The following is a 111,717-nucleotide window of genomic DNA, read 5'->3' on the forward strand; positions in this document are numbered from 1 at the left end:
GCCAGTACGGTGACCTCACCGCCCTGCGCCTCCTTGATCAGGAGGGCTTCCTCGACGGCGCGCTCGTTGATCTCGTCGAGCACCGCGTCGGCGGCTTCACGGTCGAGGGTGAAGTCACCATCGGTCAGCTTGCGCTCGGACCAGGTATCGGGCACCTGCTTGATGAGTACGACGATATTCGGCATCGGTCTTCGTCGACCTCCTGTTCTGGTTACCTGTATTGGCGGTCGCACGATCTCCAGCGGCCGTACGTCCCGATGAGTAGCTCAGGCCGAGACATTACCCTACGTTAAGTTACCCGTGGGTAACTTACCAGCCGGACCGCCCGGAGGGGCCACCGGCCGTCCCCTGTACCGCGCCGTACCAGTAACCTCGTCGCAATGAGCGAGGCTGTGATTCCCGCCGCACCGGCCATCGAAGACACACCGGAGCCGCTGCCACTGACGGGCGAGCGGACGGTGCCGGGCATCGCGGAGGAGAACTACTGGTTCCGCCGGCACGAGATCGTCTACGACCGGCTGCTGCCCCGCTGCTCGGGCAAAACGGTCCTCGAGGCGGGCTCGGGCGAGGGATACGGCGCCGATATGATCGCCGGCGTCGCGGCGGCAGTGGTCGGATTGGACTACGACCGCGGCGCGGCGGCACACGTCCGCGCACGCTATCCGCGAGTGCGGATGATCCGCGGCAACCTCGTCGCGCTGCCGCTTCCCGGTGAGGCGGTGGACACCGTGGTGAATTTCCAAGTGATCGAACACCTCTGGGATCAGGCCGAATTCCTCCGGGAGTGTCTGCGCGTCCTGCGCCCCGGCGGTGAACTGCTCATCAGCACCCCGAACCGGATCACCTTCTCGCCCGGCCGCGATACACCGCTGAACCCCTTCCACACCCGCGAATTGAACGCGGCCGAACTGACCGAACTCCTCGAAGAAGCCGGTTTCCGAGTGGATCTCATGACCGGCGTGCACCATGGTCCCGGACTACGGGCACTGGACGCCGCACACGGCGGTTCGTTCATCGACGCGCAGATCGAGCGCGCTCTGGCCGGTGAGCCGTGGCCACCCGAACTCACCGCCGATGTCGCCGCGGTCACCGTCGACGATTTCGCCCTGACAACCGAAGACATCGATACCAGCCTCGATCTCGTGGCCATCGCGGTGAAACCTTGAGCGGCAAGAAAATCGGCGCCGCGGTACCCGGTCAGTTCACCCTCGTCCTGCACTCGCATCTGCCCTGGCTCGCCCATCACGGCCGCTGGCCCGTCGGAGAGGAATGGCTCTACCAGTCCTGGGCCGCCTCCTACCTGCCCGTGGTCGAGGTGCTGCGCACCCTGGCGGCCGAGGGACGGACACATCTGCTGACCCTCGGGATAACCCCGGTCCTCGCGGCGCAACTCGACGATCCGCACTGTCTGGCCGGAATGCATCACTGGCTGGGTAACTGGCAGTTGCGGGCGGACGAGGCGGCGATGGCCGGAAATCGCACGCTGGGACGGCACGAACACCGGCTCGCCGCGGCGGCTCTGGCCGAGTTCGAGCAGAACTGGCGGCACGGCGCCGCGCCGGTATGGCGGGAACTGCTCGACGCCGAGGCCATCGAACTGCTCGGCGGCCCGCTGGCCCATCCGTTCCAGCCGCTACTGGACGAGCGGCTGCGGGACTTCCAGTTACGCGAGGGCCTGGTCGACGCCCGGCTGCGCTGGGGGCACACCCCGGCGGGGATCTGGGCACCCGAATGCGGGTTCACCCCCGGTATGGAAAACGGCTACGCCGACGCCGGTGTGACGCATTTCATGGTCGACGGGCCGGCGCTGCGCGGTGATACGAGCCTGGGCCGCCCGGTCCGTGACTCCGCGGTGCTGGCGTTCGGGCGCGATCTCACGGTCAGCTATCGGGTGTGGTCGCCGAAATCCGGGTATCCGGGTCACGGCGCCTACCGGGATTTCCACCACTACGACCACGCGACCGGGCTCAAACCCGCCCGGGTCACCGGTAAGACGGTGGCCGGGCCGGACAAGGCACCCTACGACCCCGACCTCGCCGCGGCCCAGGTCGGCCGGGACGTCGACGATTTCGTGGCCACGGTCCGGGAGCGGCTCATCACCGAATCCGAACGGATCGGGCGCCCCGCGCTGGTGGTCGCGGCCTTCGACACCGAACTGTACGGCCACTGGTGGCACGAGGGGCCGCAATGGCTGGCCCAGGTGCTGCGGGCGCTACCGGAAGCCGGGATCACCGTCGGCACCCTGGCCGACGCGCGCGACCGGGGTTTCGTCGGCGACCCCGTACCACTGTCCGATTCCTCCTGGGGCTCGGGTAAGGACTGGCGGGTCTGGGCCGGAGATCCAGTTCGTGACCTGGTAGAACTGAACGACGATATCGTCCGCCTCGCCCTGGACACGGCCGCCAAGATGCGTGCCACCGCACCGGTGGGCCGGGATCCGGTGGCCGACCAATTGGTACGCGAGGCCATCCTGACGGTATCCAGCGACTGGGCGTTCATGGTCAGCAAGGATTCCGCGGCCGGCTACGCCCGCGACCGCGCCCACCAGCACGCGCACGCGGTCCGGGAGATCGCGGGTGCCGTCGGAGCCGGTCAGCTCGGCAGGGCGCGGGAGCTGGCAGCAGGCTGGGCGGGGGCCGACCGGGTGTTTCCCGCCCTGGACGCGCGTAGGCTACGCGTCACCGCAGCAGAAGGACCGCGATGAAGATCTTGATGGTGTCGTGGGAGTACCCCCCGGTGGTGGTCGGAGGACTGGGCAGGCATGTCCACCACCTGGCTACCTCGCTCGCCGCCGCCGGTCACGAGGTGGTGGTGCTGTCCCGGCGCCCCACCGGTACGAACCCGGCCACCCATCCCACCCATTCGTTCGTCGCCGAGGGTGTCCTCGTGGTGGCGGTGGCCGAAGACCCCCCGGTGTTCGATTTCGGCGAGGATATGCTCGCCTGGACCCTGGCCATGGGGCATGCGATGGTCCGCGCCGGTATCGCACTCGACAAACCCGGTATCGGCGAGGGCTGGACCCCCGATGTGGTGCATGCCCACGACTGGCTGGTGGCTCATCCGGCGATCGCGCTGGCCGAGTACTACGACGTCCCCCTGGTATCGACCATCCACGCCACCGAGGCCGGCCGGCACAGCGGCTGGGTCGCGGGCCGGGTGAACCGGCAGGTGCATTCGGTGGAATGGTGGCTGGCCAACGAATCGGACGCGTTGATCACCTGCTCGGCTTCCATGCAGGACGAAGTGGAACGCCTCTACCGGCCCGAACGGGTACCGGTACAGGTCATCCGCAACGGAATCGATGTGGGCGCCTGGACGTTCCGCACCCGGTCACCGCGCAGTGGTCCACCCCGGCTGCTGTATGTGGGCCGGCTCGAGTACGAGAAGGGTGTCCAGGACGCCATCGCGGCACTGCCCCGGATCCGGCGCACCCACCCCGGCACCACCCTCACCATCGCCGGGGTCGGCACCCAGTTCGAATTCCTGCGGGAACGGGCACGGACGCACCGGGTGGCCCGCGCGGTGCATTTCGCGGGTCAGCTGGACCATGCGGAACTGCTGGGCTGGTTGCACGGCGCGGACGCCATCGTGCTGCCGAGCCGCTACGAACCGTTCGGCATCGTCGCGCTGGAGGCGGCAGCGGCCGGGACCCCGCTGGTCACCTCGACGGCGGGCGGGCTCGGTGAGGCGGTAATCGACGGGGTCACCGGGGCATCGTTCGAACCCGGCGATGTGCACGGCCTCGTGGAAGCGGTGACCTCGGTCCTCGACGACCCCGCCGCCGCTCAGGACCGGGCCTTCGCCGCCCGCGAACGGCTCACCGCCGATTTCGCCTGGGATGTGGTGGCCGCGGAAACCGCCGGGGTGTATTCGGCGGCCAAACGCCGCGTCCGCAATCCGCTCGGCCGGCCGGTGATCGTGGAACGGCCGCTGCCGGAACGGGACCCGAAGTAGAACCGGCCGCTGCCGGAACCGCACCGGGAAACACTCACTCGTTTTCGCGGAACGCGAAGATCTCGCCGATCCGGGTGGCGACCACGACCTCCCCTTCGGCACCGACCGCGGTGCCGGTGGTGGTGCCCTGCGCGCCCGGCAGGACATCGGAATCGAGGGTCACCCCGGTTTCGGTGTCGAAGGTGATGAGATTCAGTCCGGCGCCGATCGCCGCGGTGACGTACCCCGTTCCGCCGGCGGTCTGCACCGGGCGGCCGCGCAGGGCGAGATCCTTACGCTCCCAGACCCTTTCATAGCTGTCACCGGTATCCCGCAGTGCCAGCAGATAGCCGTCGTCACCGGCCGGGATGACGAGCCCCTCATCGGAGACCGAGATCCCGCGGCGCGGCTCCCAGTCCAGTTGTGCCTCCCACTTCGGTTTACCGTCGGCGGTGTCCACGGCGACCAGTCGTTTGCTGTTGTCACCGATGTACAGGGTGGTGCCATCGGCCGAGAGGGCCGGATCGGTGGCGGTACCACCGACGAGGATTTCGCTGCTCCACTCCCGCTCGACCTTCCCGTCGGCATAGCGCAGCGCCACCAGGGCAGCCGCGGCGGCGCCGGGTTCCCGTACGGTCGCGTAGATACGCCCCGCATCGATATCCATCGCCGCGACCGTGGCGACGGCACACTCCGGCCCACCGGTACGGCAATCCTCGAGACCCGCGCCGGCCGGCGGCCACTCCTGGTTGGGGTGCTGCAGGAAATCGGGCCGGGGAAGCAACTGCTGCGTGGGCACCATCCGTTTACCGGTCTGCCGCTCCAGTACGTCCACCTGGCCCGATTGGGTGATCACCAGCAGATGCCCGTCGCCGGTGAACTGCATCCCGATGGGCACCCCCGCCACCGGCGTGCGCCAGCGGGGCTGGCCCAGGAAATTGTTCGATTCCACCCCGCTGTCGAGCCCCACGTACACATTGTTCGCTCCGTCGAGCAAGGTCGGCGAATACACCGAGTTCGGGCTCAGCGGATTGCAGAATCGTTTACGACCCGTGGGCATCTGGTAGGCGAAGAGATCGCAGTTCGCGTCGGTGCGGGTCGTGACGAAGATCTGTCCTTCCGACCCCACCGTCACCGGCTGGGCGATCGGGCCCCCCACCGGACGCGACCACTGCAGGCTCAACGCCCGCGAGCCGGTGACCGGTGTGGTGGCACTGTTGCGGGCCTCGTGGCCGGGGGCCGGCCATCCGAGGCCGCGTCCGACGGTGATGTCGTCCACATCGGTCCCGCACGCCGTGAGCACCGCCACCGCCGCTACCGCCGCCGCGAGCCAGGACACGGGCCGTACGCCGCTGCCGATACGCACCTGCTGGTCTCCTCTGTCGTCCTGTCTCCCCGGCCCCCACGCGTGTGAGAGATTAACGGAAGGGTATAGGTCGGGCCCGTGGACCTCGAAAGTAGGCTGTCCGACGTAGTGGCCACGGGATACGAGGAGAGATGTTCGTGACGAGCATGTGGGGCGCACCGTTGCGCTCACGATGGCGGGGTTCCCGCCGGCGGGATCCGCGGCAGGCCCGTTTCCTGACCCTCGCCTCGCTGCGCTGGGTGCTGGCCAACCGCGCCTACACCCCCTGGTACCTGGTGCGCTACTACCGGCTGTTCAAGTTCCGGCTCGCCAACCCGCACGTGATCCTGCGCGGCATGGTGTTCCTGGGCCGCCGGGTGGAAGTGCACGCCACTCCTGATCTGGGCCGCCTGGAGATCGGACGCTGGGTACACATCGGCGACGGTAACGCCATCCGCTGCCACGAGGGTTCGCTGCGTATCGGCGACAAGGTGGTCTTCGGCAAGGACAACGTGGTCAACACCTACCTCGATATCGAGATCGGTGAATCCACGCTGGTGGCGGATTGGTGCTACATCACCGACTTCGATCACCGTATGGACGACGTCACCATGCCGATCAAGGACCAGGGCATCGTCAAGAGTCCGGTCCGGATCGGCCCGGACACCTGGATCGCCGCCAAGGTCACGGTACTGCGCGCGACACGGGTCGGGCGCGGCTGTGTCCTGGGGGCGCACGCGGTGGTCAAGGGTGATATCCCGGATTACAGCATCGCGGTCGGCGCCCCGGCCCGGGTGGTGAAGAACCGGAAGGCGACCTGGGAGGCCGGGGCCGCCGAACGCGCCGCCCGCGAGGCGGCGCTGGCCGATATCGAGCGGAAGAAGAACGGGGCCGCCCAGCAGGTGTGAATGCCTATGCGCGCACCGTCTCCATCTTCTTCACGACCCGCTGCACCGTGAGCCAGGTGCGGGTGGTGATATCCCGGCCGTAGCGGCGCTCCAGCCAGGCCATGATGTCCGGCGTCTTCGGGTCGGTGTTGTCGGTGACCATCAGCAAGGCGCGGGCCCCGGCGTCGTAGCCGATGATCCGGACCGCCGGGCCGGGGTCGGCCGGGATCTCCAGCGGGTCCTCGGCCGGGTTCTTGAAGAACGTGGCCGTGAGGTAGGTTTCGCGGCCGTGGGTGTACCCGGCGAACGGGTCGCGGTCGAGCAGTGCGCGTAATTCGGCGTGCTCCCGGATGATCGTCCCGCCCGGGATACCGAGTTCGGTGTTCAGGGCCTGCTGGACGCGGTCCTCGAGCCCGGTGCTCTCCGCATTCTCGGCACCGAAGACGATATTGCCGCTGGCCAGCACCGAAGCCACCGGATCGAAACCGAGCCCGGTGAACACCCCCCGCAGCTTCTCGTTGCTCATATTCGGATGGCTCGGCATGATCCCCCGCAGCAGCGCGGCATACATCGTCATGCCCCGCACGGTAACGCAGGCAACCGACGATCCGGCCACCACGCCGCCCGGCTTCCGTCGGCCCCGCCCCCGGACAGCGAACACCAGTGCGGCGGTTCAGTTCTCCGGAGCGGTGACGGGCCGGTGCGCGGTGCAGAGGAAAACGACAGGGGTGCGGCCGATTCGAGTGATCACGAGCGTAAAAGGCTCCGAGCCGGCGGGTTTGAGACGACGACGCAGGGCGTCGGGATCGATATCCACCCCGCGCGCCAATATCTCCAGCGGACCACAATCCCGGCGGCGCAGTTCCGCTCGCAGCGTCTTCTCCCGCAAGTCGAGGCGGTCGAGGACTCGGAAACCGCGCACACCGGCCGGCACGCGGTCACCGGTGAGGTAGGCGATCCGCGGATCCAGCTGCCACAACCCGTAGCGCGCGGCATAGTGCCGGACGAGCCCGGCCCGGACCACGGCGCCGTCCGGGTCCACGATCCACTCGCCGGGCCCGCGTTCCGGGATCTCGTCGGGGTCGGCGTCGGTGAAGGTGAGCGGTTCACCCTCGGCCGCCAGCACCGTGGCCCGCCGGGTGACTCCGGGCCCCGCCAGGCCCGGCGACCACAGACAGGCCTCACGGACCGCCCCGTCCAGCGATACGACCTCGACCTCACCGGCCCAGCCGAGGCGGTCGAAATCCACCCCGGGCGCGCATTTCACGACGAGATCGCGATCCGCGTAGGTATCGAGCAGAGCCGGCAGCGGCGGCTGCAATTTCGCCGGATCATGGGTGCGCCGCCCGTCGGCCCGGCGGGCGGGGTCGGCGACGATCACCGTGCCGGTACTACACGGCGCCAGCGCGTCCGCGCGGGCCAGCAGCACAGTGGTGAGCGGCTCCGGGACGGAAGAAGCCGGCCGGCCGATATCCGCCGTGGGGGCGGCGGCCGTATGCGCCAGATTGTGCCGCGCCATGAGCAGCCGGGAGGCGTCGAGATCGGAGCCGAGCACCCGGGGGCACACCCGGGCGAGCTCGGCCAGTTCCGCACCGATCGAGCAGGTCACATCGTGGACATCCCGACCCGCCAACCGCTGCGCCCGATGCCGGGCCACCAGGGCCGGGGTGGCCTGCTGGAGCGCGTCGTCGGTGAACAGCCACTGCCCCGCCGCGGGCAGTTTTGTCACCGCGCGGCGGCGCAGGCGCACAGTTTCGATCAGCGCCGCCGCCCGGTCGCCGTACCTCCGGCGCAGCGTCGCCACATCACGCACCTGCGACGCGGGGGTGAGCTCCAGCCGCGCGGCCTCGGCCAGCGCGGCCGTCCCGGCCGCCGACCCCAGGTAGGCGATCTCGGCCGGACCGAAACGGTAGCCCACTACCGGCCGGTGGCAGCCGGCTTCACCCCGGTGATCATGGCGTTGTAGAAGAACCGCCGCGGCACCACCCGGCGCATCACGTTCTCGTCCACCCAGCTCAGCCCGAGCCACGCCCGGTACATCGCCATCCGATAGCCCCAGGTGAGCTTCTCATCGGGTACCGCGGCCTCGAAGGTCCGTACCGGCCAGCCCCACAGTGCGGCGGCGAACTCCTCGGTGTGCGCGGCGACCTCCACCGCACCCGCGGAACGAGCCATCTCCTCGAGCCGCCCCGGGTCGAAGGTGTGCAGATCGACCACGGCCTCCAGCGCGGCGGCCCGCGAGGATTCGTCCAGTTCCTCCTGGGGGCGGCGCCAATCCCGCAGGAACGGGAGCTTGGTGATGGCGGTGGTGGCCTTCCAGGTGATGTTGCCCAGGTTGCGGGCATAGAAATTGCCGATGGTGGTGGGTTCACCGGCGAAGACGAAACGACCACCCGGCTTCAGCACCCGCAGACACTCCCGCAGCGACTGCTCCACATCGGGAATATGGTGCAGGACCGCGTGACCCACGACCAGATCGAAGGTGTTGTCGTCGTACGGGATCGTTTCCGCGTCGGCGACCCGGCCGTCCACGTCCAGGCCCAGGTTCTCGGCATTGCGCAGCGCGACCTTCACCATGCCGGGCGACAGATCGGTCACCGAACCGGTCTTCGCGACACCGGACTGCATGAGGTTCAGCAGGAAGAAACCGGTCCCGCAACCCAGCTCCAGCGCCCGCTCGTACGGCAGGTCCACGGTGCCGACCGCGGCGTCGAACCGGCCGCGGGCGTAGTCGATACAGCGTTCGTCATAGGAGATCGACCATTTGTCGTCGTAGGTCTCGGCTTCCCAGTCGTGATAGAGCACCTGGGCGAGCTTGGTGTCCTCGAATGCTGCTTCGACTTCCGCGGCGGTCGCGTGTGGATGGGGTGCGGGGTCGTCGGGGCGTACCGTCATGGTCGGAGAGCCTAGCCTTTATCTTCCGGCCGCCCGATACCGCCGGGTAGGTTCGGGCGACCCCGATGCTCTCAGCGACCGGTGAACTCGGCCGCGCCCGGGCCGTCCCGCAGAGAGGAACGGGTTCCGGCCCGCTGATCCGCGGTGGTGAACAACTGCGCCCACTCGGTACGGGCGCGGTCGTGACCGTGCGTGCCCGCCTCGAACACCGCCTTGGCGGCCGCCAGCGCACGCGCCGGGCCGTCGGCGAACTGCCGCGCCCAGGCGAGCGCCGCCTCGAGGACATCATCGGGCGCCACCACCTGATCCACCAAGCCGATCCCCGCCGCCTCCTCCGCTTCGACGAAGCGGCCGGTGAAGACGAGATCCTTGGCGGCACCGGGGCCCACCAGCAGCGACAGCCGCCGGATTCCGGCAAGCGGGATGAGCCCGGCCCGGATCTGGGGCAGCCCCAATTTCACGTTGTCCCCGATGATCCGCCGATCGGCGCCCAGTGCGAGCTCGAGACCGGCACCCAGCGCGTAACCGCTGATCGCGGCGACCGTGGGTTGCGGGATCCGGGCCAGACAGCCCAGCGCGCGCTGCAGATCCGCCGCCCTGGCAGCTGCCTGCTCGGCGGGTAGTTCCGCGAGCTCGGCGAGATCGTCGCCCCCGCAGAAAACCCGCTCGTCACCGTAGACGACCAGCGCCGCTATGGCGGGGTCCGTGCCGCAGGCGGCGGCGGTTTCCGCGATCTCCCGGATCAGCTGTGTGTTCAGCAGGTTCATCGGGGGCCGTGCGATACGGAGCACGGCCACACCGCGCTCGGGTCCGTCCGGCCGGCCGGACCCGAGCCGGGACAGGGATACGAATTCCGCCATGGGCGGTTACGCTACCGGGCGCCCGCAGCGCCGCCCGCGGCCCCGGAGCCGCCCAGCAGCGACGGATCCGTATCGCGTACCCCCTTCGACCCCATCAGCCGCGACGGATCCGGCAGATCGGCGAAATAACGCGCATTGTCCGGGAACCGCAGCAATTTCCGCCCCTCGACCGCACCGAACTCCGGCTGGATCGGTTCGATCGGGGGTTCCGCGGCCAGGATCTCGGCGGTGTTCGCGTACCCGCCGAGCGAAGTCAGCTGCGACCAGGTCGGCGGCAGCAGCACATGCTCCCCCGCTTTCCAGGTGGCCAGCGCCGCGGCGGGTGTGGACCACTGCACATGATCGGTTTCCGAGGTGGCGCCATCGGCGAGCTGCCCGGTGGGCAGCACCGCCACGAAGAAGTGGGTGTCGTAGCGGCGGCGTTCCACGGTCGGCGTGATCCAGCGCGACCACGGCCGCAGCAGATCGGCCCGCAGCACCAGATCTTCCCGCGCCAGGAATTCGGCCAGGGTCAGCTCGCGGCGCTCGATCCGCTCCCGCTGCTCCCGATACCCGGTGGTGTCGGCGACGACGGTGTCGGGGGTGGGGCCGGCCAACAGCACACCGCACTCTTCGAACGTCTCCCGTACCGCGGCACAGACCAGAGCCTTCGCCCGCCCCTCGGACACTCTGTACCGCTGTCCCCACCACGACGGCGCCGGACCGGCCCACTCGATCTCGACCTCGGCGTCCACGGGATCCACCCGCCCACCCGGAAACGCGGTCATCCCGGCCGCGAACTCCATCGCCCCGGCCCGCCGCTGCAGGAACACCTCGGGGCCGTCGGCTCCGTCCCGCACCAACATCACGGTCGAGGCGTCCTTGGCTTCCGGCACCTCGTCGACGGAATCCGGCACAGTCGTCTCACTCACCCCTGGCACACTAGCCGTGCCGACGGAGCGTCGGCACGTGGGGCCGACACCCTCATCACCTGCGGTTGCGGTGGCGGCCCAGGCGGCGGGCCCGGCGGGCGAAGTAGCGGCCCTCGATGCGGTCCAGGGCGATGGACTGCCGGAACGCCTCGCTGAGGTTCTCGGCGGTGAGCACGTCGCCGAGCAGCCCCTGGGTGACGATCTCCCCCTCGCTCAGCAGCATGCAGTGGGTGAAACCGGGTGGGATCTCCTCCACATGGTGGGTGACGAGCACCAGGGCGGGCGCGTCGGGATCGGCGGCCAGATCGCCCAGGCTTTCCACCAGTTCCTCCCGGCCACCCAGGTCCACCCCCGCGGCGGGCTCGTCCAGCAGCAGCAGTTCGGGGTCGGTCATGAGCGCACGGGCGATGAGGACCCGTTTGCGTTCGCCTTCGGACAGCGTGCCGTAGGTGCGGTCCAGGAGATGTTCGGCCCCCAGGCTTTCCAGCATATCGATGGCCCGGTCGGTGTCCATATCGTCGTACTTCTCGCGCCAACGACCGAGCACCGCGTACCCGGCCGAGACGACGAGGTCGGCCACCCGTTCCTCGCGAGGAATACGGGCGGCCAACGCCGCGGAGGACAAACCGATCCGGGGCCGCAGTTCGCCGACGTTCGTCCGGCCGAGCCGTTCCCCGAGCACGTAGGCGGTGCCGTACGAGGGGTGGGTTTCGGCGGCCGCGATCTGTAGCAGCGAGGTTTTGCCGGCGCCGTTGGGGCCCAGGATCACCCAGCGTTCGTCGAGTTCGACCTGCCAGGTCACCGGCCCTACGAGGTTGTGCCCGTTGCGGCGGATGGAAACATTGCTGAAGTCGATGAGCAAATCTGGATCGGGGTGCGCCACGCGCTCCATCTTGTCTCGAGGTGCGCGCGACGGCGGCACCGGGCACCCGCGATTCCCCGGACCGTCCGGCTCGCGGGCACCGATCCGGGTCTGTTCCGCTACCACCGGTCCGGCCGCGCGGGCCGAGTGGCGATCACCGTCGCCGAACCCGGTGCCACTTCGGTGAAGCCCGCGTCACGTACCTCCGTGGCCGCACTTCGCGCCACGGCGCCCCGCAGCAGCGCCCACTCGTCGGGCCCGGCTTCCCGTACCGCGCAGGCGAACCCGCGCCGCGCCCACGTCCGCGCCTGTTCCACCGGCAGCGCCCCGGCGAACAGCATGCTCGCGTGCCCGACCTGCGCCGCGGCCTTACCGACCGTCATCCCCAGCGAGGCGTTCACCCAGAACACCGGCAGATCCAACGGGACAGCGCCGGGATCATCGGATTCCAGATCGGTACCGCCGATCTGGAGCCGCCGGATCCGGGCGTCGACCGCACCCACCGGCCCCGGCACCAGCGCCCGCGCCTGCGCCCCGCCGCATTCGACGGTCACCCCCGGCACCTCGTTGGCGGCTTCCCACTGGGCGCCCCGCGCCCGCCGGGCCACCTTCCGGATCCGGGACCGCTTCCACTGCAGGTATCCCGCTTCCCATTCCCCGCCCGGCCCGACCCGCGGGTCCAGGCAGAGGGCGACCGCGGCGGCCGCGGCCGCGGCCAGCACCTCGCTACGCGGGGGCGGATCGTTCTTCGGCAGGTGCAGCACCATCTGCATGGCCTGCACCTGTGCGGGGTCTGCGGGATCACCTCCACGCCCGTATCCCGAGGCGAGCTCGGCATGGCGTTGCGAGAACCCGGGTTCGGCACAGAAATCGGCTTCCGTGAACCCCGGATGGCCCGTTCCACCACCGGGTGCACGGCCGTCCGCCGCCACCACATCCGTTGCGCCGCTTTCCGGCATCACCACAAGCCACCCTCCCAGCACCCGACCATCACGCCGCGCCAGCCTACCGATAGCCCGGGAGGCGGTGGGAACGGGCAGGGGCACGCGGTCCGCTTCAGCCCAGTGGTACCCGGCGCAGCAGCCCGTCTCTCGCGTCCGCGGCCTCGACCTCGTCCCGGGTGACACCCAGGATGAACAACACCGCGTCCAGGTACGGGTGCGACAGCGCTGTATCGGCGACCTCACGCAACGCCGGTTTCGCGTTGAACGCCACGCCCAGGCCCGCCGCGTTCAGCATGTCGATATCGTTCGCGCCGTCACCCACCGCGACGGTCTGCTCCATCGGCACCCCGGAATCGGCGGCGAACGCGCGTAACGCGGTCGCCTTGTAGGCCCGGTCCACGATCTGCCCGACCACCCGGCCGGTGAGTTTCCCGTCGACCACTTCCAGCACATTGGCCCGCACGAAATCGAGATCCAGTTCGCGGGCGAGCGGATCGATCACCTGCCGGAAACCGCCGGAGACCACGCCGCACCGGAAACCGAGGCGCTTCAGCGTACGGATGGTCGTGCGGGCCCCGGGAGTCAGTTCGATGGTGGCGGCGACCTCACCGATGACCGACTCGTCCAGTCCGGCCAGGGTCGCCACCCGCTGCCGCAGCGATTCCGCGAAATCGATCTCCCCGCGCATGGCCGCCTCGGTGACCTGCCGCACCTGCTCCTCGACCCCGGCGTACGCGGCCAGCATCTCGATGACCTCGCCCTGGATCAGCGTGGAATCCACATCGAAGACGATCAGCCGTTTCGCGCGACGGGCCAGCCCGGCCCGCTCCACGGCGATATCGACCCGTTCGGCCACCGCCACCTCGGCCAGGGCGGTACGCAGCCGGGCATCGGTATCACCGGCGCGATCCGGGGCGGTCGCCATCAGCTCCATACCGGTCACCGGGTAATCGGCGATCCCGCGGATCGTGTCGATATTGACATCCAGTCTCGCCAGCTCCCGCGATACCGCGCTGAACGCCCGCGCCGTCACCGGGGCACCCAGCACCACCACGGCGTGCGTGGATACCGGGGCCCGCGCGATATCGGCATCGATATCCACGTCCACCTGCATACCGACGGTGTTCATCGCCTCCTCGAGCTCGTCCTGCAACGCCTCGGGATCGGAGGGACAACTGATCAGCACGCCCAGGGTGAGCCGGCCGCGGATCACCACCTGCTCGATATCGAGCAGGCTCACCCCGTGCCGCGACATCGCCGTCAGCAGAACCGATGTCACACCGGGGCGGTCGGGCCCGGTCACGGTGACGAGAACGGTCGTCTCGGCCAAAACCTCTCCTGTGTCTAATTGCGGAGCCTGCGGCGCCGCGGGGTTCGGGGCCCCCTTGTGTCTCGGGTCTTCACTCCTGCGCTCGGTCGCTGCGCTCCCTCGCTCCGTCGCTCCAGACCCGAGACGGGCCCCGAACCGGGACGGTGGACCATTCGGAGCGGATGCCGGGAAGGCCCCTGAGACCTCAACGGACCCCACAACAATCTAGGCGTTCGCCCCGCCCCGCCTCCGCACGGTCCCGGCACCGGGTGGCCCATCCCACTCCGGACCCCTCCCGCCCCGGCCCGAACCGGAGCAGCGAGGCAACCGGCCCCCGCCCAGCCACACATCACTATCCCCGACCCCGTCGCATCCTCCCTGCGCCGAGTTCAGCGAGGCCCAAAGGGGTGAGACCGCGTCGTGCTTCAGCACTCGAAGCGCATGCGCCGAAGGCGCGAGTCTCGAATGCTGAAGCACGACGCCAAGGGGGCTCGAGCCCGCGGCGCCGCAGGCGCCGCCGAAAACACAGTGCACCCGCCGGCTGGAGCCGACGGGTGCACACGGTTCCGTAGTCCTGGAGGCGAGGACTAGGACTTGACCAGCGCTTCTTCCTCGTGGTGCTTCGCCGCACCCGTGAAGCCGACGTGCGCCTCCTTGCGCATCCGCTCCACCATATGCGGGTAGTGCAGTTCGAAGGCGGGTCGTTCGGAACGGATCCGCGGCAGCTCGTAGAAGTTGTGCCGCGGCGGCGGGCAGGTGGTGGCCCATTCCAGGGAGTTGCCGTAGCCCCACGGATCGTCCACCGTGACCACCTCGCCGTAGCGGTAGCTCTTGAAGACGTTCCACAGGAACGGCAGCATCGAGGCGCCGAGCACGAAGGCACCGATGGTGGAGACGGTGTTCAGCGTGGTGAACCCGTCACCGGCCTGGTAGTCCGCGTAACGGCGGGGCATACCTTCGGCGCCCAGCCAGTGCTGCACCAGGAAGGTGAGGTGGAAACCGATGAACGTGGTCCAGAAGTGCCATTTCGCCAGCCGTTCGTCCAGCATGCGACCGGTCATCTTCGGGAACCAGAAGTAGATGCCGGCGTAGGTGGCGAACACGATGGTGCCGAAGAGCACGTAGTGGAAGTGCGCGACCACGAAGTAGGAGTCGGTGACGTGGAAGTCCAGCGGCGGGCTCGCCAGGATGACACCGGACAGACCACCGAAGAGGAAGGTGACGAGGAAGCCCACCGAGAACAGCATCGGTGATTCGAACGTCAGCTGCCCCTTCCACATGGTGCCGATCCAGTTGAAGAACTTCACACCGGTCGGAACCGCGATCAGGAAGGTCATGAACGAGAAGTACGGCAGCAGCACCGCGCCGGTGGCGTACATGTGGTGCGCCCATACGGCGATGGACAGGGCGGCGATGCCGAGGGTCGCGTAGACCAGGGTGGTGTAGCCGAAGATCGGTTTACGGCTGAACACCGGGAAGACCTCGGAGACGATACCGAAGAACGGCAGCGCGATGATGTACACCTCGGGGTGGCCGAAGAACCAGAACAGGTGCTGGTAGAGCAGGATGCCGCCGGTGCCCGGGTCGTAGATGTGACCGCCCAGGTGCCGGTCGTAGGCCAGGCCCAGCAGAGCGGCGGTCAGCAGCGGGAAGGCGAGCAGTACCAGGACGCTGGTGACGGCGATGTTCCAGGTGAAGATCGGCATCCGGAACATGGTCATACCCGGAGCGCGCAGGCAGACCACGGTCGTCAGCATGTTCACACCGCCGAGGATGGTGCCCAGGCCGGAGACGGCCAGGCCCATGATCCACAGGTCGGTACCCACGCCCGGCGAGTGCAGGATATCGGTGAGCGGCACGTAGGCCGTCCAGCCGAAGTCCGCGGCGCCGCCCGGGGTGATGAAGCCCGCGGTGGCCATGGTGGCGCCGAACGCGTACAGCCAGTAGCTGAAGGCGTTCAGTCGCGGGAAGGCGACGTCGGGTGCGCCGATCTGCAGCGGCAGGATGATGTTGGCGAAGCCGAACACGATGGCCGTCGCGTAGAACAGCAGCATGATCGTGCCGTGCATGGTGAACAGCTGGTTGAACTGCTCGGGCGAGAGGAACTGCAGACCCGGGCGCGCGAGTTCACCACGCATCATCAGGGCCATCAGGCCGCCGATGAGGAAGAACGCCATCGAGGTGGTCAGATACATGACACCCAGGACCTTCGGGTCCGTGGTGGTCACCATCTTGTATATGAACGACCCCTTCGGCCCTGTCCGCGCCGGAAATGGCCTAGTCGCTTCCACCCCCTGCGGGACTGGCTTGGGCTCTACGGCAGTCACTGATCCTCCTGAAGGTGCCTTTAGGGTCGCTCCGCAGGCTCCACTGTTTGCCCGCTGCCCCGCCGCACGGAGCAGCCAACGGTTAGCTTGCGCTTATCGAATCGTAATCGGTCGATCGAGAGCGGGCCGACGGGGTCCTACTCTCTGTCGTACTGCGGGTCGCGGCGGGCACGTACCGTCATCGGACGGGAAAGGTTTTCCCGGGACTCTCGGAGGGACCGGGACGGAACGTCCCGCCGGTATCCGGACGGGCACGGGCCTCCTGCCGACCGCTGGCGCGCATCGAATCGCGGTGTCCATGTACCCTTCCCGGCATGCCGGTGAGCCCCGCTGTCCGTACCCCAGCCGCGCGTGAATCCCGGGTCCGAGGACGGTCCGGCCGCGCCCGCCGGTTCGTGGGCGTCACGCTCGCCTGCGCCGCGCTGATCGTCTCCGCGTGCGCGAGCCATCCCGACGATTCGGCATCGATCATCCGCACCACGACGAAGATCGCCCGGGCCGGGGTGGTCGGGCTCGAACGCGATACCTCGCAGGCATGCCCCCTCCCCACCCCGGCCGACCCGTCCGAGGGCGATACCCGCGCTGTCCGGCACCCGGCCGGGGAGTCCCGGGTGCCGGCCGATCCGCAGCGGATCGTGGTGCTGGGCACTTCCGCGCTGGACGCGACCTGCGCGGTCGGCCTGTGGGAGCGTGTCGTGGGCGCGACCACCCTTGCGGGGCCCGTACCGCAGCCGGGATACCTGGGTTACGGGGTGGTGGAGATACCCGGTGTCGGGCTCGCGAGCGACCCCGATCCGGCCCTCATCGCCCGACTGGATCCGGATCTGATCATCGGCGAGGTCCCGGCGGGCCGGGCCGATTACGCCGCGCTCAGCGCCATCGCGCCGACGGTGCTGGTGGGCGCCGCGGACACCTGGGAGGAGCAGTTCCTCGCCTTCGCCGGGGCGCTGGGACGCACCGGCGCCGGCGAAGCCGCGCTCGACGCCTACCGCACCGAGGCGACCGATACCGGGAAAGCCCTCGATGCCCACCTCACCCAGGCTTCCCTCGTACGCTTCACCGCCACCGGCACCGAAACCCTGGGCCCGGAGACATTCGCCGCTCAGGTGCTCGCCGATACCGGTGCCGGCCGGCCCACCGCTCAGCGCGACGCCTCGGCCCCGGTCGACGAGTCGGACCCGATCGCGGCCGAGGGCGATCTGATCTACGTGATGTTCGCCGGGCCGGACGGGCAGGAGCACGGTGAGTCGGTGATGCGCTCGGATGCGTGGGAACAGTTGGGCGCGGTGGGCGACAACCGCTCCTTCGTGGTCGACGACGCCCTGTGGCACACCACCGGCCTCACCGCCGCACGGGCGGTACTCGACGATATCCGCGGCACCCTCAACGCCTACGTCGCGGACTGACCTACCCCGGCCGCGTATCCGCCGAAGACCGGCCCGCGACCGGATTTCGCCCATTCCGAGATACGGTTTTCGCAGGTAGGCACCCTGATGGGAGTACCTTCGAAGTATGGGCGGCAATACGGAAAGTGATCGCTCGCTCGGGTACCGGCTGAGTATCGGGATCGCCATCGGCCTGGCGATCGGGATTCCGCTCGGCCTGGTCGTTCTGAACAATCTGGCCGTGGGGGTCGGTCTCGGTATCGGTTTCGGCTCGGCGTTCGGTCTCGCCATGTCCCCGTCCTCGTCCGGGGACGACGGCTCCGGCGGCCGGCACGAACGCCGCGGCAAGGATTGAAGTACGCTCGGCGGCTGCGGTCCCGGTGTGCCGAAAAACCGATTTCTCCAAGGTATTCGACGCACAGAACACAACACCTGGGGCTGCTCTGAGCTCCCGCCCCCAAGGGGTAGTGTTACGAGTCCGTCGAAATCACTGGGAAGGGTGTGTTGGCAGGATGAAGCTCATCGATCGGGTTTCGGCCATCAATTGGAATCGGGTGCCCGACGAAAAGGACGCCGAGGTCTGGGATCGGCTCACCGGTAACTTCTGGCTCCCGGAGAAGGTCCCGGTATCCAACGACATCCCGTCGTGGAACACCCTCACGCCCGATGAGAAGCAACTCACCATGCGGGTGTTCACCGGCCTCACACTGCTGGACACCATTCAGGGCACCGTGGGCGCCGTGAGCCTGATCCCCGATGCGCTCACCCCTCACGAGGAGGCGGTGCTCACCAATATCGCGTTCATGGAGTCGGTGCACGCCAAGAGCTACAGTTCGATCTTCTCCACCCTGTGCTCGACCCGGGAGATCGACGACGCCTTCCGCTGGTCGGAGGAGAACCGCAATCTGCAGCGCAAGGCCGAGATCGTCCTGGAGTACTACCGCGGCGACGACCCGCTCAAGCGCAAGGTCGCCTCCACCCTGCTGGAGAGTTTCCTGTTCTACTCCGGTTTCTACCTGCCGATGCACTGGTCCTCACGGGCCAAGCTCACCAACACCGCCGATATGATCCGCCTGATCATCCGCGACGAGGCCGTGCACGGCTACTACATCGGCTACAAGTACCAGCGGGGGCTGGAGCAGGTCACCCAGGCCGAACGCGACGAGCTGAAGAACTACACCTTCGAGCTGCTGTTCGAGCTGTACGACAACGAGGTCGAATACACACAGGACCTCTACGACGAGGTGGGGCTCACCGAGGACGTCAAGAAGTTCCTCCGCTACAACGCCAACAAGGCGCTGATGAACCTGGGCTACGAGGGGCTGTTCCCCAAGGACGAAACCGAGGTCAACCCCGCGATCCTGTCGGCGCTGTCCCCCAACGCCGACGAGAACCACGACTTCTTCTCCGGTTCGGGCTCCAGCTATGTCATCGGCAAGGCGGTCAACACCGAGGACGAGGACTGGGATTTCTGACTCGCAGGTCCGTGCGATAACCGGCCTCGACGATCGACGAGGCCGGTTCGTCCGGTCACGGTGCGCGCGAGATGCGGACGACAACCGGTCACCCAACCTTTTCGATATAAGCCGATACCCCGGCTAGAATGGGCACGTGCCCAAAGCTCTGCCGGTCATCGATATCAGCGCCCCCGTCTGCTGCGCGCCCGTGGCCGCCGGGCCGGTCGACGACGAAGCCGCCCTCCATGTCGCCCTCCGCCTGAAAGCCCTCGCCGACCCGGTGCGGGTCAAACTCATCTCCCTGCTGCTCGCCGACCCCGGCACCGGCCGCACCGGCGCCAGCCTCGCCACCGCGGTCGGGCTCTCGGAATCGACCGTCAGCCACCACCTCACCCAGCTCCGCAAAGCCGGGTTCATCGACTCCGAACGCCAGGGCATGAGCGTGCTCCACCAGGCCCGCCGCGACGCCCTCACCGCGCTCTGCGCCGTCCTCGACCCCAACTGCTGCCGCTGACACCCGGGAGGCCCGTGCCGAACGAATCGCGCCGGCCACCCTCCCACCGCGGCGCGATATGCCGCACTGCCACCGCTGTGGCCGTGCGGATACCGGCGATGCCGAGCCACCGGTGGATCGACAGCGTCTCGCCGAGGACGAGCAGCCCGGCGATCGCGGCGATCACAGGTGCCGGACTCAGCAGCATCCCAGCGGTGGCGGCGGGTATGCGGTCCGCTCCGGACGCAATACCGAGCTCACACCTGCTGCTCGGTCATCGCTCGCCCATGCCGACGACTCGAGTGCCCGATGGGAACGCGCCCGCGCCGATATCGCTTCGGTCCTACCGGCCGCCGGCCCTCCCGTGGACGACCCTCGCTACGAGCAACAGATGGTATTCGACGACGCCCAAGATCTCCTCGTTCCCGAAAACCACCCCCTCACCCGGCGCAGCGAAGTGCGCTTGTCCGACGCGGCCACCGAATGTTGGATCGTCAAGCCCGGGAACAACGACTCCTACGACCTACTCATCGCCGCATGTGCCGCCGCCGGCCTGCACGCCATCACCACGATGGCCGACGAGCCGGCAGGCCGATGGCCCGGGATACCGGCGAGCGGTCAATTCGCACAGGCCGCGGCGATCGCCGCGGTGTCCCAGTAGAACGGACGGATCTCGGTGATACGGCCGCCGGTCACGGTGATCGTCTGCAGGATGGGGAAATCCAGTTCCCGGCCCGTGGCTCGTGACCGGGCGTGCACATGGGTCAGGACGACGAGCGGATCGGTATCGGACAGAAAACTCTGTTCGACCATCTCGAAACGTTCCCAGGTCGCGCTCATGGCGAGGAAGAACCGCTCCAATCCTCCGTGACCGCGCCAGATCCCGCCGTAGGGAAGCGCGGCGGCCTGCCACAGCACGACGTCCGGCGAGAAGAACGGCGCCATCGAGGCGAACGAGGCGGCCCCCGGGCCGCCCGCGGCGAGATATTCCTCCTCCGCTCTGTACATACGCTCCAGTACCGATCTGGCCGACGAGGCGGAGGACATGGTCATGAGCACATCGTGCACCGGCGATACGCGATCCGCTGGCGGTGATCGGACATCTCGTTCGAGGCCGACCACCGTCCCGGCACCTCGAAGCCGATCGACCCGAGCAGCCGAGTCCGTGCGGCGCGGACCGGGGCCGCCCGCGCCTCCGCTGTGGCGCCCGGTCGCTGCTCGATGAGGCGCCATAGCATTCGGCGAGTGAATTCTCGTGAGCACGCCCCGTCCGGAGCCCGTCCCACGGCTGGAATCGTCGAACCGGAGACGACCACGGAAGCCGAGATCGAAACCCTGTTCCGGACTCTCGAAGCCGCGTTGGAGGCCGAGGCCGCAGCGGCATTCGACCAGCCGTTCACCGAAGACGTCGTTTTCATCACGCCGGCGGGCGCGATCTTGCGGGGCTGGGACGAACTGCACGCCTACCATCGCGAACGCCTCGGTGGCAGCCCTGACGCGCGCGCCCACTTCGAGCTACTCGCCCTACGTCTCCTGACACCCGACCATGCGGTCGTCAATGTCGAGCAAACACTGCACACCGCGGAATTCTCCGTCGCCAACCGGGGGATGTGGGTACTGGTCGAGCGCGACGAGACATGGTGGGTCGGTTCGGTGCACAACACCAACATCGCCGGATCGATCGGAGCCCGGCCCGCTGCCCGAGGCGTGCCACAGAAATAACAGAGCAGTCGCTCTGTTATTCTGCGGGCATGCCCCGCCCGCGAACACACGACCTCGAGCAGTTGATGGATACCGCCGAGCGCATGGCCGTGGACTCCGGACCGGCCGCGGTCACCGTCCGGGCGCTCTCGTCGGCGACCGCGGTGTCCAACGGGGCGATCTATCACGCTTTCGGGTCCCGCGCCGGGCTGATGGGCCGCATCTGGCTGCGCGCCGCACAGCGCTTCCTCGCACTACAACGCCAGGCGGTCGAGCGCGAATGGTCCGCGGGCGCCACCCCCGCGCACGCGGTCGAGGCGGTTGTCGCCGCCGCCGACGCCCCCGCCGAATTCCTGCTCCGGCAACCGCTCTCGGGCCGCTTCCTGCTGACCGTGTCCCGGGAGGAACTCCTCGGCGCCGGCGAGCTGCCCGGTGATATCGCCGAGGAACTCCGCCGGCTCGACCGATTCCTGATCGAACTGTTCGTCGATTCGGCCCACCGCGTATTCGACCGCGCCGATCACGAAGCCGTCGCGGTCATCCGGGAGTGCGTGGTGGAACTACCCACCGCACTGCTGCTGCGAGGCCGGCGAACCCCCGATCCCGCGGTACGCCGCCGCCTCGCGGCCGCGGTCCGCGCCGTACTGGCCCAACCCCTGCCACCGCCGCGACCCCGCGGCGGCACCCCGGACACCACGAAGCGAAAGGCAACACCATGACCGCGAACCTGCACTACCAGGACAAGATCGCCGTACTCACCCTCGGCGAGGACGAGAACCGGTTCTCACCGGACTGGCTCGATACCATCGAGGCCCACCTCGACACCATCGAACGAGACGCCCAGGGCCTCATCACCACCGGTAGCGGCAAGTTCTACTCCAACGGCCTGGATCTCGAATGGCTGATGGCCCACGGCGACCGCACCGAATGGTACGTTTCCCGCGTCCAGGAACTGTTCGCCCGCATCCTCACCTTCCCGCTCCCCACCCTGGCCGCTGTCAACGGTCACGCATTCGGCGCCGGCGCCATGCTGGCCACCGCCCACGATTTCCGCGTCATGCGCGAGGACCGCGGCTACTACTGCTTCCCCGAGGTCGATATCGATATCCCCTTCACCCCCGGTATGGCCGCCCTCATCCAGGCCAAGCTCGGCCCGCAGGCCGCGGTGACCGCCATGACCACCGGCCACCGCTTCGGCGGCCCGGACGCGCTGGCCGCCGGGCTCGTCGACGCCACCGCCCCCGAAGCCGGACTCCGAGCCGCCGCCGTCGACCGCCTCACCCCCATCATCGGTAAGAACCCCGCCACCCTGGCCGCCATCAAAACCACCATGTACGGCGCCGTCACCGCAGCGCTGCGCTGACACCCCGGCCCGAGACAACCGAAGACCAGAATCGATGACCGCCCCGGAGAGGGCCCGCCGATGCCGAGCAGTACGGCGAAAGGGCCCAGGCCCGGGGCTTTACAGGGCCGGTCGGGATGACGTGCGGGAACGGCGGTGATTGTCAGCGGTATCCCCCTGGGGCGGGGCGGGAAGACCGTGCTTCATCAGCGGCACGATGGTGGTGCGGACGAAAGCACGGGCTTGTTCGGGATCGGTGAAATCGGTGCCGCCGCTGTTGCCGGGGGTGAGCATCAGCGAGTGGGCGAGGCGGGCGACCAGTTCCGCGACCGGACGGGGGTCGTAGTGGTCGATCAGGCCGGCGTTCTGGGCGTGGGTGAGCATGCCGGAGATGTAGTCGATACCGAGGCCGACCAGATGCTCGCCCCGCACCGTGTAGAAACCGAGGGCCTCTTCCGGGGCGACCCGCAGCAGGTGGGTGACCAACCGGTGGATGCGGGTCTGCAGCAGCACGTGCAGTGTGGTCTCCTCGATCTGGGCGTCCACCTCTTCGGCGGTGGCGGCGATCGTGGTGACCTCGGCCAGCATGCGCCGGGTTTCGCGTTCGATCACCGCCTCGACGAGATTGTCCTTACCGGAGAACCGCCGGTGGATGGTGATCCGGTTGATCCCGGCGCGACGCGCGATGTCTTCCAGACTGGAGCGGCGGATACCGACCTGCAGGATCCTCTCCAGCGCGGCGTCCATGATCTTCTCGTCCACCTCGTCGTAACCCTCCGCCATGCAACGAGGATACGATTCTCGTTTCATAGCGTCAACGACCGAACAGTTCGAGGCAGGACCAAGACATCGGACCACCCGGCATGCCAACGGTCCCGGTCGAGCCGGCGGGCCCCGTCGAGCTCGGCGAGGGTGACGTGCGGCCACAGCCGGGCGCGTGGCGCGCCGGATCGGTCACGCGGCTCCTACGAGCCCCGCCGCATCAGTAGATGGCCCCGGCGGAACCGTTCACCCTCGAGCGGCTCCCGCAATATCCGGCCGATCTCGACGAATCCGGCTTCCCCGGCCAGCGTCGCCAGCTCGTCGATCGGCCACCGGTAGGCCGCCGTCACCTTGTGGTCGAATACGCTGACCGGCCCGTTCTCCGACTCGAAGAACGCCAGCACGAGGTGACCACCGGGCGCGAGCACCCGCCGGAATTCGGCGAAGTACGCGGGCAGAGCCCGTGGTGGAGTATGGATGATCGAGTACCAGGACACGATGCCCCGCAGTGCGCCGTCGGCCGACTCCAGATCATCCATGGAACCGACCTCGAACCGCAGCCGCGGGTACGTCGCGCGGGCGATATCGATCATCGCGGGGGACAGGTCGACACCGAACACGTCCAGGCCCAGGTCTCGCAAATGCGCGGTCATATATCCGGGACCGCAGCCGAGATCGGCCACCGTACCCGGACCTGCGGTTCGTACGAGATCGGCGAACGCGGCGAGTACCGCGCGATCCAGCGGAAGGCCGGCAAGCGAATCGTGAACGAGGCCGGCGTACTGGACGGCAACGGCATCGTAGGCATCCGCCGGGGTGCGAGGGGGCGAGGAGAGTTCGGTCACGAGCGACGACACTACGACCCCTGCGGGGCAGCGAATACCCGTCGGTCCGCCGGGAATCGGAACCAGCACGTCACGGCGCCCCGGTGAGCCCGATGGTCCGGACCCGGGCGAACAGTCGCCGGACCGGAACCGCAACCGGTTGTCGCAGCGACAACGCCCCTTTCGTCGCGGGGCCCGCGATCACGGGCGAAATTCTCCCGACCGTCACCGTTCTCGGCTCGAACCAGCCCGAGGTCGAACGCGCCCGGGACGCACTACGGATGTCGTAGGCGGATTCCAGGCATGGAAGGCCGCGGGCCTGCCTGTCATCACCGAATCCTGAGTTCGGCACCGGTATCGCCGGGTGGCGTTGCGATACGCCTCGGGCCGGGCGGTGGTTCCGGCCGCCGGCCCGGCCGTCACAGCCGAGCGCTTCCACCCGCCACGGGCCTTGTTGCCACACCTGCCGACACGCGGCAGAGCGATGCGAATCGCCCCGTGTTACGGCAGGATCGGCGCGGTGACCACCCTGCACGAAAAAGCTGCCACGTTCCTCGAACTCCACCGTCCCGGTGATCCGGTGATCCTGCCCACCGTCTGGGATGCCTGGTCGGCAGAGCTCGTCCAAGAGGCCGGTTTTCCGGCACTCACGGTCGGCAGCCATCCACTGGCCAATTCCGTCGGCAAACCCGACCAGGAAGGGATGGCCTTCGCCGAGGTGCTGGCCCGGGTCCGGGAGATCACCTCGGCCGTGGACATACCGGTATCGGTCGATGTCGAATCCGGGTACGGCGTGGAGCCGACGGAGCTCGTGGAAGGGCTGGTGGCGGCCGGTGGTGTCGGATTCAATATCGAGGACACCGTGCACAGCGAGGGCGGGCGGATGCGCGAGCCGCAGGAACACGCCGATCTCGTCGGCCGGTTGCGGCAGGCGGCCGACGGTACCGGTGTGCACGTCGTGGTCAATGCCCGCACCGATCTCCTGCTCAAAGCCTCGGGCGACCCGGCCGAGCTGGTGGAACCGGCGGTCGAGCGGCTGCGGCTGGCCGCCGCGGCGGGCGCCGATGTGCTGTATCCGGTCGGTCGCTACGGTCCGGAGATCCTGAGCCGGCTGTGCGCCGAGCTGCCGCTGCCGGTCAACGCGGTCACCCTGCCGGAGCAGGGCAGTCCGGCCTATTTCGCCGAAGCCGGGGCGGCACGCGTGAGTTTCGGGCCGTTCCTGCAGTACGCGCTCGCCGCGGAGGCGAAACGGCTGCTGCAACCGTGGCGGTGACCCGACGCACGGGTCCTCGCGGCCGGTATCACCGCCGCGGTGCGGGTCGCCCTCGAACAATGGCTGCGACCCCTTGCCGCGCACAGCGGTCTCGCCGTCACCGCCGGTGCGCTACCGGATCCGCCGCGCGATGCGCTCGGAATTCTCGTTCCCGCACTCGATACCGCCGAACAGCGCTCCCGGAACCGACCGCGACCTCCGCCACCGGCAGCGGAGATCCGGGACAGCAGCGGATCCGGCCCACGAATCCGTTCCGCATCGGCCGTCACCGCTCGGGAACAGGCGACCTCTCACCATGATGCTCGCGTGCCTCCTCCGCGATCGCGACGATTCCGCGACGCAACTCCTCCGGCGCGATGACATCGACCTCGCTGCCGAAACCCACCAGCATGGCGGCCGCCGCCTCGAGGCTGCGCACCCGGACGCTGTGCAGATCCGGATCGTCCACGGTCCGCTGTGGCTGGTCGAGCGCGGTCACCGAAAGCGACCGTAACACCATCGGAAGTCGCGGACCGTGGATACGCAGCACGATCTCGGTCGAGGGGGCTCGGCGGAAATCGTCGCGCATCCGCTGCCACACCTGCCGGAGATCCAGATCGGGGGGCCGGCGGCTGGGTTCGCCCAGGCGGCGCACCGCACCGATCCGGGAAATGCGGTAGCTGCGGGGGCGCCCCCGGTGTGCGGCGACGAGGTACCAGATGGTTCCGACCTGGAGCAGGCCCCAGGGATCGACGGTGCGTTCCCCCGGCGCGGCGGCGGTTTTCGACCGGTAGCGGATGCGGATTCGTTCGTCGTCCAGCACCGCGGCCTGGATATCGGCCAGCGCGGTCGGCGCGGCGGGGTCGCGATGCCACCCGCCGGCGTCGAGCACGATCCGTTCTTGTACGTGCGTGACCAACCGGTGCTGCTCATCGGGTAGAGCGGTGGACAACTTGCGGAGCGCGCTGCGGAACGAGCCGCCCAGACCGAGCGCCTCGGCCGCGTTTCGCCCGCCGGCGACGAAGAGGGCGCGAGTCTCGGCGGCGGTGAGCTGTTCCACATCCGGTTCGAAGCCCGGCACCAGGGCGAATCCCCCACCCCGGCCGCGTTCGGCGTACACCGGGATACCGGCGGCCGAGAGCGCATCCATATCACGTAATACGGTCCGCTTGGTCACTTCGAGGCGACGGGCCAGCTCCGCGGAGCTCATCCTGCCGTGCCGCCGTAACAAGTGGACGATCTGGAGCAGCCGGTCCGCACGCATTTCTTCAGGTTCCCACGGAAAGGCGACATCAGATGTCACCTGATGGGCCACAGACTGATGTCATGACACGAATTCCGGATTTCCGAGCTGATCTCGCCGCGGCCCACGAGTGGGTGGCCGGCCTCATGACCGGGGTCGGCCCCGACGGATGGACCGCTCCGACGCCCTGCCCGGACTACGACGTGCGCGCCCTTCTGCGGCATCTCTCCTGCCACCCGGCCAAGATCGCGGCCACCGCCACCGGCGCGGACCCCCGGCCGCTGCCCGCCCACGCCGATATCGACGAGAACCGCCCCGGCGAAGACTACCTGGAACGGGCGATCGCCGCCCTCGACCGGTGGTCCGACGACACCCTGTTGACCCGCACGCTCACCGCGCCCTGGGGCGCGGCTCCCGGCGGGCTCGCCGTCGGTGGATACCTGATGGAAACCGTCGCGCACGGCTGGGACCTGGCGGTGGCCACCGGACAGCCGGCCGAGGCCGACCCGGCGCTGGTCGCCAAGGCCCGTGCCGTAGCCGAACAGGCGCTCTCCGGCGGGTTCCGTGGTTCCGGAGCACCGTTCGGAGCCGTCGTCGAGCCGCGGGCGGAGGCGGGCCCCACCGAACAACTGGCCGCGTTCCTCGGACGTTCGTGGGCCGGAAACAGCTGACGCGGCCCGGCCGCGGGCGGCCTGCGCCGCGGCGTCGCCGGCCCTTCCGGCAGGCCGCGGCCCGCCCCGGCCGCAGCATATCGTGAGCACCGGGCCGGCCGGCCCCACCGGCCGGCCCGGTCCCGGCTCAGGCGGACGGGCCCGCGGACCCGTCCGGCTCGTCTTCGGGCACCTCGGGGAAGCGCCGCAGCAGGAGCAGGGCACCCGCCAGACCGCCCCACACCACGACCACCGAGATGATCAGCATGATGATCGCACTCGCGGACATCAGTTCCGCTCCTTCCGCGTCCCCACCGGCTCCGCCGGGGTGGTGGTCTCATCAGCGCCCGGCCATGGGATCAGCGCGAGCACCACACCCACCACGATGGCACCGACGGCCAGGCCCCAACCGGCGACCGCCAGATAATCACCGGGATAGTCACCGTAGTTCTCGGCGAACTCGGTGCGCAGCGAGTCGATCATCATCCACCCGAGAACCAGCGGTGTGACGACCCCCAGCGTCACGGTCCACACCTTGCCGAGCCGCACCGCCGATACCGCGTCGACATGACGTTGCAGCATCGGCAGTTTGCGCAGGATCCAGACCACGACCACCACCGCGACCAGCCCGGCCAGGGCGATCCCGTACGAGTTGATGAAATGGTCCGCCGTATCGAGCAGGAACAGGCCACCACGGGTGGGGAACAGCGCGATCGATACCGCGGCGGTGGTTCCGCCGACGATCAGGACCGCCGGAACACGTCGCATACCGGTGCGGTCCTGTACCGCGGCGATGATCACTTCCACGATGCTGATCAGCGAGGTCCAGCCGGCGATGATCAACGAGACGAAGAACAGGACGCCGAACCAGGCGGCGCCCGCCGTGAGCTGGGAGATGATCGCGGGGAAGGCGACGAAAGCCAAACCGACACCGTTGGTCGCCACTTCATCGACCGCCACGCCGGTCTGGGTCGCCATGAATCCCAGAGCGGCGAAAACACCGATCCCGGCCAGGATCTCGAAGGAGCTGTTGGCGAAACCGGCCACCAGCGCCGACCCGGTCAGGTCCGCTCTACGCCGCAGATACGACGCGTAGGTAATCATGATGCCGAAGCCGACGGACAGGGAGAAGAAGATCTGCCCGTACGCCGCGACCCACACCTTGCCGTCGGTGATCGCCGACCAGTCCGGGGAGAAGAACGCGTCCAGGCCGTCCGCCGCACCCGGCAGGAAGAGAGCGCGGATCACGAGGATCCCGAACAGCACCGCCAGCAGCGGAATGAAGAACCTGCTCGCCCGTTCGATACCGCGCCGCACCCCCAGCGCGAGCACCAGCAGGGTGAGTACCCACACCACGATGAGCGGCACCGCGACACCGGCCACGTAGGAGGTGCCGAATTCGGGTCCGTCGGACTGCTCCACGAACCGGCCGAAGAACCCGTCGGGGTCCTCACCCCACTGCTGACCGATCGAGAAGCCCACGTAGCGCGCCGACCACGCGATGATCACCGCGTAGTAGGTGGCGATCACGAAACACACCACCACCTGCCACCAGCCGATCGCCGCCGCGGGTTTGGCCAGCCGGCGAAAGGCCAGGGGTGGTGAGGCCCGGAACTTGTGGCCGATCGAATATTCGAGCACCAGTAACGGGATACCGGCTGTGAGCAGCGCGATCAGGTAGGGGACGAGGAACGCCCCACCACCGTTCTCATAGGCGACATACGGAAATCGCCAAATATTGCCGAGACCGACCGCGGATCCGATCGCCGCGAAAATGAAACCAGCCCGTGAACCCCACTGTTCCCGGGGTTCGGCATCCTGACGCATCGTGGCCTCCATTCCCTCATCTGAAACCACCGCAGTGAAAACCATAACCTTTTAGAAACCACGGCGTGCAGCTTCTCTACCGATCGGTAACCCGGCGCGCGAGCCCTGTCCGGAAGTCGGCGAAACTCCTGCTCAGAGCAGGGGATTCGGGGAGACTGGCAGATAGCCCGTAGCATGCTATTTGTGAAGAACAAATCTCTCGCTTTCGTAGGAGCTGTCATCGCCGCGCTGGCCGTCGCGGCCCCCGCCGCCTCCGCCCTGCCCACCGGCTCGTCCCTGCCCGCCTTTCCGGGGGATGGACGGGAAGTGGTGATTCTGGACAACACGCTCGAACTGAGTGATCTGGATTCGTGCTGGGCCAGCGGTTTCCCGCGCGATATCCGCGTCGAGAACCGCAGCAGCCGCGCTTTCCTGCTGTACGCCTCCAGCGACTGCACCGGTGAGCCGGTGGCGTCGGTGGCACCGAAGACCGTTTCGCAGCATCACGGCTGGTCGGGGCGCGCGGCCCGCTGATCCTCTCCGGCGCCGGGGCCGCTCTCGGCCCCGGCACCACCGGTTCCGGAGATCGCGCCCGCAGTTGCCGCACGATATCCCCGATATCCGGCTCTCGTGTCGGTGGTGGCCCTTACTCTCGGCCGCGTCCCCATCCCGCGGAGGCCTTCGATCGCCACGATCCCCGGGACCGAAGCACCACAGGAGAGCCCGATGAGTTCCGAACGCACCGTCCGCGAGGTCGTCGACCTCATGATCGAACTCGGCCTCATCGATCCGGAGCTCCCCGCCCGCGAACCTTTTCTGGCGAAATCACTCGACGAGCCACTGAGTTACTACGGGGACACCGAGCACAGCGCCGTACGCGAGCTCCTCAGCGAGGTAGGGATCCGCTACACCTTCGATTACAAGACATTCCGCGGTATCAGCGGATGCGCCGAGGAGGAACGGCGGCAGTGGTACGAGTCGGAACTCCGGGCCATCGCCGATTGCAGTCGCGGCATGGTGACCATCACCGATGTGCGGCTGGTCGAGAACGATATGGAATCGGAGCTCCGGTTCGAATCCAACGGGATCACCGAATCGTGGCCGACCGATCCCGGTGACGACGAACACTTCGAGGCTTCCCTCACCTTCGCCACCTACCTCACCGGAATTCCCACGGGCCGTGTCGAACAATTCTGTGATATCGAGCCGATGGACAAAGACATCAGCGGAGAAGCCGTGTTCGGCGACCCGCGAGCGCTGAACCGGCTGGGTGCGCATTTCGGTCTCAACTTCTGGCCCATGGAGTGATACACCTCACTCCCTGTCACAGCGATCGCGCCCGCGGTGTCTGGTGACCGACCCCTTGTGGAAGGAGACACCATGGCCGAGAACATCGATGTGGTCGTGATCGGAGGCGGATACGCCGGCGTGCTGGCGGCCAACCGCCTCACGCGGCGCGCCGACGTGGCAGTGACTTTGGTCAACCCGCGCCCGGAATTCGTCGAACGGATCCGCCTGCACCAGCTGGCGGCCGGCAATCATGCGGCGGTCGTCGATTACCGCAAAGTGCTGAGCGAGCGTGTCCGGCTGCTGGTCGACACCGCGACCCGGATCGACCCCACCGCCCGTACCGTGGCATCGGCGGGCGGCCACACGATCGGCTACGACTACCTGGTCTACGCGGTGGGCAGCTGCAGCGCCGAGGCGCGGGTGCGGGGAGCGTCCGAGTTCGCGTATCCGATCGCCACCCTGGAGGAGGTGCGGCGGCTGCGGCCGGTCCTCGATGCCGCGCCCGCCACGGCCGCGGTGACGGTGGTCGGCGCCGGTCCGACCGGTATCGAGATCGCCGCCGAGCTGGCCGAGCAAGGACGCCGGGTCACCCTGGTGTGCGGTTCGGTGCTCGGCCCGTACCTCCATCCGCGGGGGCGTCGTGCGGTGGCCCGGCGGCTGGCCGGACTCGGTGTGACCGTGCTGGAAGGCGCCGGTGCGTCAGTGACGGCAGTGGCCCCGGAGGCCGTGCACCTCAGTGGCGGCCGCTCGATACCGAGCACGGTGACGATCTGGACGGCAGGATTCGGGGTACCGGATCTGGCCACCCGTAGCGGCCTGAGTACCGACGCCGTGGGGCGCCTGCGCACCGACGAGACCCTGACGAGTGTGAGCGATACGCGCATCGTCGCGGCCGGGGATTCGGCGGCACCGTCGGATCTGCCGTTCCGGATGAGCTGCCAGTCCGCCACGAGGATCGGCGCCCATGCCGCCGATACGGTCCTGGCGCGGATTTCCGGTGCCGAACCACAGCCCATCGACCTGGGTTTCTTCGGGCAGTGCATAAGCCTCGGACGGCGCGCCGGGATCTTCCAGTTCGCCACCAGGAACGACACCGCGAACAGGTTCTACGTGAGTGGCCGGCCCGGTGCGAAGCTCAAGGAGTTCGTCTGCGAGCACACCGTCGAGCATCTGGCGAAGGAGGCACGCGAACCCGGCTCGCTCACCTGGGTCGGCGATGACGAGCGCCGGCAACTGCTGGAGGCCTCCCGCGGCGAGACGCTGACCATCCGCTGAGCACGCTGACCGGGCCACGTTACCGGTAGCGGGCCGGCCGCCGGGCGAGCCGGGTCCGACGTACCCGGCGGCGCCCGCGAGTACGAGCGGTGGCCGCCGATATGCGGTCACCGCTACCGACGAGAAATGGGGACAGCACAGTGAGCGACCACGCCACCGACCCGGCGACCGCGGCATTCCTGGCCCAGCGCAATCTGCTGTTCACCGTTGCCTACGAGATGCTCGGCTCGGCGGCCGACGCCGAAGACGTCCTACAGGAGACCTGGCTGCGGTGGATCGAGGTCGATCTGGAACAGGTGCACGACGAGCGCGCCTATCTGGTCCGCATCACGACCCGGCAATCGCTCAACCGGCTGCGCACCATGAACCGCCGCAAGGAATCCTATGTCGGGCCCTGGCTGCCCGAGCCCCTGCTCACCACACCGGACGTGGCCGCCGATATCGAGCTCGCCGAGAGCATGTCGATGGCCCTCATGCTCGTCCTCGAAACGCTGTCACCGACCGAACGTGCCGTGTTCGTACTGCGCGAGGTGTTCGATTTCGGCTACGCCGAGATCGCCGCCGCTGTCGACAGGACTCCCGCCGCCGTGCGGCAGATCGCGCACCGCGCCCGCGGTCACGTCGATGCCCGCCGGCCCCGATCAGTGGTCTCGGCGAGCGAGACCCGGGCAGCGCTGGAATCGTTCCGGCGGGCCCTCGAATCCGGCAACCCGCAGGAGCTGCTGGACGTACTCGCCCCGGAGGTCGTCCTGCTCAGCGACGGCGGCGGTATCAAGCGGACCGCGTTGCGGCCGGTCATCGGCGCCGAGAAGGTGGTCCGCTACATCTTCGGCGGCATCGGCAGGACCGACGCCGCCATCACCATCGACCCGACCCTGCTCAACGGCAGCCCGGCACTCGTCTTCCGTGTGGACAGCGAACTCGACGGGGTCATGGCGTTCCGAGTCGAAGACGATCGCGTCACCGGCCTCTACTTCGTCCGCAACCCCCAGAAGCTGACCCGCGTCGAATCCGAGACCACCCTGACCCTTCGCTGAATCCGCCGGGGCACATTCATCCACCGAGGGGCGAGGCGCTCGGCGGTATCAGGGCATCGCTTCGACGAAGCGGTGCAGCAGCCTGGCGAATTCGGTGCGCTCCGTGGCCGTCCAGCCGGACATGGCGGCATCGAACGATTCCCGCCTCCTGCGGTGGGCTCGGGCCAGGAGGTCCTGTCCGTATTCGGTCAGGACGAGAAGCGAGCGCCGGCCGTCGGCCTGATCGGCCACCCGGCGGACCAGCCCTTCGGCGACGGCGGCAGCTACGAGTTTGCTGGCTCGCGGCTGATCCACGGCGAGCGCGGTCGCTATCGCCGAGACGGTCGGTTCCGGCGCCCCCTCGATCGCGTCCAGCACGTCGAAGGAAGGCCGGGCGAGAACATCGTCCTTTGCGAGGGCACGGCGGGTCTGCCTGCGCCGGATAGCGACCATTGCCCGTTCTACCCGCTCGACATCGTCCACGCAGGCATGATATTACCTACATTTACATGTCAGAATACATGTAAATGTAGATGCGCAACCAATACCCCGAGGAGTTCCGATGAGAAGATCCACCCTGGCAGCCGGTGTCCTCACCATCCTGCTCATCCCACTGGCCGCATGCGGCGGGACGACCGAGGAGCCGGCCGCCCCGAATACGGCATCCAACAGCGAGAACCGGCTCATCGGATATCAGGTGAAACGACTCGACCAGCTCATCGAGCTGACCTTCGACCGGCTACTCGCCGACGCCGGTCTCTCCCGGCGGCAATGGCAGACCCTGAATACCATCGCCCGAGGCCCCATCGACGATGCCGGGCTCACCGACGCACTACGACCGTTCTGGGAAACGGACAGCGGCAACCTGAGCGAAGTCGTCACCGACCTCACCGACCGCGGATGGATCAGCAGGGACACCACCGGGCACTACACACTCACAGACGCCGGACGCACCGCGCATACGACCGCCCGCGACACGGTATCGCGCCTTCGTGAGCTATCGGCCGACGGCGTCACTGAGCAAGAATTCGGCCAGATGATGGACGTGATGGGGCGCATCATCGGCAATCTGGAGCGAGCCACCGCCTGATCCGGCCCCCGCCGGGCCGTTTGCGCCGAGGGTGGCGACGTCCCCCGGTCCACGATCCGGCGCGGGGGACGCCCATCGCCGGCCCACCGGTCGCCGTCGTTACGAAACGCCGCATCCCACACCATTTCGAAAAGCGAGGCCGACAGGTCGACGCAAAGATCGTCTCGACCGCCGACCGAGCCGAAGTCAATTTGCCATTGCCCGTCACGGTCGCCCCGGCCGCCCCGATCACTGGTGACACACCAATTCTCCCGTCGGCAGTGGTAAGTCGACACCCGGCGGATCACCTTCATTTCTGCTTGCTAAAGTATGCAACCAGCAGACTTCCGATATCGCGCATATCGGCGAAGGGCGGTGGAGATGCCGGGATCGAGCAGGCCCCTGTATCAAATGAAGGCGGAGTTCTTCAAGACGTTGGGGCACCCGGTGCGCATCCGCGTTCTCGAACTGCTCAGTCAGCGCGAGCATGCCGTATCGGAAATGCTCGGCGATATGGATATCGAGGCCGCCAACCTGTCCCAGCAGCTGGCGGTGCTGCGCCGGGCCGGGCTCATCACCGGCCGCCGCGAAGGCCTGTCGGTGACCTACGAGCTCACCTCGCCGCAGGTCGCGCAGCTGCTGACCACCGCGCGTGCCATCTTGACCGGGGTGGTCGCCGGGCAGGCCGAAGCGCTGGAACAGCAGCCGACCTGACGAACGGAATACATACCTGCCCACAGCCCCTTACCCATTGATTGCAATATTTACTAACTAGCCACCTAGTTGTTCCTGAAGGAGATGCAGTGGAGACCGATCGTCTTCTTGCCGCTGATCCGGCGAGCGGCGCCGATGTGCTGTTACGCGCTTCGTGTGCTCGACTCGCCGTGCCGGAGAACCGCCCCTCTCGCACCCCGGCCCGCCCCGGCGAAACCCCGGTCGCGGCACAGTGAGCGTGCGCGCGCTCCTGCCCACCGGTTCGGATTGGCGCCCGGCCCTGCGCTCCCCCGGCTCGGACCTACTCGCCGGGTTGATCGTCGCGCTCGTGGCGCTACCTCTGGCGCTCGGGTTCGGGATCAGTTCCGGACTCGGCGCCGCGGCGGGCCTGGCGACCGCGATCGTCGCCGGTGCGGTGGCTGCGGTCTTCGGTGGCTCCCGGTTCCAGGTGTCCGGCCCCACCGGCGCCATGACCGTGGTGCTCCTGCCGATTGTGGCCGAGCACGGCGGCCCCGGCGTACTCGCCGTCGGGCTCATGGCCGGCATCATCCTGGTCGTTCTGGCCATGGCCGGTATCGGCCGCGCCGTCCGCTATATGCCGGCGCCCGTGATCGAAGGGTTCACCGCCGGTATCGCCGTGGTGATCGCGCTGCAGCAGTTCCCCTCCGCCCTCGGGGTCGCCGACGCGGAGGGCGAGAAGATGTGGCAACTCGCCTCCGACGCCATCGGCCGCTACCTCGACCATCCCGACCCCACCGCACCGGTTACCGCCCTGCTCGTCGCCACCGCGATCCTCATCGGCGGGAGGTATCTGCCGAAACTGCCGTTCGCGCTCGTCGCGGTCGCCGCCGCCACCGTGGTCGCCGAAACACTCGGCCTCGACCTCGCCCGCATCGGTGCGCTACCCGCCGGGCTGCCGGCCCCGTCCCTCGGTTTCCTGCATCCCGAGCAGCTCGGGTCTCTGATTGCTCCCGCTCTCGCCGTCGCGGCCCTGGCCGCTCTGGAATCACTGCTGTCGGCGACCGCCGCCGACTCGATGTCGGTCGGCACCCGCCACAGCCCCGACCGCGAACTGTTCGGCCAAGGCCTGGCCAATATCGCCGCACCGCTTTTCGGCGGTGTCCCGGCCACCGGCGCGATCGCCCGCACCGCCGTCAATGTCCGCTCCGGCGCCCGCACCCGCCTCGCCGCGCTCACCCACGCCGCCGTGCTCACCGCGATCGTCTACCTCGCCGCACCACTGGTCGCCGAGATCCCCGTGGCAGCCCTGGCCGGCGTCCTGCTGGCGACCACCGTGCGGATGGTCGAAACCGCCTCACTGGCCGCGATCGCCCGCGCCTCCCGCGGCGATGCCGCGATCATGGCGGTCACTTTCGCCGCCACTGTCGCGTTCGACCTGATCACCGCCGTCGCCGTGGGTGTCGGGATCGCGATCCTGCTGGCGCTGCGGGCCGTCGCCAGAGAAGCACGCCTGCATCAGGTCCCCCTCGACGAGACCGATCACCTCACCGAGGAACACGATCTCCTGCGCGACCATATCGTCGCCTACCGCATCGACGGCCCGCTGTTCTTCGCCGCCGCCCACCGCTTCCTCCTCGAGCTCGCCGAGGTCGCCGATGTCCACGTCGTCATCCTGCGCATGTCCCATATCACCGCGCTCGACACCACCGGCGCCCTCGTACTCAAAGACGCCATCAGCAAACTCCGGCACCGGAATATCACCGTGCTCCTGTCCGGGCTGCGCGACGACCACCACCGCCGCCTCGCGGCCCTCGACGCCCTACCCGAGCGAGCCGACCACGTGTTCACCGATACCGGCGCGGCCATCACCTACGCCCGCGGCCACCTCCCCCACACCGTTTCCCCGTGACCCCGCGATACCGTTCCGTGGAGACGGCTCCTGGATGCCGTGAGCGGTCAGGCCGGATGCACGACCGCGATGCGGTCGACGGTCCGCGACTCCCCGGGTGAAGAGCGCATAGCCACCTACGTAGATCATCGGCCCCAGCAGGGTTGTGCCACCGTATGGATCAATACGAACAGCACCGGCCGTTCCAGGGGCTTCACAGTTCGTCACGGACCCGGTTACGACGATCTCGGTGAAGCGCCGGAAATCCGCTCCGCGGCCGTGCCTTCGACAGTAGTGGCGATCACCGCGTCATCATCCGCAGGATGAATACCCGCGGGTCACGAATTTCTACCGGTCGATCCGGCAGGTGTCGTCGATCGGCCGGGTGATCGACCAGTACTGCCGGAACCGGCAGGCCGCGATCTTCCACCGGCCGTCCTCGACGATGTATTCGTCGTCGTATTCACCGGTCATCACCGTCTCGGTTTTCTCCAGCAGGTTCACCTGGCGGAACTTCAGCGTCCACCGCCCCGAGGCGTGTCCGGCGTCGTGAACGGTGATATCGGGGTGCGTCCCGTGGTGCATATCGAGGACGACGTTCTTCCCGTCGACCTTCTGCAGAGCGATCTTCTCGAACACCGCCGCCATACCGTCGGCGTCGAAGGAACCGAGGACACCGTAGTCCACCGTCGCTCCCACGGTGACGAAGCAGTCACGAAACGTCTTCGGATCCTTGGCATCACAGGCCCGCAGGTAGCGGTGTTTCAATGCCTTGATCGCCTCCACCGCCTCCAACCGTGCGATTCGCTGCGCCGGATCGGCTTCCGTGGGCTGCGGTGCGTGCGACATGCGGCCTCCTGGTGAATCTCGGCGGCCGCCGGAAGCCGGCAGCCGGTTCGATGCCTCGCGCAGTGTAGTCCTCCGGTCCGGCCCTTCAGGACCGAATCGTCCCGGTCCGGCAAGCGATGGAGCTGTTCGAAGCGTCCGATGTCGCGCCGGGCACGGCCGGTACCGAAGGCATGGTCAGTGGCGGAGCAGGCCGGCGATATCGGCCGCGGCGGTCATCAGTACCAGCACCGGCACGACTTTCGGTGCGGGTATCCGATAAGCGCCACGGCTGTGCTGCTCGACGATGCCGGCCGACGAGAGCGCGCGTATATGGTGATACAGCTGTCCGGTGGAGGTGAGGCCGACAGCTTCCGCCAGCTCGGTGCCGGTACGCGGGCCGTCGAGGAGCAGCTGGGCCAGCGCCAGCCGGATCGGATGCCCCAGCGCGGCAAGCACTTCCACCCGGTCATTGGCAGGCAGCCGCAGTACCGATGCCGCGCTGTAGCGGATGGTCCAGTCGACCTCGCCGGCGAAGTCGACACGACCGTGGTATTCGACGAACCCCCGGGTGGGGTCGTCGGCCCGGTGATGTCCTTCCAGTGCCTCGATCCGTGCCTCCAATTCGGCGAGCTTGGTTTCGACATCGGTCATAGCGCACACGCTAATCGGCGCAGCGTGGGCGGCTCCGCCATGGCCCGGATGAGCAGTTCCTGCTCGTTCAGGCCCTCCAGCGCGGCCACCCACGTCGCCTCCGGCATACGGCGCTCGAGCAGGACCGCTGTCGCGACCGTGCCGTCGGATCGACGCATATAGAATGCGTCGGCCAGAACACCGGGATACGAACCGCCCTTGAAACCGATCGCCGCGAATCCGGCCGGCGGAGGCAACCATTCCAGTTGTGCGCGGGCGATATCCGAGCCCGGCCCGAAGCCGCCGGTTGCGATCGCCCGGTGCATCGACGCGAGCTGACGCGCCGATGCCGTCGGTGTGGTCTCGGCCCACACCGCTTGCGCGGCATAGGGCGGCGGGGTTTTCGACCGCAGCGCCTCCCGGTACGCCGGGTCGGCGGCATAGCGCCGCGCTGCCGACCACGTGTCGACGATCCCCGGTTCGAACAGGCGGATCACGTCGCCCAGCTTTGTTGACGGCACATAGTCGTGCCATCCACCCGCCTCGGCGGCATCGACCAGTGCGCGGTCGCCGAGGCGGTTGCGCAGGTAATCGGGGACGGCGTTATCGCTTTCGCGGATCATCGCGCTCACCATCCGGTCGAGGGTGACCGTCTCACCGGGGATCCGGGCCCGCGCCCGTTCGTGCGCTCCCCCGTCGGTGCCCGGGAAGTACCAGCGCTCCCATTCCGCGACGGGGACATGTTCTTGCGGGTCGAGTGTTCCCGCCGCGACCGCGCGGGCGTAGGCCGCGAGCGGGACGATCTTCCCGGCCGAGGCGATGGGCTGCCGGTCGTCGACGCGCCGTCCTGCCACATGCCCTCTGCCGTCATCGATGGCGACGGAGATGTTCTCCGGCTCCTGGTCGATCCGGCCCAGCCATCCCTCGGCCGAGGACACGTCCCCGGCCGGGATCGGTGGGCATTTCCCGTCCCCGGCCGCCTCGTTCGAGCATCCGGCGAGTACGGGCAGCGCCGCGGCCACGACGATCACGAGCGTGCGCAACATCTCCACTCCCAAAAATACGTAATTACGTAATTACGAATAACGATAGCTCTTACGCGGGACGATGTCTCCCCGCGGCAGCGCTCGAAGTGACAGCAAGGCTCGTCGCGCCCTTCTGTGCCAACCTGGAAGCGCAGACAACGCCACCGACTCTTCAGGGACCGGATGATGACGACCAGCCAGGACGCACCGCCGCTGCAACTCGAGCGGTCGTTCTTCGAAGATCCCGACGCGCTCTACCGTGTCCTCCGGGCGGAGCGGCCCGTGGTCCGCGCGACCGGACCGACCGGCCTGCGGTTCTGGATGATCACCCGCTACGCCGACGCCCGCGCCGCCCTCAACGACCCGCGGATGACAAAGGATGCCGGGCGGATCCCCGGGAACTTCGTCCGCACCGAAGGTATGCCCCGGGCGCAGACGAGCGCCGAATCGCTGGTGCGGCATATGCTCAACGCCGACCCACCGGACCACACCCGGTTGCGCAAATTGGTCGGGCGGGCCTTCACCATGCGCGCGATCGCCCGGTTACGGCCACGGATCGAGAAGATCGCCACCGAATTGGCCGATGAGATGGACACCGCGGGGCCCACGCTCGACCTACTCGATCATTTCGCGTTCCCCCTACCGATGACGGTGATCTGCGAAATCCTCGGCGTCCCGCAGGACCGCCGCGACGAGTTCCGGGTGTGGTCGAACACGCTGCTCTCCGGCCGCGCGAACGACGAGCGCGGCGCCGCCGTGGACGCGATGGCGGCCTTTCTCACCGATCTGATCGCCGACAAGTCCGCGCACCCCGGCGACGACATACTCTCCGAGATCGTGCGGGCCGCGGCGGACGGCGATGCGCTCAGCCGCCCCGAGGCGGTGGCGATGGCGTTTCTCCTGCTCGTTGCCGGACACGAGACGACGGTCAACCTGATCGGCAACGGTATGCTCGCGCTGTTGCGCCATCCGGAACAGCACTCCAGATTGCACCGCGATCCGGATCTGGTGCCGAACGCGGTGGAAGAGTTCCTCCGGTACGACGGCCCGGTCAACCTGGCGACCACCCGGTTCACCACCGAGCCGATCGAGTTCTCCGGCACGACGATTCCGGCGGACCAGTTCGTCCTCGTATCGCTGATCGGCGCCAACCGCGATCCCGAGCGCTACGCCGCCGCCGACCGGCTCGACGTCGCACGAGACGCGTCGGGCCACCTCGCCTTCGGCTACGGCATCCACCACTGCCTCGGCGCACCGCTGGCTCGGCTGGAGGGCGAGGTCGCCTTCCGCACACTGCTGGAACGATTCCCCGATATGACGCTCGACGGCGAAGCCGGCCCGTACCGTGAGAGCACACTGATCCACGGCCCGACCCGGTTACCCGTCCGGCTCTGAACGAGAGAACTCCTTTCCGGCCGACGCGGTGACCGGACGCGCAGCCACGCCGCGTCGGCGCGCACGACCCCGGGCCCTCCGGAAAAGACCTCGCGGCTGCGGGCTCAGCTCTCCCGGCGCCTGGCCTCCCGCCGGCACGCGGCCAGGAACTCTCCCGGCTCGAGCCCCAGCGCCAGGCCGATCGCGTCCAGCGTCTTCGCCGACAGCTTCCCGCCCCACTCCACATGCATGGTCGTACCCGGCAGCAGAAACGCGGCGTTGTCGAGCTCCAGGCAGGTGAGACCGGCCGCGCGGCGTTCCAGCGACAACTGTTCCCCGATCACCGTGTTGATTTCCGCGAACAGATCGAGGTCGTCCATGTCCACGTTTTCAGTGTGTACCCGCAAGCCGATCGGCAACGACGGTTTGGAAGATGTCCGGAAAACGTCCGGTGACGATCGCCGGTCGCGCGCGGGAGGCTATTCTCCCGCTTCCCGGCGAGTGCGTGCGCGAGAGTCCAGAAGTCCTTCGATCCCGAGCAGGAACGTCTCGCAGACAGGGGCCGGGTCGGTCAGGCAACCGGCCGCCATCGCACCGTCGCGCAGCATGACGAAGTGCCGGGCAGCAGGTTCGGGATCGGCGTCACCGGTCTCGGCGAGGATTTCGGTGACCGTGTCCAGGAACCACTGCCGGTGGGCGAGAACGGCCCGGTGGACCGGATGGCCGGGGTCGGGGTATTCGGCCGCCGCGTTGAGGAACGCGCAGCCGCGGAACCCGGGCCTCTGAATGCTGTCGGCGATGGTCCGCGCGACGGCTCGCACGACCTCGGCGGCAGATGTGTTCTCGCTACGCGCGGTGTCGACCTGGGCGCGGATCGCCTCGTCGATCTGCGTCAGGTAGGCGACGACGAGGTCGTCCTTGCCGGGAAAGTGCCGGTACAGGGTCGCCCGCGTCACCTGGGCGGCGGCGATGATGCGCTCGATGCCCACCGAGTGGAGCCCTTCGGAATAGAACAGTCCACTCGCCGTGTCGAGCAGTCGCGCGCGTGCTTCCGACATCTGACCTTTCCCCTCTTCCGGCTTCTCCTTCGAGGCTAGCAGAAAGAACGATCGGTATTGACAACTCGAGTCGAGCGCCGCAGACTTCAGGTATACCGATCGTTCTATCTCCCCAAAGTAGCCACACCCCGGCTCGTCCATCGAAAGAGAGATCCGATGTCCAGCTCGCCCGACGCCGCCGTGGCCGGCCCTGCCCTCGATACCGCAGGCAGCATCAAGGGGCTGCGGAACCTGTACTACGCCCGTTTCGGATTCGCCATCGTCTGGGCAGCCCTGCTGATCCCGGCCGCCGCGACACTCACCCCGGCCACCATCACCCTGTTGCTGATCTATCCGCTGTTCGACGTGGCCGCTGCCGTCATCGACTTCCGCACCTCGGGTACCGCGCGACCGGCGGTGCCGCTCTACATCAATATGGCGTTGAGCCTGCTCACCGCCCTCGGGTTGGCCGCGGCTGTCGCCTCCGGCATTCCCGATGTGCTCCGGGTGTGGGGCGTATGGGCGATTACCGCGGGCATCGTGCAACTCATCGTCGCCATCCGGCGCTATCGGCTCGGCGGCCAGTGGGCGATGATCCTCAGCGGTGGAATCTCCACCCTCGCCGGCGCGAGTTTCATCGCGAGTGCCGGTGCACCGGATGCCTCGCTCACCACCCTCGCCGGGTACGCGACGCTGGGCGGCATCTTCTTCCTGATCTCGGCGATCCGCCTGCACCGCCGCGCGGCCGAGACTCGGTGAGCCCACGAACACGAACCCAAATTCCACCGGCTGAGCCGGCCGACGTGGCCGCCGGCCCCATCCACCCGAAAACCCACCACAGAAGGAGAAACCCACCATGTCCGATTCCCTCTACACCGCCATCGCCACCTCGACCGGCGACGGCCGCGCCGGAGGACGCACGGCCAGCAACGACGGCCTGATCGATATCACCCTCGCCGTCCCACGCGAAATGGGCGGGCCGGGCGGCGCGACGAACCCCGAGCAACTCTTCGCCGCCGGCTGGGCCTCCTGCTTCCACTCGGCGCTGAAGGCTGTGGCCGCCGGCCAGAAGATCACCCTCACCGATTCGGCCGTCGTCGCCGAGATCGGCGTACACAGCACCGAGCAGGGCGGTTTCAGCCTCTCCGCCGCACTCCACGTGGAACTCGGCGACATCGACCAGGACACCGCCGATTCACTCGTCGCGGCCGCGCACGCGGTGTGCCCCTACTCCAACGCCACCCGAGGCAACATCCCCGTCACCGTCGACGCCACCGTCGCCTGACCGTTGTCCCCGGGAGCTCGGTGCGGTCGCTGACGGCGAGTCATCCCCCGAACGGACGAATGGGCACCCACAACGACCGTTGTGGGTGCCCACTGCCGGGCCACCTTCCGCGTGTCAGATCCTGTTACGTTGGGACGGTGAGTATTCCGCGGATCGAGGAAGTCGTCGGCGGCGAACTCGGCTGGACCGGAGCAGATCTGCTCGCCATCGACGACCCCTCCGCCCGCCTGGTGCGGGATTCGCTCGAGGAATTCGGGATCCGCGTCGGCTACTTCCCGATCGGCCAGAGCCGTCATGTGCTGGCGGCCCTGGGCGGCGACCGGCCGATCGCCCCCTATGTGATCGTGAGCTGCCACGGTTCGGACGGCCGCATCCTGCTCCCGGAGCTCGGTGGGCCGGTAGCCGAAGTCCAGCCGTTCCTCGACGAACTCGAGCCCGAACACGTGCGCGAATACCTGCGAATTCCGGGAAGCACCGTGATCTGCACCGGCTGCGAAACCGGCGACGAGGCCCTGGCGGAGTCGTTCCTCGAGGCGGGCGCCGGCGCCCACTTCGCGCCCACCGGTTCACCGGACGGGCACGCCGCGTTCGTAGCCGTTCTCCTGTTGTGCTACGAGCTGACCGCGGGCCACGATCTGGGCCACGCGGTGGACCGGGTACGTACCTACGACAAAGAGATGTCCATGTGGAAACTATGGGAGCGCTGAGGGAAAGCGATCAGGTCAGAAAGGCGTCGAGAGCGGCGGCCACGGTCTCGGGAACGGTGGACGGTGCGAAATGCATCTGCCCCGGGAAGGTCTCGAGGATGGCGTGGGGCATGACCGTGGCGAGCCGCTCGATGGTCTCCGGCATCGGCTGCCAGGTTTCGCCGCCGCGCATGAGCAGGGCCGGGGTGGTGACGGTCGACCAGCGATCCAGATAGGTGGTATCCGCGATCAGCGATTCTAGGTCGCGGCTCCAGCCGTAGGAGTCGTCCGGCTCGTCCGGGTCCGGTTCGCCCTCGTCGTCCGCGCCTTCCACCAGGGCTGCCGGAACACGGGCCACCTTCTCGGCCAGCAGCCGGGTGGCCTGCCGGCGCTCGCCGGCGGCCGTGAGCTTCTCGAACCGGGCCAGCACCGGTGCGAGTTCCGCGCCCGCCGCGAACAACGGCGGCTCCCATAACGCCAGGGACCGGACCGGCAGACCGGAAGCCGCCGCGTGCAGGGCGACGTTGGCACCGTAGGACATGCCGACCAGATGAACCGGGCGACCGATCATCTCGACGATGCCCCACAGATCGCGCACCTCGTCGGCGAAATGTTTCGGCGCGTGACCGGGACCGCTGGGCGGGTATCCGCGGCGGGCGGGCAACCACAGATCGAACCGGTCCGGTAGGTGCTCGGCCACCGGCTGCCAGGAGTGCAGACCGCCGCCGGACCCGTGGATCATGATCACCGGCGAGCCCGACCCGGCCCGCCGGTAGTGGATAGTGGTTCCGTCGAAGGATTCGAAGGAGGCGGGCGGCTCACTGGTGAACAACAGCATGCGGCTACTCTGGCAAAACCGGAGCCGCCCCTCCAGTGATTCGGGGTATCGAATCAGCACGGTGGACACTCCACCGGCGGCGACGCCATGCCTGTTCACCGCATATTCTGCGGCGAACAGGACGGTGAGCAGCCCGGTCTCCGAGAGCGCCGGGCGGGCTCGGCTCAGATTCCCAGCACGAGTTTCGCGGTCGTGAAGTAGATGATCAGACCGGTCGCGTCCACCAGCGTGGTGACCATCGGCGCCGATACCACCGCCGGGTCGATGCGCAACCGCTTGGCCAGCAGCGGCATCGTACCGCCGATGGTGGCCGCCCAGGCACAGATGAGGACCAGCGTGATCGCGACGACCGCGGCGATCGGCGGGCCCACGAACAACGCGCAGATCACCACCCCCACCGCCGCCAGCATCGACCCGAGCACCAGGCCCACCCGGCACTCACGCCAGATGACCTTGAACAGATCGCTGCCCCGCACCTCGCCGACCGCTACCGCGCGGACACAGGCGGTGGCCGCCTGGGCACCCGCGTTACCGCCCGCGCCGATCAGCAACGGGATGAACAGCGCCAACTGCGCGGCCTGCTCGAGGGTGGTCTCGAAAAAACCGGTGACACTCACCGTGAGGGTCGCGGCCACCAGCAGCAGCATCAGCCACAGCGCGCGGTAACGGGCCAACTGGAAGACCCCGGCCGCCATGTAGTGGCCGGTCCACGGCGCGGACCCGGCCTGTTTCGCCACGTCCTCGCTGTCGGCGGCCTCGATCACCTCGACGGCGTCGTCGATGGTGAGCAGCCCCACCAGCCGGTCCTCGCTGTCGACCACCGGCAGGTTGATGTCGTTGGTCTCGCGCATCAGCCGCGCGGCCTTCTCGGCCGAATCGGTGGCCCGGACGAACGCGGGCTCGGTGACCACCAGATCCGCGACCATGGTCTCCGGGCCGGTCAGCACCAGTTCACGCAGTTCCACGATGCCCTGCAACCGGCGGCCGGCGTCCACCACCGGCAGGGTGTACACGGTTTCGGCATTACCGCCCTTGGCGCGGACGGTGCGCAGCGCATCGGCGACGGTCAGATTTCCCGGGATCGCGACGACCTCCGGCGACATGTACCGCCCCACCGACCCCTCGGGGTAGCCGAGCAGCGCGGCGGTCATCCGGCGCTCCCGCGGGCTCAGCCCGGCCAGCGCCTTCTTGGCCACCTTCGCGGGGGCTTCGCGCAGCATCCGGGCGCGGTCGTCGGGGGCCATACCTTCGACGAGTTCGCGGAAACTCTGATCGCGCAGGCCCTGCAGGATCTGCTGCTGGTCGACGGGTTCGAGTTCCTCGAACACCGCCAGCGCCAGGTCCTTGTCCAGCAAACGGAACGCCACCCCGGCCTCGACGGCGTCCATCCGGGCGAGTTCGTCGGCGATGACGTGCGGGGGATGATTCTCCAGCCAGCGCAGCGCGGCGTCGACGCGATGGCGTTCGACCACGTCCTGGAGGGTTTCCGACAGCGTCGTCGGCGCTTCGATGAGTTCGATCTGCGACATGAGAAGTCCTCGGCACAGCATGAGTAGCGAGTGATTCGATGAGGAGTCACACCGCGAGGCGCCGTGCCGGGCCGCTACCGCCGGCGGGAACTGCTGGCGGATCTACGGGCGGACGGCGCCGCGCGGCCTTCGACTGGGGGGTTCGCTGCGCATCGCAACACCACCTCCTCCTGAGTCGCCGGTCGCCGCACGCGCCGGAGCACGCCCACTACCTGAAGTGAAAAGTTCATGGATACGAACGCATCCCTCTGCAGAATACATCCCACCCGTGAGAATCCCGCATCGCAACGTTGGTCACACGGCGTTTCCTTATCCCGGGCGTGTCCGCGGCGGGGAGGAGCGAATCACGGGTCGCCGCGAGCGATCCCCACCGCGCCCGGCGGGTCCGGCGGCACCCGGCCGACGGTCCCGCCGGAGCGGGTAGCTGACAATGCGCTGCTCGCGGAGGATAGTTGCCGCATGGACGCCAATTCCGCCACGGCCGTGGCCGACCGGCTCTTCCAGGCGGTCCTGGGCACCGTGGACGTACTGGCCGTATTCGTCGGTGACCGCCTGGGCTGGTATCGCAGCCTCGCCGAACACGGCCCCGCGACGGCCGCGGAACTGGCCGGGCGCACCGCGACCCACCCGCGTTACGCCCGGGAGTGGCTGGAACAGCAGGCAGTGACAGGACTGCTGACCGTGCAGCGCGACGGGGATGCCGACGAGCGGGTGTTCGCCATCCCGCCGGGCACCGCCGAGGTGCTGGCCGACGAGCACAGCCTGAACTATCTGGCCCCCTACGGCCGCTTGTTCGGCGCGGCCGGTCCGGCGCTGCCGAAACTGCTGGACGCCTATCGCACCGGCGGCGGCGTGAGCTGGGACGAACTCGGCGACAACGCGCGCGAAGCCCAGGCCGACGGTAACCGGCCCTGGTACGAGCACCGGCTCGCCGACGCCCTGGCCTCCGTGCCCGATGTGGAGGCCGTGCTGCGCGCACCCGCCGCCCGGATCCTCGATATCGGCTGCGGTGGGGGGTGGTCGAGTATCGCACTGGCCCGCGCCTACCCGGCGGCACGGGTACAGGGGGTGGACATCGACGCACCGTCGGTGCGGATGGCGGTCGGCAATGCGGCCACGGCGGGTGTGGCGGACCGCTGCGCCTTCCGGCTCGCGGATGCGGCGGACTTCACCGCAGGCGAGTTCGATATCGCGTTCGCCTTCGAATGCGTGCACGATATGCCGCGCCCGGTCGAGGTGCTGGCGGCCGTTCGGCGGGCACTGCGGCCCGGCGGCTCACTGATCGTGGCGGATGAAGCGGTCGCCGCGGAATTCGCGCCGGACGGTGACGAGGTGGAACGGCTGATGTACGGGTTCAGCCTGTTCATTTGTTTGCCCGACGGGATGTCGAGCCGGCCGAGCGCCGGAACGGGCACCGTTATGCGGCCGGAAACCCTGCGCCGCTACGCCCTCGGCGCGGGCTTCGACACAATCGATGTCCTGCCCATCGAGAACTTCGGGTTCTGGCGCTTCTACCGGCTCCGCTGAACTTCGGCCGCCGGGACGTTCAGCGCATTTCGGGCTCGGCACCGACGGCGAAAACCGGAAACCTGTCCGTCCGGGGCTTCGGCTGGAACCGCACCCGCACCGGGCGGCTCGGGAGCACGGGCACCTCCCCCTCGATGGACGTGTAGACCCACGGACCTTCGTCGAGTTCGACGATGGCGATCGTCACCGGCAGCGGCCCGCCGCAGCGGTCGACGACGGCCCGATCCACCACCCGCCACGACAGGATGGAACCCGTACCGGACGACGGGACCCAGTCGAGGCTGTCGGAGGCACACGACGAGCATTCGATGGTCAGCGGCGCGAACAGTTTGTCGCAACGCGCGCATCTGCGGATCATCAACGTGCCGGCCATGCGCTGCGCGCCGACGCTACCGGTGCTCTCTGATTCGAGTGAATACATGCAGACCCTCATGGAATGGTGCCGACGGTTTGCTCCAGCGTGATGGCACCCGGGGTACTTCACGAGGGTCGATCGCCCCGGGGCATACCTGTTTCGGTAGGTGCGGCCGAGCCCGGCACCCGGCGTCCGGCGCGCGGGCTCGGGACGACACCCGCGGGAAACGGCTCGTCCAGATACAGGCTGATCCACCGCACCACACCGGAGAACCGGCTGCCGGGCAGCAGCGATTCGACCCGCACATCGACCTCGTCGCGCAGGACCAGATCCACCGTGGTGCCGTCGGGACCGGCCAGGAACAACCGGCCCGCGTCCACCACCGTGCCGGTGTGGTCGTAGCGGCGGCGCGCGATCACCGCGGCGATCCGGTCGAGCGGGATCACCGCCACCCGCCGGCCGGCGCGGCGCAGTACCAGTTCCCGGTCGGTCAGATAGTGCGGATAGGCGATATCGCCGGCCACCGCGCCCAGCACCAGCAGCAGCGACCACAGGGACAGCACGCCCAGTACGACGCTCGCCCACGCCCACGGCACCAGCAGGTGCAGGACCACGACTTCGATCAACGTCGCCACCACGAAGGCCAGCGGCAGGGCCAGGGTTCCCTCGGCGGCCCGCAGCGGCCGATACCCGCTCTCCGCTATATCGGTGGTGCGGCGCGCCCAGAACCACAGGGCACGAGCGGTGCGGGCCCGGTCGCGCGGCGGCCGGGAGACCGGCGCCCCCGTCACGGCCGGTCGCCCTCGGCGCCGGATGCCAGCAGTTCCAGTGTCCGCAGTATCACGGCACGCTGCGCGGGATCGGGCAGCAGGGTATCCACCGCGAGCCGCCCGGTTCCGGTATCGGGCACGGACCCGGCCGCCGCCAGGACGGCGTCGATGCCGGTACTCCGCAACAGGACGGCCATATCCCGGGCCACCGCCTCGATCCGCTCGCCGCATACGGCTACCGGCCGGCCACTCAGCCGGTCCCACTCGCGCAGTATCCGGCGTCGGCTCTCGCGGGTGCTCGAATCGGTGAGGGCCTGGGCGAACCAGGCGAACATCTCGTCGGGTGCGCGCCCGGAGACGGCCAGGACCTCCAAGAGGTCACGCTCCTGGTCGAGGGCCGCGCGTTCCAGGTCGTCGGCCTGTTCCCGGGCCCGGTCGAGCGCGGCGGCCACATTCTCCGGGAGCGCCGTCGGTGGGCGCCCGGTCGCCGTGGTGGCGAGCATCCGGCCCAGCCGGTCCCGTTTGCGGGTGAGCTCGGCGATACTGCGGGAGATATCGTCGTGCAGCGCGATGAGGTCGGCCCGTAGATCGTCGGTGTCCGATGTCCCGGCCTCCTCGGCCAGCACCGCGGCCACCGAGCCCAGCGGTAGCCCGTGCTCGGCCAGCCAGCGGATACGCATGAGCCGCGCCAGCTCGGCGATTCCGTACGCGCGGTAGCCGTTCTGCCGCCGGGAGGGCTCCGGTAGCAGCCCGAGCCGGTGATAGTGCCGCACCGCCCGCGGGGTGGTCCCGGCCGCGGCGGCGACCTCGCTGATCTTCATGCGGCCAGTTTCGACTATGACGCCGCGTAATGGTCAAGGGCTCGTGTGGACTCGGAATTCGGCGCGGACAGCGCACAACCGTTGCCGCGGCGACGGACTCTCGCCAGAGTGGAGCTCGAGGTTTGTCCCACTGTGGCCCCGGCGGGCCCGATATCGGAGGAGAGTGCTGTGCGCTTCGGAATCTTCATCCCTCAGGGATGGCGGCTCGACCTGGTGGGTATCGAACCCGGCGCCCACTGGGCGGCGATGCGTGATCTCGCGGTACGCACCGACGCGAACCCGGTATGGGAATCATTGTGGGTCTACGACCACTTCCACACCGTGCCCGAACCCACCGAGGAGGCCACCCACGAGGCGTGGACGCTGATGTCGGCCTTCGCCGCCACCACATCCCGGGTGCGCCTGGGGCAGATGTGTACCGCGATCAGCTACCGCAACCCCGCCTACCTGGCGAAGGTGGCGGCCACCGTGGACCTGATCTCCGGCGGCCGCGCCGAAATGGGTATCGGCGGTGGCTGGTACGAACACGAATGGCGGGCCTACGGATACGGCTTCCCCACCGCCGGCGAGCGGCTGGGCCGCCTCGACGAGGGTGTGCAGATCTTCCGGCAGGCATGGCGGACCGGTACCGCCACCCTCGACGGCCGCTACTACCAGGTGGACGGCGCGATCGTACGCCCGCTCCCCGCACAGGAGGGCGGCCTGCCGCTGTGGATCGCGGGCGGAGGCGAGAAGAAAACCCTGCGTATCGCCGCGAAATACGCGAACTACACCAATTTCGCCGGTAACAGCCCCGAGGAGTTCACCCACAAATCGGAGATCCTGCGCGCGCATTGCGCCGAGGTGGGCACCGATTTCGACGCCATCGTGCGCAGTGCCAACTTCAATGTCGCGATCGGGGCCACCGAGGCCGAGGTCGAACAGCGCAAATCCGAGCACGCCGCCCGGATCGCCCCGGTCCTGGGCGAGGAGAAGGCCCGCGCCTACGTCGACAACCTGAACAACGGCGGCGCGGCGGTCGGCACCCCGGAACAGATCGTGGAGAAACTGACCGCCGTCCGCGATCGCGGGCTGGGCTACGCCATCTTCAACTTCCCGGAAGCGGCCTACGACACCAGCGGTATCGAACTCTTCGAACGGGAGGTCCTGCCCGCGCTCACCGGCTAGTTCGAGTCCCACCGACCGACAACCGAGACTTAGCACTCGGGCGGCGAACTTTCAGAGCGCGACTACTGTCAGCAACGGATCCAGACCTTTGAAATCATCTGCGTTGCGGGTGAACAAGGGCAGATCGTTCGCCGAGGCGATAGCGGCGATCATCAGATCCATCTTGCGCGGTTTGGGATTCCGCCCGGACGCGCGCACCAATTTCGCCATCGAGGTGAATCGTCGCGCCGCTGTGGAAGAGAACGGCAGCGCGTCGAAAGCATGCTCCAGCTCCAGGAGCCGTTCGGTACGAAGCGCAAGCGTTGCCGCGTCCGAGGCCAGGGCTACCCCCAGGCCCAGCTCCGCGAGCGTCACCGTGCTGATTTTCGGCTGGATCGGCAGGTACACGTCGTCGATGGTGCTCACATCGATGAGTACACAGGTATCCAGCAGGCCGACGGGGTGACGGAACTTCTCTCCCGGTTCAGTCATCCAGTCTGTCCGCTCCGAAAGCGGCGTCGATTTCCGCACGCTCGTCCGCGGCATTCATAGTACCCGCGAACCTGGCGAGTCGCTTTTTCAGTTCGGCGGTCGTCAGGCCGTGGCGCGGGGTGATGGGACGCAGTTCGCCGACGGGCCGCCCGTTGCGGGTGATGACGAAATCCTCGCCCGCTTCCAGGGCATCCATGACGCCGGCGCTGCCATTGCGTAGCTCGGCCTGGCTGATCGTCCTGGTCATACACCCCAGCATAGCGGTTGATGCTATGCGATGCTATCGCACTTCCGTGTGCGAAGAGAGGTCGGCGACCGATACCGCACCAACCACGAAGGTGCCACCGATACCGGTGGCACCTTCGTCGTGGATGCGTACTCCAGGAACTCAGAGCATGCAGCTCACGCAGCCCTCGACCTCGGTGCCCTCCAGCGCCATCTGCCGCAGGCGGATGTAGTAGAGGGTTTTGATGCCCTTGCGCCAGGCGTAGATCTGGGCCTTGTTCAGGTCGCGGGTGGTGGCCGTGTCCTTGAAGAAGAGGGTCAGCGACAGGCCCTGGTCCACATGCTGGGTGGCCGCGGCGTAGGTATCGATGATCTTCTCGTAGCCGATCTCGTACGCGTCCTGGTAGTAGTCCAGATTGTCGTTGGTCATGTACGGGGCCGGATAGTAGACGCGGCCGATCTTGCCTTCCTTGCGGATCTCGATCTTCGACGCCACCGGGTGGATGGAGCTGGTGGAGTGGTTGATGTAGGAGATCGAACCGGTCGGCGGGACGGCCTGCAGGTTCTGGTTGTACAGGCCGTGTTCCATGACCGCGGCCTTCAGCTCCCGCCAATCCTGCTGGGTGGGGATGTGGATACCGGCGTCGGCGAACAACCGCGCGACCCGTTCGGTCTTCGGTTCCCACACCTGGTCGGTGTACTTGTCGAAGTACTCACCGCTGGCGTACTTCGACTCCGGGAAACCACCGAAGTAGGTCCCGCGTTCCCGGGCCAGCAGATTCGAGGCCCGCAACGCGTGGTAGACCACGGTGTAGAAGTAGATGTCGGTGAAGTCGATACCCTCCTCGGACCCGTAGTGGATCCGCTCCCGCGCCAGATACCCGTGCAGATTCATCTGACCGAGGCCGATGGCGTGGGAGGAGTTGTTGCCCTGTTCGATCGAGGGCACCGAGTTGATATGGGTCTGATCGGAGACCGCGGTGAGCGCCCGGATCGCCACCTCGATGGTGCGCGCGAAATCCGGGGAATCCATCGCCTTGGCGATGTTCAACGACCCCAGGTTGCAGGAGATGTCCTTGCCCACCTTCGCGTAGCTGAGGTCGTCGTTGTAGACCGACGGGGTGGAGACCTGCAGGATCTCCGAGCACAGGTTCGAATGGGTGATCTTGCCGGCGATCGGGTTGGCCCGGTTCACCGTGTCCTCGAACATGATGTAGGGGTAACCGGATTCGAACTGCAGCTCGGCGATGGTCTGGAAGAACTCGCGCGCCTTGATCTTCGATTTGCGGATCCGCTTGTCGTCGACCATCTCGTAGTACTTCTCGGTGACGTCGATATCGGCGAACGGCTTACCGTAGATACGTTCCACGTCGTACGGCGAGAAGAGGTACATGTCCTCGTTCTTCTTGGCCAGTTCGAAGGTGATATCGGGGATCACCACCCCCAGGGAGAGGGTTTTGATCCGGATCTTCTCGTCCGCGTTCTCCCGCTTGGTGTCCAGGAAGCGGTAGATATCGGGGTGGTGGGCGTGCAGGTACACCGCACCCGCACCCTGGCGCGCGCCGAGCTGATTGGCGTAGGAGAACGAATCCTCCAGCAGTTTCATGATGGGGATGACGCCGGAGGACTGGTTCTCGATCTTCTTGATCGGTGCGCCGTGCTCCCGGATGTTGCTGAGCAACAGGGCCACACCGCCACCGCGTTTGGACAGCTGCAGCGCCGAGTTGATGGAGCGGCCGATGGACTCCATATTGTCCTCGATGCGCAGCAGGAAACACGACACCGGCTCGCCGCGCTGTTTCTTACCCGAATTGAGGAAGGTAGGGGTGGCCGGCTGGAAGCGGCCGTCGATGATCTCGTCGACGAGCTTGCTCGCGAGTTCCTCGTCCCCGGCGGCCAGCGTGAGCGCGACCATGCACACCCGGTCCTCGAACCGTTCGAGGTAACGCTTTCCGTCGAAGGTCTTCAGCGTGTAGGAGGTGTAGTACTTGAACGCGCCGAGGAAGGTGGGGAACCGGAACTTCTTGGCGTAGGCCTGCTGGAACAGCTTCTTCACGAAGGCCCGGCTGTACTGCGCCAGCACCTCGGGCTCGTAATAGTTCTCCTCGAGGAGGTAGTCGAGCTTCTCGTCGAGGTTGTGGAAGAAGACGGTGTTCTGGTTGACGTGCTGCAGGAAGTACTGGCGGGCGGCTTCCCGGTCCTTGTCGAACTGGATCTCCCCGTTCGGTCCGTACAGGTTCAGCATCGCGTTGAGGGCGTGGTAGTCCAAGACCTCACCGGGTTCGCCGGCACGCTGCGGGGGCTGCTCCAGCCGGGCCGTCATACCTGCTGGTGCTGTCGTTGTTGCTGCCAAAACAATCCCAATCCCTCTCGGACGCGGGCGACGTCCTCGGCGGTTCCCATGAGTTCGAAGCGGTACAGGTAGGGCACCCCGCATTTACGCGAGATCACCTCACCCGCAAAGCAGAAAGTGTCGCCGAAATTCGTGTTCCCCGCCGCGATCACCCCGCGCAACAGCGCACGGTTGTGCGGATCGTTGAGGAACTTGGCGACCTGACGCGGTACGAATTCCTTGTCGGAACGAGCCGAACCCAAGACGTGCCGACCACCCCCGTAGGTGGGGACGATCAGCACGTAGGGTTCGTCGACGCGCAGTGTCTCGCCGGTGCGCAGGGGGATCCGCAGGGCCGGGAGATTCAGCTTCTCGACGAATCGGTGCGTGTTCTCCGAAGCGCTGGAGAAGTAGACCAGCGCCGGCGATTCGGACATCTCACCTCCCCTGCCGCCCGACGGCTCGGGCGCGCGTGCGCTCAGGCGGCGACGGTGGCCAGCGCCTTGATACGGTCCGGCCGGAAGCCGGACCAGTGCTCGTCGCCGGCGACGACGACGGGAGCCTGCAGGTAGCCGAGCGCCATCACGTAGTCGCGGGCATCGGCGTCCTCGGAGATATCGACGATCCGGTATTCCACCCCGGCCTTGTCGAGCGCTTTGTAGGTGGCATTGCACTGGACGCAAGCGGGCTTGGTGTACACGGTGATCATTCGAGTCCCTCTCTCCTGTGCCAATGTGCGGTGTGCGCGGCTCCGTGTGGCAACGGGCCGCCGGCGGCCTCCGGGCCGAACCCACCGCGCGCGTCGATCCCCGGGATCGGTATGCGATGCGGTGTCGTCGGCGCGATCGGATGATCCTGCGCAAACTCCGAGGACCAGCCCCGAAACGCCATGTCGAGGCCGGTTCCACCCATTGCCGGCGGGCCGGTTGCGCCGCCGTCTCCAGGTACCGATGACACTACACCTAGTGGCCGACATACGGAAACGACACGAGATGTTGCGAGTCACAACAGTGTGATTTCAGGGATGTAAGTCGCAGGACAGCAACTCGACACACCGCACCCGCCGTGTTCCAGATCACAAATCCCGAGGATCCAGTTCCTTTTCAGCAAACACAGAAGGCGACGGCCGTCACACCCGTCGCCGCAACCACAGCAGCCCCTCTCGCATCGCGGACAAGCCCCAGGGACCGCCGCCCCGGAGAACAGGAGAGCCGCCCCGTCCACGTGCGTGAACCCACGCACCACGACGAGGCGGCCCCGGCCGCGACCTCAGCCCTCAGGCGGAGACGAGTTCACCACTGGCGGCATCGACGAGCACCCGCACCGCACCCGTGAGCTCGCCCAGCGTTTCGGCATGCTCGCGCGGGTGGGCCGCGCCGAAACGCTCACCCCAGGTGGCGAAGTGCAGGTGCGCCTCCTCCACGACCTTGCCGCCCGCGATCCCGACGGCCTTGACGGCGTCACCGTGCGCCCACTTGGCGGCGTTCGGGCTGATGGAACCACTCACGACAGCCACCGGCTTACCGCTGATCGCACCTGTGCCGTACGGCCGGGACAGCCAATCGATCGCGTTCTTCAGCACGGCGGGCAGGGTCCCGTTATATTCCGGAGTGACCAAGAGGAGACCGTCGCTCGCCGCCACCGCGTCGCGCAGAGCCGCGGCGGTGGCCGGTACCGCGTCCGCGATGTCGATGTCCTCGTTGTAGAACGGAATATCGGCAAGGCCCTCGTAGATCGAGAGCTCGGCACCGGCGGGTGCGGTGGCGGCGGCGGCCTCGGCCACCTGCCGGCTGATCGAGTCGCCGCGAAGGCTACCGACGAGGACGACGATATGGGCCTGACTCATGTTCACTCCTGCGGTACTAGTTGTGTGACGATCCCACTGATCCGAATCAACCGGACCGCGGTCCGTTACATTCCTCGAAGGGGCGCACACCGCCGTGAACTACGACACACCCCGCCCCGGTGAGACGGCACGGCCCGTCGTACCGGACGCGGAGACCCTCGGGTCCCTTCCCTTGCGGATACTTCCCCCCGAACCCGTAGGACCCGAGCTACCCGGCGCGGCCGGCCCCGCGGAACGCGCCGACGCCGCTCGCAACCGCCGCAGACTGCTCGACGCGGCCCAAGAGCTGGTCCGCGAGCACGGGGCGGACGCCCTGACCATGGACGCGCTGGCCAAACGGGCCGGAGTCGGCAAAGGCACCGTGTTCCGGCGCTTCGGCAACCGCACCGGACTCATGTACGCGCTGCTGGATCATTCGGAGACCCTCGCGCAAGAGGCGTTCATCTTCGGCCCGCCACCGCTGGGGCCCGGCGCGCCGCCGGTGGATCGGCTGGTCGCCTTCGGACGAGCCCGGCTACTGGATATCGAGGTCGAGGGCGAACTGTATCGCGCGGCCGAACTGGGTGCCCCGGAACAGCATTACAACAGTCAGCCGTACCGCCTGCTGAAAACCCATGTGGCGATACTGTTGCGGGAGGCGGGCACCCCGGGCGACAGCGGACTCCTCGCCGATATCCTGCTGTCCGCGCTGTCGGCCGGGTTGGTCCTGCACCAGATCCGGACACTCGGCTACAGCCGTGAGCAGATAGGCAACAACTGGGAAGCCCTTGTTCGCCGCGTCGCTGGTCCGGGAGCGCAGTAGAGTGATCCGGCATGGGAAACCTGCGTGAACAGATCATCGCCGAACTGGGTGTGCTGCCGAGTATCGATCCCGGGAACGAGGTACGGCGCCGCGTCGATTTCCTGAAGGACTATCTGCGCGCCGCTCACGCAAAAGGTTTCGTACTGGGTATCAGCGGTGGCCAGGACAGCGCGCTCGCCGGGCGGCTGTGCCAGCTCGCCACCGAGGAGCTACGCGCCGACGGCCACGAGGCGCGTTTCGTCGCGGTGCGGCTGCCCTACGGGGTGCAGGCCGATGAGGCCGACGCCCGGATCGCGATGACCTTCGTGGCCCCCGACGAATCCGTGGTGGTCAACGTCCGCCCGGGTGCGAACGCGGTGGCGGCCGAGGTGGCCTCGGCGCTGAAGGTCGGCAAATTACGGGATTTCGTCCGCGGCAATATCAAGGCGCGCGAACGGATGGTGATCCAGTACGCGATCGCAGGTCAGGAGAACCTGCTGGTGGTCGGCACCGATCACGCCGCCGAGGCGGTAACCGGTTTCTTCACCAAATACGGTGACGGCGGCGTGGACGTGACCCCGCTGACCGGTCTCACCAAACGGCAGGGCGCGGCCCTGCTCCAGGAGCTCGGCGCTCCGGCGCGGCTGTCGTCGAAGGTGCCGACCGCCGATCTGGAGGACGATCGTCCCGCGCTGCCGGACGAGGAAGCACTGGGCCTGCGATACAGCGAAATCGACGACTACCTCGAGGGCGAGGAGGTATCGGCCGAGGTCGCCGAGCGTATCGAGGAGATCTTCACCCGGACCCGCCACAAGCGGACGGTCCCGGTCACACCGCTCGACAACTGGTGGCGCTGAGCACGATCCGGGATCGTGGCGGGGCGATACCGCGCCCCGCCGTCAGCCACCGGCGAAAGGTGGCATGACATCGACGCGGGCGGTCAGCGGCGCCGCGGTGTCCCGGGTCAGTTCGTCACCGAGCAGATAGGCGCAGACGGAGAGCATCTTGTCCAGCTCGGGGCCGTAGGTCGCGGTCAGCCGGGCCCGCAGATCGGCGATGGTGGCGCCGGGTGGAAGATCCAGGTCTTCGGTATCTCTGCCCACGGCATCGGCGACGGCGGCGAAATAGCGCACCTCAACCACCTATTGCTCCCATCGTGCGTTCCGGAGGGACGAAGTCCGCGGCATCGATACCGTGACCCGCCCATTTCTGCCACATGGCACCGCGCCAGAGCCGGGCCAGTTCCGCATCGCTCGCCCCGGCCCGCAAACTTGCCCGCAGATCGAATTCCTGATCACTGAAGAGGCAGGACCGCAGCATACCGTCGGCGGTCAGGCGGGTGCGGTCACAGGTATCGCAGAATTTGCGGGTCACCGATGCGATGATGCCGACGGTGGCGGGGCCGGAGTCCACCAGCCAGGTCTCCGCGGGGGCGGCCGGGTCACTGCGCCCCACGGCGGTCAGGCGGTAGCGGGTACCGAGCACCTCGAGCAGTTCGGCGGCGGTCACCATGTTCGCCCGGGCCCATTCATGGTCGGCGTCGAGCGGCATCTCCTCGATGAACCGCAGCTCACAGCCCTCCGCCAGGCACCAGTGCAACAGATCGGGGGCACCGGCGAGGGTCTCCCGCATGAGTACCGCGTTCACCTTCACCGGAGCCAACCCGGCCGCATTGGCTGCGCGGATACCCGAGAGCACCGATTCCAGCCGATCGCGGCGGGTCAGACGGGCGAAACCGGCCCGGTCCACGGTGTCCAGCGAAATGTTCACCCGGCTCAGCCCCGCCGCCGCCAGCCCGGCCGCGCGATGCCGCAAACCGATTCCGTTCGAGGTCATGGCCAGCGGTATCTCCGGTGTCGCGGCATGGCAGCCGGCCACGATCTCCTCCAGATCGCGGCGCATCAACGGTTCGCCCCCGGTGAACCGCACCTCACGGATACCCAGATCACGGACGGCCAGAGTGACCAGCCGCACGATCTCGGCCGCGGTGAGCAGTTCCTCGGGCGGGATCGCGGGCAGACCCTCCTCGGGCATGCAGTAGGTACAGCGCAGCGAACATTTCTCGGTAATGGAGACCCGCAGGTCACGTGCGGTGCGGCCGAATCGGTCCACCAGCAGCGGAGTTTCCGGGCGGCCGTCGAACGAGGGGCGCCCGGACCGCACAGTGGGTATCCCCATTTCGACCAGCGTCACGCCTCCATTATGACGGTTGGGGTGTACGCACGCCCGGTACGAACCACCACAGGGCAGCGCCCGCCCGGCCGGCGCCGTTAGGCTGGACCCATGATCTCTCGGCCCGCCAGCTCTTCGGTCCGGTCGGCGGACGAGTACCGCGATGCCATCGAGCAGGTGTTGCGCCCGCTCGCCGCCCGGCCGGTGGAATCGATATCGGTGGCCGAGGCACACGGCCGGCAACTGGCCGAGGATCTGCACGCACCGATCGACCTGCCGGTGTTCCGGAACTCGGCCATGGACGGATACGCGGTGTACGCCGCGGATGTGGCGGCCACCCCGGCGACCCTGCCGCTGACCGGCGTGGTGGCCGCGGGTGATCCGGGCCACGAACCCCTGCGACCCGGTACCGCGCGCAAGGTGATGACCGGAGCCCCGCTGCCCGCGGGCGCCGAATGCGTGATTCCGGTGGAGGACACGACAGCCGGTGCGGCCGATACGGTTCGTATCCTCCGCGGGCGCTCGGCCGGCGAATTCGTCCGGGAAGCCGGGAGCGACGTCGCTGCCGGAACCCGGCTCGTATCGGCCGGGACCATGCTGGCGCCGCGGCATATCGCGGCGCTGGCCGCCGCCGGTATCGCGCGGATTCCGGTATTCGAACCGGTGCGCGCGGTGGTCATCAGTACGGGCAGCGAATTGGTGCCTCCGGGCGGCGACCTGCGGCCGGGGCAGATCTACAACTCCAACGGGATCGCGCTGGCCGCGGCGCTGGCCGCCAACGGGGTCACGGTGGCCGGGGTCGAGCGCAGCGGGGACGATCCCGGGGGATTCGAGCGTCTGTTGCGCTCCGCGACCGCCGCCGCGGATCTGGTGATCACCACCGGGGGCGTCTCCCGCGGAGATTTCGAGGTGGTGCGGGAGGTTCTCGTCCCGCTGGGCGGGGAATTCGGTTCGGTGGCGATGCAGCCGGGTGGACCCCAGGGTCTCACCGTGGTCGACGGGGTACCCGTGCTGAGTTTTCCGGGTAACCCGGTGAGCGCGGTGGTCTCGTTCGAGGTGCTCGCCCGGCCGATGCTGCGCCGGCTGTCCGGGCTGGGCCCGGTACCGGAGTACGAACTGCCGTTGCGGGGCGCCATCGAGCGATCCCCGCGCGGCCGCCGCCAATTCCTCCGGGGCAGGCTGGTTTCCGAGGGTGCGCACCCGCACGCGGTGGAAGTGGTGTCGGGTCCCGGTTCACATCTGGTCGCGAGTATGGCCGCGGCCGATGTGCTGATCGATGTACCCGCCGCGGTAACCGAGGTGGCGGACGGAACGACTGTACGGGTGTTGGTGTTATGAGCGAGTTGTCCCATGTGGATTCCGCGGGCCGCGCCCGCATGGTCGATGTCAGTGCCAAGGCCGCGACCCCCCGGATCGCCGTGGCGGGCGGCGAATTGCACACCACCGCCGAAGTGGTGGCCCTGGTGCGCGCCGACGATATGCCGAAGGCCGATGTGCTGACGACCGCCCGGCTGGCCGGTATCGCCGGCGCCAAGAAGACCTCCGAACTCATACCGCTGTGTCATCAGCTCGCACTGTCCTCGGTGAAGGTCGACTTCGGCTTCACCGAGACAACCATCACCATCGAGGCGACGGCGAAGACCACCGGCCCCACGGGGGTGGAGATGGAGGCCCTGACGGCGGTGGCCGTCGCCGGTCTCACCCTGCACGACATGGTGAAGGCGGTCGATCCGGCGGCGGTGTTGAACGGGGTCCGGCTGCTCACCAAGGAGGGCGGGAAACACGGGCGCTGGGTGCGCTTCGAGGCTGTGCCCGCGACGAGCGTGCCGGCCGTCGGGGCGACAGGTACGGAGCGGCACGCCGAGTCCGCGACGCCCGCGCACGTCGCGGCCGGCGCGGTGCGCGGGACCGCGGCGGTGCTGGTGGCCTCGACCGGAGCGGCCGCCGGAACCCGGACCGACACCACCGGCCCGTATCTGGTGTCCTGGCTGCGCGGCCTCGGTTACACCGTGCGCGGACCACTGGTCTACGCGGACGCCGATATCGCCGACGGACTCGCCGAGGCGCTGCGGACCACCCCCGACCTGGTGGTGACCACCGGCGGCACCGGCGCCTCCCCCACCGACCGCACCCCGGAGGCGACCGCGGCGCTGCTGGACCGGGAACTACCCGGCGTGGCCGAGGCCATCCGGCAGCGCGGGACGGCGAAATTCCCGCTGGCCGCCCTCAGCCGGGGCGTCGCGGGGCTGGCCGGACGGACGGTGGTGGTGAACCTGCCCGGCTCCCCGGGTGGGGTGAAAGACGGTATCGCGGTGCTCGAACCTCTGCTCACGCATCTGCTCGCGCAGGTAGCGGGCGGCGGCGCGCACGCCGAAGGGAACGCGGGAGACGCGGCGAGTACCGGCATCGGGAACGAGAGCGCACATGCCTGATATCGCTGCCCCTCCGCCGGACGGAATCGCCGGCGTCCGGCTCGCCGAGATCACCGATCGGCCCCTGGATCCGGCCGTGGTGGACGCGGCGGTCCGTGGACCCCGTTTCGGCGCCGTGGTGGTGTTCAGCGGGGTCGTCCGCAATCACGACGGCGGGCAGGATGTCTCGGCCCTCGAGTACTCGGCGCATCCGCAGGCGACCCGCTTCCTGCGGGAATGCTGTGCCGCCGTGGCCGAATCGAGCGGATTGCCGGTGGCGGCCGTACACCGCGTCGGGGATCTGCGGGTAGGGGATCTGGCGATCGTCACGGCGGTGGCGGCACCGCATCGCGCCGAGGCCTTCACGGCCTGCTCCACACTCGTGGACCGGATCAAACACGAGGTGCCGATCTGGAAACGTCAGCTGTTCGCCGACGGGCTCTCCGAATGGGTCAACGCCTGCGGGTAGTCGTCGTCGGCCTGGATCCCCGCGCGGCGGCGGTCGAGTTCGCGATACACGTTGGTGCACGGCCTTCAGTGCCTCCCCGATCGGCACCGCTGCGGTACGAGATGGAGCCTTCATGCTCCGCCGGCTGTCCGATCGGCCGGGGGAGTCCGGTCGCCGAGGCGCCGCGTGCGAGCCACACGGTAACCGTGAACAGCGCCACTCCCCCGACGGCGAGTCCGGTACCGACCGCCGCCGGTGCGGTGTAGCCGTACCCGGCAGCGATAACCAGCCCGCCCAACCAAGCGCCCGAAGCATTGGCAATATTCAGTGCGGCGTGATTGAGCGCGGCGGCCAGGGTTTGCGCATCGTGGGCCACGTCCATCAGCCGGGTCTGCAATCCCGGCGCAAGCGCGGCGCTCGATGCTCCGACCAGGAAGGCGCCGACGCCGGCGGTGTACGGATTATGCGCGGCGACAATGAATCCGGCAAGGATGACAACCATCGAGACCAATGACACGAACACCGCGCGGTCCACCTCGCGATCGGCCAGCGCACCGCCGAGCATATTGCCGGTGACCATGCCCGCCCCGAACAGCATCAGCACGATCGGCACCAGATCCTGCCTCATACCGGCCACCTCGGTGAGCGTCGTGGCGATGTAGGTGAAAACGGCGAACATGCCACCGAAACCGATGGCGCCCACCGCCAAGGTGAGCAGCACCTGGGGGCGCCGGAGCGCACCGAGTTCGGTGCGCGGATCGGTCGGCCGGATTCCGCTCAGCCCGGGAACCGATCGCGCGATGGCGACGACGGTGGCTGCTCCGATGACCGCGACCACCGCGTATCCGGCACGCCAACCGAAGTGCTGACCGAGCCACGTGGCGGCCGGCACGCCGACCACGTTGGCGGCACACAATCCCGAAATGACGACTGATACCGCTTTGGCACGCTGTCCTACCGGAACCAAGGTGGCGGCGGCCAGCGATGCCACCCCGAAATAGGCGCCGTGCGGCAATCCGGAGACGAACCGGGCGAGAACGAGCGTTTCCAACGAGGGCGCCACCACCGACGCCGCATTGCCCACCGTGAATCCGATCATCAACGCGATGAGCAGCCGCTTGCGGGGCATCCTCGCGCACAGCGCCGCGATCACGGGAGCACCGACCACCACTCCGAGTGCGTAGGCCGAAACGGCATGCCCGGCAGTGGGTTCGGACACCGTCATGGCATGTGCGACATCCGGCAGCAAACCCATGGCGATGAATTCGGTGGTACCGATACCGAACCCGCCGAGTGTCAACGCCAATATGGCGGGAATATGCCAATCCTTGCGCGGAAGCATCGATAAATCATCGGTCGGATCAGCAGCCGTGGATTGTGCGTGCGGAGCGTGGGCGGGTACGGAGCTGCTCATGGTCAAGCGATACACTCCGGACACCTCACTTCTCAGCAGTGGGAGGATAATCCTGCTTACTGTTCCGGTCCGAGTTTTACCGAGATAACTTCCCCAGGGCGTACAGCCGGTAGAACTGCCTTCGATAGGTAAACGGCGTCCGGGTATCGTCCGACCCCCGCGGATTGTCCCCGCCAGACATTGTCCGACATTGGCGAAACCCGAAATCGCCGCTTCCCTATATCAGGCAACGGGAAGGGTGCCCGGACAGATTCCAGCCTTTCGGCTTCGTGTGTCTCAGCGGAGCTCGCGTACCGGATCCGCCGACCGGTGAGGTCGCCGAGAACGGGGCCCGGCCTCTCGGGCCCGTAACCGGCGTCCATGCCTCATCGTCGTGTGTGGTCCGGCCACCCATCAGGCCTGACCGGACAAGCTGTCGACCTCCGCTGAAAGTTGCGACCACAGTCGCAGCATCCGGACCGATGTGTCTTCCCACGTCGGCGCGGCCCACTGACCCGCCCTCAGTTCGGCGCGCCGGCGATTTCTTTCCTGCGGGTCCGCGCACAGCCGGATCACGTGGCCGGCGAAAGTGTCCGCGTCATCGGCGAAGCAGACGGCCGATCGTAGCGGTTCGGGTATGCCTTGAATTCCGCCGACGGTCGTGGACACCAGCAGGCAGGAGCGCCGGATCGCCTCGATCATCTTGACCTTCACGCCGCCGCCGATCCGCAGCGGGCACAGCACGATATCGGACCTATCCAGCTCTGCCGGAAGATCGTCGACGTAACCGAGCAGCTCCGCGCCCGCGCATTCCTCGCCCAGCCGGGTCAGCTCCGGGGTGAGGTTCTTTCCGGCGAGCAGCAGCCGGGCCTGCGGAATCCGATCGCGGATGCGCGGAAATACCTCGGCTATCAGCCAGACGAATGCGTCTCGGTTGGGTGGATAGTCGTAGTCGGCAACGAAGAACAGCCGCGGCGAGGTCAGCCGACCGTGGTCGGGCGGCCGTGATGGAGACTGCGGCAGGTGATCCCAGCCGTTCGGGATCAGATGCGGATGCACCGCCGGATCCCGGTGGTGCATTTCCTCAGCGTCTTCGGGACTGAGCGCCACGACCGCTCCCGCGCCACGCCACGCCGCCAGCTCGCGCCGACGCAGTTCGTCGATTTCGGCAGTCGACACCGGGTGGCCGGTCTCCGCCCGCTGCGCCAGGAGCTGCGACTCGATGTTGTAGTCGACCACGACGGTGCGGGACCGCAGCTCCGGCGGGACCAGGGGCAACAAGAAGTGCCGTTCCAAATGGACGACGTCGTAGCCTCCGGTTTCGGCGACGAGGCGGCGCATGAGTTCGGTGGCCGATCGCGACGCGCGGTCCGGAGCGGGTCCGGGAACCGACTCGTCGGCGAAGATATGAGTACTCAGGCCAGGAAGCTCGGGCACCGCGGCCGTGTCGCGGGCGATATCCGCCTCGGGGGCGACCACGACGAGATCGACTTTCGCTTCTTCCAAGGCACGACGCAGCAGCATTCCGCAGCGGATTCGCAGACCGCCCACCGTCGGCCACGGCATTTCCGGTGATACGAACAGCACGCGGGATCGGGCGCCTTGGTAGGCACCGTTCATGCGGCTCGCTTCCATGGCAGACCCTCCAGCGTGATCGAACTCCACAGTTATACACCGATATGCGGTTCCTGAATACCAATAAGTCGACGGCTGCGCGCAGGACCTGGCAAACCTGCTGACGGCCGGGCCCGGCAGGTCGCTATCGAACTCGACCACACCCGCCGAGTAAGCGAGCCACGAGGCACGTCGGGGAGCGAGCGTTGCCAGAAGTTCGGAAAAGGCCGGTGTCGACTTCCCGCTGATGGGGGGTGCAGCAACTTCTCGGATACCTTAGCCTCACTGTGACGAGGGCCACGATCGTAACGATCCGGTACATGATCTATAACAATCCGATCATTGCCCTTGTCGCAGATTGGATGAGAGAAAGCGGTACGCCATGCGTATTCTTGTTACTGGCGGTGCCGGTTATGTTGGCTCAACGCTGGTGCCCCTCCTTCTCGCGGAGGGACATCGAGTCAGGGTGCTCGACTATATGAGGACCGGCGGCAGAGGACTCCTTTCCTGTTGTGCGCATCCCCATTTCGAGTTGGTCCATCGGGACATGTTGGATGATGAGGCGCTGGCGTCCGCGCTGGAAGGCGTCGATGCCATAGTCCACCTCGCGGCGATCGTGGGTTACCCGGCCTGTCAACGTGAGCCGGCGTATGCCCGGGCGCTGAACGTGGACGCCACCCGCCGCCTGGTCGAACTTCGGGAGCGCGATCAGCGAATTCTCTTCGCCTCCACTGGAAGTGTCTACGGAAAGGTCCGTGACACCGTCTGCACGGAGCAAACCGAACTCAACCCGCTCACTCTGTACGGGCAATCGAAGGCGGAGGCCGAGCAACTGGTGCTGGAGGGCGGGAACAGCGTCGTCTACCGCTACGCGACGGCGTTCGGGGTGAGCCCGTCCATGCGCGTCGACCTACTCGTCAACGACTTCGTGCACCAAGCCGTCCACCGCGGAAACCTTGTTGTCTATCAGGCCGATTCCCGGCGCACGCTGATTCATGTGCGGGACATGGCGAGGTCGATCGCCTTCGCGCTTCGGAACTGGGACGCCGTCGCCGACGACGTCTACAACGTGGGGGATGAGACATTGAACCTATCGAAGGCTGACATCGTGACCAGGATCCGTGAACGCATCAACTGTTATGTGCACTTCGCCGAATTCGCCGCCGATCCCGATCAGCGCGACTACGAGGTGTCATACGAGAAGATCCGCGCGAAGGGCTTCTCAACGGAAATCGACTTCGAGACCGGTCTTGCCGAATTGGCGACCGCGGTCAGGCTGGTGGCGTGATGACCGACGAACGGGACACTTGCCGGATCTGTGGCTCCCCCGCCCTTCACGAGGTGCTCGACCTGGGGAACCTTGCGGTAGCGGATTTCGCGGACGGCGCCGAACCCCTCTTCGCGCCATTGGTTCTGGCGCTCTGCGACCCGGACAAGGGCGGCTGCGCGTTCCTCCAGCTCAAACACCAGGCCGTCGACTCGTCGCTGTTGTATACGCAGTACTGGTACCGGTCCGGCACCAATGAGGCCATGCGAACGGCGCTGGCCGACATCACCGCCGCCGCACAGGCAGCGGTACCACTCGAGGCCGGGGACATCGTCGTCGATATCGGCGCGAACGATGGCACCTTGCTGCGGAGCTACCAGCGTGATGATCTGAAATTGGTGGGATTCGAGCCCGCCGAGAACCTGCAACCCGAGGCTTCCGCCGGCACCGACCTGATAGTGCCGGAATTCTTCAACGCGGACGCATTCAGCCGCGCTCTCGGTTCTGCGGCGCGCGCGCGGGTGATCACATCGATCGCGATGTTCTACGACCTCGAGCGGCCCCATGATTTCGTTGCCGATATCGCCCGCATCCTGGCCCCGGACGGGCTCTGGGTGGTACAGATGGCTTATCTGCCCACGATGTTGTCCGGCAACAACTTCGACAACATCTGCCACGAGCACGTCGGCTATTACTCGCTCGATGTGATGGACCGGCTGGTCCGGGCGCACGGGCTCGAAATCAGGGACGTCGAGCTGAACGATGTCAACGGCGGAAGTTTCCGCCTCTACATCCAGCACGGCACACACACCGATGAACGGTGGCAGTCGGGCGGCGGTAGGGACCGGGTCGAGGAACTGGCCGCCACGGAGCGTGCGCTGGCATTGGCCGAGACCGATACCTACCGGAAGTTCGCCGGCCGGATAGCCGAAATCCGGGAGGAGGTCCGGAACTTCGTAGAGAGCGAACTCGCCGACGGTAAGGTCATGCACATCTACGGCGCGTCGACCAAAGGCAATACGATCCTCCAGTACTTCGGGCTGGATCATCGTCATTTCCCGCTTGCGGCGGAGCGCAACCAGGACAAGTGGGGCTTGCGGACCGTGGCCACCGAGATCCCTATGGTGTCCGAGGAAGAGTCCCGGCGCGCCGATCCGGACTACTATTTCGTGCTGCCCTGGCATTTCCGGGACGCTTTTCTGGCGCGCGAGCGAGACTATCTCGACTCCGGTGGCGGCATGATCTTCCCGCTGCCCGAGCCGACGCTTGTCCGGGTGGTCGACGGCGAACTGCGCGAAACCGCACTCCATAAGGAGAGTGGCCGCTGACTGCTGTCTACGGTATCGACGCGGGCGGGACACGGACGCGGATTTCCGTTCAAACGCCCGGCAGGCCCGATATTCGGCGGGAGATCGGTTCGATCAATCGCGCGGCGGTCGGCGAGACCGCCGCGCGAGATCGGCTGCGCGAAGCGTTCGACATCGTCAGGGACGCCACCGCCGGACAGGTGTCGGTCGGCTGGCTCGCCACGGCAGGCATCGTCGCGGAAACCGCGGCTGGTGAACTCTCCGTGATACGCGGATTGCTCCCCGAGGGGTCCGGGCTGCTGGTGGCCTCCAACGACGCTGTACCCCTTCTCTTCGCACCGCCGTTGACCGACCGGGGGGCCGTCGTCATCGCCGGTACCGGAAGTGGGTTCCTCGGTGGCGACGGGGAAACGGTCGTGCAGTTGGGCGGTCACGAGTACCTGGGCGCGGACCAGGGCAGCGCCTTCGATATCGGTATGCGGGGCCTGCGGGCGGCATTATCGGCCCGCGACGGCATCGGTCCCGGCTCGGCTCTGCCCGAGGCGATGTCCCAGTTCGCGAACCGGGACATCGCCGCCGAGGCCAGGCGACTCGCGACGCTCCCGTTTCCCAAACAAGAGGTAGCGCGTCTGGCACCGACGGTGATCCAGTGCTGGCGCTACGGCGACGATGTCGCGGGAACCGTTATCGCCACCGCGGTCGAGGCGCTGGCCGCGGGGGCGGCACGGATACGCGAGTCGCTGCGCCTGTCCGCAACGGACGGCACTGTGCTCGCGGGAGGTCTCGTCACCGGCTCCGCGGACTTCGCCGCCGCTGTCCGCGTCGCCATCGAGCGAAGGAGCGGTACGCATCAGGTGACCGTCTGTGCCGATCCCGCCGCGACGGTTCTGTCGTGCGCCCGAAGGCTCGTCGGTGCCGGCGACCGGCCGTCGATCATCCGAGCCTATGCGGGCAGGCACGCTTGGCTGATGGGTACACCATGCTAGAGCTCGAAATACTCACCCCGGCACGCCGTTGTTCCCTTACCTGCGAAGCACTTCTGTTCGACATGGATGGCACCCTGATCGACTCGCAGGCTTGCATCGAGCAGGTGTGGCGGGATTGGGGTGCGCGGCACGGGTTGGACATCGGCGAACTGCTGCGGGTGTCGCATGGACGTCGCAACGACGAAACCGTGCGGATCATGGCCCCGCATCTGAACCTCGCCGATGAGCTCGCCTATTTGACCGAGGCGGGCGAGAACTGCCGGGACGGTATCACGGCGATCCAGGGTGCGCGCCGGCTGCTGAGCCGGCTCGACCCGCAACGCTGGGCCGTGGTGACCTCGGCTTGGCGCCGGCTGGCCGAGATCCGGCTCGGCTGCGCCGGTCTGGAGGTACCTGAAGTCCTGGTCACCGCCGACGATATCGAGCGGGGCAAACCGGATCCGGATGGATACCTCCGTGCCGCGGCCAGGCTGGGCGTCGCGCCGGCCGGGTGCGTGGTGGTGGAAGACGCCCCGGCCGGGATCGCGGCGGCGCGAGCGGCCGGCATGCGCGTCATCGGCGTCACCACGACGGTCGAACGCGAGCGACTGGAATGTGATTGGTGCGTGAATGATCTCGCGGCCTTGACCGTGGAGGCGTGCTGACAATACGAAGGTCGACAAAACAATGCATGACCAGGCCTCAATTGCGCGGCCTCATAGGGTCATACAGGTAGCGGACACTCTCTATATCTGCGATGCTATAGCGGAATGAGACGGACCGAAATGTACGTAGTTCAGATGTCATATGCATTTGAGAATGCACACGAGCTGATGACATTGATATCGAATGGGTAGGTGCAGCAGCGTGGAAGAAATTTCGCAGGAAACAGGAACCGGCACGGGTTCCGATTCGATCGACCGGGCGCCGGGGATCGCGGAACCGATTCCCGCGGATGTTCCGCATGAGGCCGAGACACCGCAGGTCGTGGCACCGGGGATCAGGATGCTCACGTTCCCTGGCGTCAAGAACGTCGTCAAACAGTGGGGCCAGGAACGTTGGTTGCACGAGCCGGACAGTCCGTTCGGTTTCAAGGTGGTCCGCATCCGGGCGGGGCACCGGACCAGCCTGCAATACCACGAACACAAACGGGAGACGTACTTTATTCTGGACGGGGAGGCCGTTTTGCATTATCGCGCCGCGCTGGACGCGCCGAATGAGCTGATCCCTTTTCCGGCAGGCTCGGTGGCACATGTGGATGCGGGCGCCGTGCATCGAGTCGCCGCGGTGACGGACATTGTTCTCGTCGAGGCGTCGACCGCCGACGACGGCACCGACAATGTCCGGGTGGAAGATGATTACGGACGTAAAGATGGTCGAATCGCCGAGGAACACTGATTGTCGGCACGCCTCCACCTCGAGGCCGTGAGATCATCGACGCACCCCGCGTTCGGCCGGTGATCGGCGACCGAGTCGATGCATGATCCGGGACCGGTTGCACCAGCCCGTCCGGTCCGCGGTGAGCGTGGTATCCCACAACGCCCGTTTCGGCCTGGGCCCGCCGCGCCCGGGCACGGAAGGTCCTCAGGGCGATCGGGCATTCGCGCGCGGTCAGCGCACAGCAGAGCGCAACGGCCCCGAACCCAACGCTCAGCGCATGATCGCGCAACCTACCGCAGTCGCGGGTCGTTCCTCGCGCCGGAAAGGTCTCCGCTCGGGCCTGGTGGCGGGCGTGTGCCACTCGCTCCACCACCGCCACCGGGCCCGGCCGGATCACCCGCGCCGAGCTCGCAGCCACCACCTGGAGCCGTTACGTCACCGCCCCCGGGTTCCGTTCACCCGGCGGCTGGACGCCGTCGAGTACCCGCGACAGTTCAATACGAGACCTCACCAGCCGGGCGACCCCCGCCCGGTTCGCGGTGCACGGTCGCGCGCAACTGTTCCAGCACCGCGTCGGTATCCAGACCGGTCCCGATGAGCACCAATTCCGTCCCGGCGCCGCGGATGGACCGGTCGGCCTGCTCCAGGGTGATCGCGCGGCCGACCAGGTGCAGGAGGAAACGGCCGGGCCTCGGCGCGGCGAAGGTGACGAAACCTTTCGCTCGGAAGAGCCCGGCGGGCGGTTTCTCCAGGAAGTCGACGAGCCGGCGCCGATGCAACGCCACGGTCTCGGTGAACACCACACTGGTGTACTCGTCATGCAGATGCCGGTGGTCACCGCCGGACTCGTCGTGCGCGTATTCGTCGCGCAGTAGTTCGTCGAGACTCAGTTGCTCGCCGACGCGCGGTTCACCGCGGCGGCGCGGATCGACCAGCAGCCCGGGGTCGATTCGCCCGTGTGTGGTCACGTATACCGGGGCGCCCTCGGTCAGTTCCGTGATCTCGGCCCGTAGCTCGTTCAGTTGCGCCGCCTCGATCCGGTCGGCCTTGTTCACTACGACCAGGTCGGCCAGACGCAGACGGCTCGCCAGTTCCGGATGTCGCGCCCGGCTCCCGGTGAACTCGCCCGCGTCCACCACTTCGAGCAGCCCGCCGTACCGAATCCGGGGGTTCTCGCTACCCACCACCATGCGCACCAGATTGCGCGGTTCGGCCAGCCCGCTGGCCTCCACGATGATCATATCGATACCGGTGCGGGGATCGGTCAGCCGGGTGAACAACTCGTCGAGTTCGGAGACGTCCACCGCGCAGCACACACAGCCGTTGCCCAGCGACACCATGGCGTCGACCTGGCCCGCCACCAGCATCGCGTCGATGTTCACGGCGCCGAAATCATTGACCACCACTCCGATCCGGGTGCCGCGGGTGTTGCGCAGCAGATCGTTGAGCAGGGTGGTTTTACCGGCTCCGAGGAATCCGGCCACGATCATCACGGGTATGCGCTCAGCCACCCGACCACCCTACTGAGTGCCCTCCCGCCCCTATCGGAGCCCGCCCGGAGTTCCCGCGGCTCGTGGCGGTGCCGTGCGCCGAATCGATCGTATTTCACATCGCATATCGTGCGGAAATCCGGCAACGGCTCGCGAACATTTCCCGGCAGCACCACCGATATTCCGAATCTCCGGAATACGTACACCGATTCTGGTAAACGTGCCGGGGAGATGGTGGGGAATCTCGTTTCTACAGCAGCGGAATATCGAGGAGTATCGAATGCGCGCAGGCACGTTTCTGATCGCTGGAGCGATGCTGGCGGTGGCGACCGTGCTGGGCGGCGGTACGGCAGCGGCCCAACCGGCCGATTTCATCCCGCACGACGGCGTCTATCGGGTCGGCGTGGATATCCGGCCCGGCGTCTACGAATCTACCGGACCGGCCGATCCCGCCGGGGCCTGCGACTGGCGACGGCTGTGGCGCCTCGAGGGCGACAACACGAATATGAAGTACATCATCGAGAACAACTACACGAGGCTGGGCCCCAACCGGGTGACCATCAAACCCACCGATGCCGGGTTCATCACCCGCAATTGTGGTTCCTGGCGGATGGTGCCGCCCGCGCCCTCGGGTTCGGCCGGTTTCTGAATCCACCGACCGGACCGGCCCGGCACCCCGATCCGGGTGCCGGGCCGGTCACTGTCCGGAGGTCACGAACGGAGCCTACGAATGGGCGCGGAGCTGATACAGCCCCTCGGTCTCCGCGACCACCACCCCGTCGGTATCGGTGAGCACCGCCCGTAGGGTGAAATCGGCCTTACCGTCCGCCGCGGCGGCCGCGGCGATCCGCTCGATCTCGATTTCGTCCAGAGTGGCCTGCGCGCGCACCGCCGTGGTGGCGGGTTTACGGAACGTGATGCGCAGATCCTTCACCAGCGGATAGAACTTCGCGGTGTCGAAACTCGCCACGGCGATGGCGCCACCGAGGATCTCCCCCACCGTGAACAGCACGCCCGCGTACATGACACCGAAATGGTTGCCGTTTCCCTCGGCGGGCACGGTCGCCGCGGCATAACCCCGGCGTACCTCCTCCGCGTGCACCCCCATCCGGTGGGCGACCGGAATGGTGTGTTCCAGGGCCGAGTTCACTACCTCGGCGATGGGCGGATTGCGGGTTTCACTCATAACGGGGCAGGGCCTTTCCCTGGGTCAGGCAACGGATTGTTTTTCGGTGGCCGGGGGCGGCTCGGGGCCGGACGCGGCATCGGGTACTTCGGTCCCGCGCAACGAGGTGCCCGCGGTTTCCCGCAGGAACGCCCAGGCCACCAGGCCGATCAGCGCGGCGCCCACCATATAGACAGCGGGGAACAGACTCCAGCCGGTGGTCTCGATCACCGCTTCGTTCACCAGCGGCGCGGTACCGCCGAAGGCGGCCGTGGCCACGTTGTAGCTCAGGGCGAACCCGGCGTACCGCACATGAGTCGGGAAGATGGCGGGGAAGGTGGCGCTGATGGTGGACAACTGCGGTACGTACAGCAGGCCCAGGACAACGAAGCCCACGATCGCCCAGCCGGTACCCACACCCATCAGCCAGTACATCGGCACCGCGAACACGGCCAGACCGACCAGCGAGAAGAGCCACAGCGGCCGGCGGCCGACCCGGTCGGAGAGCCGCCCGAAGAAAGGCACGCACAGCATCATGACGACCTGGCCGACGAGCATCATGGCGGTGGTGGTGGACTCGCCCAGGCCGATGGTGTTCTGCAGATAGGTCGGCTGGTAGGTGAGCAGCGTGTAGTTGGCCACGTTCAGGGCGATGACCAGACCCGACAGGGTCAGCAGTTCGCGCTTGTAGGTGGTGATCAGTACACGGAGCCCGCCCTCGGGATGCTCCTGCTCGTTGACCTCGGTGAAAACCGGTGATTCGTCGAGCCGGGTCCGCAGATACCAGCCGATGGCGCCCAGCGGGACGGCGATCAGGAAGGGGATCCGCCAGCCCCAGTCGTGCATGGCGTCGGAACCGAGGATCAACTGGCACAGCAGGACCACCGCGGAACCGCCGACGAACCCGCCGAGGGTACCGAACTCCAGGAAGCTGCCGAAGAATCCGCGTTTCCGATCGCTGGCGCATTCGGCCAGGTAGGTGGCCGCACCACCGTATTCTCCGCCGGTGGAGAAGCCCTGCACCACCCGCAGCAGGATCAGCAGGATCGGGGCCAGCACGCCGACCTGGCTGTGCGTCGGTAACAGGCCGATCAGCCCGGTGGCCGCCGCCATCAACAGGATCGTGGTCGCCAGGACGACCTTGCGGCCGACGCGGTCACCCAGCGGCCCCCAGACCAGGCCCCCGAGCGGGCGCAGGACGAAGGAGATCGCGAAGCCCAGCATGGTGCCGAGCGTGCCCAGCTCACCGGGGAAGAAGGCATCCGTCAGATAGGTGGCGGTCGCGGCGTAGACGCCGTAGTCGAACCATTCGGTCGCATTGCCCATGGCCGAGGCCGCGACCGATCTCTTGAGTTGCGGTGATTGCGGCGGCTGCTTGTCCGTCACGGTCAGTCCTCTCCGGCGCGCGCGGCCAAGTCGGCCCGGCCGACTCGTCGCGTCGCGCCCGCCGGCGACCGGGTTCCGGCGAGTATCGACCTCAATCCGTTACCCCGGAGGCACCGGAGGTAAACGCGGGCACGAGCCGGGGCGGGCGAGCCGGCCCCTCCGATCAGCTATTCGTCAGCTTATGTGAAGGGGCTCACAGCCGCTGGAAAGGGGGCCGCCGAGCCGCCGCCGCGGCGGCCCGGTATCCGGCGCGTCCCGCCCCGAGCAGGGCGTCTACTCGCCCACGGCGATATCGGGTCGCGGCCGATGGGTGACCTCCACCACCGGCAGCCGCAGAGCCGCCGGCGCCGACGCGGGCACCACCGGAGCGACCGGGGCCACCGCGGCGATCCGCCGGTACGGCGCCCCGGGGGCCGGCCGCGGATCCTGCTCGCCCTTGTTCGGCCAGAGGGCGACCGCCCGCTCGGATTGGGCGGTGATGGTGAGCGAGGGGTTGACGCCGAGATTGCCCGAAATGGTGGAACCATCGATCACGTGCAGACCCGGATATCCGTAGAGGCGATGGTAGGGGTCGACCACGCCGGTCTCGGGACTGTCGCCGATCACGCATCCGCCGATGAAATGACCGGTCATCGGGATGTTGAAAACACTGCTGCTGGCCCCGCCGGGGATACCGTTGATCTTGTCGGCGACCCGGCGGCCCACCTCGTGCCCGGCCGGGATCCAGGTGGGGTTGGGTGCGCCCTCGCCCTGACGGGTGGTCATCCTGCGGCCGAACAGCCCCCGCTTGGTGTAGGTGGTGATCGAGTTGTCCACCGATTGCATCACCAGCAGGCCGATCATCTGTTCCGACCAGCCCCGCGGATTGTGCAGATGCGGAAGGTCCCGGCGGTAGCGCCACATTTCACGCAACCAGAGCCGGCGTTTGGACACACCGGGTTCCTCGTCCACCATCACGCTGCCCATCAGCGAGATCACATTGCTGCCCTTGCCGTAACGCACGGGTTCGATATGGGTGTCCGGATCGGGGTGGATCGAGGAGGTGATGGCCACCCCCTTGGTGAAATCCTTGCTCTTGTCGCGGCTGCGGATCGAGAGCAGTTCCTCGGAGTTGGTCCGGGAGAGAAATCCGAGGCGAGCGGAGATGTTCGGTAGCGATCCGCTGTCGCGGAGCTTGTGCAGCAGCCGCTGGGTGCCCAGGGAGGCCGCGGAGAAGATCACCTGTTCGGCGGTGTAGGTGGTGCGCCGTTTACGCAGCCAGCGCCCCGTCGCGACGGTTTCCACCGCGTAGCCACCGTCGGGCAGCGGTTTGACATCCGTGACGGTGCGCAGCGGGTGGACCGTCGCACCGGCCTGCTCGGCGAGGTACAGATAGTTCTTGACCAGGGTGTTCTTCGCATTGTGCCGGCACCCGGTCATACATTCACCGCAGTGGGTGCAGGTGCGCCGCGCCGGGCCGGCGCCACCGAAGTACGGGTCCTCGACATCTTCCCCTGGACGGGTGCCGGGTCCGCCGAAGAACACTCCCACCGGCGTCCGCTGATAGGAATCGGCCACTCCGAGTTCCTCGGCGACCTCCTTCAGCACCCGGTCGCTGGGGGTGGTGGCCGGATTGGTGGTCACGCCCAGCATACGTTTGGCCTGGTCGTAGTACGGGGAGAGTTCGTCCTTCCAGTCGGTGATATGCGCCCACTGACCGTCCCGGAAGAATTTGTCCGGGGGTTCGTACAGTGTGTTCGCATAGACCAGCGAGCCGCCGCCCACTCCGGCGCCGGCCATGATGAGGGTGTTCTTCATCATGGTGAGCCGCTGGATGCCGAAGCAGCCCAGATAGGGCGCCCACAGGTACTGCCTGGCGCGCCAGGAGGTTTTCGCGAATTCGTCGTCGGTGAAGCGACGCCCGGCCTCGAGGACACCGACCCGGTACCCCTTCTCGGTCAACCGCAGGGCGCTCACACTGCCCCCGAAACCGGAGCCGATGACGAGCACGTCGTAGTCGAAGGTCTGGCCGGGCCCGGCGCCGGTGCCGGGGCTCGTTGCGGAACTGGACATCTTTCCGAGACTATGGCCTGGATCACCCCGGCGGGGACATACCAGCGGTCAGGAAATCGGCACTTTCGGCCAACTTACGGAAGCTGTCCCCTCCTTACCGGTCGCGGCCCCTATCCACCCGGCCGGTCGGCCTCGACCGCGGGCCGGCGGCCGGACGCCTCGACCTCCGTGGTCACGGTTGCGGGCCCCGGATCCCACGCCGCTCGGGCCCCCGGCCTCCCGTGCTCCACCACGAAAGCGGCCCGGGTGGTGACCGGGGCCCCGGGCCGGTGCACATAGGGCACCACGCGGAAATCACCCCGCCACAGCTCTTCGTCCACCTCCACCCGGACGTAGCCGCGCTGACCGTTGAAGAACTTCATATCCGGATTGGCATCGAGCAGGGTCCGCCCGCGCGGGGGCAGATCGGCGCCGTCCCGGCCGGTGGTGACGGAGGTACCGGTGAACTCCGTGGCCACCACCGGGGACGCCGGATCCCGGTAGTCGCCCCGGATATCGGCCACATAGTTCTCGTGCCGGTCACCGGTGAGCACCACCAGATCACCGCGCCCGCGCGCGGCGGCCGCGGCCAGGACCGCGTCGCGATCGGCGACATAACCGTCCCAGGCGTCGGTACCCACCGCGACCGCCGGCCCCGGGTCGTGGTCCGATTGCGCCATGGCGACCTGATTACCCAGGATCTGCCAGCGCGCGGTGGAGCGGGTGAGCCCGTCGATCAACCATTCGCGCTGCTCGGCACCCAGGATCGTACGATCGGCGGCGAAACGGTCCGGGCAGTCCACGACCAGGTTCGCCCCGTCACCGCATACCAGCGGCGACCGGTACTGCCGGGTGTCGAGCATGGTGAGGTCGGCGAGGGCGCCGAACGAATAGCGGCGGTGCATCCGGGTGTACGGGCCGGAGGGCAACTGGGCGATACGCAACGGCAGATGTTCGTACATGGCCCGGAAAGCGGCCGCGCGCCGGCGCCGGAACAGGGCGGGCAGCAGGTGGATATCGATACCGGCACCCGGTTGGAAACCCGCCCAGTTGTTATCGATTTCGTGATCGTCGAAGGTGCACAGCCAGGGGAAGGCGGCGTGGGCCGCGCGTAGTTCGGGCTCCGCCTTGTACTGGGCGTACCGCAGCCGGTAGCCGGTGAGATCGGTGGCCTCCGCCCGCAGCGTCTCCGGGATCACGAGCCCGGACCGCCCCCGCGCCCATTCCTTCTCGTAGATGTAATCGCCCAGGTGCACCACGAAATCGAGGTCCTCGGCGCAGAGATGCCGGTAGGCGGTGTAGTAGCCGGAGCTCCAGTGCTGGCAGGAGACGAAGGCGAACCGCAACCGGTCGACGGGCGCACCCGTCGCCGGAGCCGTACGGGTGCGGCCCACCGGCGATACCGCCGTACCCGCGCGAAACCGGTAGAAGTACCAGCGGTCCGGGGCGAGCCCCCGAACCTCCGGGTGCACACTGTGGGCCAGTTCCCGGGTGGCCACCGCGCTGCCCCGGGCCGCCATCCGGCGGAAATGTTCGTCCTCGGCGACCTCGTATTCGACGGTAACCGGCGCATGGGCGGTTCCGCCCAGCCCGTCCGGGGCGAAGGGATCGGGCGCCAGCCGGGTCCACAGCACCACCCCGTCGGGGCTCGGATCGCCGGAGGCCACGCCCAGTGTGAACGGGTCGCCCAGGAGGCGGGGCGCGCGGAACGGGGCGCTGCTCACCAGACCGGCTCCGGCCAGTAGCGCGGTCGCCCCGGCGGCACCTGTGCGCAGCAACCGTCGGCGGGAGAGAGCCATGATCCGATTATCGCCCGCAGGAGCCCTCTGCCACCCGGAAGGCGCCGGGGTGGGCCGGGCGGCCGGCCGGATCCCGTGGCGGTCCGGCCGGCCGGACGCCGAGCTAGATATCGGCGAAGCAGACCACGAAACGCCGTTCGTCGTAGACGAATCCGCGGTCGGCGGACGGGCATGCGTTCACACTGTTGGTCTCCGGCAGAATGCTGATCACCCGCACTCCGCCGGGGCCGCATTCGGTGCGCTGCGGCTGCTCGCCCGAAACATCGACACAGCTGCCGATCACCCAGTCGATATCGAGGCACAGAGTCGTATCGGCGATGGTGTGGCTGGTATCGGCGTCGGTGGGACACGCGGTACCGGCCGGGCCCGCACTGGCCACCTTGTAGCGGGATTCGTCGCTACCGCAGGGCGCCTCGGTGACTTCCTTTTCCCCGAAACCACTGACGCAATCCCCGGCCACCACCTCGACCTTGGGCGGGGCCTCTTTGGCCTCCTTGTTGGCCTGGCCCGCGGTACCGAGAGCCGAGGGTGTGGTGGTCGGCGCGCTGGACGGCGCCGGAGCCGACGAGGGCCCGGCCGGTGCCACGGGCACCGCTGTGGTGGAGGACCCGGTAGCGGTGGTGACGGTGGAGGAGGGCGCGGCCAGCTCCTCGGTATTCTCTTCGCCGCCGGCGGTGGCCAGCAGCGCGGCCACCCCGATACCCAGCACGATCGAGGTCACCACGGCCGCGATACCGATCGCGGCCGCGGTGGCGCCCACCCGGGCACGCTTGTCCTGTGGGGAGAGCGGCTGTGCGCCGTCCTCGTCCGGAACCGGCTCGGTCACGGCTCGCCGCGCAGGACCGCCGTCACGGCATCGCCGAACGACTGCCCACCGGTGATGTATCCACCGGCGACCGCGCCGACGACCAGGCCGATCGGTCCGGTGATGATGCTGAAGAAGCCCAGGCCGACGAGCGCGCCGAGCAAACCACCCAGCACCGCGCCGACGGCGACACCGGCAACGTTCTTCTCCAGTTCACTGGTGAGCCGGGCCATCGAGCTGACCGGCCGCATCTCGCCGATGTTCTCGGCGGTGACGGTCGGGGTGAGTTCGAGTGTGGTGCCGTCCGCGCTGATCTCGTGGGCCACGGCCATTTCGCTGCCGGAGATCTCGTACTGCAGCGGCACTTCGGCCACCACCGCGCCGCTGACGGCTTTCAGGATCGCCTTGGTGCCGTCGGGGGTGAGCTCGAAGCGACCGTCCTGCACCTCGGTGGTGATCGTCTGCGTCTTCTGATCGACGCTGGTTTCGTAGGCGACGCCCTGATCGACGCCCTCGCTCTCGATCTCCGGAGCCGGCGCCGCGGGTTCGGCGTGCACGGTCCCGGCGGAAATCCCTACAGCGGCGACAGCCATAACTGCGGTAGCGGCGAAAGTGCCGAACTTCATTACGCTCAATTCCTTCTCACGTGTTCCGTCCCGGAGGCCGGGCGGATGCGATTCACTTCGCGCACAGGACCATACCGAGGTTCCGAGTTCGAATGCATATCGTAAATTAAAAGGAAATATCATCATTTAAATTGCGGAGCAATAACTGCCGACTCCCGGAGTGGAGCGCCGATCCATATCCGGTGCAACGGTTATAGGATTCTGCGATATCCGCGCGGCACGCTCACCGGCCCCGTCAGCATTCGACCGGCAATCGAGTCCTCCGATAACATTTACGCACCGTTATTCCCCGATACGCTGGCAGGTGTTACATACGGGCTCGAATGTTCCGCCCACAGCTGGGAAGACCGTTCGGCCGGCCGGATACCGCTCGGGCACGACCCGGCGGAAGCCGGACGTCGCACCGGACCCGGCGGCAGCACACGTGACCCGGTGCCGATTCGTGACCCCGGGACATATTTCGTGATCTCTTCGGCCTGTGCCCACGGGCCGGCGGATGCTCCACTACTTACACGACGTTCACCCGTAGGCGCCGAGACCACCGGAGTACGCCCATGAGCAGCGCACACATCACCGGTATCGCGTCGGGAGCCCTCGCGCTCGCGGCCACGGCCGTGCTCGCGACAGCCCCCACCGCCGCGGCCCGCAGCGGCGAGGTGGCCGTATCCGGCGGCTTCGGACTGGGTTTCCTCCAGTACGGCACGGGCTGTACCTATACGGTCACCGCGATCGGAGCTCCGGGCGCCGACGGTATCACCCTGACCGATGCGGTCGACGGTTACGACACCGGTGGTGCCTTCGGCCCGGTCGAGGAGGTGGAACCGGGCGTGTTCGCCGCCGACTGGACTCCCCTCGTCACCGGCAGGCATGTGCTGTCCGCCGGGATGGGCGCCTCCACGGCGGTGAATGTCGTGGTGGGTTACGACCTCGGCCTCGTCTGCGCCGCCCTGCCCACGCCCCCGAGTCCGCCGCGGTGAGCCGGCCGGCGGGACGAACACCTGTGGCGCGAACCGGTTCCGGATCGGGCACCCTTGACAGATCCCATATTTTTGACAGACTCCGACGAAAATACCCGCGGCGCACAGTGCTGTGCACCGGATCGGAGGAAGGTTCCATATGGGTGTCTACGCGGTGACGGGGGCGGCGTCGGGTATGGGCAGAGCGGTCGCCGAGAAACTCGCGGCGGAGGGACACCGGGTGATCGGTGTGGATATCCAGGAAGCCGATATCGTCGCCGACCTCTCGACCGCCGAGGGCCGGCGTGCCGCGATCGACGGGGTACTGGCCGCCGCGGACGGCCGGCTCGACGGCGCCGTACTCGCCGCCGGCCTGGGACCGGCCCCCGACCCCGCACGCCTGCCCCTCATCGCGGCCGTGAACTATCTCGGCGTGGTCGACCTGCTCCAAGGCTGGCGCCCGGCGCTCGCGGCGACCGGCGCCGCACGGGTGGTCGCGTTCGGTAGCAATTCGTCCACGACCGTACCCGTGGTACCGAAGCGGGCGATCCGGGCTTTCCTGGCCGGCGATACCGGCCGCGCCGTCCGGACGGTGCGCGTATTCGGCAAGCACGCCGGCCCCTTCCTCTACGCGGCGTCCAAGATCGCGGTGAGCCGCTGGATACGGCGGCACGCGGTGCGCCCGGAATGGGCCGGAGAAGGTATCCGGCTCAACGTCATCGCCCCCGGCGCGATCCTGACTCCGCTGCTCGAACGTCAGCTCGCCTCCCCCACCGAAGCCCGCGCCGTCGAATCGTTCCCGGTGCCCACCGGAGGTTTCGGAAAACCGGAACACATCGCCGACTGGGTACTCATGATGCTCTCCCCGTCGGCCGAGTTCCTCTGCGGCAGCGTGTTATTCGTCGACGGTGGCACGGACGCCTACTTCCGGCCCGACGATTGGCCACGGGCGGTCCCGCTCCGCCGGATCGTGGGTTACCTGCGCCGGTTCCGGGGCTTCGCCGCAAGCCGGCCCGGGACATGAGATCCCGGCCGGAACCGGTGGGACACGCGCATCCGGTTCCGGCCGCGACTATCGGCGGCCGGGTCCGGGAAGCCCCAGGGCGTTGATCCAGATCCGGTCGAGGGTGCCGAGCAGGACATCGAACCCGATCTCCTCTCCCTCCACGAACACCAGATACGCCATCTTGCTGACCATGCTGGACAGCGCCAGCGCCGTCACCCGCGCGTCCAAGCCCGCCGGGACCAGTCCGCGCGCCTGCAGATCCCGGATGAGGGCGGCATTGCGATCGATGAACGCGGATGCCCGCTCGGCGCGCAGGGCCGCGAACTGCGGGTCCACCCGGGCGACCTGTTCCAGCACTGCCATCAGCCGCGCATTGCGCCGATAGGACCGCAGATACTCCCGATTCGCGGCGGCGATCCACTCGCGGGGGTCGTCGCTACCACCGCGGGCACGGATGTGCGGATGCAGCATCTCCTCGCGCACCTGCGCGACGACCTCGGCGAAGATCTCCTCTTTACCGTCGAAGTAGGTGTAGAAGGAACCCGACGCCACCCCCGCGGTCCGGGTGATATCGCTGATACGGGCGTCCACGAAACCGTCGTTCTCGAAGACCTGCCGAGCCGCGGCGATCAGGGCGGCCCGGGTGCGGATACCGCGCCGGCTCTTCGGCGCCGGGCGCGCCGTCCGGCCCTCCGGTGCCGCCCCGCCCGCAGAAGAGCTGTCCACCTGGGCGTTCACGGCTCACTCGCTGTCGTCGGGGGCATATCTGGGATGCGGTGGATCGTAACAGTCCGCCCGCGCCCGGCGGTTCGGACCGGGTGGGTCAGATGGGGAACAGCCGGCCCGTGGCCAGTGTGGTGATCCGGTCGTCGTTACCGGAATCGCGCAGGGTCACCCGGCTCACATCCGCGTGCAGGGCCGCTTCGGCGACCACCGGGCCCACCCGGGCGGGCTGGAGATAACGCAGGGCGAGGGTGCTCAATGTGGCGCCCGGGGCCAGCGAGAGCACGGCTTCCTCCGCGCCAGCGCGATCAGGCCGCCGTTGACGGTGCGTGCGGCGTTGAGCCCGTCGTCGGTTCGCGGCAGTACCGCGGTGTCCGGGGCGCGGCGCTCGCAGCCGGCTCGTTCGGCGAGGGGAACGGCGAGCAGCCGGTCGGAAACCGGCATATCCGGGCCGAGTCCTTCGGGCAACCGCAGTTTCGCGTCCGGCGACACCATGAACGAGCCACCACCGTAGGCGAAGGGTTCGCCGTCGCAGGTCCATTCGACCTCCGCGACGAACACCGGTCCGTCCTGCTCGCCCTCCCGGCCGGGTCCGCTGGGATCCGGGCGGCCGGTTCCGGCCCTGCCCGCGATGGCCGGAGAGCAACGCCGCGGGAACCGGCCTAGTTACCCGCGGCCTCGGCGGCGGCCCGAGCCTTGCCCAGCTCGACCCGGGCAATGGTCATTTTGTGCACTTCGTCGGGGCCGTCGGCGATTCGCAGGGTGCGCAGATGCGCGTACATGCTCGCCAGCGGGAAATCCTCGGTCACGCCCGCCGCGCCGTAGACCTGGATGGCGCGATCCACGATCCGCAGCGCCATAACCGGCGCCGCGATCTTGATCGCCGCGATCTCGGTGCGCGCTTCCTTGTTGCCGACGGTGTCCATCAGCCAGGCGGTTTTCAGCGTGAGCAGCCGGGCCTGTTCGATATCGATGCGGGCTTCGGCGATCCAGTCCCGGATATTGGCGCGCTCACTGACCTTGCGCCCGAATGTGGTGCGCGAATCGGCCCGGGCACACATGAGTTCCAGGGCGCGTTCGGCCATACCGATGGCACGCATCGCGTGGTGGATCCGGCCCGGCCCCAGCCGGGCCTGACTGATCGCGAAACCCTCGCCCTCGCCCTTCAGCACATCGGTCACCGGCACCCGCACATCCCGGAAATCGATCTCGGCGTGCCCCTCCCGGTCGATATAACCGAATACCGGCAGGTTGCGCACCACGGTGACGCCCGGCGCGTCGATCGGCACCACCATCATCGATTGCTGCCGGTGTGTGGGGGCATCGGGATCGGTTTTGCCCATCACGATCAGCACCTTGCAGTTGCGGTGCATGGCATTGGAGGCGAACCATTTACGGCCGTTGAGCACATAGTGGTCGCCGTCGCGTTCCATCCGCATCTCCACGTTGGTGGCATCGGAACTGGCGACCCCGGGCTCGGTCATGGCGAAGGCGGAGCGGATGGTCCCGTCGAGCAGGGGCCGCAGCCAGCGTTCCTTGTGCTCCTGGGTGCCGAAGAGGGTGAACACCTCCATATTGCCGGTGTCGGGGGCCGAACAGTTGCACGCCTCGGGGGCCAGGGCGGGGCTGCGGCCCATGATCTCGGCCAGCGGCGCGTATTCCAGGTTGGTCAGGCCCGGACCCCACTCCGGGTGCGGATGGAACAGATTCCACAGCCCCCGCGATCTGGCCTCGGCTTTCAGATCCTCGAGGATCTGCGGATGATGGTGCGGATCGCCCGCCGCGGCCATCTGCTCGGCGTACACCGGCTCGGCCGGGTAGACGCATTCGTCCATGAACGTGAGCAGGGTGCGCCGGTATTCGCGCGCACGCTCGGTCGAGGTGAACAGTTCCACGAGAGCTCCGATCGTCGAGGCGCGGCTCGCTGCGCCGGGGGCGGCCGTTCGATGCCGACGGTAAACCAAGTTGAATCCGGATTCAACTTTTTCCCGCGGCGGCCGCCCCCGGCCCGCTCAGCTGCGCACGGCCGGGCGAACCGCGGTGTCGGTGAACCCCAGCAGCGGCGCACCCGGGGGGAAAGTGACCGGTAGCGCCGACAACGAGCGGTGGAACGGGCCCGGCCGCCAGCTCGGCGTATCGTCCGGGAAATCCGCGCGCATCTCCGGTAGCGCGTCCAACAGCTGATCGATGGCCCCCTCGGCCACGATATAGGCCAGCGATTGCGCCGGGCAGGCATGCGGGCCCAGTCCCCAGGCCAGATGCGCGCGATTACCGGTGAGCTCGGTCGACCGGATGGCGGGGTCGTTGTTGCAGGCCGCCATGCTGATCACCACGGGCTGATGCGCGGGCAGCCAGACATCGTCGAGCAGGATCGGCATCCGCGGATAGGTGATCAGCAGATTCGCCAGCGGTGGATCGTTGAACAGCACCTCGTCCAAGGCGTCGCGCGAAGTGAGGTTACCGCCCAGGACATTGCCGCCGAAACGCTCGTCGGTGAGGATCAGCAGCAGGGTGTTGACGATCAGGTTCAGCTCGAACTCGATCCCCGTGCCGTACACCTGCGAAACGTGATGGGAGACCTCCTCCTCGGTGAGCTGCACCGGATGCTGCAGCAGCACCGAGGTGATATCGGAGCCGGGCTCCTGCTGTTTGAGCCGCACCAGGTTCGTCAAGGCTTCGCCCAGCATCCGGTTGCCCGCCTCGGCATCGACCCCTTCCAGCAGCGCCGCGGTCCCGGCGGCGACCTGCTGACCGATCTCCGGAGGGCAGCCGAGCAGGTAGTTGATCACCTGGAAGACGAGCGGGAACACGTACTGCTGGATCAGATCGGCGGACCCGTCCTCGCAGAACGAATTGATCAGCGGGCCCGCGATGTTCTCCACAACGGAGTGGATCGCGTACATGTCCACCTCGTCGATACTCGCCGTGATCGCCTGGCGGTAACGCACGAATTCTTCCCCGGCGCAACGGCTGGCCATCGGCCGCCACTCCAGCAGCGGCAGGATCGGGCAGTCCGCCGGAATATCCTTCTGCCAGGTACGCGGGTCGGCGGGGAAACGATCCGGATCGTTGAGAACTCGTAACGCGGTGGAGTAACCGAGCACCAGGGTGGCCGGCACTCCGGGCGCCAGTTCCACCGGCGCCAGCGAACCGTAGCGCCGGCGCATCTCCTGGTAGACGCGGTGCGGATCGGCAGCGAACTCCGGCAGATACAACGGCACCCGCGGGTCGTCGGAATCGGTCGGCGACCCGTGCGCCCAGGCCTGGTCCTGTCTTCGGCGGTCCGAGGTAATCAAGAGTGAAACTCCATACCGTCTCGGTCGGGACCGGTGGTTTTCCACCGGCCGATCCCGGTTCGAGTCTCCTCCTGCGATCCCTTCACTCGACCCGGAACCAGGCGATGGTACGACACCTCCATTGCCGCTGCCCGATTTCGAAATATGTTGGACGACCGAACTTTTCGAAAAACAATAGGACTAGTCCGCAGATAATTCATTGGACCGGACCGCGTATTTCCCCGGTCCCGCGCCGACCGCGGGGAAGGATTTTCCGGCCGTGACCGGGCAGAGGCGGCCCCGGTCACGGCCGTCGCGATCAGACGCCGAGAGCGGCCAGGGATTCGTTGTCGTCGATCGCCGAGGTGATACGCCGCACCAGAGTGAGACATGTTTCACGCGATTGCATTTCGGGCTGATACGCCGCCCGGCCGATCGTGAAGGCCCACGCCGCGTACGCGAACATCGACTGCTGCCGGTAGATCAGCCAGGCCTCGTCGAACGACGGCGCCGCGCCACCGGCCCGGGCGAGTTCGTCCAGGTAGGCCCGCAACAGATCCTCGGCCCAGGCCCGCCGATCCTCGGGTTCACACCCCGAATTGACCGTATACGCGAAATCGTGCCCCCAGCCGCCGCGCATGACCACCTGCCAGTCGACGTACCCCATCCGCCCGTCCTCGGTCCGGTAGGTCTGCCCGATATGCGGATCACCGTGCAGCAGGGTATGCGGGAGCTCGGTGGTCGCCAGGTCCACCGCGCGCTCCACCCCGGCCCACAACCGGTCGGCCTGCCCCTGCAGGGTCTCGGGCACCACCTCGGCCGCCCGCTGCAGGCCGACTTCGCACCGGGTTTTCATATCGATCGCCGCGAGGTAGGCGGCGAGCGCCTCGTTGGTGGTCTTCAACGGCTCGATCGCCGGATCCTCCCAGAACGTCCCGTGCAGCCGGGCCAGGTTGCGGACCAGGTCCTCCATTTCCGTACGGCCGATCGGAGCGGTGGGCTCGCTGAACACCGCGCCCCGGGTGGCGGCGATATCCTCCATGAGCGCGATCGAACGCCAGGAGGCGGCGTCGGAGACACCCCAGTAGCCGAGCGGCGCCTGGATATCGAGTTTCGGCCGGAAATCGCGGAAGAAACGGGTCTCCCCGTCGATCATCTTGCCGCCGCCCAGCAGGATGCGTTGACTCAGCGAGCTGGTGGTCTTGGCGAACAAGGCTTCCGGCAGCCCCGCCGCCTGCCCCGCCTCGTTGTATTCCACCCGGATCGCCACGCGGGTGGAGGTGCCGCTGCTACCTCCGGTGGTCTCGAACGAGACGACTTCGGCGCCGGGAGTATCCCGGCACAGCACCGCGGTGAGCCATTCAGCGGTGAGCGCGGCCCCCGACGCGGGCACATCGTCGATCGTGCGCGCCCGGTGCCCGGTGATCTTCTCTCTGATGATATGCCCGCCTACGGCGGCGAGCCGACCGAGCAACCAGAGCTTGTGATTCATTTCCCGCCTCACTTCCCGGATGCGCGCGATCTGCCGCGCACCGCACCGAACCGGTCGGTCCGGATTTCCTGCTTCGCACCGAAGAGTTCCGATCCTGCTTCATATCCTCAGTGCCGTAATGACTTTCGCCGGAATACCTTACGGAGACCGTTCGTTCGCCGCTCACGGACCCGCTGCGGGCCGCGGATACGCCCGGCGTCCGATATCAGAACGAAACCCTACCGGCGCCGGATGTTCGCCGGGGGCGGAAATATAATCAGGAGACCGACCACTGTCGACGAAAGACGCCTTCCATGGTGACGTTGTCTGTTCGACATGTACCGGACGCGGTGTATCGCGCCCTGCGAGCCCGCGCGAAGAACCACGGACACAGCACCGAAGCGGAAATTCGTACCATCCTCGAAGAAGCCGTACGGAACTCACCGACGAGAGCCCGTCTGGGGGCGGTACTGGCCGGGGAGCACCCCGGTGAAGACGAGTCCCCGGAGCCGGAGGGCGAGCCGTAACGACCCCGGCCTCCTGGCCCGCGCGGGCCAGCTCCTGCGGCCGCGGCCCGTCGGGGCCGCTCGGCACCGGCACCACCTGCACCCCGGCCTGGATGGCGGCGAGCAGAGCACCCCAGTAGGTCGGCGATTCCACCAGCAGTGGACGCCCCGGTCCGACCAGGGCCCGGAAGGTGGTATTGAGCCCGCTCTGGCTGCCCGGGAAGATGATCACGTCACTCGATGCGGGCGGCATCACGCCCACCGGGGTCGTATCCGCGACGGCCGGTCCGGCCTGGGGGTTGCTGGGCGTCGCGGCCTTCTCGTTGACCGTTCCGTGCACCGGTATCGCGGTTGCCGAAGGCGGGTTGTCACCACTGTTCGTCGCCGCGGCCCGCGCCGTGGTCGCGGCGCTGCTCGCGGCGACGGCTCTCGTCTTCACCCGGCAGCGCCTGCCACGCGGCCGTCAATGGGCGCGGTTCTCGCCGCCGCGTCCGGCTATGCCGAAGGCGGTCTCCTGTCCCGGGAACTCCGCTCCTGGCAGACCATTTCCTGGGCGCTGGTCCTGGCCGCACCGGTCATGCTCGCGCTCACCGCGTTCTCGGCGCTCCGGCATCCGCCGTCGGCGACACCAGCGCAGTGGGCGGCGTTCGCCTACCTCGGCATAGTGAGTATGTTCCTCGGATTCCTGGCCTGGTACCGCGGTCTGGCGCACGGGCCGATGGCCCGGGTCAGCCAGATCCAGCTGCTACAGCCCGTTCTCACCCTCGGCTGGGCCGCGCTCCTGCTGGGTGAAACGCTCACCTGGCCCATGATCCTGGGAGCCTTCGCGGTGATCGGCTGCGCGGGCAGCGCGGTACGAACCCGGATGGGAAGGTCGGCGGCGGCCCCGGATCCGGTGCGGCCGGTTTGCGGCGCGCGGCCCATCCCACTCCGCCCTGCGGGGACGGATGATCTACAGCGACAAGAGGATTCGACACCCCGGCCGAGCTCCACAGAGCCGCCCGGGACCGACCTCGGCGGGATTCTCCGATTCCTCTGCACGCCAGGGTCGTTCGGGGCGGCGGGTGATCGGCCGCCCTCTACACGATCGACTCCGTCGTCGCCGCGCCGGCCACCGCGCGAGCGCGGCGGCGGTCAGGGGTAGAAGAGTTCGCGGTAGGTGTCCAGGATCTTCCGAATGGAGGGCGTAACGGACAGTTCACCGTCCAGGGGCGCCCAGAGATACTCTTCGTGCGCGCTCAGCACCACCGGCCCGGTGGTGGCGACCTCCACCGCGAAATGCAATCGCCGCACCGGCTTACCCGACGGAGACAGATAGTCGAAATCGCCGATGTGATGCCGGATATCGGTGACCGCGAGTCCGGTCTCCTCGAGCACTCCGCGCACGAGCGCCCCGGTGACCGATTCCCCCGGTTCCACGGTCGCGCCGGGCAGTTTGCGAGTGGGACGAATGGGGCCGGAACTCGGCAACTCCAGCAGCAGGATCTCCCCGCCCCGGTCGATGATCGCGCCGACCCGTAACCCCACCCCGTCCCGCTCACCACGCGGCAGGGTCTCGTCGAACATCGATACCGTCATGAGCGGAGTCACCAACCTTCGATCGGGTGGACTCACCGTGGTCACGCCGACGGCGAGCCTCTCAATATTACCGCGTTGTGACCGGCAGGTGACACATGCCGACGGAAACGGAACGGCTTCACCAGAGCCTTTTCCGCATGCGCGACGGCTCGCCGAGCCGCCCCCGATCGGGTATCGCCGGGTCGCGGCGGCCGTGAGAACCACCGGTACACAACCTCATCGAGCAACGATCCGGTATCGTACGGCGCGACCGGGGGTGCCGTCCCTCACCACCTACGCCTGCCTGCGGTTACGGGCGGCGAGATACGCGGATGTGACCGAGACCTCGGCGTGATGAGGGACTCGGCGTGGCGCGCCGGCGAATCCGCGCGGACCGCCGCCGCTCGTCCCGCCGCGCGGTAGGGTCCCCGAAACCTCTCCGGGGCGAGAGGACCTCGCTTCCGAATCAGCGGTGTGAATGCGCGCCGCACACCGCGGCACCTCTGCGATTCCGCCCCGAGACGCGGGTCCGCCGGGAACGCATCGGCGGCCCGGTGTGCGCCGCGCCCCGGACGCGGGACCGCTGATCGTGCACAGCGGCGTCGGCGAACGGTCCGGCCACACCCGGGTTCGCGCCGGCCCGGTTCACCTGGCCGCTCGGCGCGTGAACGGAGGGCGATACGGCGACGGCCGCCCGGACCGATTGACAGTTTTATGCAGACCGGTCTACTTTAATGGCATGGGCACCAAAGGAGCCGAAACCCGGCAGCGCATGATCGAGGCGACCAAATCATCGATCGAGCGCCGCGGCTATTTCGGCACGGGGCTCAATCAGATCCTCACCGAAAGCGATACCCCCCGGGGTTCGCTGTACTTCCATTTCCCGGGCGGTAAGGACGAGCTCGTCGCCACGGCGATCGGCCAGGCCGCGGGCCTGGTCGACGCGGCAATGGCGAATGCCGATCTCACCGACCCGGCCACCGCGATCACCGATCTGATCACCCTGCTCGGCGATCGGCTCGAGGCATCCGGCTGGGAGAGCGGCTGCCCGGTGGCCACCGTCGCACTCGAGATCGCCGGCACCAACGAAACGGTGCAGCGGGCCTGCGCGCAGGTCTACGACCGATGGGCCGAGGCATTGCGTATCGGTCTGCACACCGCCGGCCATCGTGACGCCGACGACCTGGCGGTCTCGCTACTGGCCCTGGTGGAGGGAGCATTGCTGCTCGCCCGCACCCAGCGCAGCCGTGAACCGCTGGAGCGCGCCGCCCGCACCGCACGCGCCCTGCTCTGATCTCCGCCTTCGCCACCCGGAATTTTCCTCGGTCATAAAATATGTAGACCAGTCTAGTTAGGAGTTCTCATGAGCACCCCCGACACCCTCGTCTTCGGAGCGGCCGGATTCATCGGACGCGCACTGGTGGCCCGGCTGCTGGAGAACGGGCATCACGTCGCCGCGGCGATACGCCCTGGAACCGGCGACCGGCTCACTTCCTGGCTCGACGACCGCGGAACCGCCCGCGACCGGCTCACCGTGCTCGACTGCGATATCACCGACCCGGAACTCGGTGCCGTAGGAGCGATGCGGCCGGACGGTATCCGCGATGTGTACAACTGTGCCGCGCGGTTCGAGTTCGGTCTCGACCCGGCAGCCGCCCGCGCGGTGAACATCGACGGAGCCGTCCGTGTCCTGCTCTGGGCCGGACAATGTCCCGGACTGCGCCGGTTCGTCCACATCACCGGCTACCGGGTCACCGTGCCCGATTCCGCCGAACACGACTACCGGATCGGCGCCTACGGAGCTTCCAAGTTCGAGGCGGACCGGGTGCTGCGCGAAACCGCCGCGACCGCCGGGGTACCGCTGACGATCGCGAACCCGAGCACGGTCATCGGGCCGGGGCAGTACATCGGCCTGGCCGAACTCGTCCGCGATCTGTGGTCCGGCGAACTGCCGGCGCTGCCCGGAACCGGCGCGACTCTGCTGCCCATCCTGGATCTCGATTATTTCACCGCGTTCCTGGCGGCGCTTCCGCAGCAACCCGATACCGCCGGTGCGTCCTATACGGTGCTGGATCCGGCCAGTCCGCCACTGCCGGAACTGCTCCGGCTGCTCGCCCGCCATCTGCACGTGCGCGCCCCACGTCTCACCGTCCCGCCGGCCGTGGTGCGCAGGCTACCGCGCCGGGTGACCGGGGTGGACCGGGAACGCCTGGCCTTCCTCTCCGACGATCGCTACGACACCTCGGCAGCCGATACCGTGGCCGCGGCGGCCGGACTCACCATGCCGGCCGCCCCAGAGGTACTGCGCACCTGGGCGGATCATCTGGTGAGCAGCCGATTCGGCGCCACCGAGGCGGATCCCACCGCCGGTTTCCACGGCCCCCTCTGGGTTTCCGGTGACCGCGAGACACCTGATTTCGTTCTCCTGCACGGTCTTCCGACCGACAGCGAAGCCTGGGCGGAGGTTCGCCGGCGAACGGGCGCCCCCACACTCACCGCCGATCTACCGGGTCTGGGGCGCTCCGGGAAGGCACCCGAGTCCGCGTTGGACGCCCTCCTCGACCCGGTGAGCAGCCGCCCCGTCCTCGTCGGGCATTCGCTGGGCTGTCTGCCGGTACTGCGTTACGCCGCCGCCCATCCCGACCGGGTCGGCGGTATCGTCCTGGTAGCGCCCGCATTCCTGCAGCCCCGGGGTTCCTGGCGCACCCGCACCCCGCTCACCGCCACCCTGCTGCGCCACCTCCCGCCCGCCCGGCTGGCCGCGCTCCTGGGCGTACCGGAAGGCCCGGCGATCGCGAGCGCGAGCGCGAATCTGCGCCGCAGCGGTGTAGCACGACGGACCGCGCGGGCCCTGCGCACCGCGAGCCGGCCCGGACGCCGGGCGCAGGCCCGCCGCCTGCTCACCGAAATCACCGTCCCGGTGCGGCTCGTCGTCGGCTCCGCCGATCCCCTGGAGGCGCCGGCCACCGCCCCCACCACGGTGATCGACGGCGCCGGGCACTACCCGCATCTCACCCATCCCCGGCACGTCGCCGAAGTACTGACGGCGGCACTGAACTCCCGGGCGGGCGATACCGCATCGGATCTACCGGCCCGGGCCGTCCGCTGAACGGCGCCCGGCGGTGGCGTCGAGCCGTCCGTCGCACCCGATCACCGGTGTACCGGCGGTAACGCGGGCGCCACGGAGCGCGGGTCGACACCCGAGAACGCCAGCGAAATGAACAGTCCCGCCGCTTCTTCGAGCTGACGGGCCCGGGCCAGCCCGCCCACCACGGCGGGTTCGGCACCGGCATCGCGCACCAGCGTCTCCACCGTGCGCAGCGCCGCCGGATCGTCCCCGCAGAGGACCACGGTCGTGGCCACGCCGAGGCCGGGCGGCACACTCCAGTGGGTGGACGGCACGAGATGGAACCCCTTCACCACCCGGCTGCCCGGCGCGGCGGCGGCGATACGCCCGGCCGTGGATTCGCCCGGCGCGGTCCGTAATACGCCCACACCGTGCTCGACCGCGTTGGTCGGGTCGATCACCGCGATACCCGCCAGGGAGCCGTCCGCCGCACCCACTTCCCGCAGCACATCGTCGATACCGTCCCAGCTCACGGCGAGCAGTACCGCTTCCGCATCGCGCACCGCCTCCCGCAACGTCGCGCCCCGGGCCGTCCCGCCGAATCGGGCGGCCAGAGCGGCCGCCTTCTCCGCCGACCGTCCCGCCACCGTGACCCGATGCCCCGCCCGTGCCCAGCGGCCGCCGAGCGCCGCGGCGAGATTTCCCGTACCCAGAATTCCGATCCGCACTGCCGCACTCCTTCGTCTCGGGTGATCCATTCGGCGGTTACGGTAGACAGCGCGATACGCACCGATCGGTGCGAAACGATCGACGATGCTGGTAGACGATGATCCACAACGACCGCCACACCGACGCGATCGCCGACTGCCGGCTCCGCGGGGCACTCGATCTGTTCACCCACACCTGGGACGCGGTGGTGCTCGCCGCACTGCGTGACGGGCCGCGACGACGCGCCGATCTACGCGCCGGGATCGGCGGTATCAGCGACAAGGCGCTCACCGAGGCCCTGCGGCGGCTGCTCGGCCGCGGTCTCGTCACCCGGGACCCCCGCCCGGGGGCGCCGCCACGGGTGGAGTACGCGCTGACCCCGCTGGGCACCACCTTCGTGGAGGGCCCGCTCACGGCGCTGGCCACATGGGTCCGCGGATACGGCGACGAACTGCCGGTCCCCGAGGGCGCCGCCGCACCGCTGCGCCGGTCGGGATGACCTCGCTCGCCGGCCGGTGCCGGCGGGCCGGTGACCGTATGTTTTCCGGGCGCGCGCCACCGATATAGGGATCGGACGCCCGGCCGCGGGGCTCAGTTCACCACGGCGAACGCGAACCCGTCCCAGCCTTTCGCGCCCACCGTCTGGACCACGGTGGCGTCCAGCCGCGGTTCTTCGGCGAGCAACCGCACCAGTTCCCGGCCCGCCCGCACCGCGGGGTCCGTGGAGTCCTCGTCGACCAGACCTCCGCCGCGCACCACGTTGTCGACGACCACCGCGGCGCCGGGCCGGGTCAGCCGCAGCGCCCAGCGGACGTAGTTCGCGTTGTTGACCTTGTCGGCGTCGATGAACACGAAGTCGAACGGGTCCGGCTGTTCCGCGGCGAGTACCGGCAGGGTGTCCATGGCCGCGCCTACCCGGATATCGACCCGTGTCCCGACCCCGGCCCGGTCCAGGTTCGCCCGCGCCACCTCGGCGTGGCGGGGTTCGTATTCCAGGGTGAGCACCTGCCCTCCGTCTCCGACCGCCCGGGCCAGCCACAGGGTGCTGAACCCGCCCAGGGTGCCGATTTCCAGTACCCGCCGCGCGCCGCAGGATCTGGCGAGCAGATGCAGGAACTTGCCCTGCGCCTCGGAGACATCGATGGACGGCAGTCCCGCCGCCGCATTGGCGCGCAGGGTCGCGCTCGTCTCCTCGTCCCGTACGAGATTGTCGACGACGTACCGGTCCACATCCGCCCAGTCGGGTGTACTCATATCCGCAGTCTGCCACCGTTTCCGCCGGGTGGACGGACCCGCGCGGCGGCACCGGGCACCGATCGGCCCGCCGGAGAACGAGCCGCCGACGCGCCGTCCGGCATTTCGTTTGCACCGATCGCAGGGTCTCGCGATGCTGTACCGGTGATCGATACCGGACTCGAAGACCGAGTAGTACTGGTGACCGGCGCCGGTGCGGGGATCGGAGCGGCGATCGCACGGGCATTCGCCGCCGAGGGCGCGCGTGTGGCGCTGCACTATCTCCCGGCCTCCCCACCGGCACCGGCCGATGCGCAATGGGAGTATTCCGCGCCACCGGCAGCGCAGGTCGAAGAACTGGCCCGGGAGGTGAACGGAGTCGCCGTCGCCGCCGATCTCGCCGAACCCGACGCGGCGGCGGCCTTGTTCGATGCGGTCGAGCACCGGGTGGGGCCGATCGATGTGCTGATCAACAATGCCGCGCATTGCGAGAACCCGGACGGACTCGGCGACGCCACTTTCGCCGGTCTGCAACGGCACTACCGCGTCAACGCCATCGCGCCCACACTGCTGATCGGCGAACTGAGCCGGCGCGGCGGTACCAGCCCGCGCTGCGTGGTGAACATTTCGACCGATGCCGCGCGGGCCTTCCCGGGCCAGATCGGTTACGGCACATCCAAGGCGGCACTGGAGGCGCTCACCCGGGCCGCCGCGCTGGATCTGGGCCCCGCCGGGATCCGGGTCAACGCGGTGGCGCCCGGTCCGGTGCAGACGGGCTGGATGACCGAGGAGCTGGTGGGGCGGGTGCGCGCGGAGATCCCGCTGCGCACCGTGGGTGAGCCCGCGGATATCGCCGACGCGGTGATCTTCCTCGCTTCCCGGCAGGCCCGCTGGATCACCGGTCAGGTACTGCAGGTCGCCGGTGGGCACGCCCTGTGACAGGGGTGCTCAGCGCGGATGGTCGCCGGCGAGCGCGGCCCCGAGCGCGGTGAACCGCGCCCGCCGGTAGGCGCGCGAGATACCGGCCGCGCGTTCCACCAGGTCGAAGCCGTGGTACGCCCCGGGCACCTCGTGCACCGTGCACGGGACACCGGCGCGCCGGAGCCGATCGGCGTACGCGATGTCCTCGTCGTAGAACAGATCGTTCGTACCCACCCCGATCCAGGCCGGCGGGAGGCCGGTGAGGTCGTCGCACCGGGCGGGCGCGGCCAGTTCCGGCACCTCCCCGGATACCGGCCCACCCAGGTAGCAGCCCCACCCGAAGCGATTGCTGCGCCGGCTCCACATCCGCAGGCGACGCGGATCGATATCGGTGCGCTCCGATGTCCGGTCGTCCAGCATGGGATATGAGAGCAGTTGCAGCACCGGCTGTATCTCGGCGCGCTGCCGGGCCAGCAACGCCAGCGCCGCGGCGAGCCCACCGCCCGCGCTCTCACCCGCTATCGCGATCCGGTCCCGGTCGACCTCCGGTCGCTGCGCAAGCCAGCGCAGCGCCGCGTAACAGTCCTCGAGCGGCGCCGGGAACGGATACTCCGGAGCCAGCCGGTACTCCACCGACACCGCGAGGGCGCCCAGGCGCTCGGCTACGGTCCGGCAGAAGTGATCGCCCATCGCGGCGGTGCCCATCACGTAGCCGCCCCCGTGGAGGAACAGCAGTGCGGGTGCGGCGCCGCGCACCGGCGCGGGACGGAACACCCGCACCGTGACTCCGGCATCGACCCGCTCGAGCGTGCCGCCCGCCGGTCGCCCCCGGCCCGGCAGCCCGGCGAGCGCGCGGACGACGCCGAGCGTGCGCGGTGTCACGACGGTGCGGGGCAGAAACCGTGCCCGGGGCAATTCGGGATGGAAAACGGCTTCCGGCACCGCGCACCACACTCTCCTCGTACCGGCCCTTTTCCGGCCCGATCCACCGCATCGTACGGTCCCCGTGCCCGCCCGCGGGCGCGATCGCGGCTTTCCCTCGGGAAGTCCCGGGTAACCGTCGCGCTACCCGGGGACGGGATATCAGGCGCGCTCGCCTTCGGCGATCTGCTGGGCGGTGGCGTAGGCGAGATGGAGGAAGTCGGCGCCGGCCAGCGCCGCGGTCGCCTCGGTGATCATCCGGGTTGCCCGTGGGGCGAAGACTTCTCCGATGGTCAGCACGGTGATCATCCAGACGTCGAAGCAGAAGGGGCAGCTGAGCAGTTCACCGATACTGTGCCCGACCCCGTCGTCGGATTTGGGTTGCTCCATCACTTCGCCGGGGCCGCCGTCGCCGGTTGGCCGGGTGAACGGGGCACGCACCGGCGTGGCGACGGTGCTCTTGGTCACCAGGCGGGAGAGCTTCTGCGCGGCGAGGGCCGTGACGACCAGGTCGCGGGTACTCATGGCGTGAGGGAGCCGGCGGCCGGTGAGGCCGCCCAGCAGCGCGACGATGCCGACGACCGTTACGTAGGCGAGCAGCGTCGCGGCATAGCCGGTGAGCCGGGGGGAATCATTGTTGCTGGACAGAACGCACCACCCATTAGGTCTCTCGCGGTTCGGACCGACCGGCACAGCGGATACGGCAGCACTGCCGCCACCTGCCACCGGACGAATTCTCAGCGGCACTACCCCCTTCACGAGCCGGCAAACCGAGGCGATGTGCCGCGGCTCCGGTCCGCCCCGCCCGCCGCGAAACACCGGCGGGTCGCCCAGCCACCGCACCCGCTGGAGGGCAGACCGGAGAACGCCGACAAGGTGCGGCTCGCCTGCGCGCTCTACCGGCGGTTACGCCGCCCCGCGACGGACGTTCCGGCCGGGTACCCCCCGCTGCCATTGGTCGCGGATACCGTGGCGGAATGGTCGCGGCGGCTGTCGGATCCCGCGCTGACCGGACGGCTGACGGCGGATCTCACCGCGCAGGCGCGGGACTGGTGCGCGGCGCAGGCCGTACCGGACGGGCCGCTGCTGATCGTGAACCGGGATACGCATCCGGGCAATATCGTGGCCGCGGAAAGGGAACCGTGGCTGTTGATCGATCCGCAGCCCTGTCTGGGCGAAGCGGCCTTCGACGCCGGATTCCTCATCATGAAACAGGTGGAGACCAGCCCGGACCCCGGCCGCACCGGAACTCGCGTCGCGGCGACCGCCGACGAGCTCGGGGTGGACCGGGAACGCGCCCGCGGCTGGGCGTTGCTGCGGGCGGTGGAAGAGATCGCCTGGTCGGTCGAAGACGGCCGGCACGCCGATGTGACCCGGTTCCGCGAGGTGGCCGAGGCACTTTCGTCACCGGCCGCGCCGGTCAGCCCGCGGCGATGACGATCGCCGCGGCGACAGCATCGGCTCGGGAGACCAGCGAGGCGTGGGAGGCATCGAGTTCGCTGGTCCGCGCGCCCATCCGCTCGGCCATGAAACGTTGTGAGGCCGGCGGGATGACGCGGTCCTGCGCGGAGACCAGATACCAGCTCGGCATCCCCACCCACGACGGCGGACCGGACGGTTCCAGATTGGCGGCCACCGCGATCGAGCGCTGATGGGCGAGCATATCGGCGGCGGTGGCGGCATCCACATCCTGGGCGAAGACCTCGTGGAACCGGTCCGGCGCCACGGAAGCGTCGAGATTACGGCCCGCGATACCCGTCTCGTCGGCGACGAGTTCGACCTGTAGCGCCGGCGGCAGCAGCCGACTGCCCGGGAACCGGATCGGGTCCAGTGCCGACTGGGCGATTTCGCCCTGCGCGGGCGCGAAGGCCGCGACGTAGACCATCGAGACGATATCCGGATCGCGCACATTGCTGATCACGAAGCCGCCGTAGGAGTGCCCGGCCAGCACGATGGGCCCGTCGACCGTGTCCAGTACGCCTTGGACGGCGGCGGCGTCGTGGGCCGGCCCGCGCAGCGGGTTCTCCGGCGTCAGCACCCGGTATCCCTGATCCCGCAGCCGGGCGGCGACACCGTCCCAGCTGGTGGAGTCGGCGAAGGCGCCGTGCACCAGGACGACGGCCGGCCGCGGCGCCGCCGATGCGGGAGCCATGGCCGGCGCTGCGGCAAGAGCCATGATCAAGGTCAGCAGAGCGGTGCGCAACATGCGGATGGTGGTCATGGTTCCCCTGTCCGGTCTCGATCGGTTTTTCACGAACTCGAGCAGATGGGCGCCGGGTCCCGGACGCCACACAGGCGATACGGCTGGTAATTCTAGCGGCGCGCGGAGGTGCGGTCCCGCTTCACCGCACCCGGATATTCCGGTGGACGGACGGGCCGGCACCGGCCGGGTTCACGGCGGCGTCAGGCCTATCCCGGCGGCGAGGTCGGCCAGCACCGCGTCGAACAGGGCCTCGGGGTCGCTCACGGTCATCGGATAGTTACCGAAGACCTCCAGGGTGACATGGCCGTAGAGGCGTGCCCAGAGGGTCATCATCAGGTACGCCACGCCCAGATCGAGCTTCTCGGCCGGGAACTTCTGGCCCGATTCCGCCAGTACCGCGAGCAGTTCGTCCTGGAACCCGATCAGATCCTCGCGCAGCGCGTCGGGGATCAGATCGGTCGGCGGGGTAGCCGGTTCGTAGGTCGCCAGCAGCCGTCCCGCGGCCTCCAGGAAAACCAGGCCGAACGATTCGTCGAACCGGCGCAGACCGGCAGGGCCGGCCGCCGGCGAAGCGAACACCAGGGTGAATTCGTTGCGATGCGCCAGTGCCCAGCAGCGGAAGGCCCGGCAGATGGCGAACAGCCGGAGCACACCGTCTTCGGGTAGACCGGCCACCTGCGCGCCGAGGTCCTCGGCCAGCTGGATACAGATATCGCGGCGCACCGCGACCAGCAGTTCCTCCCGGGAGGAGTAGTACCGGTACAGGGCGGGTGCGGTGATGCCGAGTTCACGCGCGATGGCCCGCAGCGTCAGCGCTTCCGCGCCCTGTTCGACCAGGAGCGCCCCGGCCGCACGCCGGATGTCCGCATCACTGACCGCGGGCATCCGGCCCCGCCGTGCGGGTTGCGTCATTCGTATGCGACCTGCCAGTTCTTGATTCCGTTCAGCCAACCCGACCGTAGCCGAACGGGTTCGGCGACCTGACGCAGGTTCGGCATCACATCGGCGATGGCGTTGAAGATCAGGTCGAGTTGCAGCCGCGCCAGGTTGGCGCCGACGCAGTAATGGGTGCCGGTACCGCCGAAACCCACGTGCGGGTTCGGGTTACGGGTGACGTCGAGGCGGAACGGATCGGCGAAATGTTCCTCGTCGAAATTGGCCGACGCGTAGAACAACCCCACCCGTTGGCCCTTCTTTATCGCCTGGCCACCGATCTCGGTGTCCTGCAGGGTAGTGCGCTGGAAGGCGATGACCGGGGTGGACCAGCGCACGATCTCGTCCGGTGCGGTGCGCGGACGCTCGGCCTTGTACAGCTCCCACTGGTCGGGGAAATCGATGAAGGCCTTCATCCCGTGGGTCGTGGCGTTACGGGTGGTCTCGTTACCGGCCACCGCCAGCAGGATCACGAACCAGGCGAATTCGTCCGAGCCGAGGGCCTCACCGTCGATATCGGCGCTGACGAGCTGGCTGACGATATCGTCGGCCGGGCATTTGCGCCGTTCCTCGGCGAGGTTCCACGAGTAGCCCATGATCTCGGCGGTGGCCATCTTGTGGTTGCCGTCGAATTCCGGATCGTCGTAGCCCATCATCTGGTTGGACCAGTCGAACAGTTTGCCGCGATCGGATTGCGGCACCCCGAGCAGTTCGGCGATGGCCTGCAGCGGCAGCTCGCAGGCGACCTGCTGGACGAAGTCGCCGCCGCCGGTCTTCTTGGCCTCGTGCACGATCCGCTCGGCCCGCTCGTGCAGGGCGTCGCGCAGGCTCTGCACGGCGCGCGGGGTGAACCCGCGGGAGATGATGCGCCGCAGTTTGTCGTGTTCCGGCGGATCGGTGTTCACCAGCATGGCGCGCTGGATATCGATCTCCTCGCGGGCGATATCCCCGTTGAACCGGATCACCGCGGTGTTGGCGTTGGTGGAGAAGACCTCGGAGTTCTTCGAGATCTCCTTGATGTGCTCCAGTTTGCTGACCACCCAGTAGCCGCCGTCGTCGAATCCGCTCACCCCGTCGGGCTGGTCGACCCACCATACGGGGGCCGTGCGGCGTAGTTCGGCCCATTCCTCGATGGGCAGCCGCGTGGCCAGGAGATCGGGATCGGTGAAGTCGAAATCATGGGAGAGGGACGGGGTGGTCACGATGCCTCCTCGGGGAACGGTGGTCCCTGGAGTGAACCACACCACACCGCATTTGTGAACGCCTTTTAGTAAATCCTGTTCACTTTTTGCGATCCCCCTCTTGCCGCCCCGCCGGACGCCGCTCACCCCACCGCCGGACCCCACACCGAACGCCCCACTCCGAGCGTCACCGGCAACCCGTCCCGCCACTGGCGAACAATCAGCAATCACCGCTCACGTCGCGCACGGCCACCTCCGGACACGAAACCCCGAATACGTACCGGCCACTGCCGATAACGGTGACAGCGGTCTACGGTGGTATCCGCATGAGCAAGACTGCCGACACATTCGGAGGACAACGCACATGACCACCATGGAAATGCCGCACGTCAGCGAATGCACAGTCAACGACTGTTCCTACAACCACCACGGCTGCCACGCCTACGCCATCAATGTCTCGGGCCAGAACGGCAGCGCCGAATGCGCCACGTTCATCCCGCTGGCGACCAAGGGCGGCCTCGACACCGTGACCAGCATGGTGGGGGCCTGCCAGCGCGCCGACTGCACCCACAACACCGACCTCGAATGCACGGCCAGCGAGATCCGGGTCGGCCCGGGCAGCGCGGACCACACCGCACGCTGCCTGACCTACAACCCGAGCTGACGAAATCCGGCACCGGATCAGCCCACGGTGCCGATCACCTTCCTCGCCGGTACAGCCCCCGCCGAGGACCGGTACGTTACCGGAGACAGCTCACGAGGCACCACGGCCGGCGCCCGCAGGGCCCGGCCGTTTCTCCGGGCGCCACCGGCCCACCCCGGACCACAGCGGTCAACGCGCCACCCCGTCCGGCGCTCCGCGGCCGAACCGGACCATCACCGCGGACCCGCCCGGACCACCGGGGCGCTCGATGAGCCGCTGCGCCGTATCGACCGCCCACGTGTAGCGAGCATCGGGCACCAGGGCGTTCTCCCGCTGGCACGCCTCGGTGAATTTGATGACGTGCTCGTCGCCGTGCTCGACGGGGCGGCCGATCAATTCGTCCCAGGACGGTGGGTCGGCATCCTCGGCGCGGCGTCGAGCTTCCTGTTCACCGGACGTATCGGTGGTGGCCACCATCAACAGCGTCACCTGCGCCTGCCACAGGGCTGCCAGAGTCGCGGCGTAGAGCGTCTCGGGCAGATGAGGTAGCACCAGCCGCGCCGCCGCGGGTGCCGTCACCCCGTGCACCAGCGGAATCGGGAAGTCCCCCACCGACCAGACGCCCCGGTCCCTGAGCGTCGATGAACCGCGCCGCCCAGTACCCGAGCGCCCGCGCCAGCTCTCCCAGCTGCAACCGGGTCGGCCGCGGGGTGGCCGCCAGCCCGCGCACCGCATGCGCGGTCCGGATGAGACCGTGGGTGAGACCGGTCATCGGTCCCGGCAGCAGCCGCGGCCACCAGCGCACCAGCACCTCCTGCCACCCCTGATCGGCCAGCTGCCGCAGGAAGAGTTCCTCGAAATCGCCCGCCCGGCCGATATCGCCGAACTGGCCGCCCGGATGGGTCTCGCCCTGTCCACACCCCTCCTGGTCGCCATGTCCACCCTCACCCCCGAAGAACGCGCCGGGTTCCGGGCCGGACTCCGGGCATGGGCCCATGAGATCCGGAACTGGCGCACCTCCCCCATGACCATGAGCGATCGGTCATCGGCCGAAGATCCCCGCGCCCGTAGGCCATAGCACCCGCACAGGAGGAAACGGGCACCCGCGGGCGCAACCGGCGGTGCGCCCGCCACCCACCCGGCCACCACCCCGGCCCGAGCCGGATCCATGGCCTATCCGGCGGATCCGTTCTCCGGCGGCACCGCCGAGCCCGGAAATGCGCATATCGATATATCCACGCTCCACGGCACCGGTGGCCACGCCGCGGAGATCGCAACGCCGGCCACGCCGCCGACAGCGAACTCGCGTTCGCGCCCCCTACGATCCCGCCGCGACGCCCGGCACCACCGCCGGCGCGCTGCCGCACCGATCACCGGCCGACCCGGCGCGCGCGACGACACCCCGCTTCACTCGGACAGGGGGAACGCCCGGTAGCGAGGCCGACCGCAGCGGAATCGCCTCGACAGAGGCGGCCGGGCATCCGGCCGCGGCCATCACCGAAGACGGCGGACCGGCCGTGACTTCACTTCGTGAGCGCCGCGTCTGCCCATACACCGTTGCCCACCTGACCACAGCTGGCCATATTCCCGTCCACGAACGTGAACGAGATGGTCAACGCTTGTACACCGGTCACCGGCACATTCACCGTCGGCGATTCACCCGCCCGCACATTTTCGGACGAATAGATTTCGCTCCCGTCGGCGCTCACCTCGAATCGCAGCACCGAACTCGTATTACCACCGTCCGCGATACCGACCACCGAAGAGAAGCGGGACCACTCGCGATTCAGGTTGTACGTGTGGCTCACCTCGGTATTGCAACCGTTGAACTGCTGATAGATCGCGTGGGGATAGGTAGTGCCGTTCACAATGATCGAACCCGTATATGCCGGGCCACTGGTCGGTGTCATATCCGCCAGATACTGCGGCGCGGCCGGAGTCGTGGTCACAGGCGCCGACGGTGCCGCCGCGACCGGGGACGCTCCGCTTTCCGCGGTCGTCGTGAGCGCGGTCGCGATATCGGCATCCGCGTCTTCCGAGCCCGAGCCGGCCAGGATGCTGACGGTCAAACCGACCATCGCCGCCACGACACCCATGCAGGATACGAGCAATATCCGGCGCTCGGCACCGCTGACCCGCGAACCCGGCGCGACGCCGGCGGCCGACGACTGTGGGCGCGGGCGCGGCCCGCGATTGGGATCGATTGGATTGGACACGCGCACACTCTTCTTCAAAGAAACTCGACGGGGACCGGTCGGGCACCGCAGCAGAGATATACCATGCCGGATGAGACCATGGAATTGAACCGCTCCACCCGGCCGGCACGGCGATCCGAAAACGCTACCAGGGATTCACGACTGCCGCTCGACGACCGGAATAAGCTGCGTACGTTCATAATTCAGCTGCACTGTACCAATGGTCCACGCACCGGGCCACAGCGGACAGGAATTCGCAAGCGACGCGCCCGGAGGTGCGGCAGAAGCCGATTCCGGGAAATACCTCCGCACGCCCGCCGACCGGCCGCGCCACGTTTCATACGCCGCTCGTATCACCCCTGACCACACCCGTGGAGGAGCGCTCCGGCAGCGCGAAATTCGGAAGTCGCGAATATGGTCTGTACCGAAGACGGGCGCAGGGCGGGACGGAACGACTCACTCGACCGGCCTTTCTCCCGCGCCGGATACGGCATCCTGTCCGGCAGCGGGAAGATCTCACCCGCGCGGCCATCGCCGGACATCGATCACACCGGAGGCAACGGGCCGAGCGGAACCGGCCGGGCCCGCCGACCGCATACGCGGCCGGACCCCGGCGGAGCACCGGCGTTCCACCACGACGACCACGCGGAGCGCGCTCGCGCGGCGACGGGGCGGTTCGCGGCCGTACGGTAGAGTGTCCGGTAATGCCTGGACCAGTTGTCCGGGTAAGTAACCTCCGGCGCGGATCCCAGCTTTCGCGCCGGGAACCGCAACGCCGCCTCGACAGGCGCACGGCCCGACCGGACGTCGCGGTCACCTCCGAAGCCGAAAGGCGCCGATACCTTCATGCCTGCCAACGCTGCTGCCGCGCGTTCTTTTGCCGACCTCGGCGTGCGCGCCGATCTCGTTGCCGAACTCGCGGCGGCCGGAATCACCGAGCCGTTTCCCATCCAGGCCGCCACGCTGCCCGATTCGCTCGCCGGTCGCGATGTACTCGGCCGCGGTAAGACCGGCAGCGGGAAAACCCTCGCCTTCGGCCTCCCGACCGTCGCACTGCTCGCGGACGCGGCCCGCACCCCCGGCCGGCCCACGGGGCTGATCCTGGCGCCCACCCGGGAACTGGCGACCCAGATCGCCGCCACCGTCACACCGCTGGCCGAGGTCTGTGGCCTGCGGGTGACCACCGTTTTCGGCGGCGTATCGGCGAACCGCCAGATCAAAGCCCTGAAGCAGGGCGTCGATATCGTCGTCGCCTGCCCGGGCCGCCTCGAGGACCTGATGCAGCAGCGAGCCCTTTCGCTGGATGGTGTGCGGATCACCGTCCTGGACGAGGCCGACCATATGGCCGACCTCGGATTCCTGCCCGGCGTGACCCGGATCCTCGCGGCCACCCCTCCCGGCGGCCAACGGCTGCTGTTCTCGGCCACCTTGGACAACGGGGTCGGGAAATTGGTCGACCGGTTCCTGCGCACACCGGTCTCGCATTCGGTCGACGAGGCGGCCGCCCCGGTGCCGACGATGCGGCATCACGTTTTCGAGATCGCCGGCGCCGAAGCGAAGAAGGAACTCGTCCACGCCCTGGCGGCGGGCGCCGGGCGCCGCATCCTCTTCATGCGCACCAAACATCACGCCCGCCGGCTCGCGACCCAGCTCACCAAATCGGGTATCCCCGCCGTGGACCTGCACGGTAATCTCTCCCAGCCGGCACGGGACCGCAATCTCGCCGCGTTCGCCGCCGGCACCGCGCGCGTCATGGTCGCCACGGATATCGCCGCACGGGGTATCCACATCGACGATCTCGAGCTGGTGGTGCATGTCGACCCGCCCGCCGAGCACAAGGCCTATCTGCACCGCTCCGGTCGTACGGCCCGCGCCGGCACCGAGGGGACCGTGGTAACCCTGGTGCTGCCCGAGCAGCGCAAGGATGTGGCGGCACTGCTGCGCAAGGCGGGTATCGATGCCCGCCCCCGCTCGGTGACCGCCCACTCCCCGATCGTCACCACTCTGACCGGTGGCCCGGTGCCCGCCGTCCCCGCCGAGCGCGCCACGGAGCCCGGTCCGCAGGAGGGCCCGGAGTCGAAGGCAAGCGAAAAGCCCGGGAAGAACCGGCGTGGCCGCCGGCCGGCCGGGAGAACACGCGGCACCGGCCATGCACGGGCGGCCGATCCGGCCACGGCCGAGCGATCCACCCGAGGGGGAAGCCGGGAGCGACGGGACGGCGCCGGGAAGCCCGCGGAGCAGAACCGGCGTTCCGGCGCGGCCGAGCACGCGGGCGCGCGGGGCACGGTCGGCCGGCGGGGGAACTCATCCGGCCGGTCCGGGAACCACACGGCGGCCGGGCACGAAGTACACCGACCCGCGGCCGCGACCCGGAAGCAGGCGCCGACGACGGGTACCGGCCCCGGTGGTTCCGGAGCCGCCGGACACGCCGACCCGATACAGGGGCGCCGCCGGGCACGGCGGGCCACCCGGCCCGCGGGATAGCTCCCGCACAACCCTTCGCGACACACCCGCCCCGCAGGATCGGTGGTGGGTACACAACCCGATGCGGTGATCCGACAGGTGATCGGATCACCGCATCGGTGTCTCCCGAGGCGACAGAACACCGCGGCGCCGTGAGCCCCGCCCAGTGTGCGCCCGATACTCCTCCGGATGTTGTCACGGATACACGGCAGCACCCGCACCCTCGATGCCGTACGCGGTCCGCGCCGATCGCGCGGGCGGCCGATTTCGCCGATGTTCTCGACAGGCGCCGGGCCGAAGTGGCGGCCTACGGCAACGGAGTCGCCGAAATCGTCGTGCCCCGCAGCCTTCCCGGTGGGCAGACCGAGGCTGCCGCCCGGCGTGTGGTCTCGGAGTTGGTCGCCCGCGGCGCCGACGCCGTCATCGTGGCCACCAAGCCGCTGTCACATTTCGCCTACGCCAAATCCCTGGAAGAACGCGGCATCGGCGAACGTGCGTGCCCTGCTGGAGGCGGTGATCGAAGCACGGCGACGGGGATGGCCGGGCTTCGACCAGGTACGCGGCCCGGGTCCGGAGGATCTCCGCGATGCTACCGCGGCCTGCGTTCACATACTGCCCGCGGCCGATCTGCCCACGGTGGCAGCGATATCCCACGACAACTGCCGGGTTCGGCTGGAAAGGAGAGAAGCACCGTGCGGCGCCTGAAATACGACCACGAGCGCTATATGCGCGCCGCGGCGGCGGTGGGGGCGGCAGCCCTGTGGCTGCGCGCGTCCACGCTGCCACCGCCCTGGGTTTTCGAGCAACCGGCCCTTCGCCGGGCACCCGAGCGCAGCCGTATTCCGCTCCCGGCGAACGCTTTCCGGTGTCTCACCCGGGTGGGGGCGGGCTCGGCGCTGTTCGATCTGGTGATGGCGCGGCGGGTGAGTATACGAACTACTCTTCTGGTGCTCGCCGCCGAGCGGCTCACCGCCACACGGCTGGCGGGGTTCGCTCCGTACACCGACCACCTGTACGTTTTCGCGAGCTACCTCTCGTTTGCCCAGCGGCCGGGTGGCCGCGGCGCGCGGGATCGTTCTCGGCCCGCGCCGATCGTCCATCTACCGGCGGTGGTCTATTTCGCTTCCGCGGTCGCGAAGCTGAACAACGGCCGTGCGTCGTGGACCGGCAACGGGGAGGTCGTCGCCAACGCCCTGGACCTTTACGGCTGGACACGAGTATCGCGCTGGGCCGATCGCATCGACCCGGCCGTGACAGCTCGCGCCGTACTGGTATTCGAGGCGATGGCGCTACCGGTCGCTCTTTCCGGACTTCGTGGGCTGCGGGCGGTCTCGCTGCTCGGCCTGCTCTTTCATACCGCCACCTTCGCGACCTTGCGTATTTCGTTCTGGCACCTGGCTCTCGTACACCTACCCACCCTGTACGCGATCCGCGGCGCGGGGCCCGAGACATCCCGGAAGGATTGACCGTGTGCAGGATCTTCGGCTGCTTCGGGAAACACGCCACCCCTGCCGAACTCATGGCGGCCTCCGGCAGGCAGATCACCGGTGGGCCGGATACCCAGCGGTTCGTCTCCGGCGCCGAGTGGTCTCTCGGTATCAACCGGCTGGCGATCGTGAACCCGGCCGGTGGCGGTCAGCCCTTCCGGCTGGGCCGGATCACCGCTGTCTACAACGGCGAGATCTACAATCACCACGACTTGCGGCGTGACCTGGCGAAACGCGGTCACACGGTTCCCGATCGCTGTGACGGCGCCGTCCTGCCCGCGCTCTACGCCGAATACGGCGTAGATTTTCTCGACCGGCTGGACGGGATGTATTCGATCGCGGTGGTCGACGAGCGGACGCGTCCCCAGTTGATCCTGGCCACCGACCACGCCGGGATGAAGCCCCTGTACTGGTCGTGGTCGGCCGACGATCGGGTGGTGTATTTCGCTTCCGAGCCGCGGGGCCTGTTCTCGTTCTCCGATGTCCCGGTTGTTTTCGACGACGAAGGTCTCGATCGGTTTCTGGCGCTGAAGTATCGGCCGGGCCCGGCAACGATGTTCCGGGGAGTCTCCGCCTTACAACCCGGGCAGACGCTGGTCGTCCGTGACGGTGAGATCAGCACTCGGCACCGGGAGCCCGGTCCGGTACGGACCGGCCGGCAGGACCTGGACTCGGTACTCACCGATGCCGTGGACGATCTGCTCGCTGCGGATGTGCCCGTCTGCGCGGTGACCAGCGGCGGACTGGACTCCAGTTTGATCACTTCGCTGGCCGCCGAGCGCGCCAGCGAGCTGCACACGTTCAATATCGGGTATGTCGGTGACTGGCAGGGCGACGAGCGTGGCTACGCCGCAGAGGTGGCCGATCTCGTGGGCACCCAGCACCACCAGGTATTGCTCGACCCCGCCGATATCCCTCGGCTGACCCACGAGATGGCGCTGGCCACCGGCCAGCCGAACGGCGCCCCGATCGCGGTCAGCACCTACAAACTCTTCGAACAGATCTCGGCGGCCGGTTTCCGGGTCGCGCTCACCGGCGACGGGGCCGATGAGATCTTCGGCGGTTACTGGCATGCGCGCGAAGCCGTCGCGGCGGGCCGTACGCAATGGTGGCCCACCTACGCCGAGAGCCTGATATCGATCCCTCACCGCTTCCGGATGTCGCTGTACTCGAGCGATTACCGCGCGAGCACGGCGGGACCACGGTCGGTGGAGTCGTGGCTGACCCGGGCGCGGCCCGATACGGGGGAGGAGATCTTCGACGGTCTCACCGAGTTCGAACTCGCTACCAAATTCCCCTACTACCACCTGATGCGCGTCGATCATCTGTCCATGGCGCATTCGGTGGAGGTCCGGTTACCGTTCTGCCAGCGGGCGGTCATCGACTTCGCGCGAGAGCTGCCGATGTCGGCGAAACTCGGTCCCGACCGGGGGAAGCTGCCGCTCTACGATATCGCCCGGAGCCGGTTGCCGCGGGCGGTGCTCGACCGGCAGAAGCAGCCGTTCACGCTACCGATCGCGGAAATGCTGTGGCATGTGCCCGCGCTGTTCGAGTTCGTGGCCGCGGTGGTGACCGACCCGGCGACGAAACAGCAGGGGTTCTTGGATCCCACGGCCTGTGCGCGGCTGCTGACCGAATTCCGGGCACGACCGACCCGTACCGGCGCCCAGGCTCTCTGGTCGCTGACCGTTCACCAGGTGTGGCGTAACGCCTTCGTCTCCGAGTTCCGGCGCTCCTCCGCCGGCGCTGCCGCGCGCGCCGCGGGGTGAGCGCGGCAGCCTCATGGGATCGCATCGGCCGCGGAGTACGTGGACGCGCACCACAGTCGGATAGCAATCACCCGATGGATCTACCGGCGGGTAACAAACACTCCTACACTCGACTGTGACCGTCATCACTTCCGAGGAGGGTGCCATGCCCACTGCCGCGAAAGTCGACGCCACCGAAGAGCAGGCCCGCAACCTGGTCGAGGAATCCCGCGAGAGCACCTGGTCCAAACCGTCCTTCGCCAAGGAGCTGTTCCTCGGCCGCTACCGAGTCGACCTGATCCATCCGTTCCCGCGCCCCGGCGCGGAAGACACCGCCAGGACCGAGGAGTATCTGGCGCGGCTCCGGGCCTACTGCGAGACCCTCGACGGCAGTGTGATCGAGGAGCAGGGCCGGATCCCCGAGGAGTATGTGCACGGCCTGGCCCGCCTCGGCTGCTTCGGCTTGAAGATTCCCGAGGAATACGGCGGCCGGGGCCTTTCCCAGGTCGGCTACAACAAGGCGCTGATGCTGGCCGGTTCGGTGCACCCCAGCGTGGGCGCGCTGCTGTCCGCGCACCAGTCGATCGGCGTTCCCGAACCGCTGAAGCTGGCGGGCACACCGGAGCAGAAGCAGCGCTTCCTGCCACGATGCGCGCGCGGCGCGATCAGCGCTTTCCTGCTCACCGAACCCGATGTCGGCTCCGATCCGGCCCGGATGGCCAGTATCGCGAAACCCACGGCCGACGGCGAAGCCTACGAGATCAACGGCGTCAAGCTCTGGACCACCAACGGCGTGGTCGCCGAACTGCTGGTGGTGATGGCACGGGTACCGAAGAGCGACGGACACCGCGGCGGTATCTCCGCCTTCGTCGTCGAAGCCGACAGCGAGGGCATCACCGTGGAGCGGCGCAACGCGTTCATGGGTCTGCGGGGTCTCGAGAACGGTGTCACCCGCCTCTACAACGTCCGGGTGCCCAAAGAGAACCTTATCGGCCGCGAAGGTGACGGGCTCAAGATCGCCCTCACCACGCTCAACGCGGGCCGGCTCGCGATTCCGGCGCTGTGCACCGCGGCGGCCAAATGGTCGCTGAAGATCGCCCGCGAATGGAGCGCCACCCGGGTGCAGTGGGGGCGGCCGGTCGGCGAACACGCCGCGGTGGGCGCCAAGTTGTCCTATATCGCCGCGACGACCTTCGCCCTGGAGGCGGTAGTCGACCTCTCCGCGACCATGTACGACGAGAACCGCAACGATATCCGGATCGAGGCGGCACTGGCCAAACTGTGGGTCTCGGAGATGAGCTGCCGGATCGCCGACGAACTCGTGCAGATCCGGGGCGGTCGCGGCTACGAGACGGCGGCATCGCTGCGGGCCCGGGGTGAACGCGCGGTGGGAACCGAACAGCTGTTCCGGGATCTACGGATCAACCGGATCTTCGAAGGCTCCAGCGAGATCATGCGTCTGCTCATCGCCCGGGAGATGGCCGATGCGCATATGACCGCCGCCGGAGCACTCGTCGACAAGCACGCGGAGTTCAAGGAGAAGGCCAAGGCGGCGGCGGGCGCCGGCGGCTTCTACGCGAAATGGTTCCCCCAGCTGACCGTCGGCCCCGGCACGGCACCGGGCGCGTTCGGCGATTTCGGACCGCTGGCACGGCATATGCGTTTCGTCGAGCGGATGGCGCGCAAACAGGCCCGCGCGCTGATGTACGGTATGGCGCGCTGGCAGGCCAAACTCGAATACCGGCAGGTTTTCCTGGGCCGCCTCGTCGATATCGGCGCGGAACTGTTCGCGATATCGGCGGCCTGTGTGCGGGCCCGGGCCGAATGCGTCGACGGCACAGCGGAAGCGGAGACCGCCGAGGAACTGGCCGACGTGTTCTGCCGGCAGGCGCGGATCCGCGTACGGCAGCTGTTCGACTCCCTGTGGGAGAACACCGACGACGAGGACGCGCGCGTGGCCCGCAATATGCTCGACGGCCGCTACCGCTGGCTGGAGGAAGGCGTACTCGACCCGAGCGAGGGCACCGGTCCGTGGATCGCCGAATGGCAGATGGGCCCGTCCACCGAGGAGAACCTGCTGCGCCCGTGGTTGCGGGTCGACGCCCTCCGGTAACCGGCACCCGGCGGAGTTACCGGCCGCGCCCCGGCACGGCCGGTAACTCGTCGCACCGATGCGGTATCCCGGTTCGCCCCTCATCGACGGACGGTTCCGGTATCGGTACGCGGCGGCCGGTCCGGCCGGCGCTTCCGGAGGGCCCACCGCATCGGCCGGGCCGTAGACACGACGCTCGGCGAGGTGGCCGAACTCGGCAGCCACCTCGGCTCCGCGGTAGCGCCTGTAGGTCCTCGCGATCCGCGCGCCCGCTCGGTCTCCGCGACCATGGCCGCAGGTCGGAGCACTCGCGGGCGGGAATACTCCTCGGACTCCGGTCCGTATTCTCTTCCGGTGGTCGGATGCGAGCTGGGCGCGGTCATCACCACTACACTGCGCCGTCTCGAAACGTCGTTCACCGGAGTGGCCGGTGTGCTCTATCGCGATACCGAGGCAATAGCCCGGACCGGTCGCAGCGGTGCGGATACGCTGCAGAACAGCGCCGATATCGATCTGCCCGGCGCCCGCCGCGGCGCGGCCGGTCGTTTCGATCCCGCGGCGGATCTCGCGCTGAATCCGCCGAATCGGATCGGACCTCCCCTGCGCCACAGGAGAGATCCGGCCTTACTGATCGCGGACGAGCTGGAGCGACTGTACCGGGCGGGCGAGAAGGCACGCTGGACGAACTACGACATCAAATTGTTGAACCAAGACCTTCGTGCGTTCGAGCACTGGCTGCGGACCGAAGGCCCGCTCGCGCCCCTCACCGAGCACTACGGCCTCAACTGCTGGGAAATGATCGGTTACGCGGCGGCGAGAGCCGGTGTGTTGAACAAACACCAACTTCGAGACCTGTTCCTGCCACCACGGGACGCGAACGGCGTATGGCAAGAGGGTGATATCGACTCGTTCATCGAGCGTATGGAGCGCAAGCGACTACCCGGAGGAAGCCGTATCTACACCGGCGAACCGGGCAGCCCGCGACCGGAACGCGGCGATATCGTGCGGCCTGCACGTCACGATGGCCACGGGGCGGACGGGAGCGGACGGCTCGCCCGAGTTGTACTCGTTCTGGCACGCGCCGAAGTATCCGCTGGATTGGGACGAGGCCACCGAATATTCGAGCGTGACAGATGCGGTGCAGGTGACCACGGTGCACGAGCTGACGGAGGCCATGTACGAGATGCGACTCGTGGACGGCACGCTCGTTTACGACAGAGCGATCCCTTTCGAGATCCACTTCGGCCGCGGACCCTGGTGAACCGTTCGGCGATCCCGGCAACCGAGATCCCGGCTCATACGGAAAGCCGTTCTCCGCATACTGTTCCGTGTGCGTCGCGGCAGGCCGGAACCGCTCCCGGGCGGCCGATGATCTCAGCCTCGCGGTAATGCCTGCACGATCCTCGTGATCCGCGCGCCGGCCTCACGCACCTTCTCGATCTTCGCGGCGAGCTCCTCGCCTTCGAACTCCTCGGCCCGGCCGCCCACACTGATGGACGCGACAACCGATCCGTCCCGCCCGAATATCGGCGCCCCGACCGCCGCGACCCCGGGCAGATAGTCGGAGTTGCTCAGCGAATAGCCGGCTTCCCTGATCTTGTCCAGATGCTCGACGAGCAGCTCCACATCGGTGACGGTCCGCTCGGTGATCGCGGGCAGTCCGGCATCGACCCATCTGTCCCGCAACGCTTTCGAATGAGCGAGCATAACGGTCGGGCCCGCCGCCGCGTGATAGGGCATCACGGATCCAACGTTGATACCCGCGACGACGAGAGAGTTGTGACCCTCCAGCAGGTCGATGCAGACCGCACCCTGTTCGGCGGGCACCATCAGATAGGCCGTGTTACCGAATGTGGTTGCCAATTCGGACATGAACGGTTTTGCCGCGGAACGGATATCGAGCTTGGCCAGTGCGGCGGATCCGATTTCGAACACCGGCATCGCGACGCGGTAGGCACCTTCTTCGGTGCGATCCACCCAGCCCGCCTGGATCAGCGTGGCCATCAGGCGGTACACGGTCGTCTTGTTCATCCCACTCGCGGTGGTGAGGTCGTTCAATCCCCAGACAGGACGGTCCGCACTGAAATGACCGAGCAGCGTGCACGCCTTGAGGACAGCGCCCACGACATCGCGGCCCCCCGGCGCCTCGGACTCTACGGGCACAGCCACTGGTACTCACTCGCTTTCGTCGGTCGGGCGATCGATGTCGTCACCTTACGAACACATTCACCGATCGGGGTT

117 protein-coding genes and 2 pseudogenes (1 of these 119 running past the window's edge) are annotated in these 111,717 nt (G+C 68.1%); 55 read left to right on the forward strand and 64 right to left on the reverse strand.

The genetic code is table 11. From position 1 onward, the window contains the following. On the reverse strand, positions 1-185 hold the start of the coding sequence (locus tag ACYR7D_RS27495) for an electron transfer flavoprotein subunit beta/FixA family protein (RefSeq protein WP_459547402.1). 601 nt of this gene lie to the left of the window's left edge; only the first 185 of its 786 coding nucleotides appear in the window; its start codon is at positions 183-185; its stop codon lies off the left edge, out of view. Positions 186-380: 195 nt separating this feature from the next. On the opposite strand from ACYR7D_RS27495, the gene ACYR7D_RS27500 reads away from it, so the two are divergent. Genes ACYR7D_RS27500 through ACYR7D_RS27510 form a run of 3 tightly spaced genes read left to right on the forward strand, consistent with a single transcriptional unit; the run spans position 381 to position 3,954 of the window. Next, positions 381-1,166, forward strand: coding sequence for a class I SAM-dependent methyltransferase (locus ACYR7D_RS27500; protein WP_459547403.1), 786 nt, complete (start codon positions 381-383; stop codon positions 1,164-1,166). An 11-nt stretch (positions 1,167-1,177) separates the two neighbouring features. Continuing rightward, on the forward strand, positions 1,178-2,704 hold the full coding sequence (locus tag ACYR7D_RS27505) for a 1,4-alpha-glucan branching protein domain-containing protein (RefSeq protein WP_459550315.1): 1,527 nt from the start codon (positions 1,178-1,180) through the stop codon (positions 2,702-2,704). Further along, positions 2,701-3,954, forward strand: a complete 1,254-nt coding sequence (locus tag ACYR7D_RS27510; RefSeq protein WP_459547404.1) for a glycosyltransferase family 4 protein — start codon at positions 2,701-2,703, stop codon at positions 3,952-3,954. The genes ACYR7D_RS27505 and ACYR7D_RS27510 overlap by 4 nt, the downstream gene beginning before the upstream one ends. Positions 3,955-3,988: 34 nt before the next feature. Here the strand turns inward: ACYR7D_RS27510 and ACYR7D_RS27515 are convergent, their stop codons facing one another. After that, the gene (locus ACYR7D_RS27515; protein WP_459547405.1) at positions 3,989-5,299 is read right to left on the reverse strand and encodes an outer membrane protein assembly factor BamB family protein; all 1,311 of its coding nucleotides are present in this window, start codon (positions 5,297-5,299) and stop codon (positions 3,989-3,991) included. 137 nt (positions 5,300-5,436) lie between these two features. On the opposite strand from ACYR7D_RS27515, the gene ACYR7D_RS27520 reads away from it, so the two are divergent. Next, entirely contained in the window at positions 5,437-6,186 is a 750-nt protein-coding gene (locus ACYR7D_RS27520) for an acyltransferase (RefSeq protein ID WP_459547406.1), read from the forward strand. 4 nt (positions 6,187-6,190) lie between these two features. Here the strand turns inward: ACYR7D_RS27520 and ACYR7D_RS27525 are convergent, their stop codons facing one another. The 9 genes from ACYR7D_RS27525 to ctaD all read right to left on the reverse strand — a co-directional run bounded on the left by ACYR7D_RS27525 (position 6,191) and on the right by ctaD (position 16,273). After that, positions 6,191-6,742: a DUF1697 domain-containing protein gene (locus tag ACYR7D_RS27525; protein WP_459547407.1), complete on the reverse strand. Its 552-nt coding sequence runs from the start codon at positions 6,740-6,742 to the stop codon at positions 6,191-6,193. Positions 6,743-6,838: 96 nt separating this feature from the next. After that, positions 6,839-8,083: a THUMP-like domain-containing protein gene (locus ACYR7D_RS27530; protein WP_459547408.1), complete on the reverse strand. Its 1,245-nt coding sequence runs from the start codon at positions 8,081-8,083 to the stop codon at positions 6,839-6,841. Beyond that, positions 8,083-9,060, reverse strand: coding sequence for a class I SAM-dependent methyltransferase (locus tag ACYR7D_RS27535; RefSeq protein WP_459547409.1), 978 nt, complete (start codon positions 9,058-9,060; stop codon positions 8,083-8,085). The genes ACYR7D_RS27530 and ACYR7D_RS27535 overlap by 1 nt, the downstream gene beginning before the upstream one ends. 71 nt (positions 9,061-9,131) lie before the next feature. Then, on the reverse strand, positions 9,132-9,920 hold the full coding sequence (locus ACYR7D_RS27540; RefSeq protein WP_459547410.1) for an enoyl-CoA hydratase-related protein: 789 nt from the start codon (positions 9,918-9,920) through the stop codon (positions 9,132-9,134). Between the two features lie 11 nt (positions 9,921-9,931). Beyond that, positions 9,932-10,840: an NUDIX hydrolase gene (locus ACYR7D_RS27545; protein WP_459547411.1), complete on the reverse strand. Its 909-nt coding sequence runs from the start codon at positions 10,838-10,840 to the stop codon at positions 9,932-9,934. 46 nt (positions 10,841-10,886) lie between these two features. Next, a complete protein-coding gene (locus ACYR7D_RS27550; protein WP_459547412.1) occupies positions 10,887-11,723 on the reverse strand; it encodes an ABC transporter ATP-binding protein in 837 nt (278 codons plus the stop codon). A gap of 89 nt (positions 11,724-11,812) precedes the next feature. After that, positions 11,813-12,652, reverse strand: a complete 840-nt coding sequence (locus ACYR7D_RS27555; protein ID WP_459550316.1) for an aminoacyl-tRNA hydrolase — start codon at positions 12,650-12,652, stop codon at positions 11,813-11,815. Between the two features lie 97 nt (positions 12,653-12,749). After that, positions 12,750-13,967, reverse strand: a complete 1,218-nt coding sequence (gene serB / locus ACYR7D_RS27560) for a phosphoserine phosphatase SerB (protein WP_459547413.1) — start codon at positions 13,965-13,967, stop codon at positions 12,750-12,752. Positions 13,968-14,533: 566 nt separating this feature from the next. After that, positions 14,534-16,273, reverse strand: coding sequence for an aa3-type cytochrome oxidase subunit I (ctaD, locus tag ACYR7D_RS27565; RefSeq protein WP_459547414.1), 1,740 nt, complete (start codon positions 16,271-16,273; stop codon positions 14,534-14,536). A gap of 314 nt (positions 16,274-16,587) precedes the next feature. Between ctaD and ACYR7D_RS27570 the strand changes: the two genes are divergently transcribed. From ACYR7D_RS27570 to ACYR7D_RS27585, 4 genes are all read left to right on the forward strand, one after another. After that, positions 16,588-17,679 (forward strand): ABC transporter substrate-binding protein, encoded by a 1,092-nt coding sequence (locus tag ACYR7D_RS27570; protein ID WP_459547415.1) that lies wholly within the window; start codon positions 16,588-16,590, stop codon positions 17,677-17,679. A gap of 106 nt (positions 17,680-17,785) precedes the next feature. Beyond that, positions 17,786-18,013 carry a hypothetical protein gene (locus ACYR7D_RS27575; protein ID WP_459547416.1) on the forward strand — a complete coding sequence of 76 codons (228 nt, stop codon included), beginning with the start codon at positions 17,786-17,788 and terminating at the stop codon, positions 18,011-18,013. A 157-nt stretch (positions 18,014-18,170) separates the two neighbouring features. After that, positions 18,171-19,133 carry a class 1b ribonucleoside-diphosphate reductase subunit beta gene (gene nrdF / locus ACYR7D_RS27580; protein ID WP_459547417.1) on the forward strand — a complete coding sequence of 321 codons (963 nt, stop codon included), beginning with the start codon at positions 18,171-18,173 and terminating at the stop codon, positions 19,131-19,133. Positions 19,134-19,269: 136 nt separating this feature from the next. Further along, the gene (locus ACYR7D_RS27585; protein ID WP_459547418.1) at positions 19,270-19,629 is read left to right on the forward strand and encodes an Rv2640c family ArsR-like transcriptional regulator; all 360 of its coding nucleotides are present in this window, start codon (positions 19,270-19,272) and stop codon (positions 19,627-19,629) included. On the opposite strand, the gene ACYR7D_RS27590 is transcribed toward ACYR7D_RS27585, so the two are convergent. After that, positions 19,586-19,816, reverse strand: a complete 231-nt coding sequence (locus ACYR7D_RS27590) for a hypothetical protein (protein WP_459547419.1) — start codon at positions 19,814-19,816, stop codon at positions 19,586-19,588. The genes ACYR7D_RS27585 and ACYR7D_RS27590 overlap by 44 nt on opposite strands. Between ACYR7D_RS27590 and ACYR7D_RS27595 the strand changes: the two genes are divergently transcribed. Then, positions 19,742-20,269 carry a LysR substrate-binding domain-containing protein gene (locus ACYR7D_RS27595; protein ID WP_459547420.1) on the forward strand — a complete coding sequence of 176 codons (528 nt, stop codon included), beginning with the start codon at positions 19,742-19,744 and terminating at the stop codon, positions 20,267-20,269. The genes ACYR7D_RS27590 and ACYR7D_RS27595 overlap by 75 nt on opposite strands. Here the strand turns inward: ACYR7D_RS27595 and ACYR7D_RS27600 are convergent. Next, the gene (locus tag ACYR7D_RS27600) at positions 20,227-20,661 is read right to left on the reverse strand and encodes a nuclear transport factor 2 family protein (protein ID WP_459547421.1); all 435 of its coding nucleotides are present in this window, start codon (positions 20,659-20,661) and stop codon (positions 20,227-20,229) included. The genes ACYR7D_RS27595 and ACYR7D_RS27600 overlap by 43 nt on opposite strands. 192 nt (positions 20,662-20,853) lie before the next feature. Between ACYR7D_RS27600 and ACYR7D_RS27605 the strand changes: the two genes are divergently transcribed. The 3 genes from ACYR7D_RS27605 to ACYR7D_RS27615 are packed head-to-tail and all read left to right on the forward strand — an operon-like array spanning position 20,854 to position 22,672. After that, the gene (locus ACYR7D_RS27605; protein WP_459547422.1) at positions 20,854-21,330 is read left to right on the forward strand and encodes a YybH family protein; all 477 of its coding nucleotides are present in this window, start codon (positions 20,854-20,856) and stop codon (positions 21,328-21,330) included. A 29-nt stretch (positions 21,331-21,359) separates the two neighbouring features. Beyond that, entirely contained in the window at positions 21,360-22,028 is a 669-nt protein-coding gene (locus ACYR7D_RS27610; RefSeq protein WP_459547423.1) for a TetR/AcrR family transcriptional regulator, read from the forward strand. Continuing rightward, positions 22,025-22,672, forward strand: a complete 648-nt coding sequence (locus ACYR7D_RS27615) for an enoyl-CoA hydratase/isomerase family protein (RefSeq protein ID WP_459547424.1) — start codon at positions 22,025-22,027, stop codon at positions 22,670-22,672. The genes ACYR7D_RS27610 and ACYR7D_RS27615 overlap by 4 nt, the downstream gene beginning before the upstream one ends. Before the next feature lie 99 nt (positions 22,673-22,771). Here the strand turns inward: ACYR7D_RS27615 and ACYR7D_RS27620 are convergent, their stop codons facing one another. Together ACYR7D_RS27620 and ACYR7D_RS27625 are read right to left on the reverse strand one after the other, a co-directional pair. Beyond that, a complete protein-coding gene (locus ACYR7D_RS27620) occupies positions 22,772-23,434 on the reverse strand; it encodes a TetR/AcrR family transcriptional regulator (protein WP_459547425.1) in 663 nt (220 codons plus the stop codon). 182 nt (positions 23,435-23,616) lie between these two features. Further along, a complete protein-coding gene (locus tag ACYR7D_RS27625; RefSeq protein ID WP_459547426.1) occupies positions 23,617-24,258 on the reverse strand; it encodes a class I SAM-dependent DNA methyltransferase in 642 nt (213 codons plus the stop codon). A 499-nt stretch (positions 24,259-24,757) separates the two neighbouring features. On the opposite strand from ACYR7D_RS27625, the gene ACYR7D_RS27630 reads away from it, so the two are divergent. After that, positions 24,758-25,510 carry an isocitrate lyase/PEP mutase family protein gene (locus ACYR7D_RS27630; RefSeq protein ID WP_459547427.1) on the forward strand — a complete coding sequence of 251 codons (753 nt, stop codon included), beginning with the start codon at positions 24,758-24,760 and terminating at the stop codon, positions 25,508-25,510. A gap of 265 nt (positions 25,511-25,775) precedes the next feature. Here the strand turns inward: ACYR7D_RS27630 and ACYR7D_RS27635 are convergent, their stop codons facing one another. Next, entirely contained in the window at positions 25,776-26,753 is a 978-nt protein-coding gene (locus tag ACYR7D_RS27635) for a helix-turn-helix transcriptional regulator (protein WP_459547428.1), read from the reverse strand. Positions 26,754-26,815: 62 nt separating this feature from the next. Between ACYR7D_RS27635 and ACYR7D_RS27640 the strand changes: the two genes are divergently transcribed. After that, entirely contained in the window at positions 26,816-27,403 is a 588-nt protein-coding gene (locus ACYR7D_RS27640; RefSeq protein WP_459547429.1) for a TIGR03086 family metal-binding protein, read from the forward strand. A 127-nt stretch (positions 27,404-27,530) separates the two neighbouring features. Here the strand turns inward: ACYR7D_RS27640 and ACYR7D_RS27645 are convergent, their stop codons facing one another. Together ACYR7D_RS27645 and ACYR7D_RS27650 are read right to left on the reverse strand one after the other, a co-directional pair. Beyond that, positions 27,531-27,671, reverse strand: a complete 141-nt coding sequence (locus tag ACYR7D_RS27645) for a methionine/alanine import family NSS transporter small subunit (RefSeq protein ID WP_459547430.1) — start codon at positions 27,669-27,671, stop codon at positions 27,531-27,533. Beyond that, positions 27,671-29,209: a sodium-dependent transporter gene (locus ACYR7D_RS27650; protein WP_459547431.1), complete on the reverse strand. Its 1,539-nt coding sequence runs from the start codon at positions 29,207-29,209 to the stop codon at positions 27,671-27,673. The genes ACYR7D_RS27645 and ACYR7D_RS27650 overlap by 1 nt, the downstream gene beginning before the upstream one ends. A gap of 183 nt (positions 29,210-29,392) precedes the next feature. On the opposite strand from ACYR7D_RS27650, the gene ACYR7D_RS27655 reads away from it, so the two are divergent. The 4 genes from ACYR7D_RS27655 (at position 29,393) to ACYR7D_RS27670 (ending at position 32,790) form a co-directional block, all read left to right on the forward strand. Further along, complete coding sequence (locus ACYR7D_RS27655) at positions 29,393-29,722, forward strand: hypothetical protein (RefSeq protein ID WP_459547432.1); 330 nt, start codon at positions 29,393-29,395, stop codon at positions 29,720-29,722. Positions 29,723-29,914: 192 nt separating this feature from the next. Further along, positions 29,915-30,496, forward strand: coding sequence for a hypothetical protein (locus ACYR7D_RS27660; RefSeq protein WP_459547433.1), 582 nt, complete (start codon positions 29,915-29,917; stop codon positions 30,494-30,496). Positions 30,497-30,568: 72 nt separating this feature from the next. Next, positions 30,569-31,753, forward strand: coding sequence for an NAD(P)/FAD-dependent oxidoreductase (locus tag ACYR7D_RS27665; RefSeq protein WP_459547434.1), 1,185 nt, complete (start codon positions 30,569-30,571; stop codon positions 31,751-31,753). A gap of 101 nt (positions 31,754-31,854) precedes the next feature. After that, complete coding sequence (locus ACYR7D_RS27670; RefSeq protein WP_459547435.1) at positions 31,855-32,790, forward strand: RNA polymerase sigma-70 factor; 936 nt, start codon at positions 31,855-31,857, stop codon at positions 32,788-32,790. Between the two features lie 48 nt (positions 32,791-32,838). Here the strand turns inward: ACYR7D_RS27670 and ACYR7D_RS27675 are convergent, their stop codons facing one another. Then, positions 32,839-33,252: a MarR family winged helix-turn-helix transcriptional regulator gene (locus tag ACYR7D_RS27675; RefSeq protein WP_459547436.1), complete on the reverse strand. Its 414-nt coding sequence runs from the start codon at positions 33,250-33,252 to the stop codon at positions 32,839-32,841. A gap of 79 nt (positions 33,253-33,331) precedes the next feature. Between ACYR7D_RS27675 and ACYR7D_RS27680 the strand changes: the two genes are divergently transcribed. The 4 genes from ACYR7D_RS27680 to ACYR7D_RS27695 all read left to right on the forward strand — a co-directional run bounded on the left by ACYR7D_RS27680 (position 33,332) and on the right by ACYR7D_RS27695 (position 36,422). Then, positions 33,332-33,859, forward strand: a complete 528-nt coding sequence (locus ACYR7D_RS27680; RefSeq protein ID WP_459547437.1) for a MarR family winged helix-turn-helix transcriptional regulator — start codon at positions 33,332-33,334, stop codon at positions 33,857-33,859. A 360-nt stretch (positions 33,860-34,219) separates the two neighbouring features. Further along, a complete protein-coding gene (locus ACYR7D_RS27685; RefSeq protein WP_459547438.1) occupies positions 34,220-34,552 on the forward strand; it encodes an ArsR/SmtB family transcription factor in 333 nt (110 codons plus the stop codon). 89 nt (positions 34,553-34,641) lie between these two features. Next, the gene (locus ACYR7D_RS27690; RefSeq protein ID WP_459547439.1) at positions 34,642-34,788 is read left to right on the forward strand and encodes a hypothetical protein; all 147 of its coding nucleotides are present in this window, start codon (positions 34,642-34,644) and stop codon (positions 34,786-34,788) included. A gap of 2 nt (positions 34,789-34,790) precedes the next feature. Further along, on the forward strand, positions 34,791-36,422 hold the full coding sequence (locus tag ACYR7D_RS27695; RefSeq protein WP_459550317.1) for a SulP family inorganic anion transporter: 1,632 nt from the start codon (positions 34,791-34,793) through the stop codon (positions 36,420-36,422). Positions 36,423-36,749: 327 nt separating this feature from the next. Here ACYR7D_RS27695 and ACYR7D_RS27700 read toward each other — a convergent pair whose 3' ends face one another. The 3 genes from ACYR7D_RS27700 to ACYR7D_RS27710 form a co-directional block, all read right to left on the reverse strand. Continuing rightward, a complete protein-coding gene (locus tag ACYR7D_RS27700; protein ID WP_459547440.1) occupies positions 36,750-37,250 on the reverse strand; it encodes a nuclear transport factor 2 family protein in 501 nt (166 codons plus the stop codon). A gap of 174 nt (positions 37,251-37,424) precedes the next feature. Next, positions 37,425-37,880 carry an ArsR/SmtB family transcription factor gene (locus ACYR7D_RS27705; RefSeq protein ID WP_459547441.1) on the reverse strand — a complete coding sequence of 152 codons (456 nt, stop codon included), beginning with the start codon at positions 37,878-37,880 and terminating at the stop codon, positions 37,425-37,427. Continuing rightward, positions 37,877-38,905 (reverse strand): serine hydrolase, encoded by a 1,029-nt coding sequence (locus ACYR7D_RS27710; protein ID WP_459547442.1) that lies wholly within the window; start codon positions 38,903-38,905, stop codon positions 37,877-37,879. Before ACYR7D_RS27710 ends, ACYR7D_RS27705 begins: the two co-directional genes overlap by 4 nt. 162 nt (positions 38,906-39,067) lie before the next feature. Between ACYR7D_RS27710 and ACYR7D_RS27715 the strand changes: the two genes are divergently transcribed. Continuing rightward, the gene (locus ACYR7D_RS27715) at positions 39,068-40,279 is read left to right on the forward strand and encodes a cytochrome P450 family protein (protein ID WP_459547443.1); all 1,212 of its coding nucleotides are present in this window, start codon (positions 39,068-39,070) and stop codon (positions 40,277-40,279) included. A 104-nt stretch (positions 40,280-40,383) separates the two neighbouring features. On the opposite strand, the gene ACYR7D_RS27720 is transcribed toward ACYR7D_RS27715, so the two are convergent. Both ACYR7D_RS27720 and ACYR7D_RS27725 read right to left on the reverse strand, forming a co-directional pair. Continuing rightward, entirely contained in the window at positions 40,384-40,644 is a 261-nt protein-coding gene (locus tag ACYR7D_RS27720; RefSeq protein ID WP_459547444.1) for a hypothetical protein, read from the reverse strand. A 93-nt stretch (positions 40,645-40,737) separates the two neighbouring features. Next, positions 40,738-41,316 carry a TetR/AcrR family transcriptional regulator gene (locus tag ACYR7D_RS27725; protein ID WP_459547445.1) on the reverse strand — a complete coding sequence of 193 codons (579 nt, stop codon included), beginning with the start codon at positions 41,314-41,316 and terminating at the stop codon, positions 40,738-40,740. 156 nt (positions 41,317-41,472) lie between these two features. Between ACYR7D_RS27725 and ACYR7D_RS27730 the strand changes: the two genes are divergently transcribed. The 3 genes from ACYR7D_RS27730 (at position 41,473) to ACYR7D_RS27740 (ending at position 43,287) form a co-directional block, all read left to right on the forward strand. Then, the gene (locus tag ACYR7D_RS27730; RefSeq protein WP_459547446.1) at positions 41,473-42,054 is read left to right on the forward strand and encodes a hypothetical protein; all 582 of its coding nucleotides are present in this window, start codon (positions 41,473-41,475) and stop codon (positions 42,052-42,054) included. A 97-nt stretch (positions 42,055-42,151) separates the two neighbouring features. Then, positions 42,152-42,580, forward strand: a complete 429-nt coding sequence (locus ACYR7D_RS27735) for an organic hydroperoxide resistance protein (protein WP_459547447.1) — start codon at positions 42,152-42,154, stop codon at positions 42,578-42,580. Positions 42,581-42,717: 137 nt separating this feature from the next. Next, a complete protein-coding gene (locus tag ACYR7D_RS27740; protein ID WP_459547448.1) occupies positions 42,718-43,287 on the forward strand; it encodes a hypothetical protein in 570 nt (189 codons plus the stop codon). A 10-nt stretch (positions 43,288-43,297) separates the two neighbouring features. Here ACYR7D_RS27740 and ACYR7D_RS27745 read toward each other — a convergent pair whose 3' ends face one another. Together ACYR7D_RS27745 and mgtE are read right to left on the reverse strand one after the other, a co-directional pair. Next, positions 43,298-44,104: an alpha/beta fold hydrolase gene (locus tag ACYR7D_RS27745; RefSeq protein ID WP_459547449.1), complete on the reverse strand. Its 807-nt coding sequence runs from the start codon at positions 44,102-44,104 to the stop codon at positions 43,298-43,300. Between the two features lie 164 nt (positions 44,105-44,268). Continuing rightward, a complete protein-coding gene (gene mgtE / locus ACYR7D_RS27750; protein ID WP_459547450.1) occupies positions 44,269-45,633 on the reverse strand; it encodes a magnesium transporter in 1,365 nt (454 codons plus the stop codon). Positions 45,634-46,092: 459 nt separating this feature from the next. Between mgtE and ACYR7D_RS27755 the strand changes: the two genes are divergently transcribed. Continuing rightward, a complete protein-coding gene (locus tag ACYR7D_RS27755) occupies positions 46,093-47,160 on the forward strand; it encodes a class I SAM-dependent methyltransferase (RefSeq protein ID WP_459547451.1) in 1,068 nt (355 codons plus the stop codon). 19 nt (positions 47,161-47,179) lie between these two features. Here ACYR7D_RS27755 and ACYR7D_RS27760 read toward each other — a convergent pair whose 3' ends face one another. The 3 genes from ACYR7D_RS27760 to ACYR7D_RS27770 are packed head-to-tail and all read right to left on the reverse strand — an operon-like array spanning position 47,180 to position 49,106. Beyond that, positions 47,180-47,581 carry a Zn-ribbon domain-containing OB-fold protein gene (locus ACYR7D_RS27760; RefSeq protein WP_459547452.1) on the reverse strand — a complete coding sequence of 134 codons (402 nt, stop codon included), beginning with the start codon at positions 47,579-47,581 and terminating at the stop codon, positions 47,180-47,182. Between the two features lie 59 nt (positions 47,582-47,640). Continuing rightward, positions 47,641-48,306 carry a hypothetical protein gene (locus ACYR7D_RS27765; protein WP_459547453.1) on the reverse strand — a complete coding sequence of 222 codons (666 nt, stop codon included), beginning with the start codon at positions 48,304-48,306 and terminating at the stop codon, positions 47,641-47,643. Further along, entirely contained in the window at positions 48,303-49,106 is an 804-nt protein-coding gene (locus ACYR7D_RS27770) for a MerR family transcriptional regulator (protein WP_459547454.1), read from the reverse strand. Before ACYR7D_RS27770 ends, ACYR7D_RS27765 begins: the two co-directional genes overlap by 4 nt. Before the next feature lie 168 nt (positions 49,107-49,274). Between ACYR7D_RS27770 and ACYR7D_RS27775 the strand changes: the two genes are divergently transcribed. After that, entirely contained in the window at positions 49,275-50,273 is a 999-nt protein-coding gene (locus ACYR7D_RS27775; RefSeq protein WP_459547455.1) for an LLM class F420-dependent oxidoreductase, read from the forward strand. A 51-nt stretch (positions 50,274-50,324) separates the two neighbouring features. On the opposite strand, the gene ACYR7D_RS27780 is transcribed toward ACYR7D_RS27775, so the two are convergent. The 6 genes from ACYR7D_RS27780 to ACYR7D_RS27805 form a co-directional block, all read right to left on the reverse strand. Beyond that, positions 50,325-50,744, reverse strand: coding sequence for a type II toxin-antitoxin system VapC family toxin (locus ACYR7D_RS27780; protein ID WP_459547456.1), 420 nt, complete (start codon positions 50,742-50,744; stop codon positions 50,325-50,327). After that, positions 50,737-50,991, reverse strand: a complete 255-nt coding sequence (locus tag ACYR7D_RS27785) for a type II toxin-antitoxin system Phd/YefM family antitoxin (protein ID WP_459547457.1) — start codon at positions 50,989-50,991, stop codon at positions 50,737-50,739. The genes ACYR7D_RS27780 and ACYR7D_RS27785 overlap by 8 nt, the downstream gene beginning before the upstream one ends. A gap of 141 nt (positions 50,992-51,132) precedes the next feature. Continuing rightward, positions 51,133-53,292, reverse strand: coding sequence for a class 1b ribonucleoside-diphosphate reductase subunit alpha (nrdE, locus tag ACYR7D_RS27790; RefSeq protein ID WP_459547458.1), 2,160 nt, complete (start codon positions 53,290-53,292; stop codon positions 51,133-51,135). Further along, positions 53,289-53,738, reverse strand: a complete 450-nt coding sequence (gene nrdI / locus ACYR7D_RS27795; RefSeq protein WP_459547459.1) for a class Ib ribonucleoside-diphosphate reductase assembly flavoprotein NrdI — start codon at positions 53,736-53,738, stop codon at positions 53,289-53,291. Before nrdI ends, nrdE begins: the two co-directional genes overlap by 4 nt. Before the next feature lie 41 nt (positions 53,739-53,779). Next, the gene (gene nrdH / locus ACYR7D_RS27800; RefSeq protein ID WP_459547460.1) at positions 53,780-54,010 is read right to left on the reverse strand and encodes a glutaredoxin-like protein NrdH; all 231 of its coding nucleotides are present in this window, start codon (positions 54,008-54,010) and stop codon (positions 53,780-53,782) included. 567 nt (positions 54,011-54,577) lie between these two features. Beyond that, the gene (locus tag ACYR7D_RS27805) at positions 54,578-55,147 is read right to left on the reverse strand and encodes an NAD(P)H-dependent oxidoreductase (RefSeq protein ID WP_459547461.1); all 570 of its coding nucleotides are present in this window, start codon (positions 55,145-55,147) and stop codon (positions 54,578-54,580) included. 178 nt (positions 55,148-55,325) lie between these two features. Between ACYR7D_RS27805 and ACYR7D_RS27810 the strand changes: the two genes are divergently transcribed. Beyond that, entirely contained in the window at positions 55,326-55,949 is a 624-nt protein-coding gene (locus ACYR7D_RS27810; RefSeq protein WP_459550318.1) for a TetR/AcrR family transcriptional regulator, read from the forward strand. An 11-nt stretch (positions 55,950-55,960) separates the two neighbouring features. Next, entirely contained in the window at positions 55,961-56,785 is an 825-nt protein-coding gene (nadE, locus tag ACYR7D_RS27815) for an ammonia-dependent NAD(+) synthetase (protein WP_459547462.1), read from the forward strand. 42 nt (positions 56,786-56,827) lie between these two features. Here the strand turns inward: nadE and ACYR7D_RS27820 are convergent, their stop codons facing one another. Both ACYR7D_RS27820 and moaA read right to left on the reverse strand, forming a co-directional pair. After that, entirely contained in the window at positions 56,828-57,070 is a 243-nt protein-coding gene (locus tag ACYR7D_RS27820; RefSeq protein ID WP_459547463.1) for a MoaD/ThiS family protein, read from the reverse strand. Next, a complete protein-coding gene (gene moaA / locus ACYR7D_RS27825) occupies positions 57,063-58,121 on the reverse strand; it encodes a GTP 3',8-cyclase MoaA (protein WP_459547464.1) in 1,059 nt (352 codons plus the stop codon). Before moaA ends, ACYR7D_RS27820 begins: the two co-directional genes overlap by 8 nt. Positions 58,122-58,211: 90 nt before the next feature. On the opposite strand from moaA, the gene ACYR7D_RS27830 reads away from it, so the two are divergent. Genes ACYR7D_RS27830 through ACYR7D_RS27840 form a run of 3 tightly spaced genes read left to right on the forward strand, consistent with a single transcriptional unit; the run spans position 58,212 to position 60,980 of the window. Further along, complete coding sequence (locus tag ACYR7D_RS27830) at positions 58,212-59,438, forward strand: molybdopterin molybdotransferase MoeA (RefSeq protein WP_459547465.1); 1,227 nt, start codon at positions 58,212-58,214, stop codon at positions 59,436-59,438. Continuing rightward, complete coding sequence (gene moaCB / locus ACYR7D_RS27835) at positions 59,435-60,532, forward strand: bifunctional molybdenum cofactor biosynthesis protein MoaC/MoaB (RefSeq protein WP_459547466.1); 1,098 nt, start codon at positions 59,435-59,437, stop codon at positions 60,530-60,532. Before ACYR7D_RS27830 ends, moaCB begins: the two co-directional genes overlap by 4 nt. Next, positions 60,525-60,980 carry a molybdenum cofactor biosynthesis protein MoaE gene (locus tag ACYR7D_RS27840; protein ID WP_459547467.1) on the forward strand — a complete coding sequence of 152 codons (456 nt, stop codon included), beginning with the start codon at positions 60,525-60,527 and terminating at the stop codon, positions 60,978-60,980. The genes moaCB and ACYR7D_RS27840 overlap by 8 nt, the downstream gene beginning before the upstream one ends. On the opposite strand, the gene ACYR7D_RS27845 is transcribed toward ACYR7D_RS27840, so the two are convergent. Both ACYR7D_RS27845 and ACYR7D_RS27850 read right to left on the reverse strand, forming a co-directional pair. Beyond that, positions 60,964-62,373 carry an MFS transporter gene (locus tag ACYR7D_RS27845; protein ID WP_459547468.1) on the reverse strand — a complete coding sequence of 470 codons (1,410 nt, stop codon included), beginning with the start codon at positions 62,371-62,373 and terminating at the stop codon, positions 60,964-60,966. The genes ACYR7D_RS27840 and ACYR7D_RS27845 overlap by 17 nt on opposite strands. A 393-nt stretch (positions 62,374-62,766) precedes the next feature. After that, positions 62,767-63,987: a glycosyltransferase family 4 protein gene (locus ACYR7D_RS27850; protein WP_459547469.1), complete on the reverse strand. Its 1,221-nt coding sequence runs from the start codon at positions 63,985-63,987 to the stop codon at positions 62,767-62,769. Between the two features lie 361 nt (positions 63,988-64,348). On the opposite strand from ACYR7D_RS27850, the gene ACYR7D_RS27855 reads away from it, so the two are divergent. The 5 genes from ACYR7D_RS27855 (at position 64,349) to ACYR7D_RS27875 (ending at position 68,903) form a co-directional block, all read left to right on the forward strand. After that, positions 64,349-65,254, forward strand: a complete 906-nt coding sequence (locus ACYR7D_RS27855) for an NAD-dependent epimerase/dehydratase family protein (RefSeq protein ID WP_459547470.1) — start codon at positions 64,349-64,351, stop codon at positions 65,252-65,254. Continuing rightward, a complete protein-coding gene (locus tag ACYR7D_RS27860; protein WP_459547471.1) occupies positions 65,254-66,561 on the forward strand; it encodes a class I SAM-dependent methyltransferase in 1,308 nt (435 codons plus the stop codon). The genes ACYR7D_RS27855 and ACYR7D_RS27860 overlap by 1 nt, the downstream gene beginning before the upstream one ends. Before the next feature lie 14 nt (positions 66,562-66,575). After that, positions 66,576-67,526: a BadF/BadG/BcrA/BcrD ATPase family protein gene (locus ACYR7D_RS27865; RefSeq protein WP_459550319.1), complete on the forward strand. Its 951-nt coding sequence runs from the start codon at positions 66,576-66,578 to the stop codon at positions 67,524-67,526. Continuing rightward, on the forward strand, positions 67,520-68,170 hold the full coding sequence (locus ACYR7D_RS27870) for an HAD-IA family hydrolase (protein WP_459547472.1): 651 nt from the start codon (positions 67,520-67,522) through the stop codon (positions 68,168-68,170). The genes ACYR7D_RS27865 and ACYR7D_RS27870 overlap by 7 nt, the downstream gene beginning before the upstream one ends. A gap of 202 nt (positions 68,171-68,372) precedes the next feature. Continuing rightward, positions 68,373-68,903 (forward strand): cupin domain-containing protein, encoded by a 531-nt coding sequence (locus ACYR7D_RS27875; protein ID WP_459547473.1) that lies wholly within the window; start codon positions 68,373-68,375, stop codon positions 68,901-68,903. A gap of 476 nt (positions 68,904-69,379) precedes the next feature. On the opposite strand, the gene ACYR7D_RS27880 is transcribed toward ACYR7D_RS27875, so the two are convergent. Then, the gene (locus ACYR7D_RS27880) at positions 69,380-70,375 is read right to left on the reverse strand and encodes a CobW family GTP-binding protein (RefSeq protein ID WP_459550320.1); all 996 of its coding nucleotides are present in this window, start codon (positions 70,373-70,375) and stop codon (positions 69,380-69,382) included. A 280-nt stretch (positions 70,376-70,655) separates the two neighbouring features. Here ACYR7D_RS27880 and ACYR7D_RS27885 point away from each other — a divergent pair, with 280 nt between their 5' ends. Continuing rightward, a complete protein-coding gene (locus tag ACYR7D_RS27885; RefSeq protein ID WP_459547474.1) occupies positions 70,656-71,024 on the forward strand; it encodes a hypothetical protein in 369 nt (122 codons plus the stop codon). 75 nt (positions 71,025-71,099) lie between these two features. Here the strand turns inward: ACYR7D_RS27885 and ACYR7D_RS27890 are convergent, their stop codons facing one another. From ACYR7D_RS27890 to ACYR7D_RS27915, 6 genes are all read right to left on the reverse strand, one after another. Beyond that, positions 71,100-71,561, reverse strand: coding sequence for a PaaI family thioesterase (locus tag ACYR7D_RS27890; protein ID WP_459547475.1), 462 nt, complete (start codon positions 71,559-71,561; stop codon positions 71,100-71,102). 24 nt (positions 71,562-71,585) lie between these two features. Further along, positions 71,586-72,866 (reverse strand): MFS transporter, encoded by a 1,281-nt coding sequence (locus ACYR7D_RS27895; protein WP_459550321.1) that lies wholly within the window; start codon positions 72,864-72,866, stop codon positions 71,586-71,588. Between the two features lie 333 nt (positions 72,867-73,199). Further along, on the reverse strand, positions 73,200-74,978 hold the full coding sequence (locus ACYR7D_RS27900; RefSeq protein ID WP_459547476.1) for a GMC family oxidoreductase N-terminal domain-containing protein: 1,779 nt from the start codon (positions 74,976-74,978) through the stop codon (positions 73,200-73,202). Between the two features lie 110 nt (positions 74,979-75,088). After that, positions 75,089-76,756, reverse strand: coding sequence for an alkaline phosphatase D family protein (locus tag ACYR7D_RS27905; RefSeq protein ID WP_459547477.1), 1,668 nt, complete (start codon positions 76,754-76,756; stop codon positions 75,089-75,091). Positions 76,757-76,859: 103 nt separating this feature from the next. Continuing rightward, entirely contained in the window at positions 76,860-77,582 is a 723-nt protein-coding gene (locus ACYR7D_RS27910) for an LppU/SCO3897 family protein (protein WP_459547478.1), read from the reverse strand. Then, complete coding sequence (locus tag ACYR7D_RS27915; protein WP_459547479.1) at positions 77,579-78,187, reverse strand: hypothetical protein; 609 nt, start codon at positions 78,185-78,187, stop codon at positions 77,579-77,581. The genes ACYR7D_RS27910 and ACYR7D_RS27915 overlap by 4 nt, the downstream gene beginning before the upstream one ends. Positions 78,188-78,741: 554 nt before the next feature. Here ACYR7D_RS27915 and ACYR7D_RS27920 point away from each other — a divergent pair. Beyond that, entirely contained in the window at positions 78,742-79,164 is a 423-nt protein-coding gene (locus ACYR7D_RS27920; RefSeq protein WP_459547480.1) for a hypothetical protein, read from the forward strand. Positions 79,165-79,303: 139 nt separating this feature from the next. Next, entirely contained in the window at positions 79,304-80,167 is an 864-nt protein-coding gene (locus tag ACYR7D_RS27925; RefSeq protein ID WP_459547481.1) for an SDR family oxidoreductase, read from the forward strand. Positions 80,168-80,215: 48 nt separating this feature from the next. Here ACYR7D_RS27925 and ACYR7D_RS27930 read toward each other — a convergent pair whose 3' ends face one another. The 6 genes from ACYR7D_RS27930 to ACYR7D_RS27955 form a co-directional block, all read right to left on the reverse strand. Continuing rightward, on the reverse strand, positions 80,216-80,887 hold the full coding sequence (locus ACYR7D_RS27930) for a TetR/AcrR family transcriptional regulator (RefSeq protein WP_459547482.1): 672 nt from the start codon (positions 80,885-80,887) through the stop codon (positions 80,216-80,218). A gap of 85 nt (positions 80,888-80,972) precedes the next feature. Beyond that, complete coding sequence (locus ACYR7D_RS27935; RefSeq protein WP_459547483.1) at positions 80,973-81,158, reverse strand: hypothetical protein; 186 nt, start codon at positions 81,156-81,158, stop codon at positions 80,973-80,975. Then, a complete protein-coding gene (locus tag ACYR7D_RS27940) occupies positions 81,128-81,433 on the reverse strand; it encodes a hypothetical protein (protein ID WP_459547484.1) in 306 nt (101 codons plus the stop codon). Before ACYR7D_RS27940 ends, ACYR7D_RS27935 begins: the two co-directional genes overlap by 31 nt. Positions 81,434-81,534: 101 nt before the next feature. After that, positions 81,535-82,767, reverse strand: coding sequence for an acyl-CoA dehydrogenase family protein (locus ACYR7D_RS27945; protein WP_459547485.1), 1,233 nt, complete (start codon positions 82,765-82,767; stop codon positions 81,535-81,537). 117 nt (positions 82,768-82,884) lie between these two features. Further along, positions 82,885-84,168, reverse strand: coding sequence for a cytochrome P450 family protein (locus ACYR7D_RS27950; RefSeq protein WP_459547486.1), 1,284 nt, complete (start codon positions 84,166-84,168; stop codon positions 82,885-82,887). 298 nt (positions 84,169-84,466) lie between these two features. Beyond that, complete coding sequence (locus ACYR7D_RS27955; protein WP_459547487.1) at positions 84,467-85,639, reverse strand: aminoglycoside phosphotransferase family protein; 1,173 nt, start codon at positions 85,637-85,639, stop codon at positions 84,467-84,469. Positions 85,640-85,932: 293 nt separating this feature from the next. On the opposite strand from ACYR7D_RS27955, the gene ACYR7D_RS27960 reads away from it, so the two are divergent. Beyond that, positions 85,933-86,145 (forward strand): FitA-like ribbon-helix-helix domain-containing protein, encoded by a 213-nt coding sequence (locus ACYR7D_RS27960; protein ID WP_459547488.1) that lies wholly within the window; start codon positions 85,933-85,935, stop codon positions 86,143-86,145. A 4-nt stretch (positions 86,146-86,149) separates the two neighbouring features. On the opposite strand, the pseudogene ACYR7D_RS27965 reads toward ACYR7D_RS27960, so the two are convergent. Then, positions 86,150-86,374, reverse strand: a pseudogene (locus ACYR7D_RS27965) (PLP-dependent aminotransferase family protein); the annotation flags it as partial. Between ACYR7D_RS27965 and ACYR7D_RS27970 the strand changes: the two are divergent. Beyond that, a pseudogene (locus ACYR7D_RS27970) lies at positions 86,349-86,989 on the forward strand (DMT family transporter); the annotation flags it as partial. The pseudogenes ACYR7D_RS27965 and ACYR7D_RS27970 overlap by 26 nt on opposite strands. A gap of 269 nt (positions 86,990-87,258) precedes the next feature. On the opposite strand, the gene ACYR7D_RS27975 reads toward ACYR7D_RS27970, so the two are convergent. Further along, complete coding sequence (locus ACYR7D_RS27975; RefSeq protein ID WP_459547489.1) at positions 87,259-87,702, reverse strand: NUDIX hydrolase; 444 nt, start codon at positions 87,700-87,702, stop codon at positions 87,259-87,261. 718 nt (positions 87,703-88,420) lie between these two features. Between ACYR7D_RS27975 and ACYR7D_RS27980 the strand changes: the two genes are divergently transcribed. Then, positions 88,421-88,975, forward strand: coding sequence for a TetR/AcrR family transcriptional regulator (locus ACYR7D_RS27980; RefSeq protein ID WP_459547490.1), 555 nt, complete (start codon positions 88,421-88,423; stop codon positions 88,973-88,975). A gap of 69 nt (positions 88,976-89,044) precedes the next feature. Further along, entirely contained in the window at positions 89,045-90,790 is a 1,746-nt protein-coding gene (locus ACYR7D_RS27985) for an alpha/beta fold hydrolase (protein WP_459547491.1), read from the forward strand. Positions 90,791-90,831: 41 nt separating this feature from the next. Here ACYR7D_RS27985 and ACYR7D_RS27990 read toward each other — a convergent pair whose 3' ends face one another. Further along, the gene (locus ACYR7D_RS27990) at positions 90,832-91,476 is read right to left on the reverse strand and encodes an NADPH-dependent F420 reductase (protein WP_459547492.1); all 645 of its coding nucleotides are present in this window, start codon (positions 91,474-91,476) and stop codon (positions 90,832-90,834) included. A gap of 98 nt (positions 91,477-91,574) precedes the next feature. Between ACYR7D_RS27990 and ACYR7D_RS27995 the strand changes: the two genes are divergently transcribed. Beyond that, positions 91,575-91,955 carry a winged helix-turn-helix transcriptional regulator gene (locus ACYR7D_RS27995; protein ID WP_459547493.1) on the forward strand — a complete coding sequence of 127 codons (381 nt, stop codon included), beginning with the start codon at positions 91,575-91,577 and terminating at the stop codon, positions 91,953-91,955. Between the two features lie 92 nt (positions 91,956-92,047). On the opposite strand, the gene ACYR7D_RS28000 is transcribed toward ACYR7D_RS27995, so the two are convergent. Next, the gene (locus tag ACYR7D_RS28000; RefSeq protein ID WP_459547494.1) at positions 92,048-92,710 is read right to left on the reverse strand and encodes an O-methyltransferase; all 663 of its coding nucleotides are present in this window, start codon (positions 92,708-92,710) and stop codon (positions 92,048-92,050) included. A 144-nt stretch (positions 92,711-92,854) separates the two neighbouring features. Here ACYR7D_RS28000 and ACYR7D_RS28005 point away from each other — a divergent pair, with 144 nt between their 5' ends. After that, positions 92,855-93,628: an SDR family NAD(P)-dependent oxidoreductase gene (locus ACYR7D_RS28005; protein WP_459547495.1), complete on the forward strand. Its 774-nt coding sequence runs from the start codon at positions 92,855-92,857 to the stop codon at positions 93,626-93,628. A 9-nt stretch (positions 93,629-93,637) separates the two neighbouring features. On the opposite strand, the gene ACYR7D_RS28010 is transcribed toward ACYR7D_RS28005, so the two are convergent. Together ACYR7D_RS28010 and ACYR7D_RS28015 are read right to left on the reverse strand one after the other, a co-directional pair. Further along, positions 93,638-94,552: an alpha/beta hydrolase gene (locus ACYR7D_RS28010; protein WP_459547496.1), complete on the reverse strand. Its 915-nt coding sequence runs from the start codon at positions 94,550-94,552 to the stop codon at positions 93,638-93,640. A 141-nt stretch (positions 94,553-94,693) separates the two neighbouring features. Next, positions 94,694-95,257, reverse strand: coding sequence for a DUF1360 domain-containing protein (locus tag ACYR7D_RS28015; RefSeq protein ID WP_459547497.1), 564 nt, complete (start codon positions 95,255-95,257; stop codon positions 94,694-94,696). 54 nt (positions 95,258-95,311) lie between these two features. On the opposite strand from ACYR7D_RS28015, the gene ACYR7D_RS28020 reads away from it, so the two are divergent. Next, positions 95,312-95,968, forward strand: coding sequence for an aminoglycoside phosphotransferase family protein (locus tag ACYR7D_RS28020; RefSeq protein ID WP_459547498.1), 657 nt, complete (start codon positions 95,312-95,314; stop codon positions 95,966-95,968). On the opposite strand, the gene ACYR7D_RS28025 is transcribed toward ACYR7D_RS28020, so the two are convergent. The 3 genes from ACYR7D_RS28025 to ACYR7D_RS28035 all read right to left on the reverse strand — a co-directional run bounded on the left by ACYR7D_RS28025 (position 95,952) and on the right by ACYR7D_RS28035 (position 98,869). Beyond that, positions 95,952-96,752, reverse strand: a complete 801-nt coding sequence (locus ACYR7D_RS28025) for an alpha/beta fold hydrolase (RefSeq protein WP_459547499.1) — start codon at positions 96,750-96,752, stop codon at positions 95,952-95,954. The genes ACYR7D_RS28020 and ACYR7D_RS28025 overlap by 17 nt on opposite strands. A gap of 171 nt (positions 96,753-96,923) precedes the next feature. Further along, positions 96,924-97,646, reverse strand: coding sequence for a TetR/AcrR family transcriptional regulator (locus tag ACYR7D_RS28030; protein ID WP_459547500.1), 723 nt, complete (start codon positions 97,644-97,646; stop codon positions 96,924-96,926). Continuing rightward, positions 97,643-98,869, reverse strand: a complete 1,227-nt coding sequence (locus ACYR7D_RS28035) for a cytochrome P450 (RefSeq protein ID WP_459547501.1) — start codon at positions 98,867-98,869, stop codon at positions 97,643-97,645. Before ACYR7D_RS28035 ends, ACYR7D_RS28030 begins: the two co-directional genes overlap by 4 nt. Positions 98,870-99,212: 343 nt before the next feature. On the opposite strand from ACYR7D_RS28035, the gene ACYR7D_RS28040 reads away from it, so the two are divergent. After that, a complete protein-coding gene (locus ACYR7D_RS28040) occupies positions 99,213-99,512 on the forward strand; it encodes a DUF1540 domain-containing protein (protein ID WP_459547502.1) in 300 nt (99 codons plus the stop codon). Between the two features lie 168 nt (positions 99,513-99,680). Here the strand turns inward: ACYR7D_RS28040 and ACYR7D_RS28045 are convergent, their stop codons facing one another. Beyond that, positions 99,681-100,103 carry a hypothetical protein gene (locus ACYR7D_RS28045; RefSeq protein ID WP_459547503.1) on the reverse strand — a complete coding sequence of 141 codons (423 nt, stop codon included), beginning with the start codon at positions 100,101-100,103 and terminating at the stop codon, positions 99,681-99,683. 142 nt (positions 100,104-100,245) lie between these two features. Here ACYR7D_RS28045 and ACYR7D_RS28050 point away from each other — a divergent pair, with 142 nt between their 5' ends. Further along, on the forward strand, positions 100,246-100,569 hold the full coding sequence (locus ACYR7D_RS28050) for a hypothetical protein (RefSeq protein ID WP_459547504.1): 324 nt from the start codon (positions 100,246-100,248) through the stop codon (positions 100,567-100,569). 445 nt (positions 100,570-101,014) lie between these two features. On the opposite strand, the gene ACYR7D_RS28055 is transcribed toward ACYR7D_RS28050, so the two are convergent. Then, positions 101,015-101,707, reverse strand: a complete 693-nt coding sequence (locus ACYR7D_RS28055; protein ID WP_459547505.1) for an NPCBM/NEW2 domain-containing protein — start codon at positions 101,705-101,707, stop codon at positions 101,015-101,017. Between the two features lie 825 nt (positions 101,708-102,532). Between ACYR7D_RS28055 and ACYR7D_RS28060 the strand changes: the two genes are divergently transcribed. From ACYR7D_RS28060 to ACYR7D_RS28080, 5 genes are all read left to right on the forward strand, one after another. After that, positions 102,533-104,170 (forward strand): DEAD/DEAH box helicase, encoded by a 1,638-nt coding sequence (locus ACYR7D_RS28060; RefSeq protein WP_459547506.1) that lies wholly within the window; start codon positions 102,533-102,535, stop codon positions 104,168-104,170. Positions 104,171-104,841: 671 nt separating this feature from the next. Further along, complete coding sequence (locus ACYR7D_RS28065; protein WP_459547507.1) at positions 104,842-105,615, forward strand: hypothetical protein; 774 nt, start codon at positions 104,842-104,844, stop codon at positions 105,613-105,615. A 2-nt stretch (positions 105,616-105,617) separates the two neighbouring features. Then, a complete protein-coding gene (gene asnB, locus ACYR7D_RS28070; RefSeq protein ID WP_459547508.1) occupies positions 105,618-107,405 on the forward strand; it encodes an asparagine synthase (glutamine-hydrolyzing) in 1,788 nt (595 codons plus the stop codon). Between the two features lie 145 nt (positions 107,406-107,550). Further along, entirely contained in the window at positions 107,551-109,497 is a 1,947-nt protein-coding gene (locus ACYR7D_RS28075; protein WP_459547509.1) for an acyl-CoA dehydrogenase family protein, read from the forward strand. A gap of 1,105 nt (positions 109,498-110,602) precedes the next feature. Then, positions 110,603-110,737: a hypothetical protein gene (locus ACYR7D_RS28080; RefSeq protein WP_459547510.1), complete on the forward strand. Its 135-nt coding sequence runs from the start codon at positions 110,603-110,605 to the stop codon at positions 110,735-110,737. 113 nt (positions 110,738-110,850) lie between these two features. Here ACYR7D_RS28080 and ACYR7D_RS28085 read toward each other — a convergent pair whose 3' ends face one another. Then, on the reverse strand, positions 110,851-111,645 hold the full coding sequence (locus tag ACYR7D_RS28085) for an IclR family transcriptional regulator (protein WP_459547511.1): 795 nt from the start codon (positions 111,643-111,645) through the stop codon (positions 110,851-110,853). Positions 111,646-111,717: the final 72 nt, after the last annotated feature.

The sequence above is a fragment of the Nocardia sp. X0981 genome (assembly GCF_977089955.1).

Coding starts and splice junctions, on each gene's coding strand:
- ACYR7D_RS27960 (WP_459547488.1), top strand. CDS start 85,933: ATGGTGACGTTGTCTGTTCGACATGTACCGGACGCGGTGTATCGCGCC.
- ACYR7D_RS28075 (WP_459547509.1), top strand. CDS start 107,551: ATGCCCACTGCCGCGAAAGTCGACGCCACCGAAGAGCAGGCCCGCAAC.
- ACYR7D_RS27540 (WP_459547410.1), bottom strand. CDS start 9,920: ATGGCGGAATTCGTATCCCTGTCCCGGCTCGGGTCCGGCCGGCCGGAC.
- ACYR7D_RS27510 (WP_459547404.1), top strand. CDS start 2,701: ATGAAGATCTTGATGGTGTCGTGGGAGTACCCCCCGGTGGTGGTCGGA.
- ACYR7D_RS27640 (WP_459547429.1), top strand. CDS start 26,816: ATGACACGAATTCCGGATTTCCGAGCTGATCTCGCCGCGGCCCACGAG.
- ACYR7D_RS27780 (WP_459547456.1), bottom strand. CDS start 50,744: ATGACTGAACCGGGAGAGAAGTTCCGTCACCCCGTCGGCCTGCTGGAT.
- ACYR7D_RS27645 (WP_459547430.1), bottom strand. CDS start 27,671: ATGTCCGCGAGTGCGATCATCATGCTGATCATCTCGGTGGTCGTGGTG.
- ACYR7D_RS27920 (WP_459547480.1), top strand. CDS start 78,742: ATGAGCAGCGCACACATCACCGGTATCGCGTCGGGAGCCCTCGCGCTC.
- ACYR7D_RS27665 (WP_459547434.1), top strand. CDS start 30,569: ATGGCCGAGAACATCGATGTGGTCGTGATCGGAGGCGGATACGCCGGC.
- ACYR7D_RS27590 (WP_459547419.1), bottom strand. CDS start 19,816: ATGCTGCTGAGTCCGGCACCTGTGATCGCCGCGATCGCCGGGCTGCTC.
- ACYR7D_RS27525 (WP_459547407.1), bottom strand. CDS start 6,742: ATGACGATGTATGCCGCGCTGCTGCGGGGGATCATGCCGAGCCATCCG.
- ACYR7D_RS27635 (WP_459547428.1), bottom strand. CDS start 26,753: ATGCGTGCGGACCGGCTGCTCCAGATCGTCCACTTGTTACGGCGGCAC.
- ACYR7D_RS27600 (WP_459547421.1), bottom strand. CDS start 20,661: ATGACCATGTCCTCCGCCTCGTCGGCCAGATCGGTACTGGAGCGTATG.
- ACYR7D_RS27895 (WP_459550321.1), bottom strand. CDS start 72,866: ATGGGCAATGCGACCGAATGGTTCGACTACGGCGTCTACGCCGCGACC.
- ACYR7D_RS27570 (WP_459547415.1), top strand. CDS start 16,588: ATGCCGGTGAGCCCCGCTGTCCGTACCCCAGCCGCGCGTGAATCCCGG.
- ACYR7D_RS27900 (WP_459547476.1), bottom strand. CDS start 74,978: ATGTCCAGTTCCGCAACGAGCCCCGGCACCGGCGCCGGGCCCGGCCAG.
- ACYR7D_RS27890 (WP_459547475.1), bottom strand. CDS start 71,561: ATGAGTGAAACCCGCAATCCGCCCATCGCCGAGGTAGTGAACTCGGCC.
- ACYR7D_RS27915 (WP_459547479.1), bottom strand. CDS start 78,187: ATGAAGTTCGGCACTTTCGCCGCTACCGCAGTTATGGCTGTCGCCGCT.
- ACYR7D_RS27870 (WP_459547472.1), top strand. CDS start 67,520: ATGCTAGAGCTCGAAATACTCACCCCGGCACGCCGTTGTTCCCTTACC.
- ACYR7D_RS28000 (WP_459547494.1), bottom strand. CDS start 92,710: ATGAGTACACCCGACTGGGCGGATGTGGACCGGTACGTCGTCGACAAT.
- ACYR7D_RS27975 (WP_459547489.1), bottom strand. CDS start 87,702: ATGACGGTATCGATGTTCGACGAGACCCTGCCGCGTGGTGAGCGGGAC.
- ACYR7D_RS27685 (WP_459547438.1), top strand. CDS start 34,220: ATGCCGGGATCGAGCAGGCCCCTGTATCAAATGAAGGCGGAGTTCTTC.
- ACYR7D_RS27905 (WP_459547477.1), bottom strand. CDS start 76,756: ATGGCTCTCTCCCGCCGACGGTTGCTGCGCACAGGTGCCGCCGGGGCG.
- ACYR7D_RS27745 (WP_459547449.1), bottom strand. CDS start 44,104: ATGCTGTTGTTCACCAGTGAGCCGCCCGCCTCCTTCGAATCCTTCGAC.
- ACYR7D_RS27995 (WP_459547493.1), top strand. CDS start 91,575: ATGATCCACAACGACCGCCACACCGACGCGATCGCCGACTGCCGGCTC.
- ACYR7D_RS27805 (WP_459547461.1), bottom strand. CDS start 55,147: ATGAGTCAGGCCCATATCGTCGTCCTCGTCGGTAGCCTTCGCGGCGAC.
- ACYR7D_RS27840 (WP_459547467.1), top strand. CDS start 60,525: ATGCCTGATATCGCTGCCCCTCCGCCGGACGGAATCGCCGGCGTCCGG.
- ACYR7D_RS27880 (WP_459550320.1), bottom strand. CDS start 70,375: ATGATCGTGGCCGGATTCCTCGGAGCCGGTAAAACCACCCTGCTCAAC.
- ACYR7D_RS27715 (WP_459547443.1), top strand. CDS start 39,068: ATGATGACGACCAGCCAGGACGCACCGCCGCTGCAACTCGAGCGGTCG.
- ACYR7D_RS27730 (WP_459547446.1), top strand. CDS start 41,473: ATGTCCAGCTCGCCCGACGCCGCCGTGGCCGGCCCTGCCCTCGATACC.
- ACYR7D_RS27615 (WP_459547424.1), top strand. CDS start 22,025: ATGACCGCGAACCTGCACTACCAGGACAAGATCGCCGTACTCACCCTC.
- nrdI (WP_459547459.1), bottom strand. CDS start 53,738: ATGTCCGAATCGCCGGCGCTGGTCTACTTCTCCAGCGCTTCGGAGAAC.
- ACYR7D_RS27760 (WP_459547452.1), bottom strand. CDS start 47,581: ATGTATTCACTCGAATCAGAGAGCACCGGTAGCGTCGGCGCGCAGCGC.
- ACYR7D_RS27700 (WP_459547440.1), bottom strand. CDS start 37,250: ATGTCGCACGCACCGCAGCCCACGGAAGCCGATCCGGCGCAGCGAATC.
- ACYR7D_RS28060 (WP_459547506.1), top strand. CDS start 102,533: ATGCCTGCCAACGCTGCTGCCGCGCGTTCTTTTGCCGACCTCGGCGTG.
- ACYR7D_RS27855 (WP_459547470.1), top strand. CDS start 64,349: ATGCGTATTCTTGTTACTGGCGGTGCCGGTTATGTTGGCTCAACGCTG.
- ACYR7D_RS28025 (WP_459547499.1), bottom strand. CDS start 96,752: ATGACCACCATCCGCATGTTGCGCACCGCTCTGCTGACCTTGATCATG.
- ACYR7D_RS27785 (WP_459547457.1), bottom strand. CDS start 50,991: ATGACCAGGACGATCAGCCAGGCCGAGCTACGCAATGGCAGCGCCGGC.
- nadE (WP_459547462.1), top strand. CDS start 55,961: ATGGGAAACCTGCGTGAACAGATCATCGCCGAACTGGGTGTGCTGCCG.
- ACYR7D_RS27680 (WP_459547437.1), top strand. CDS start 33,332: ATGAGAAGATCCACCCTGGCAGCCGGTGTCCTCACCATCCTGCTCATC.
- ACYR7D_RS27650 (WP_459547431.1), bottom strand. CDS start 29,209: ATGCGTCAGGATGCCGAACCCCGGGAACAGTGGGGTTCACGGGCTGGT.
- ACYR7D_RS27735 (WP_459547447.1), top strand. CDS start 42,152: ATGTCCGATTCCCTCTACACCGCCATCGCCACCTCGACCGGCGACGGC.
- ACYR7D_RS27845 (WP_459547468.1), bottom strand. CDS start 62,373: ATGAGCAGCTCCGTACCCGCCCACGCTCCGCACGCACAATCCACGGCT.
- ACYR7D_RS27980 (WP_459547490.1), top strand. CDS start 88,421: ATGGGCACCAAAGGAGCCGAAACCCGGCAGCGCATGATCGAGGCGACC.
- ACYR7D_RS27770 (WP_459547454.1), bottom strand. CDS start 49,106: ATGAAGATCAGCGAGGTCGCCGCCGCGGCCGGGACCACCCCGCGGGCG.
- moaCB (WP_459547466.1), top strand. CDS start 59,435: ATGAGCGAGTTGTCCCATGTGGATTCCGCGGGCCGCGCCCGCATGGTC.
- ACYR7D_RS27705 (WP_459547441.1), bottom strand. CDS start 37,880: ATGACCGATGTCGAAACCAAGCTCGCCGAATTGGAGGCACGGATCGAG.
- ACYR7D_RS27985 (WP_459547491.1), top strand. CDS start 89,045: ATGAGCACCCCCGACACCCTCGTCTTCGGAGCGGCCGGATTCATCGGA.
- ACYR7D_RS27555 (WP_459550316.1), bottom strand. CDS start 12,652: ATGCCGGAAAGCGGCGCAACGGATGTGGTGGCGGCGGACGGCCGTGCA.
- ACYR7D_RS27860 (WP_459547471.1), top strand. CDS start 65,254: ATGACCGACGAACGGGACACTTGCCGGATCTGTGGCTCCCCCGCCCTT.
- ACYR7D_RS27925 (WP_459547481.1), top strand. CDS start 79,304: ATGGGTGTCTACGCGGTGACGGGGGCGGCGTCGGGTATGGGCAGAGCG.
- ACYR7D_RS27620 (WP_459547425.1), bottom strand. CDS start 23,434: ATGGCGGAGGGTTACGACGAGGTGGACGAGAAGATCATGGACGCCGCG.
- ACYR7D_RS27535 (WP_459547409.1), bottom strand. CDS start 9,060: ATGACGGTACGCCCCGACGACCCCGCACCCCATCCACACGCGACCGCC.
- ACYR7D_RS27725 (WP_459547445.1), bottom strand. CDS start 41,316: ATGTCGGAAGCACGCGCGCGACTGCTCGACACGGCGAGTGGACTGTTC.
- ACYR7D_RS27550 (WP_459547412.1), bottom strand. CDS start 11,723: ATGGAGCGCGTGGCGCACCCCGATCCAGATTTGCTCATCGACTTCAGC.
- nrdH (WP_459547460.1), bottom strand. CDS start 54,010: ATGATCACCGTGTACACCAAGCCCGCTTGCGTCCAGTGCAATGCCACC.
- ACYR7D_RS27885 (WP_459547474.1), top strand. CDS start 70,656: ATGCGCGCAGGCACGTTTCTGATCGCTGGAGCGATGCTGGCGGTGGCG.
- ACYR7D_RS27500 (WP_459547403.1), top strand. CDS start 381: ATGAGCGAGGCTGTGATTCCCGCCGCACCGGCCATCGAAGACACACCG.
- ACYR7D_RS27610 (WP_459547423.1), top strand. CDS start 21,360: ATGCCCCGCCCGCGAACACACGACCTCGAGCAGTTGATGGATACCGCC.
- ACYR7D_RS27830 (WP_459547465.1), top strand. CDS start 58,212: ATGATCTCTCGGCCCGCCAGCTCTTCGGTCCGGTCGGCGGACGAGTAC.
- ACYR7D_RS27575 (WP_459547416.1), top strand. CDS start 17,786: ATGGGCGGCAATACGGAAAGTGATCGCTCGCTCGGGTACCGGCTGAGT.
- ACYR7D_RS27660 (WP_459547433.1), top strand. CDS start 29,915: ATGAGTTCCGAACGCACCGTCCGCGAGGTCGTCGACCTCATGATCGAA.
- ACYR7D_RS28030 (WP_459547500.1), bottom strand. CDS start 97,646: ATGACGCAACCCGCACGGCGGGGCCGGATGCCCGCGGTCAGTGATGCG.
- ACYR7D_RS27755 (WP_459547451.1), top strand. CDS start 46,093: ATGGACGCCAATTCCGCCACGGCCGTGGCCGACCGGCTCTTCCAGGCG.
- mgtE (WP_459547450.1), bottom strand. CDS start 45,633: ATGTCGCAGATCGAACTCATCGAAGCGCCGACGACGCTGTCGGAAACC.
- nrdF (WP_459547417.1), top strand. CDS start 18,171: ATGAAGCTCATCGATCGGGTTTCGGCCATCAATTGGAATCGGGTGCCC.
- nrdE (WP_459547458.1), bottom strand. CDS start 53,292: ATGACGGCCCGGCTGGAGCAGCCCCCGCAGCGTGCCGGCGAACCCGGT.
- ACYR7D_RS27710 (WP_459547442.1), bottom strand. CDS start 38,905: ATGTTGCGCACGCTCGTGATCGTCGTGGCCGCGGCGCTGCCCGTACTC.
- ACYR7D_RS28040 (WP_459547502.1), top strand. CDS start 99,213: ATGACCACCATGGAAATGCCGCACGTCAGCGAATGCACAGTCAACGAC.
- ACYR7D_RS27850 (WP_459547469.1), bottom strand. CDS start 63,987: ATGGAAGCGAGCCGCATGAACGGTGCCTACCAAGGCGCCCGATCCCGC.
- ACYR7D_RS27955 (WP_459547487.1), bottom strand. CDS start 85,639: ATGAATCACAAGCTCTGGTTGCTCGGTCGGCTCGCCGCCGTAGGCGGG.
- ACYR7D_RS27670 (WP_459547435.1), top strand. CDS start 31,855: ATGCGGTCACCGCTACCGACGAGAAATGGGGACAGCACAGTGAGCGAC.